This window comes from Paenibacillus sp. 37 (genome assembly GCF_008386395.1).
In the GTDB taxonomy this organism is placed as follows: domain Bacteria; phylum Bacillota; class Bacilli; order Paenibacillales; family Paenibacillaceae; genus Paenibacillus; species Paenibacillus amylolyticus_B.
Window position 1 is genome coordinate 2,822,260 of sequence record NZ_CP043761.1, and the last position, 115,343, is coordinate 2,937,602.

68 protein-coding genes and 1 pseudogene (2 of these 69 only partly in view) are annotated in these 115,343 nt (G+C 46.7%); 48 read left to right on the forward strand and 21 right to left on the reverse strand.

Annotation, left to right across the window (positions count from 1 at the left end; all coding sequences use genetic code 11):
- The 4 genes from treP to F0220_RS12790 form a co-directional block, all read left to right on the forward strand.
- Positions 1-905, forward strand: partial view of a PTS system trehalose-specific EIIBC component gene (treP, locus tag F0220_RS12775; protein ID WP_149846562.1) — the end only. It extends 1,114 nt beyond the left edge of the window; 905 of the gene's 2,019 nt are visible here — the last part of the coding sequence; the start codon falls outside the window, past its left edge; its stop codon occupies positions 903-905.
- A gap of 222 nt (positions 906-1,127) precedes the next feature.
- Positions 1,128-1,976 (forward strand): chemotaxis protein, encoded by an 849-nt coding sequence (locus F0220_RS12780; RefSeq protein ID WP_105598371.1) that lies wholly within the window; start codon positions 1,128-1,130, stop codon positions 1,974-1,976.
- Positions 1,977-2,053: 77 nt separating this feature from the next.
- Positions 2,054-2,332: a YkgJ family cysteine cluster protein gene (locus tag F0220_RS12785; protein WP_091016898.1), complete on the forward strand. Its 279-nt coding sequence runs from the start codon at positions 2,054-2,056 to the stop codon at positions 2,330-2,332.
- A gap of 76 nt (positions 2,333-2,408) precedes the next feature.
- Positions 2,409-2,612 carry a hypothetical protein gene (locus tag F0220_RS12790; protein ID WP_017688872.1) on the forward strand — a complete coding sequence of 68 codons (204 nt, stop codon included), beginning with the start codon at positions 2,409-2,411 and terminating at the stop codon, positions 2,610-2,612.
- An 85-nt stretch (positions 2,613-2,697) separates the two neighbouring features.
- Here F0220_RS12790 and F0220_RS12795 read toward each other — a convergent pair whose 3' ends face one another.
- The 3 genes from F0220_RS12795 to F0220_RS12805 all read right to left on the reverse strand — a co-directional run bounded on the left by F0220_RS12795 (position 2,698) and on the right by F0220_RS12805 (position 5,154).
- Positions 2,698-3,000 carry an AbrB family transcriptional regulator gene (locus F0220_RS12795; protein ID WP_223199985.1) on the reverse strand — a complete coding sequence of 101 codons (303 nt, stop codon included), beginning with the start codon at positions 2,998-3,000 and terminating at the stop codon, positions 2,698-2,700.
- A 61-nt stretch (positions 3,001-3,061) separates the two neighbouring features.
- Positions 3,062-4,372 (reverse strand): MFS transporter, encoded by a 1,311-nt coding sequence (locus F0220_RS12800; protein ID WP_091016894.1) that lies wholly within the window; start codon positions 4,370-4,372, stop codon positions 3,062-3,064.
- A gap of 77 nt (positions 4,373-4,449) precedes the next feature.
- On the reverse strand, positions 4,450-5,154 hold the full coding sequence (locus F0220_RS12805; RefSeq protein ID WP_105598372.1) for an O-methyltransferase: 705 nt from the start codon (positions 5,152-5,154) through the stop codon (positions 4,450-4,452).
- A 139-nt stretch (positions 5,155-5,293) separates the two neighbouring features.
- Here F0220_RS12805 and F0220_RS12810 point away from each other — a divergent pair, with 139 nt between their 5' ends.
- Complete coding sequence (locus F0220_RS12810; RefSeq protein ID WP_105598373.1) at positions 5,294-6,190, forward strand: LysR family transcriptional regulator; 897 nt, start codon at positions 5,294-5,296, stop codon at positions 6,188-6,190.
- A 109-nt stretch (positions 6,191-6,299) separates the two neighbouring features.
- Here F0220_RS12810 and F0220_RS12815 read toward each other — a convergent pair whose 3' ends face one another.
- Together F0220_RS12815 and F0220_RS12820 are read right to left on the reverse strand one after the other, a co-directional pair.
- Complete coding sequence (locus tag F0220_RS12815; protein ID WP_105598374.1) at positions 6,300-7,019, reverse strand: YoaK family protein; 720 nt, start codon at positions 7,017-7,019, stop codon at positions 6,300-6,302.
- Positions 7,020-7,104: 85 nt separating this feature from the next.
- Positions 7,105-7,983 (reverse strand): alpha/beta hydrolase family protein, encoded by an 879-nt coding sequence (locus F0220_RS12820; RefSeq protein ID WP_105598475.1) that lies wholly within the window; start codon positions 7,981-7,983, stop codon positions 7,105-7,107.
- 245 nt (positions 7,984-8,228) lie between these two features.
- Between F0220_RS12820 and F0220_RS12825 the strand changes: the two genes are divergently transcribed.
- Both F0220_RS12825 and F0220_RS12830 read left to right on the forward strand, forming a co-directional pair.
- The gene (locus tag F0220_RS12825) at positions 8,229-8,972 is read left to right on the forward strand and encodes a GTP pyrophosphokinase (protein WP_105598476.1); all 744 of its coding nucleotides are present in this window, start codon (positions 8,229-8,231) and stop codon (positions 8,970-8,972) included.
- Between the two features lie 6 nt (positions 8,973-8,978).
- On the forward strand, positions 8,979-10,214 hold the full coding sequence (locus F0220_RS12830; RefSeq protein WP_105598375.1) for a multidrug effflux MFS transporter: 1,236 nt from the start codon (positions 8,979-8,981) through the stop codon (positions 10,212-10,214).
- Between the two features lie 138 nt (positions 10,215-10,352).
- On the opposite strand, the gene F0220_RS32475 is transcribed toward F0220_RS12830, so the two are convergent.
- Positions 10,353-11,003, reverse strand: a complete 651-nt coding sequence (locus F0220_RS32475) for a hypothetical protein (RefSeq protein ID WP_181156158.1) — start codon at positions 11,001-11,003, stop codon at positions 10,353-10,355.
- Between the two features lie 480 nt (positions 11,004-11,483).
- Between F0220_RS32475 and F0220_RS12835 the strand changes: the two genes are divergently transcribed.
- The 6 genes from F0220_RS12835 (at position 11,484) to F0220_RS12860 (ending at position 19,434) form a co-directional block, all read left to right on the forward strand.
- The gene (locus F0220_RS12835) at positions 11,484-12,455 is read left to right on the forward strand and encodes an iron-hydroxamate ABC transporter substrate-binding protein (RefSeq protein ID WP_223199930.1); all 972 of its coding nucleotides are present in this window, start codon (positions 11,484-11,486) and stop codon (positions 12,453-12,455) included.
- A 166-nt stretch (positions 12,456-12,621) separates the two neighbouring features.
- On the forward strand, positions 12,622-13,242 hold the full coding sequence (locus F0220_RS12840; RefSeq protein ID WP_105598378.1) for a flavin reductase family protein: 621 nt from the start codon (positions 12,622-12,624) through the stop codon (positions 13,240-13,242).
- 241 nt (positions 13,243-13,483) lie between these two features.
- Entirely contained in the window at positions 13,484-14,638 is a 1,155-nt protein-coding gene (locus F0220_RS12845; protein ID WP_105598379.1) for a type III polyketide synthase, read from the forward strand.
- A gap of 114 nt (positions 14,639-14,752) precedes the next feature.
- A complete protein-coding gene (locus tag F0220_RS12850; RefSeq protein ID WP_105598380.1) occupies positions 14,753-16,999 on the forward strand; it encodes an MMPL family transporter in 2,247 nt (748 codons plus the stop codon).
- Positions 17,000-17,190: 191 nt separating this feature from the next.
- Positions 17,191-18,210, forward strand: a complete 1,020-nt coding sequence (locus F0220_RS12855) for a dienelactone hydrolase family protein (protein ID WP_105598381.1) — start codon at positions 17,191-17,193, stop codon at positions 18,208-18,210.
- Positions 18,211-18,318: 108 nt separating this feature from the next.
- The gene (locus F0220_RS12860) at positions 18,319-19,434 is read left to right on the forward strand and encodes a rhamnogalacturonan acetylesterase (RefSeq protein WP_223199986.1); all 1,116 of its coding nucleotides are present in this window, start codon (positions 18,319-18,321) and stop codon (positions 19,432-19,434) included.
- A 128-nt stretch (positions 19,435-19,562) separates the two neighbouring features.
- Here F0220_RS12860 and mnhG read toward each other — a convergent pair whose 3' ends face one another.
- The 6 genes from mnhG to F0220_RS12890 are packed head-to-tail and all read right to left on the reverse strand — an operon-like array spanning position 19,563 to position 25,471.
- On the reverse strand, positions 19,563-19,955 hold the full coding sequence (mnhG, locus tag F0220_RS12865; RefSeq protein ID WP_074094788.1) for a monovalent cation/H(+) antiporter subunit G: 393 nt from the start codon (positions 19,953-19,955) through the stop codon (positions 19,563-19,565).
- Positions 19,939-20,223 carry a Na(+)/H(+) antiporter subunit F1 gene (locus F0220_RS12870; RefSeq protein WP_017688855.1) on the reverse strand — a complete coding sequence of 95 codons (285 nt, stop codon included), beginning with the start codon at positions 20,221-20,223 and terminating at the stop codon, positions 19,939-19,941. Before F0220_RS12870 ends, mnhG begins: the two co-directional genes overlap by 17 nt.
- Positions 20,223-20,699: a Na+/H+ antiporter subunit E gene (locus F0220_RS12875; protein WP_105598383.1), complete on the reverse strand. Its 477-nt coding sequence runs from the start codon at positions 20,697-20,699 to the stop codon at positions 20,223-20,225. The genes F0220_RS12870 and F0220_RS12875 overlap by 1 nt, the downstream gene beginning before the upstream one ends.
- A 6-nt stretch (positions 20,700-20,705) precedes the next feature.
- Positions 20,706-22,184 carry a Na+/H+ antiporter subunit D gene (locus tag F0220_RS12880; RefSeq protein ID WP_105598384.1) on the reverse strand — a complete coding sequence of 493 codons (1,479 nt, stop codon included), beginning with the start codon at positions 22,182-22,184 and terminating at the stop codon, positions 20,706-20,708.
- Complete coding sequence (locus tag F0220_RS12885) at positions 22,177-22,515, reverse strand: Na(+)/H(+) antiporter subunit C (RefSeq protein WP_036670645.1); 339 nt, start codon at positions 22,513-22,515, stop codon at positions 22,177-22,179. The genes F0220_RS12880 and F0220_RS12885 overlap by 8 nt, the downstream gene beginning before the upstream one ends.
- Before the next feature lies 1 nt (position 22,516).
- Positions 22,517-25,471: a Na+/H+ antiporter subunit A gene (locus tag F0220_RS12890; RefSeq protein WP_105598477.1), complete on the reverse strand. Its 2,955-nt coding sequence runs from the start codon at positions 25,469-25,471 to the stop codon at positions 22,517-22,519.
- A 301-nt stretch (positions 25,472-25,772) separates the two neighbouring features.
- On the opposite strand from F0220_RS12890, the gene F0220_RS12895 reads away from it, so the two are divergent.
- Both F0220_RS12895 and F0220_RS12900 read left to right on the forward strand, forming a co-directional pair.
- Entirely contained in the window at positions 25,773-27,413 is a 1,641-nt protein-coding gene (locus F0220_RS12895; RefSeq protein WP_105598385.1) for a sensor domain-containing diguanylate cyclase, read from the forward strand.
- Positions 27,414-27,484: 71 nt separating this feature from the next.
- On the forward strand, positions 27,485-28,006 hold the full coding sequence (locus F0220_RS12900) for a hypothetical protein (RefSeq protein ID WP_105598386.1): 522 nt from the start codon (positions 27,485-27,487) through the stop codon (positions 28,004-28,006).
- A 103-nt stretch (positions 28,007-28,109) separates the two neighbouring features.
- Here the strand turns inward: F0220_RS12900 and F0220_RS12905 are convergent, their stop codons facing one another.
- A complete protein-coding gene (locus F0220_RS12905; protein WP_105598387.1) occupies positions 28,110-29,249 on the reverse strand; it encodes a GGDEF domain-containing protein in 1,140 nt (379 codons plus the stop codon).
- Positions 29,250-29,481: 232 nt separating this feature from the next.
- Here F0220_RS12905 and F0220_RS32870 point away from each other — a divergent pair, with 232 nt between their 5' ends.
- The 8 genes from F0220_RS32870 (at position 29,482) to F0220_RS12940 (ending at position 41,336) form a co-directional block, all read left to right on the forward strand.
- Positions 29,482-32,283 (forward strand): DUF7507 domain-containing protein, encoded by a 2,802-nt coding sequence (locus F0220_RS32870; RefSeq protein ID WP_223199931.1) that lies wholly within the window; start codon positions 29,482-29,484, stop codon positions 32,281-32,283.
- A 6-nt stretch (positions 32,284-32,289) separates the two neighbouring features.
- Positions 32,290-36,192 carry a beta strand repeat-containing protein gene (locus F0220_RS32875; RefSeq protein WP_223199932.1) on the forward strand — a complete coding sequence of 1,301 codons (3,903 nt, stop codon included), beginning with the start codon at positions 32,290-32,292 and terminating at the stop codon, positions 36,190-36,192.
- Positions 36,189-37,880, forward strand: a complete 1,692-nt coding sequence (locus F0220_RS12915) for a DUF11 domain-containing protein (protein WP_105598389.1) — start codon at positions 36,189-36,191, stop codon at positions 37,878-37,880. Before F0220_RS32875 ends, F0220_RS12915 begins: the two co-directional genes overlap by 4 nt.
- 153 nt (positions 37,881-38,033) lie before the next feature.
- Positions 38,034-38,291: a YolD-like family protein gene (locus F0220_RS12920; protein ID WP_036608707.1), complete on the forward strand. Its 258-nt coding sequence runs from the start codon at positions 38,034-38,036 to the stop codon at positions 38,289-38,291.
- Positions 38,292-38,391: 100 nt separating this feature from the next.
- Positions 38,392-38,511 carry a hypothetical protein gene (locus tag F0220_RS12925; protein ID WP_017688846.1) on the forward strand — a complete coding sequence of 40 codons (120 nt, stop codon included), beginning with the start codon at positions 38,392-38,394 and terminating at the stop codon, positions 38,509-38,511.
- Positions 38,512-38,667: 156 nt separating this feature from the next.
- Complete coding sequence (locus F0220_RS12930) at positions 38,668-39,171, forward strand: ferritin (protein WP_036608705.1); 504 nt, start codon at positions 38,668-38,670, stop codon at positions 39,169-39,171.
- 471 nt (positions 39,172-39,642) lie between these two features.
- On the forward strand, positions 39,643-40,383 hold the full coding sequence (locus tag F0220_RS12935; protein WP_105598390.1) for a polysaccharide deacetylase family protein: 741 nt from the start codon (positions 39,643-39,645) through the stop codon (positions 40,381-40,383).
- 44 nt (positions 40,384-40,427) lie between these two features.
- On the forward strand, positions 40,428-41,336 hold the full coding sequence (locus tag F0220_RS12940; protein WP_105598391.1) for a hypothetical protein: 909 nt from the start codon (positions 40,428-40,430) through the stop codon (positions 41,334-41,336).
- A gap of 186 nt (positions 41,337-41,522) precedes the next feature.
- On the opposite strand, the gene F0220_RS12945 is transcribed toward F0220_RS12940, so the two are convergent.
- The 3 genes from F0220_RS12945 to F0220_RS12955 form a co-directional block, all read right to left on the reverse strand.
- Positions 41,523-42,122 (reverse strand): response regulator transcription factor, encoded by a 600-nt coding sequence (locus tag F0220_RS12945; protein ID WP_036608692.1) that lies wholly within the window; start codon positions 42,120-42,122, stop codon positions 41,523-41,525.
- Entirely contained in the window at positions 42,119-43,267 is a 1,149-nt protein-coding gene (locus F0220_RS12950; protein ID WP_105598392.1) for a sensor histidine kinase, read from the reverse strand. The genes F0220_RS12945 and F0220_RS12950 overlap by 4 nt, the downstream gene beginning before the upstream one ends.
- Before the next feature lie 87 nt (positions 43,268-43,354).
- On the reverse strand, positions 43,355-44,413 hold the full coding sequence (locus tag F0220_RS12955) for a Delta(5) desaturase DesA (protein ID WP_105598393.1): 1,059 nt from the start codon (positions 44,411-44,413) through the stop codon (positions 43,355-43,357).
- Between the two features lie 374 nt (positions 44,414-44,787).
- Between F0220_RS12955 and F0220_RS12960 the strand changes: the two genes are divergently transcribed.
- The 11 genes from F0220_RS12960 (at position 44,788) to F0220_RS13010 (ending at position 59,752) form a co-directional block, all read left to right on the forward strand.
- Positions 44,788-45,627 carry a YitT family protein gene (locus F0220_RS12960; protein WP_062834072.1) on the forward strand — a complete coding sequence of 280 codons (840 nt, stop codon included), beginning with the start codon at positions 44,788-44,790 and terminating at the stop codon, positions 45,625-45,627.
- Between the two features lie 537 nt (positions 45,628-46,164).
- Complete coding sequence (locus F0220_RS12965; protein WP_105598394.1) at positions 46,165-47,376, forward strand: ROK family transcriptional regulator; 1,212 nt, start codon at positions 46,165-46,167, stop codon at positions 47,374-47,376.
- 36 nt (positions 47,377-47,412) lie between these two features.
- Positions 47,413-48,471, forward strand: a complete 1,059-nt coding sequence (locus F0220_RS12970) for an ROK family protein (RefSeq protein ID WP_105598395.1) — start codon at positions 47,413-47,415, stop codon at positions 48,469-48,471.
- Positions 48,472-48,514: 43 nt separating this feature from the next.
- The gene (locus tag F0220_RS12975) at positions 48,515-49,738 is read left to right on the forward strand and encodes an MFS transporter (protein ID WP_223199933.1); all 1,224 of its coding nucleotides are present in this window, start codon (positions 48,515-48,517) and stop codon (positions 49,736-49,738) included.
- Between the two features lie 21 nt (positions 49,739-49,759).
- Positions 49,760-52,003 (forward strand): helix-turn-helix domain-containing protein, encoded by a 2,244-nt coding sequence (locus tag F0220_RS12980; protein ID WP_149846563.1) that lies wholly within the window; start codon positions 49,760-49,762, stop codon positions 52,001-52,003.
- 235 nt (positions 52,004-52,238) lie between these two features.
- A complete protein-coding gene (locus F0220_RS12985; protein WP_146118049.1) occupies positions 52,239-52,613 on the forward strand; it encodes a hypothetical protein in 375 nt (124 codons plus the stop codon).
- A gap of 395 nt (positions 52,614-53,008) precedes the next feature.
- On the forward strand, positions 53,009-54,610 hold the full coding sequence (locus F0220_RS12990; RefSeq protein WP_105598398.1) for an extracellular solute-binding protein: 1,602 nt from the start codon (positions 53,009-53,011) through the stop codon (positions 54,608-54,610).
- A 111-nt stretch (positions 54,611-54,721) separates the two neighbouring features.
- Positions 54,722-55,624, forward strand: coding sequence for an ABC transporter permease (locus F0220_RS12995; RefSeq protein WP_017688833.1), 903 nt, complete (start codon positions 54,722-54,724; stop codon positions 55,622-55,624).
- 38 nt (positions 55,625-55,662) lie between these two features.
- Positions 55,663-56,535, forward strand: a complete 873-nt coding sequence (locus F0220_RS13000) for a carbohydrate ABC transporter permease (RefSeq protein ID WP_105598399.1) — start codon at positions 55,663-55,665, stop codon at positions 56,533-56,535.
- A gap of 244 nt (positions 56,536-56,779) precedes the next feature.
- Positions 56,780-58,486 (forward strand): DUF8769 domain-containing protein, encoded by a 1,707-nt coding sequence (locus tag F0220_RS13005; protein ID WP_105598400.1) that lies wholly within the window; start codon positions 56,780-56,782, stop codon positions 58,484-58,486.
- Positions 58,487-58,786: 300 nt separating this feature from the next.
- Positions 58,787-59,752, forward strand: coding sequence for a sugar phosphate isomerase/epimerase family protein (locus tag F0220_RS13010; protein WP_105598401.1), 966 nt, complete (start codon positions 58,787-58,789; stop codon positions 59,750-59,752).
- 135 nt (positions 59,753-59,887) lie between these two features.
- On the opposite strand, the gene F0220_RS13015 is transcribed toward F0220_RS13010, so the two are convergent.
- The 4 genes from F0220_RS13015 to F0220_RS13030 form a co-directional block, all read right to left on the reverse strand.
- Positions 59,888-60,523 (reverse strand): response regulator, encoded by a 636-nt coding sequence (locus tag F0220_RS13015; protein WP_105598402.1) that lies wholly within the window; start codon positions 60,521-60,523, stop codon positions 59,888-59,890.
- Positions 60,520-62,601, reverse strand: a complete 2,082-nt coding sequence (locus F0220_RS13020; protein WP_181155362.1) for a sensor histidine kinase — start codon at positions 62,599-62,601, stop codon at positions 60,520-60,522. The genes F0220_RS13015 and F0220_RS13020 overlap by 4 nt, the downstream gene beginning before the upstream one ends.
- 387 nt (positions 62,602-62,988) lie before the next feature.
- On the reverse strand, positions 62,989-65,025 hold the full coding sequence (locus F0220_RS13025) for a serine hydrolase domain-containing protein (RefSeq protein ID WP_181155364.1): 2,037 nt from the start codon (positions 65,023-65,025) through the stop codon (positions 62,989-62,991).
- A 333-nt stretch (positions 65,026-65,358) separates the two neighbouring features.
- Positions 65,359-65,943 carry a P-loop nucleotide/nucleoside kinase family protein gene (locus tag F0220_RS13030; protein ID WP_105598405.1) on the reverse strand — a complete coding sequence of 195 codons (585 nt, stop codon included), beginning with the start codon at positions 65,941-65,943 and terminating at the stop codon, positions 65,359-65,361.
- Positions 65,944-66,214: 271 nt separating this feature from the next.
- Between F0220_RS13030 and F0220_RS13035 the strand changes: the two genes are divergently transcribed.
- Positions 66,215-66,550: a PadR family transcriptional regulator gene (locus F0220_RS13035; protein WP_181155366.1), complete on the forward strand. Its 336-nt coding sequence runs from the start codon at positions 66,215-66,217 to the stop codon at positions 66,548-66,550.
- The gene (locus F0220_RS13040) at positions 66,547-67,896 is read left to right on the forward strand and encodes an FtsW/RodA/SpoVE family cell cycle protein (RefSeq protein WP_105598406.1); all 1,350 of its coding nucleotides are present in this window, start codon (positions 66,547-66,549) and stop codon (positions 67,894-67,896) included. Before F0220_RS13035 ends, F0220_RS13040 begins: the two co-directional genes overlap by 4 nt.
- 60 nt (positions 67,897-67,956) lie before the next feature.
- Here the strand turns inward: F0220_RS13040 and F0220_RS13045 are convergent, their stop codons facing one another.
- Positions 67,957-69,750 (reverse strand): ABC transporter substrate-binding protein, encoded by a 1,794-nt coding sequence (locus F0220_RS13045; protein WP_105598407.1) that lies wholly within the window; start codon positions 69,748-69,750, stop codon positions 67,957-67,959.
- Between the two features lie 133 nt (positions 69,751-69,883).
- Between F0220_RS13045 and F0220_RS13050 the strand changes: the two genes are divergently transcribed.
- The 12 genes and pseudogenes from F0220_RS13050 to F0220_RS13105 all read left to right on the forward strand — a co-directional run.
- Positions 69,884-71,503 carry a DUF4153 domain-containing protein gene (locus F0220_RS13050; protein ID WP_105598408.1) on the forward strand — a complete coding sequence of 540 codons (1,620 nt, stop codon included), beginning with the start codon at positions 69,884-69,886 and terminating at the stop codon, positions 71,501-71,503.
- Between the two features lie 92 nt (positions 71,504-71,595).
- Positions 71,596-71,946, forward strand: a complete 351-nt coding sequence (locus F0220_RS13055) for a hypothetical protein (protein WP_223199934.1) — start codon at positions 71,596-71,598, stop codon at positions 71,944-71,946.
- Entirely contained in the window at positions 71,883-72,761 is an 879-nt protein-coding gene (gene yidC / locus F0220_RS13060; RefSeq protein ID WP_105598409.1) for a membrane protein insertase YidC, read from the forward strand. Before F0220_RS13055 ends, yidC begins: the two co-directional genes overlap by 64 nt.
- 394 nt (positions 72,762-73,155) lie before the next feature.
- Positions 73,156-73,998: an undecaprenyl-diphosphate phosphatase gene (gene bacA / locus F0220_RS13065; RefSeq protein WP_223199987.1), complete on the forward strand. Its 843-nt coding sequence runs from the start codon at positions 73,156-73,158 to the stop codon at positions 73,996-73,998.
- Positions 73,999-74,163: 165 nt separating this feature from the next.
- A complete protein-coding gene (locus F0220_RS13070; protein ID WP_105598411.1) occupies positions 74,164-74,907 on the forward strand; it encodes a diacylglycerol/polyprenol kinase family protein in 744 nt (247 codons plus the stop codon).
- A gap of 15 nt (positions 74,908-74,922) precedes the next feature.
- Positions 74,923-75,603: an MBL fold metallo-hydrolase gene (locus F0220_RS13075; RefSeq protein ID WP_105598412.1), complete on the forward strand. Its 681-nt coding sequence runs from the start codon at positions 74,923-74,925 to the stop codon at positions 75,601-75,603.
- Between the two features lie 20 nt (positions 75,604-75,623).
- Positions 75,624-78,911, forward strand: a complete 3,288-nt coding sequence (gene fabD / locus F0220_RS13080) for an ACP S-malonyltransferase (protein ID WP_105598413.1) — start codon at positions 75,624-75,626, stop codon at positions 78,909-78,911.
- A 31-nt stretch (positions 78,912-78,942) separates the two neighbouring features.
- Positions 78,943-82,887 carry a type I polyketide synthase gene (locus F0220_RS13085; protein WP_149846564.1) on the forward strand — a complete coding sequence of 1,315 codons (3,945 nt, stop codon included), beginning with the start codon at positions 78,943-78,945 and terminating at the stop codon, positions 82,885-82,887.
- Positions 82,884-89,096, forward strand: coding sequence for an SDR family NAD(P)-dependent oxidoreductase (locus F0220_RS13090; RefSeq protein WP_149846565.1), 6,213 nt, complete (start codon positions 82,884-82,886; stop codon positions 89,094-89,096). Before F0220_RS13085 ends, F0220_RS13090 begins: the two co-directional genes overlap by 4 nt.
- 36 nt (positions 89,097-89,132) lie before the next feature.
- A complete protein-coding gene (locus tag F0220_RS13095; RefSeq protein ID WP_105598416.1) occupies positions 89,133-95,831 on the forward strand; it encodes a beta-ketoacyl synthase N-terminal-like domain-containing protein in 6,699 nt (2,232 codons plus the stop codon).
- Positions 95,832-95,868: 37 nt separating this feature from the next.
- A pseudogene (locus tag F0220_RS13100) lies at positions 95,869-106,830 on the forward strand (SDR family NAD(P)-dependent oxidoreductase); the annotation flags it as partial.
- A 704-nt stretch (positions 106,831-107,534) separates the two neighbouring features.
- Positions 107,535-115,343: the 5' portion of an SDR family NAD(P)-dependent oxidoreductase gene (locus tag F0220_RS13105; RefSeq protein ID WP_149846567.1), read on the forward strand. It continues 2,211 nt past the right edge of the window; the window shows 7,809 of its 10,020 coding nt (coding positions 1-7,809); the start codon lies at positions 107,535-107,537; its stop codon lies beyond the right edge, outside the window.

The window sequence follows — 115,343 nt, forward strand, 5'->3', positions numbered from 1 at the left end:
GAGGACTTGCAGCAACGTCCTCGGTGTCGGCCTTCCTCGGTGTAACCGAGCCGGCGATCTTTGGTGTTAACATCCGTTACCGTTATCCGTTTATCTTTGGTATGATCGGTTCCGCGATTGGTGGTGTGTTGCTGACGATGAATAATGTTCAGGCAACCTCCATCGGTGTAGGTGGCGTACCGGGATTCCTGTCGATTTTCCCTAACAAGTGGGGCGTCTTCTTCATCGGCATGGCGATCGTCTTGGTTGTACCATTTGTACTGACCGTCCTTTTTGGCAGAGCCAAACTGAGAAAAGAAGATCGTAATGAAAGTAATGAAACCGTTGCTGAGCCTAAAGCGGCTACATCGCAGTCCGCTTCGGGTGTTACCTCTTCAACTACAAAAACAGATCCAAACCAGCGCACACGTAGTGCAGCTCAAGTAGGGGACGAAGCAGTGAATACGCTGGAAATCATGGCGCCATTAACAGGTCAGGCCGTATCACTGGAGCAAGTACCAGATCCGGCTTTTGCCGAGAAACAGATGGGTGAAGGTGTAGCGATTGAACCTTCCGGCAACGTTGTTGTTGCCCCGTTTGATGCTCAGGTAGCTCATGTGATCAAAAGTAAACATGCGGTGATTCTTGAACACGCAAGTGGATTACAAGTTCTGATCCATGTCGGGATTAATACAGTATCCCTCAAGGGTGAAGGCTTCAACATGCATGTGGAAACTGGCGAGCATGTAAAGGCTGGACAAAAACTGTTGGAGTTTGATCGTAAGGTCATTGAAGATGCGGGATACCCGCTGATTACACCGATTATCATTCCAGATGGTCAAGATATGGTTGAACGGGTGGAAGTCACCACAGGTGATGTTACATCTAATCAAAATGGTGTGTTGAAGGTTCATCTGAAAGGTTAATTGAATACAACAACAAGAAGGGGCTGCATGATGCGCAGCTCCTTTTTGCTGTATGATCGTTATTTTCATGACGATCATGGTAAACTGTATATAAAATGGCAGAATCACATTTTTAAAATAATGGTGGTTGGAAAGGTTCTAACAAAGCAAGCTTCAGGCATGTTCGAGTCGTGGAGTTCATATGGTGGAGAAAGAGTTCCTAGATCGATGAGGAGGAGAGCCATGACACGTATTGCGGTGATGGTCATTCATGGGCTGGGTATGCGGAAGGATGGGTACGCGGACAAGCTGATTGCTTGTTTGCATAAGGAATTGGACAAGGTGATGGTCTTGCCTGGAGCCTCTAAACAGATGGTGGATATCGAACCTGTATATTGGGCGGATGTATTTGAGGAGCGGGAAGAGGCACTCTTTCAACAGCTCGTCAGCTCTCCGGGATTGAACTTTCAGGCGTTGCGCCGATTTGTCATCCATTACCTGGCTGATGCGGTTGCTTATCAACCTGTGGAAAATCAAGGCCATAACTATGATGCCGTACATCGAACGTTGAATCAGGCGATGCATACCCTTGCACAGCGTAACGGACCCGAAGCTCCGCTCTGTGTGGTTGCCCATAGTTTGGGTGCCGTAATTGCCAGTAACTTCTTCTACGATCTGCAATATCCGTCCAGTCGTGTTCCTGAAGTTGTGGATGTGAACTCGGCTTTGGAGCGGGGCGACACCCTGACCAATTTTTACTCGTTTGGTACAACCCTGCCCTTATGGAGTTTGCGTTACCATGACTTTAGTTGCCCAATTCAGGTGCCCTCTTCCCATGTGAATCACTATTATGCCGGGCTGGAAGGGGAATGGGTGAACTTCTACGATCGGGATGATATTCTGGGTTATCCATTACGCCCCATTGATCCCGCTTATGAGAAAGCGGTTAAAGAAGACATTGAAGTGAACTCTGGCGGCGTGGCGATGAGTTGGAATCCGCTAAGTCATGGGGGGTATTTTTCGAATCGAAGCCTGAATCGGAGAATGGCTCAGGGACTTGCTCGAACCTGGACCTGGATAAATCGCTCATAATTAAGAGGTAGTTCAAAAACTGAAAACCGGTCTTTTTGAACATGTATTATAAGTGTATTGAAATTAGGAGGGTATGTATGGAATGCAGGACAGGCTGTGCCGCATGTTGTATCGCGATTTCCATATCATCACCGATACCGGGCATGGCTCATGGCAAGCCGGCAGGTGTACGTTGTGTGCAGCTTACGAATGATAATCGCTGCGGAATTTTTGGCCAAAAAGATCGTCCTGCGGTATGCAGTGGATTGCAAGCTGAGGAAGAGATGTGTGGTAGCAACGATCAGGAAGCATTTGATATTCTAACCTGGTTGGAGCAAGAAACTGCACCGACCGTGATTGCGCCGAAAGTAGTTTAAGTGACTTGTTTTAATTAATTAGGATATTTATACTTAATATGGAAGATGGTCGATCTAGAGAGGAGATGCGAATATAATGGGGCTTGTTAAACGTTTTGTATTGGTTGTTGTGAATATGATCGGAGAGTTATGGATGGGCTTTTACCGACGTAACTCGGATTATTATGATCATCAGACTTCGGAGTCCAAAAGTAAGATTGGCTATTATGCATTCATTATTGGGGCAACAGTGGTTACGGTGGGCATTGTAGGCTGGATGTACAACCGAATTTATTCATAAGTAGTCATTATACTTAAAATTGAATGAGGCCAAATGCTGAAGATGAGTCTGTACAAATAAAAGAGAGTATCCGCAGGATATGACATCAAATGGATACTCTCTTTGGCATGGAATCAGGCAGGAATATGATCATACTCATCACGTTTAAGAGGGAGGCTGGCAGGCTGGGTGTGTGCATCGTTGTGCTTAATTGAACGACACATATGACAATCATGGGACCCAGCATAAAGGCCGTCGGAAATCGGAGTTTGCGTGCAACCCATGCACCCGCTATACAGAGCGGAGAATAGAGAAGAATCTCGGGGAAAAGGGTATCCCACGTTGCTACGTCAAGAGATTCAGGTATGCTTTCAGATTTAATGAAGGATTCATGTTCATGTGGGACCACTCCTGGTGATGAGATACGTTGCGTTATCTGTGGAACAACCAGACTGCTACTGTTCAACTCATTAAGATCCTGCGAGAGCCCTAGCGGAAGGTTTGGGTTCTCTGAACATTACAAAGTACATCAGTGATGAAATAACGTATAGACAGCCTGTGATGCTGAAAGTGATCGCGTAACCCCAGTACGTTCCATATGTGGTGACCAAATAGGATTGAACAGGTCCCATGGTCGCCCAACCAATCATGAACGAGGTCTGCATCAGTGAATTGGCAATGCCGCGGCGTTTGTCCGAGATCCGATCCACCAGTATGGCTGAATGAATGGGATTGGCTGCGTTCATCAATGCTTGTCTGAACAAGAAACTGAGCGAAGCAATGAACAACAGATTGGTGAAGCCTGTTAATAGAAGGAAGGGCAGCGACATGACCTGGAAAATGACAACGGCTCTTACGCTTCCGACCTTTGCTGCCAGGGTAGGACCAATCAGCATGGATACAATCGTCATAATCTGACCAAGTGCAATCAGTAAGCTCATGCCGCTCAGAGAAACCGAGAACCGATTGGTGAAATACAGATTCAAATACGGTACAACCAGTCCGGAACCTAATCCAATTAACAACTGAGTCACTATAAACTGACCAATCAGTCGGGAATCTTTTTTCTTGGTGATCGAATCATTCGTGTTGGCGGTATTCGTCAAACTTTCTTTTAGATTTGTATTGGGTTGAAGATCTGATTGTGCCGGAATAGTTGTCTGCGGAGCAGCCTTGCCTTCGGTTACAAATAACAGTGGAATAAACGCAGCCAGTGTTGCTGCACCACCGACAAATAAAACCGTCTGTAATCCGGTCACTTTGGCGAGTCCTGCCGTATGTAACAAATCTGCAAATACGCCGCCACCCAGGCTACCAAGAACCTGGGAAGCGAGCACAAGGGATGAATAATAACTGAACATCTTCAACCGCTGGCTTTTTTTGACGTTTTCCGCCAGATAAGGAATGGCCAATACTTGGAATACCCCAGCGAAAAGGCCAGAAAATACCGCGAACCAAATCAGTCCTGTAGCTGAATAATCGAAGGAGCGTCCGATTAGAAAGATTCCGCTGAATAATGCCCCGGTAATGAGTAATCGCTTGCGGCTGAACAGATCACCGCATAGACCGATAGGAACAAACATAATGGCTGTTGCGAGTGATTGAATACTTACAATCTGGCCGTTCATTGTATCATTATAGCCCAGACCCTGAATGTACAGATTGTACAAGACAGAGAACATACCATTTCCGATCTGATACAGAATGCTAGCCAGGAAAAACAGTTGAATATTGCGGGACCAGCCGCGAATTTCATCATTAATATGTTGTAAAACTCTCAAGTGGTTCCCCCCAGTCTGCCTGTGCAGTGATTCCAGTTTAACAGGAAAGGGGAATTTGCGGAAGAATTGACCACTGTTTATTTTGGTTCAGGGGCATCAATCACACGAGCAATGACGAATCCATCGTAACCTTTGCTACCGACGGTTTGCAGTGCTGTAGCTTCAAGCCGAGGGTGATCCGCGATCAACTGCAGGAATGATCGAACACCTTGAACTCTAGGGTCTGTGCTGTCTGTGCGGATCACTTCACCGTCCCTGACGATATTATCACCAATAATAAGACTTCCCGGCCGAGTCAGTCGCAGGGCCCATCTCAGATAATCGGGATTACTCGGTTTGTCAGCATCGATGAAGATCATATCAAACGGTTCCCTGTATTCTTCCTGAACATCGGGAAGGGTGGTTAGGGCAGGACCAACTCTCAGGTCAACCATGTGCATCAGTCCTGCTCGTGTGAGATTGGCTCGGGCCAAGTCTGCATGGTGTGATTCGGATTCCAGTGAGACGATGCGTCCGTGTTCAGGCAGCGCTCTTGCCATCCAGATGGTACTGTATCCACCCAATGTGCCGATTTCAAGTACACGGGATGCACCTTGGATTTGCAGCAGGAGCTGAAGCAGCTTTCCTTGATTTGGTGTTACGTCATGAGCAGGGAGTCCAGCTTCGGCATTGCTTTGCAGTGTATATTTCAGCAGGGAATCTGATGGTACCAGCAGATTATTCATGTAGTCGTCAACTTGAGTCCAGGTATGCTGTAGTTCGGTCGTATTTATATTTTTCATCTTCACATGTTCCTTTCCTTGTTCCTTGTATTGGATTTCATATTTCAACTATAAATGGAGTAGATGTATAAATAAAATATATATTATGTATGATAATATAACTTCAGATTATGTATTTGACGTGGAAGAGGTGTAACACATGAATCTGCATGGATTACGATTATTTCATGCCATTGTGAGATATGGCGGGGTCACTCGTGCCGCAGAGGAACTAAATATTAGTCAGCCTGCGGTATCTTCTCAGGTGAAGAAATTTGAACGTGAATTAGGAATCCAGCTTTTTGTTTCGGAGGGAAGAAGACTGGTGCTTACGGATGCGGGGATACAGTTAACAGGATATGCGGAACGTCTGTTCATGCTGGAGCAGGATGTCGAGAATTTTGTGCAGGATTTTCGGGAGGGCAAAAAAGGACTGATCCGTCTTACGGCAACCTACTTGCCTTCGAATTTTCTGTTGCCTGGCTGGATTGCGCGGTTTAAGCAAATGCACGAGGATGTGGAGATTGTTGTGAGCACAACCAACACCCGGATGGCCTTTGACCAGTTGCTTCGTTATGAGGCAGAGATTGCAGTGTATGGTGGAAGCGGCATTACACATGCGGGTGTCCAATGGGATGAATTGTTTGACGATGAGATGTGGTTTGTTGTGCACCCTGACCATTCGTATGCGGGAAAAGAAATCGAGCTGCATGAGATGATGGCAGAACCGTTCATCATGCGCGAAGAAGGCAGTGCCACGCGTGAGAGACTCGTCTCCCTTTGCACTACAAATAACCTGGCCCCTCCCCGCATTGCGCTTCAGTTCAACGGGCTGAACGAAACGATCAGTGCGGTGAAGGCAGGTTATGGGGCCAACTTTATATCTTCTTTGGTTGTGAACGAAGATGTGCAGCAAGGCAGGCTGGCACGTGTGTTTGTTCGAGGTGTGCGGCTGAGAAATACGGTTGCTGTATGTACACGAGCCGGGGAGGTATTATCACCTGCTGCACAGCATCTTGTCAAGCTTATCCGCCAAGAGGCGTCTTTGATGAAATAAATAGCGTGATTGTACTTAACTTAAAATATGTGTTCAAAAAGACCAGTTTTCAGTATACTAAAGCGGATATTTGCACAGCCTCTTGAAAATGAATGGGTTGCTTATTTAACTATTCACTTTTGCTTTGTTGTGAAGTTCCCCATGCATGTAATCGGGCGTATAGGGTTACGCCGCCAATGATCAGGACAGGAATCCAGACTGCAATCATGGGCACACGGTGGAATAACAATGCGGCTGCAATGACGCCGATCAAATAGATGACAACAGCACCTGCACGAAGGTAGGAGTCTGTGGACAAGGCTTTGGCTAACGATCGGATATTGGCATGTCGCAGCTTTTTGAGGATGCTTACGGTATCCTCAACCACAGCGGCCAAATTATTGGTGAGCACAGTTGTTGAGATACCAGCAATGCCAATGCGGCGTGCCGCAGTTGTTTGCATCCCCATTGCAACGGCTAGGATGACAATTAACAGATAAGACAGTTGTTCTGAAAATGGACTAATCATGGCGATGGCGAACAGCAGGAGCAATATGCTTTCAACAGTAAATACGGCTGTGACCTTGGAGGACCAGCCATTTTTGGTCTGCACATGTCCAACCATATGTGCTGCAATGGCATTGCCGGCAATAAAACCAATGAGAGCAAGCAATGACCGAATTACAACAAATTCCTGAGCACGGGCAATGGCAATACCCAACAAAACAATATTTCCCGTCATATTGGCTGTGAGCACATGCCCCAGTCCCAGATATCCGATCAGATCCACCATTCCGGCAGACATACAGAGAAGCAGCATGGCGTATTTTTGGAGGGTGCTTTGATTCATCCTATCCGTCCTTTCAAAAAAACGTAGCCCCTCTAGTATACAGCCATAACCCATGCTTCTTCAAAATGAATTCATAGTGCAAGATTTAAGGTGCAGCGAGCCAATCAAACATATTGTTCACTGCTGACTCATGTATTTTCTCGTGAAAATGATGATCCTGCCCGCCATAAGCGTGAAATGTGACATCCGCACCTCGGCGCTTAAGCCAGTGATACATTCGGGTTCCATGGCTATAGTTCACCTGTGTATCTGATGTACCATGCATGATCAGCACCGGACAAGATAGTTTGTTCGCTTTGGATAAGGGAGAACGGGCGAGATAAGCTTCCGGAGCTGTGCGAGGGGAACCACCTAATACCCGCTTCAATGTGCGCCTCAGGTCGGTTCGCTCATGGTAAGTGCGTTCCACATCGGCGACACCGCTCCAAAGAACTAACTTATGTACTTTGTCCGGTCCCTCATTATAGGCAGTTGCGGTATGTACAGCATTAATGGCCCCACGTGAGAACCCCATTAACGATATCCGTGTCCGGTCGACAAAAGGTAAACGCTGCATCAACCGGTATGCGGCATGCACATCTTCGACATCTTTCCCGCCATACTCGTCACGGCCTTCACCACCTTCGTTGCCACGATAGGATGGGGCGAACACGATATAACCTTTATGTACAAATTGCTCAAGCCAAACGGTATTTACCCCGCCATAGCTGCCAAGTCCGCCGCGACAATAGATCAGCACAGGCCATTGTTCCGGTATATTATCCGTATCATGCATTGTTGCATAAGGGTAGTGGCTGGCGAGTGGTTGCAAATGTAGAGATGTATGTATGGAAGCGAATTTCGGAAAGGCAGAGGAGACAGAGCCGAAATGAGAAGTTTCATATGTCGTGATATCAGGTAATGAACAACCTTGTGGCAGGTATAAATAAGCTTTAACCCGAAGTGTATCGGATGAATACGTCACTTGATAGAGCAGGAAAATCAACCTCTTTCATCGGTAATAACAGGCCAAATGACAGGGATGTTTCTATAGGATGCACGTAAAATAAGTTCCCATACCTTCCACGCTGGATCCCCAGCCCAAATGTGAGAAATTCGTTTATTGGCTCCATATGATTTATAATGGTTCAGGAGACATGTGGATTGACCGCTTGTTCTCATATTCATAAAACTAATTTTAGTGTGCAGAAAGAAAGGGAGAAAGCCATGATGAACGCTCCACATCCAATCGATCAATTCAAGAAATTCAAATATGAAATTACCAGATTTATGATGATCTATAAATTTGCTCTGGATCAAATGGAGACCAAGATTGAAGTCCTGAAGGAAGAATTCCAGTCTCTGCATGATTACAGTCCAATTGAGCATACAAAGTCCAGACTGAAATCTCCTGAGAGCATTATGAACAAGATGTTCCGCAAAAATCATGAGTTAACATTTGAGAGCATCAAGCAAAATATCAAGGATATCGCCGGGGTACGGATTACATGTTCCTTTATCTCGGATATCTATCGCATTAAGGATATGCTGTGCAACCAGAGTGATCTGCGTGTACTGGAGGTCAAAGACTACATCGAGAATCCAAAGCCAAACGGCTACCAAAGCCTTCATCTTCTGGTGGAAGTGCCTGTGTACATGTCCAATGGTGAGGAACGAGCATGTGTGGAGATCCAGATCCGTACAATCGCGATGGATTTCTGGGCGAGTCTCGAGCATAAGATTTTTTATAAATACAATAAGGATGTTCCCGAGCATTTGACCAAGGAACTGAAAAGTGCGGCAGATTCGGCAAATGCACTGGATCAACAGATGGAGCGACTTCACCGGGAAATTCAGGAGATTAAGGACGCCGATAACGAGCGAGATGAAGAAGAGTTACGCCGTATTATTATTAACAATCAACAGTTCACACTGCCGTCCAACCTGCTCAAGCTACTGGGTAGCGGGGAGTAGTACTCGATGAAAAGTACAATGGCTTCATTGAACACGAATTCCACATCCCGTGTACGGATGGCTTTAATTCTGGGGACGTTGTCGGCCTTCGGGCCGTTGTCCCTGGATATGTATTTACCCGCATTACCTACACTGGCTGATGAGTTTGGTTCATCTACTTCGTATGCTCAACTCAGTCTGACGGCGTGTATGATTGGACTTGCGGTTGGACAGTTGCTTGCCGGACCTCTAAGTGATGTACGTGGTCGGCGAACACCGCTCATTGCAGGACTTGTGCTCTATACTATCGCCTCCATACTTTGCCTGGTCAGCCCGACGATGGGCTCTTTTGTTGTGCTGCGGTTCATTCAGGGTGTAGCTGGAGCAGCAGGGATTGTCATCTCGCGCGCAATCGTCAGAGACGTATATTCAGGCCCGGAACTGACACGGTTCTTCTCCCTGTTGATGCTGATTAACGGCGTAGCCCCGATTGCTGCACCGATCATTGGTGGACAAATGTTGACATATACGTCATGGCGCGGCGTATTTATTTTGCTTAGCCTCATCGGTATTCTGACGCTGTTGGCTGTTATTTTCGGCCTTGGAGAGACATTGCCCTCCAACCGCAGATCAAGCGGGGGATTGAAACAGACCCTGATTACGTTTCGGCAAATCGCAGGGGATCGTCAGTTTATGGGTTATGCGTTAACCCAGGGGTTCGTAGCCGCTGGCATGTTTGCCTACATATCCGGTTCACCGTTTGTGCTTCAGAAGATATACGGGGTATCGCCGCAAATATTCAGTGTTTGCTTTGCCATAAACGGGCTTGGTATTATTCTGGCCAGTCAGGTTGCCGGCAGACTTGCAGGTAAGGTATCTGAAACCCGGCTGTTAATCGCGGGGCTGCTAACCGCGGCGCTCGGAGGAACTTCACTGCTCATCGCCATTCTGGCTGAGGGTAATCTAATCTCTGTACTGATTCCGTTATTTCTGGTGGTATCCAGTGTTGGGTTGGTCAATACCGCGTCCTTCGCCTTGGCGATGGCCAATCAGGAGAAATCGGCAGGCAGTGCGTCTGCGCTTATTGGTGTGATGACGTTCCTCTTCGGTGGTATTGTCGCTCCCCTCGTAGGTCTCGGGGGAGAAGGCACAGCTGTGCCAATGGGAATCGTTATCGCGTGTGCTGATCTCGGTGCCTTGGTGATTTACTTCCTAATGGTCAGTAGAGGCAGGAAGCGCCAGAACGATCAAGTGTTGAGTTAAATGTACTGATTCTGAACACCTTGCGTTTATGGAGTCTTAAAATAGTGTAAAGTTATTTTGGGTTAAAGAACGAACAAGAGCCTCACTTGGAAGGAATTATGCTTCCAAGTGAGGCTCTTGCTGTAGGTAAGGACAAGTTTAGCAGAGCGCAAACAAAATTTGTGTATTGGACAGTATACCTGGCGTGAGGAATGGATAAAAGTACCCCACCACAAAACCAAACAGATTAATCGCAGGCCACATCAGGTAGACATCATTGTATGTGAAGACAAGGGACCACCGGTTGTAGCAAAAGTTGGGCAGCGCACGTTCTTCGTTATCTCGTGGTGCCGCTGTACCCGTCTGTGCAAATTGCACAGCTTGAGTGAGACTTTGCGGCTGTTGCTGGAGGAAGAGCGGAAGCAGACCCGGGCTGCTTTTGATCAGGTTATACAGAAAAAGCATTTCTGCCGGAGGCTGACCTACCGGACGAGGATAGGCACTAAGCAGGGTGGGCAGATTGCCTTGAGTCAGCTGCACAGGTACGCCAGGTGCTGTACCCGGGATTGTACCTGGAATACCTCCAGGGATATATGGACCGGGTCCTCCACCTGGAATGTATGGAGGATAGGAGCCTTGACCGCCAGGTATACCAGGAAACGTTGGACCACCCGGTGTGCCGCCACCGCCACCGCCTGGGAACAGTGGAGGCAATTGAAAGGAACGGTCTTCTCCATAACTTAGATAAGGGTTATATTCGTAATACATGTACAGAACATCCTTCCTGTCGTCGTATTCTGCATTTAGCATATGGTGGCATCCGCCTATATGTGAGTGACGTCAAGAAGATTTTATATGATCTATATAGTTGAACTAATCATTTACACAAAACGGAGAGGATAGAAAAAACCTGAAAAAGCGAAGCGGTCGCCTAATAGCTTTCTGAAAGAAAGCTACATCGGAAGCATACGCTATCACCGGATTTTCCCTTAGAGAAAAGGGAATAGAAAAAATCTGGGGATAACAGCGATTGGAAGGTTGTTCTATCATCGTAATGTCAGTGTAAATAAATTTTAGTTCAACTGTATAGCGCAGAATATAATCGAATTGACAACTGAACTGATAACAATTATCATTGTCAATGGAAATGGTCAAATGTACATACGGATATTATATGTATCAATAATAGTATCAATATTTTTGAACATTAAAATCTGTCACAATAACGCCGAATAAGGTGTTCATATTGAAATGAGAGGGGTTAATAAATTGTTTAAGAGAAATAGAAAGATGATCATGCTTCTGATTACGGTGATGGTTATGTCCATCTGGTTGGCAGCGTGTGGAGCGAAGTCCGCAGAGAACGGAGCAGCAGGAGAGAACGATACAGCAACGGAGACAGAGACGCAAACAGAAGCCCCGACAGAACGCACATTGACAGATGCAATGGGACACAAAGTAACCATCCCGGCTAATCCGGAGCGTGTCATCGCGTCTTATCTGGAAGACAATTTGGTAACACTAGGTGTTAAGCCAGTTGCTCAGTGGTCGGTAGCCAACGGAATCCAGGAATATCTGCAAAAAGATCTGAATGGTATCCCAACGATTGCTTTTGATCTGCCTTTTGAAGCGGTAACAAGTTTTAACCCGGATCTGATTATTGTTGGTTCTGAAAGTGTGGTTGAAGGAGAAAAATACGAACAGTACAGTAAAATTGCACCTACTTATGTACTTGGCGATGAGATCAATAGCGACTGGCGTAAAACGTTGCTTAAAATCGGTGAGATTTTGAATAAGAGTGATGAAGCGCAAAAAGCGCTGGATGATTACGAAGTTAAAGCTACAGAAATCAAGGAAAAGATCAACAACGTTACAGGTGGAACAAAATCAGCAGCGGCCATTTGGTTGGTTAGCGGCAAGTTCTTTATTGTAAGTGACAACGTATCAAGTGGAGAAGTAATGTACAAGGAACTTGGACTTCTAGAGCCTGAAGTTGTAAAAGAAATCTCTGCCAATGCAACAGGTAACTGGTCTTCCATCTCTATGGAGAAGCTGGCGGAAATGGATGTAGACTACTTGTTCTTTGTGAATAGTGATGCAGGTACTGGAGCGGAAGCACTGAAAGATCCAGTGTGGCAAAGTATCCCGGCTGTGAAAAATGGCAATTTGTTTGAATTCACCCGGTCCAGCAGCTGGTTGTACAGCGGAGTTCAAGCGAACCTTCAAATTATGGAAGACATTCAGAACAGCATTGTTAAATAAGAAATCGTCGATATGAAAAAGCATGTTTCTACTTCCTGGTGCAATAGGCACCAGGGAGTTTTTTTGTTAATTCAGCATTTTACGTTATATAATAAATATGAGTGTGTGATCGTGTCTTGAAGTGACATTGACACTTGTTACACGAGCAGGGAAGGGGATATTACATATGTATACATTGGATCCACGTGAAATAACGGGAAGAGACAACTATAAACTGATGAGTGGTTCGGTGGTGCCACGCCCAATTGCTTTTGTGACGACACGTTCAGATGAGAATGGTGTGATCAATGCAGCGCCTTTCAGTTTCTTCAATGTGGTTAGTTCGGACCCACCGCTGTTATCCATATCCATTGCACGTAAAGACGGCATTATGAAAGATACTGCGCGTAATGTACTTGCTCATAAAGAGCTGGTCGTGCATATATGTGATGAAGCAATCATAGCAGAAGTAAATGAGACAGCAGCTATCCTTGAACCCCATGAAAGTGAGCTTGAGCGGACGAAACTGACCCCAGTGCCAAGTACAAAGGTTGCCGTGCCAGGAATAAAGGAAGCTCTTATTCGGATGGAGTGTGAGCTGTATCAGCACATTCCCATTACCAACGATGATGGCAAACCGATGAGTGATCTGTTGCTGGTACGCATAGTGCAATATCATTTCAGCCAAGAAGTCTACAATCCGGACAAGGGGTATATCCTGATGGATCATTTGAAACCAGTCAGCCGACTTGCGGGTAATGATTATGCCAAGCTCGGAGAGAGATTCACCATAATTCGACCTGAATAGTTATGAAAGATCCTATATGTAATTTGTGAAAGGGTTTAACCCTGTTGATAAAGGCGGACAACACATGCGAAACTCGCATAGGTTGTCCGCCTTTTGTTGTGATATGAACATAAACGGGACAGGAAGTGAATAGACTTGTACTATATCCTGCACATTTCTATATGAACCTATTTGATATATAGGATGTTTAAAAAGCCCACTTTTGATTACGAAAGACAAGACTATATAGGGGGTTAAGCCGATGAACCAGCTTGAGGAAAGTACAGGGGCAAGTATTATGGGAATAGGAACGGCGTGGCCTGCCCACCGTATTGAGCAAAAGGATGTATCTGCCCGTCTCGCGCAAGCGCTGGAACATGAGCCGGATGCGAGAAGATGGGCCAAACGGATCTTTAATCAGTGCGGTGTGGAGACTCGGTATACGTGTGAACCGAATCTGCTTGAGCCTGTTGATTCTTGCAGATATTTACCCTTTACCAATGCGGAGGAGGTTCCGACTACATCCGAGCGTATGGGCAAATACAAAACTGCTGCTGTTCCCCTTGGTCTGGAGGCGGCCGGACAGGCGCTTCAGGACGCAGACGTATCCTCCTCGGAAATTACACATCTCATTACGGTGAGTTGCACGGGGCAATTCCTGCCCGGACTTGATGTTCGGCTGATCCAGCAACTTGAACTGTCACCGCAGATCAACCGGATTCCCCTGGTGTTTCAAGGATGTGCAGCCGGTCTGAAAGCGATCCAACTGGCGAATTCCATTGTAACGACAGATCAGAAGGCTACAGTTCTCATCGTGTGCGTGGAACTATGTACACTTCACTTTCAGCCATCTGCCAAACGGGACGACCTGTATGCTGCATCGTTCTTTGGTGATGGTGCCTCTGCCTGTGTTATTGGTGCGTCTGGAACAGATCGCAATGAATGTTTTCGACTAGGCCGTGGATACTCAACGCTGCTCCCGGATTGTACAGAAGAAATGATCTGGGAAGTGGGCAATACAGGCTTTGATCTCTACCTGTCACCACAGATACCCAAGCTGCTTGGTTTGCATCTCGGTCCAGAGGTAGAACGATTGCTCGAGGGGAGCGGTTTACCGGAAATATGGGCGATACATCCGGGAGGCAGAGGCATCGTGGATGCCGTTCAGAAGCTGTATCAGTTGACAGATGAGCAGGTCTCCTACAGCCGAAACATCCTGCGGGATTATGGCAACCTGTCGTCCGTGACGATTCTTTTTGTTCTTCAAGCCATCCGCGAGGATTATAGACAGAAGGAAGAACATTCCAGTGGGATCGCGCTGGCCTTTGGCCCGGGACTGACAGCAGAGTTACTTCCGTTTACATACATCCCTGCCCCCATAGCGAACAGAACACCTGTGAATCATGGCATCCAATAGTTCGCGAACCCGAGTGAAGGAGATATACACCCCAAGTGGTTGAATGTGCTTATGATCTTACCCTTACCGATGAATATAATCGAATGACTAATCTGATCGCAGAGGAGCTTAGGTATGGGTTATCGCAGACTTGCTGCCTTCATCAGCCGATATCCGCGGTTCATTATTCTCTGCTGGGTATTTATCATCGGGATGTCAGCGGTCTGGGCATGGAAGTTACCTGACATTGTTCAGGATCACGGATTAAAACGGGTTCACGGGGATGCGCAAGCGGTTGGACTTGTTCTGGAGGAAGAATTCGGATCTCCTGCTGATCCGGTTATTCTGGTGTTTGAGAAAAAGGAAAATACCTCGCGGTTACAGTTCCGGCAGTGGATCAAGGATCGGTTGACACAGGTTCAAGTGTTGCCTGCGGTAACCTCTATCACGTCCCCTTTGGATGCTAGCGAAAGGGTGACGCTGCAAGAGCATAGGGCATATGCCCTTGTGAAGATGGATGTGCCGGCGCATCAGATGGGTCCTCCGCTGGAGCAGTTGCGCGCCGTGCTGGCAACAGACGGTCCAGGTACGGTGCAATTGACTGGAAAGGCAGTCGTGCAGCAGGATGTCAATCATCTGAGCTTTCGTGATCTGGAACGGGCAGAGATGGTGGGACTGCCGATTGCCCTGATCGTTTTGTGTTTTGCATTCAGGGGGCTATATGCCGCGTTGATTGCTGTCATGATGGGGATCAGTGCTGTGATTATCGCTATGGGAGTCACGTCACTCCTTGGTTATCACCTGGAATTGTCCAACTTTATCATTAATGTGATTCCCATGGTGGGCATGGCACTGAGTATAGACTTTGCCCTGATCATTCTGAGCAGGTACAGGGAAGAAGTTCAGCGGGCCTATGAAGATGAAGGCAAAGCTAACGTTACGGGCAGCAGCCTGGATATGCAGAGCGAGATTTTGCGAAGCAAGATTCTTCAGCAAACATTACGTACAGCAGGCAGAGCGGTGTTGTTCTCGGCAGCTTGCGTGCTCCTTGGGCTGCTGGGTTTGCTCTGGATCAGATTGCCGATGTTTCTGAGTGTCTCCTTGGGAGCCATTATTGTTCTGCTCCTATCGTTACTATTAAATGTTACGCTGCTGCCAGCTCTGCTATCACTGTCTGCGAATGGTGTATTCAGGCGAAAGTTAGTCCATTGGTTACCTAGAGGTTCAGTCTGGCATCGATGGTCAGCGATGGTCATGAAACGACCAGTCAGTATGGCCATTGGAGGTACGGTTGTACTGCTCCTGTGTGTTTATCCAGTAACCCGGCTGGAACTGTCCGTCCCGGATGCTTCTTCACTGCCAGAGAGAATGGAGTCCCGCCAAGCAGCAGAGCAGTTGCAATATGATCTGGGGCAAAAGAATACCTCCGCCATCGAGATCGTGATTGGCGGACAGCAGGAACTGTTGACTGCCTCTCACTGGCAGATGGCCCACAACAAAGCCCGTCAGCTACTGCAGGACTCAGGCGTATTGAGCATTGTTTCACCATGGGGCCTATTACAGCCGAATCAAAATGGCTCGCAGAGCCTTTTTCAAATTCCACCGTCGGCGCTCACTCCTTCCATAGAAGGCAAGGAGTCAACCAGGACGACATGGCTGCGTTCAACGGTCTCTGATCATTCGATTCGATTGATAGCCACGGTGCACGGGGAGCCTGGTTCGGAACAGGTTGCAGACTGGCTGGAACGAATGAGGAAGAGCGATTATACACTTGGTTCCACCAACGTAAAACTGCGTTATGGCGGGGAAGCTGCCGAGCAGGTTGAAATCATGCAGGAAGTCACAAGTCAACTGCCCAAAGTGTTAGTATTTGTAGTGGTATCCAATTATCTTGTGTTACTGGCAGCGTTCAGATCTCTGCTCATACCAATCAAGGCAATTTTGATGAATCTGCTTAGCTTAGCCGCTTCATTTGGCATATTGGTGTGGGTGTTTAATGAAGGACATCTGGGGATGGAAACGTCAGCCATTGCCATTATGATTCCTGTATTCATTGCAGGATTGGTGTTTGGCATATCCATGGATTATGGTGTGTTTATGCTGAGCCGTATTCAGGAAGTGTATAGACGAACCGGAGACAGTGATGTGGCTGTCCAACAGGGATTGGCTTCTACAGGCCGTCTGGTTACCTCCGCAGCGGCCATTCTGCTTGCGGTGACCGTGCCGTTTGCTTTTGCTGAAGTTGCAGGTGTGAGGCAGCTAGGGATCGGAATCACGGCAGCGGTGTTGATTGACGTTACGTTGATCCGGCTAATACTGGTACCTGCATTGATGAAATTAATGGGCAGGTGGAACTGGTGGTTGCCAGGGCAGATAAAATGAAGGGTATTTCCGTAACCTGTCTTCAGGTTGGAGATATCCTTTTTTTGGCTAGAAATCGTGTGATTCCATTCAAAACAGGCAAACATGTTCAATTCATGGGTGACATCCATGTTCTATAATGGATGGGATTAATTCCATATGACAGTCTTATATCTACGTTATCCTACGAAAAACAGGAGGGACACAGGCCCATGTCTGATATTGAAGCCTATCTACAACAACAAACGAATCTTCGTGGTCGTTCCGCGTATCATGCAGATCAACCCCTGGAGTTATGGCGCAATCAGTTACGTAAACGTGTGAAAGAACGGCTGGGCGGTTTTCCCACGATGGCGGCCGCACTGAATCCTGTCTTACTGGAGCGCATTACATGTGACGGATATATTCGGGAGCGAATTGAAATTACGACCTATGCAGGACTTCGCATGCCTGTGTATTTATTAATTCCGGGTGATGGAAGCATTACCGATAACAAGAGACCTGCTATCGTTGCTTGTCATGGGCATGGCTACGGTAGCCGAGAGATATCGGGTATGGAACCGGATGGGTCGCCACGGACAGGAGAGCCCGGATTACACAAGGACTTTGCTGTAGCGCTTGTGAAGCGTGGTTATGTGGTTGCGGCTCCAGAGCTGCTCGGGTTCGGTGATCGAAGACTGGCAGAGGACCGCGATGCGCCACCAGGGGTAAGCTCTTGTACGAAGATTGCGGCGCATCTGCTCATGGTGGGGAAGACTCTCGCCGGTCATAGGGTGTATGAAACAACACGTGTACTGGATTATGTATCGACTCGGCCAGAAGTGGATTCGGAGCGAATTGGAAGCATGGGTATCTCGGGAGGTGGACTGGTGACCGCATTTACAGCCGCGTTGGATGAACGGTTCAGGGCAACTGTGGTAAGCGGTTATGCAAATACATTCCAGGGCAGCATATTGGATCGGAACCATTGTCTGGACAACTATGTGCCAGGTATCCTGCGTGAAGCGGAATTGCCGGATCTCATCGGCCTGATTGTGCCTAGGCCACTTTTTATTGAAGCCGGAAGTGATGATCAGGTGTTCCCAATCCATGCAGCGAAAGAGGCGTATGCCCGTTTGACACATATATATGAGCAGGCGGGAGCATCAGAATCACTGGATGCGGATTTCTTTACAGGTGGACATGAGATTAGCGGAGCTAAGGCTTATGACTGGCTTGATCAAGTTCTGTGAAGTTGTGGATCGTGCACCAATATAATTCTGATTCGAGAGGAGAATTCAGTGATGAAATGGTCAATATCGGTAAAGCTTCTGCTCTGTTTTGTTCTGTTTGCAAGTACAATGGGCATCGGTCTGGGAAGCAATGAAGGGCAAGTCGCCGTAGCGGCAACGGACAATTACAGATTTGATTTTGGTTCGGGTGCTGTTGAGAACGGTTACACAGGGGTGTCCGCAGGAGATGCCTATACGCCTACGAAAGGTTATGGCTTCAACACACCTGCACAGATGAGGAATGTGTCTGCCTCAGGAAGCGGGGTTAAGAGTGACGCTGTGCAGTTTCTGACGTACGGCACCAAGAGCACCAATACCTTCAATGTGAATCTGTCCAATGGCCTATATGAAGTTAAAGTGGTCCTTGGCAATACTGCCAGAGCCAGCGTGGCTGCAGAAGGTGTCTACCAGATCATCAATATGACGGGCAACGGGGCAACGGACCAGTTTCAAATTCCGGTGACTGACGGGCAATTAAACCTGCTGGTTACAGAAGGAAAGACAGGTACGGCCTTCACACTTAGTGCACTTGAAATCCGGAAGTTATCCAATCAGACCGTTACCAACCGCACGATCTACATTGGTGGTGATTCAACAGTTTGTAATTACTATCCGCTGGGTAGCAGTGTACAAGGAGGTTGGGGACAGCTGTTTCCGTTTTATGTGAACAATTCCACCTTCCAGGTTCGAAATATGGCGTCAAGTGGTCAATTTGCGAGAGGTTTCCGCGATGATGGTCAGATGGAAGCGATTCTGAAGTATATCAAGCCGGGAGACTATTTTATTTTGCAATTTGGAATTAACGATACCAATGCCAAGAATAATACAACGGAGGCGCAGTTCAAAGAGATTATGCGGGATATGGTGCGTCTGGCGAAAAACAAAGGAGCAACGGTTATCCTCTCCACGCCTCAGGGCCGGGCAACAGACTTTAATACAGCGAATGTACATCAAGCGGAGAACCGCTGGTACAATCAATCCACACGTGCACTCGCTCAGGAAGAGGGGGTTACCCTTGTTGAACTGAACAAGCTGAGTTCTGCCTATTTCACTTCAATTGGTCCTGCGGCAACACTTGCTCTGTATATGACAGGGGATAGTCTGCATCCGAATCGTCAAGGGGCTGCGGAGCTTGCACGTATTGTGGCTGCGGATCTAAGAAGACAGGGATTGAATGGATTCTGACTTTACTACTTAATCAGTCTGCATAATCAGTGTTGATCCGTGTATGAAAAATAAAAAAATACCCCCGGGAACATGCCGCGAAACGGGCGGCTGATCCTTGGGGGTATTTGTTATGCCCAGGCTGGGGATTACTCCATCATATCCTTGGCTTCATGGTTCACTTTTTTACCTTTTAACAAGGGTTCCAGTTCATCTTGAACGCTCTGCTCCCAGAGTGGCACATCTGTGCGATAGGCGGCCCGTCCGTTCAGATGTCCGGCGACAGGAGCCGTAATGAATACAAACAGAATACCTAGCAACAAGCGGGCACTGATATAGTTATCGAAGTACCAGAAGTAGAAAAATGTAGCGCTTAGTACACAGAACACACCAAGTGTCATACTTTTGGTTGCGGCATGGGCACGTAGATATACATCAGGCAGACGGATAAGTCCGAATGCACTGAGTGCACTGAGTAGTGCACCGAGCAGTACGAGTAAACCTATAGCGGTTTCAGTGGTTACCTTAACGATCTCCATCATTTTTGAATACCGCCCCCCGTTCAATATAACGTGCAAATGCCACTGTACTTAGAAAAGCCAGAATGCCAATCAGCAAGATGATATCCAGATAGGCCTGGGTTTGCAACATCATCGACAGTACGGCAACGATAGCAATCACATTGATACCAATGGTATCCAATGCTGTAATCCGATCAGCCATGGATGGTCCCCGAAGCACCCTGTACAAGCACCCTAGTATGGCTAAGGAGAGAATGAGCAATGAGATGAACAACAGTGAGGATAACATTAACGCGTCACCTCCATAATTGCTTTTTCGAATGTGTTTTGAATATTATCTCTCATTTTCTGTTCATCCTTGATATCCAGCGCGTGGATAAACAGTTTGCGTTGATTACCCGAGATCTCAAGTGGCAGAGAACCTGGTGTTAATGAAATAAGCAGACAAAGCAGGGTGACCTCCCAATCCGAGGACAATTGAGTTTTATACGTAAAAATACCGGGCCTTATGTCGAGCTTGGGCTTGATAATCTGGCGTATAACCTCAATGCTGGCTCGCACCAGTTCCTTGAACAGCAGTGCAATCAGTTTGAAGATGGCCCAGACTCGAACAATATAGAAGCGCTGGGGGAAGAATCTGCGCATCCCCCCGATGAGAAGCAGTCCGAGCAGGTAACCTATGAGAAAACCAACACCATTCCAGGCGTTGTTCAGAAACATCCATACAAAAGCAATGATAAGATTCAGTACAATCTGAAAGGCCATAGACATCTACTCCTTCAATACGGCATCAATATAAATATTGGGATGCAGTAGAATATCGCCTGCGCGGGAGGTCAATTGGAACATGCCTTCAGCCCCCACACCCATTACGATGATGAATACAAACAGAATTCCGGCAGGAATCAGCAGGCCGTTCACCGCGTAAGGGCGTCTTACAACCCCGGCAGGCGGTTCACCCCAGAACGCTTGTATGAAGATGCGCAGTACCGAATATAACATTAATAAGCTGGAGAGCACAGCAATGCCGGTCAGACCATACAAGCCTGCCTGCAAGCCACCTTCAAAGAGAAGCAACTTCCCCGGAAAACCACTGAATGGAGGCAAGCCCGCCAAGGCAAGTGCACTAATGAAAAACATCCAGCCGAGCAGCGGATAGCGATGGATCAGCCCGCCCATGTTGTCCAGTTTGGATGTTCCGGCAACCGCAATCAAGGCTCCGCCGAGAAGGAAGAGCAATGTTTTGATCAACATGTCATGCAGCATGTAGAAGAGCAGACCTTCCAGCGCAGGACGACTGGCCGAAGCCATACCAAAAGCGACAAAACCTACACCTGCGACCACGTTGTAGATGAGAATTTTGTTCACATCGCGGTAGGAGATCGCACCGATGACACCAAGGACCATCGTAGCACCAGCCATCCATCCGATCAGGGTATGGAAGAAATCAGGATCATGATAGAAGATCAGTGTGAATGTTCGCACAATCGCGTACAAGCCAACCTTGGTAAGCAATCCTGCGAACAATGCAGTGACGACGGCAGGTGGTGCCGCATAAGAGCCCGACAACCAGAAGAACAGGAACAGCCCGGCCTTGATGCTAAATACGATCAGAAAGAGAACGGCAATTAAGGTAATGACTCCGCTCTGTCCCACTTCAGCAATTTTGACGGACAAGTCTGCCATGTTCAATGTGCCAGTTATGGAGTAGAGGAAGCCGATGGAAGCGACAAAAAGAGCTGAAGAAACGATGTTAATCAAGACATATTTAATCGTTTCCCGAAGCTGTCTTTCCGTGCCACCCAATACAATCAGTGCATAGGAAGAGATGAGCATCAGTTCAAAGCAAACAAATAGGTTGAACAAATCTCCGGTTAGGAATGAACCGTTAACTCCTGCAATCAGAAAATGGAAGAACGGATAGAAGTGATGTTCTTCTCGCTCCTTGTTCACACTGCGGAACGCATACAGCAGACACGCCAGTGCAATGATGGAAGCGGCGACGACAAGTAGCGCCGATACCATGTCAGCTACTAGCACAATACCATAGGGAGGTGCCCATCCGCCCATATTAAGCGTTAGAACTCCAGTCTGAGCTACCCGCGTAATGAGTATCGTTGAGACCACTGCTGTAAACAACAGTCCAATGACACTAATGATCCGCTGGATATTTGTTTTCCGGAAAAATAACAGAGACAGAACACCTGTAATTAAAGGCAACAGAATCGGCAGAACGACGAGATTATTCATATGGGCGCCCCCTTACTTCTTCCATATCGTCTGTTTTTAACTTCAGATAAGAACGATAGGAGAGAACAAAGAAGAACGCAGTGAGTCCAAAATTAATTACAATTGAAGTTAGTATCAAAGCCTGAGGAAGAGGATCGACATAACGTTCAGCCATCTCCCCAAGCAGTGGTGGTGCCCCGGTTTTGAGACGTGACATGGTGATCAAGAGCAGATGCACGCCATGGGTTAGTATGGACATGCCAAGTACGATACGGAGCAGGCTCCGCGACAAGATTAAAAAGACGGCAACCGCAAACAGAATGCCAACGGCTACGCACATCAATATTTCCATATCAGCGATCCTCCCCGATCTGTAGAATGATGGTCATGGTGACACCCAGGACAGCGAGATACACGCCAAGATCAAACAGCATGGCCGTGGCGAGTTCTGTTTCTCCCAGCAAAGGAAGTTCGAAATAACCGAAGGTTTGGCTTAAGAATGGAACTCCGAATATAAATGAACCTGCACCTGTCAGTAACGCTATACCCAATCCGATCCCTGTTAGAACACGGAAGTCAACGGGTAACGCTTTGCGTATCGTATCCGTACTGAATGCCAGGGCAATCAATACGAGTGCTGCCGCTGTTACCAAGCCGCCGATAAAACCTCCGCCCGGATTGTGGTGTCCTGCAAAGAACAGGTGCATGGCAAATGTCAGAATGATGAACACAACGACCTTGGTGGTCGTTTGCAGCAATACATCATTACTCTGCAAGGGTACAGTATCCCAGGAGGATGAGCTCCGTTCCCGGTTACCATACTTTTTCGTATTGTCCGCTTCATCATCCAGAGCAGGTTCGGAATCCTGACTTTCGTCCTTCTTACGGAACTTCAAGCGAGCTCCCAGATCTTTTGCTTCGAGGTTCAGATTAATCATGGAGTAGATGGATAGTGAAGCAACGCCAAGCACCATAATCTCCAATAACGTATCGAAGCCACGGAAATCAACCAATAAGACGTTCACGACATTTTTACCACCCGCAGACTCATACGCTTCCTGAAGGAAAAAGGTAGAAATGCTGTCCAGTGATGCTGTTCCGCTTGCAGCTAGAGCTACAAAGGTCATCACAACTCCGACTGCAATCGCTACGATCATATTTACCGTGAGATAACTGCGGCTTGATTTGCCACGTTGCAATTCAGGCAGATGGTAGAAGCAGAGCAGGAACAATGCAACGGATACGGTCTCAACAATCATCTGTGTCAATGCCAGATCCGGCGCCCGGAAGAGTACAAACAGCAGGGTTACGATGTAACCAACCGCGCCCGTCATAATGACTGCCGACAGTCTGTTTTTGGCAAAAGGAATTGAAACCGCAGCACCGATGAGCGTGACTAGCAGAACGACCTCATAAAATGAGAAAGGTGCATTGCCCTGCAGATTCCAGGTGATATTCTCTCCTGAACGGAAGAAGGCATAGACCAACAAGGCGACCGTGAATGAAAAAATGTAAACCAGATAATTACGGACCGAGCCATTCATATAGGCTTCCGTCCATTTGCGTGCATAATGCTGGAGATTATCCAATACAACATGGTACATATTGTTAATGGTTAATCCTTGTGGATAGTGCTCATAAATATTCCTCCATCGTGGCAACAGCTTGTAGAGAGTGATTCCGAGAATCACAACTCCGATCGTCATAATCAGTTCCGGAGTCCATCCATGCCACAGGGAGAAATGTACATCGAAGCGCTCATTCCCATTCAAGAGGGATGGAAGCACAGCGGCCATTGCCGGTTCAATCAGTGATCCGGCCAGCAGATTCGGGAAGAGTCCGAATACAACGACAAGAACACCTAGAACAACGGGCGGAATGAGCATACCAGCGGGCGCTTCGTGCAGCTTCTCGGCAGGGATCTCGCTTTGGCTACGACCGAGGAATGTTTTGAACACGATAATAAGCGCATAGATCAGGGTAAACACACTTGCAAGCCAAGCGAATACCGGCAATAGAACACTCCAGGACCCAAGTCCAAAGATTCGCAGATGCGTGACTTCCACCATCGCCTGGAAGAATAACTCCTTGCTTAGGAATCCGTTGAACGGCGGAATACCCGCCATGGCAAGTGAACCGATCAATGCCACGGTGAATGTAATTGGCATGAATGAAGCAAGTCCACCGAGCTTCCGAATGTCACGTGTACCCGTTTCATGATCAACAATCCCTACGACCATGAACAGAGCGGCCTTGAAGGTCGCATGATTAAACAGGTGAAGCAGCGCAGCGGTTATTGCCACGGTGTACATCGCAGAGGACTCGCCATATCCGAAGTAGAGAGCAGCAGATCCAACCCCTAAGAGGGACATGATCAGACCAAGTTGAGAGATGGTCGAATAGGCGAGAATCGCTTTGAGGTCGTTTTTTTTCACCGCCAGGAATGATCCATAACACAAAGTCAGAAGACCAACGCCAGTAACGAGCCAGAACCAGAGTCCCTGTCCACCGAAGATCGGTGTAAACCGGGCCACAACGTACAGTCCGGCCTTGACCATGGTGGCTGAGTGAAGATAGGCACTAACAGGTGTTGGAGCTTCCATGGCATCCGGCAACCAGATATGAAACGGGAACTGAGCTGACTTGGTGAAAGCTCCAATCAGGATCAAGATAAGTGCGGGTAGAAATAGTGCGCTTTCCTGAAACTGGCCCAATCCTGCAATGGTTGCACGAATACTGAACGTTCCGGTAATGAGATACATCATCATGAATCCGGTAAGCATGGCGAAACCGCCAAATACCGTAATCAGGAATGATTTTTGTGCTCCTGAAGTCGAGGCTTTACGTTTGTAATGGAATGCAATCAACAGGAACGACGTAATACTGGTCAATTCCCAGAATCCGTAGAGCACGATCATATTATCAGACAACACCACGCCCAACATGGCTCCCATGAACATCAACAGATACAGGTAGAAACGGTTCAGCGCTTCTTTCATATCCATGTAGAAGATGGAGTAGAGAACAACGAGGACACCGATTCCGGTGATTAGCAGTGTCAACATGAGGCTCAGACCGTCCAGATAAAGGTTAAATCCAATGTCTAGTGAAGGAATCCATGGGATATTTCCGGCTACGGTATTGCGCTGTGACACAGCGGGTATGAGACTCGCAAAGTATACAAATAATAGTGCCGGGACAAGGAGAACCGGCCATCCCAAATGGTTTTTACGGAAGAAACGATGCAGCATGGCAAGAAGAATGCCAGCGGCAAAAGGCAGAATAACAGCAACATGAAGCAGGCTCAACATTACACCCCCAATGTTTAGTATTTCGATTACTCTCTCTGTGACATACAGGTGCATGATCCTTTGAAGGATATGCTTGCTCTCTATATTCATAACCCAAGTATGTATATACAGAATCGTGTCTATTCTTTGAATGGAAGAAACACGGTGAAGATTTCAGTATAATATTGTATGGGCATGTATAATAAAAAAACACACAAGTTCCGATAAATATGAAAACGATTAGGTGACATTCCGTGTACTCTTTACAGCATAGTTATGTTGAAAAGCAAGATGGTTTCACCGTGTAATGGAGGAAATAATGTCATTCAAAATTAGAACTGTGCTTACTGTCATCTTTGCTGTGTTATCCTTGCTGGTTACTCTGACGATTGGGTCTATTTTTAGCCAAAAGTCATTTGTTGCTGTAGAGACTGAGATTGGTCACTCGCTTACAGGCACGGCCTCACAGGCTTCGGACAAGCTGGATCGATTCATGTCCGCTCGCGCGGGTGAACTGGACCTGCTGGGTCAAATGGCTTCGTTGGAAGATGGATTTCAACCTGATGAGATTCAGATGCTGCTGGATCAGTTACAAGATAGCTTTCCCTCATTCTCATGGGTTGGATTCATGGACCCGAAGGGAAAAGTGTTAGCTGCCACGGATGGTATCTTGCTTGGGGAAAATTTATCAGAGCGACCTGTGTATCAGGAGGGAATCAAGGGTAAATTCATTGGAGATGTGCATAATGCAGTACTTCTTGCCAAGCTGCTTCCGAATCCAACGGGAGAGCCGTTGCAATTTGTTGATATCAGTTTTCCGCTGAAGGATAGCAAGGGCCATATTCAGGGTGTGCTCGCTGCACATTTAAGTTGGGAATGGGCGAAGGAAGTCGAAGAGTCCGTGCTTGCCCCATTGAAAAGGGAAGAAAAAGACATTGAGTTCTTTATCGTAAGCAAAAAGGAACGTACAGTGCTGTTGGGGCCGAAGGAATGGATCGGTAAACCGTTGGCATTGCCCGGCATCGAAGAGGCCCAGCGCAACAAAAGCAGCTGGTCCATTGAAGAGTGGCCAGATGGTAAAGAATATGTGACAGGGTTTGCCTACAGCCAGGGTCATCTGGATTATCCCGGATTAGGCTGGACCGTAGTCATTCGTCAAGTCAAGTCATCTGCTTTTGCTTCTGTGTTTGACCTGATGTGGTTTAATGTGTGGTCGGGACTCGCCGTTACCGTACTGTTTGCACTGATTGGCTGGTTTGTCTCACGTCTGATTTCTGCCCCACTTGTGCGTCTTACCAGAGTAGCCAATCGACTGCGTGCAGGGGAAGAGCTTGAAATTCCTGCGATTAAGGGGATTAAGGAGATTGAAGTGTTGTCCCGTTCGCTTCGGGATATGCTGACCTCTCTTATGAATAAAAACTCGGAGCTGGTCGTGATGCAGAATCTGGCGCATTTTGATCAGTTGACTAGTCTGCCGAATCGCACTGCCCTAGAAGTATATCTTGAGGAGTCTCTGGAGACTGAAAGTGAAAATCACACGCTGACTTTTCTCTATCTGGATCTCGATGGATTCAAACGGGTCAACGATACACTTGGACATCAGACTGGAGATGTGCTGCTACAGAAAGTGGCCCAGCGACTGTCTGCTCTTGGTCAGGAGAAGGGCATAACGGTCCGATTGGGCGGAGATGAATTCCTGATTGTACTTCAGTCTGTTGGAAGTCATCCGAGGGAAGAAGCCATGGCTTATGCTGAAGCCATCATTCAAAGTCTGAACAAGCCGTTTATTATCGAATACGAGCGAATTCGAATTGGATGTAGCATTGGAGGTGCTGAGTATCCAACCAACAGCGACAATCCAAGTGAGATTATCCGGATGGCGGACGAAGCTTTGTATGAGTCCAAACGTGCAGGCAAGAACAGAATAACATTTTATTCCGAGTTGAAGCAGGATCGTTAGCGTATAATAATATTAGCTCGGTTATCCCAATCACCTTTTTACGAATGTGGGTATAGACAAGGAGGGGTGAAATGTCTGGAAAATATACAACTGTACCTTATGGTTATGAGCCACCTGCGGCCAGCCGCAAAGGCACACTGACTTTTTATGACTCGTTTGAACATGTGACCGATGAGCAACTTGAACGCGCCGCTGCAACGGCGGACACCCGTTCATTCATACAGCTTGTGCTGTATCCTTTACACGAGAGCACGTTTAAACGAATGAGCAAGGATACGATACAGGCATATTACAAAAGAGAAGACCGCCTGCATGATTGGCGGCGGGAACATCCAACTTCACGTATACGTGTGGAGGGGCTTGAGGGCAAGAGAAAGAAATATACGCCTGTGGATAGCGCGCTGCGTCATATCACTGCGGAATATCCAGCCCCTCACTCTCTTTATTTGACGATAGAGATGGCAAATCTGTTTGCTTCATTTGATTCCTTCAAGGATTGGATCAAAGAGCTGCGTCTCATCATTGACGGATCGTCCGAATACCTGCATCCGATGCTGGAGCAAAATCGTCATCGCTGGGAATGGGCGGAATGAAAACATAGACGTATGAAGAAGATCGGCCTGCTGATCATATTCAGACCCAAAAAAAGTTGTGTTGTACAAACCGGGATTCCGGTGTACAGCACAACTTTTTTATTTATATTTTCTCTGCCAAGGACGAAGTCAGGTCAAGTGATGTTACGGTTTTATTTTTACCTGTTCGTTTGGCGGCATACAGACAGGCATCCACTTCCTCAAACAATTTGTCTTTGGTTATATTAGGGCTGTAGCTTTTGAGACCGATACTTACGGTGATGGAAGCTCCTTCAAGTTCCAGATGGCCCATCAGGGCAATCTTCTGACGAATCTGTTCCACCAAGGCATAGGCCTGCTTGAAAGATTGCTCAAACATCAATAAGGCGAACTCTTCGCCTCCGTACCGTGCTGCAATATCACTTGAGGTAATGGTTTCCTGAATGATCAGGGACACTTTCTCCAGAATGATGTCTCCAACCCGATGACCATACGTATCATTAATGGATTTGAAGTCATCAATATCGATCAGGGCCAGATGCATACTCATGCCACTGTTGGCATACTCAAATGCTTTTTCATAATAATCCTTGAATGAGCTTTGATTATAAAGGTTGGTTAAACCGTCTGTTTTGGACTGTTTGGTCATAATGGCATTTCGCACAATAAGGTCCTGCTTGGCAAGCATGCTGGCCTGAAGATCATCAAGCACCTCAACGCCGCTGGTTACGATAACCTGTGCTACATATGTACCTAGGATTAGAAAAGCAGGAATGGATACCATGTCAAATGAAGACAGGTACAACCGGTAGGCCGGATCGAACAAAACCAGAAAGTAACCAGTCATCTGCATCAGAAAGACAATCCAGACTCTCTTTTTACTGAAGAACAGCACCGAAGCAAAGATGGGCAACAGACAGATTGCTAATATAATCCGAATGTCATAATTGACATGAATAATTGTCCAGGCGATAACCGTGCTGGCTATAGACATGGTGTAAAAGGAATATGAACTGAAGCGCCGATCAACCCAACTTGCGAACAAAATGCATGAACTGCTGACGGCCGTAGGCCAGAACAGGACATTCATCAAGAAATCTATCGGTGTACGATCATACTCCAGAAACAGGAAACAGCCAATCTGAATGGCGAAATGTGCAATGATGACTATCCAGTAGGCATGGAGCATTTTTTGAATCCATTTGGAATGTTTGAACTCGTACTCTGTTGGAATGTGGCTATTGTGCGTATGGAAACCTTTCATATATCACCGCTGACTGCATCATAATGGTACGACAGAATTACTCTCGTATAAGATAATTATAAATCACAATGAACAAAACGCAAATGTGTTTAACTGTTATGTGAGAACAAGACTCACATAATTTTCGAGTTATCACAAACTTTTTATGGAGGACAAACAAAACTCAACAATACACTCATAGACTATATACATGGCTCCGTTCCATATGTAGGAAATCATTGATGAAGGGGAGGTGATCTTCATTCCTCTTGTCGTTCGTTCAACCGTTAATGCTACGGGAGCAATTACATTTACAGGAAATACGCTTGGACTGAGTCGTTCAGAAACGGCGGGAGTACCCGGAACACAGGATAGTATTGGAGGTTTTACCACAACCAACACCAGCGTCCAATACGGCACCTACCCACTGGGGACCACAAGCTTGTATCAGAGTAACAGTTCCGCTGCTATCCTTGTTCTTCCTGCGGGAAGTACCGTTCTGTATGCGGAATTAATCTGGGGCGGAAGTTATATCAATGGAACTGTCAATCTGAGCTCAGCGATCAACAATCCGGTAACGTTCACTACCCCTGCAGGTTCATTCAGTGTTACACCTGACCCGGTGACTTACAATCAGTTTGATCTGGGTAACAACGCCGCAGGTTATGTACGTTCCGCCAATGTGACGACACTTGTACAAAATGGGGGAGCAGGTACATATATCACCGGAGCAGTGGTAGGGACTATAGTTATTACAAATGATTCCACGGCCAATCATGCGGGATGGACACTTGGCGTTATTTATCAGAATCCCAATCTCCCTTTTCGCAACATGTCTTTGCGTGCAGGCGGCGTACTTGTGCAATCCACTTCACCACCGGTCGTAACAACATTGACTGGATTCGCCACCCCCCTCTCCGGTGTACTCGGAGGAAGAGCGCTGTTCAGTGCCCAGGAAGGTGACGCGAACCGGACTGGAGATCAGGCATTATTCGGGCCAACCTCAGCTACATCGGTTGCTTTGTCCGGGCCCAATAATCTGGCTGCGAACTTTTTTGCATCCCAAATCAATGGGGATACGGGAGCGCTTAACACAACAGGGACTTTCGGAACACGAAACCAGACTAACGGGGCCCCAGGCACCAATATTATCGGTGGACGACAAGGCTGGGATATTACCAATGTGGATGTATCTGCGAGACTGATTAACAACCAGTCTTCTGCTGTGTTAACGCTGACGACCTCGGGGGATGCCTACATTGTCAATGCCAATGCGATTCAGGTGGATATCAATGCGCCCAAAATTACAGTGGCCAAGGCATCCGTTGCCTCCGGCGCGGTGGCGGGAGATAGTGTTCTCTATACTGTTACCGTCAGCAATGCAGGTACAGCCAGTGCGGCCAGCGTTGTGTTATCCGATTCACTGCCTGCAGGGCTTACCTTCATTCCAGGGAGTGTAACGGTCGCAGGGATACCCCGCCCAACACTCGATGTGACCGCAGGCATTCCGCTGGGTTCATTAAACCTGTCCAGCAGCATCGTAGTCACCTATCGTGCGCTCATTGGTCAGGATGCAAGCATATTGCAGCTGGTGAATTCAGCGAATGCCGCTTTTACATTTCAAAGTGTGGCAGGGGGGGCAGTGATTACGGGAGTTATTCCGTCCAATAACTCCACCCTTACTGTTTATTCGCCAAACCTGTCCGTTGTGAAATCGGCGAGTACCACCAATGCCACGGTGGGTGACCTGGTTACCTATACACTCCAAGTGAACAACGGAGGGAATGTTGCTGCCAACGTTACATTGAGGGATAACATACCAAGTGGTAGCTCATATGTAGCAGGCAGCTTTCGTCTGAATGGAAATGTGATTGCTGGTGCCAATCCGGTTACTGGCGTTAATCTGGGGAGCCTCGCGGCAGGAAGTGCCAATACCGTGACCTTTCAGGTGCTTGTAACAAGCTTGCCGACACCGCCGACTCTTGTGGATCAGGCTACGGCTTCTTATTCCTTTAATTCACCTGATGGTCGGACGATCACGGGAAACATCGCCTCGAATACCTTAACGATCCCGGTAACATTGCCCAATGTGACCACGGTAAAATCAGCATCCGTTACCGATGTTGCAGTCGGGGAGACCTTCACGTACACCATAGTTACTACCAACAGCGGTATTCAGGTGATTAACAATGTGGTACTTACAGATGCGCTCCCTGCTGGAACAACCTTTGTTTCTGGCAGTGCAACCGTAAGAGGAACTGTCGTACCGTCTGCGAATCCGAGCAGTGGCATCTCTATTGGGACATTGGCGGCCGGAAGTTCTGCAACGGTGACGTTTCAGGTGAATGTGCAGTCTCTTCCTGCTTCAGGTTCTTTAGTTAATCGAGCGGTAGTGTCCTATAGCTCTGGTTCGTTCACGGGCATTTCCAACTCCAATTCCATTACAACCCCTGTATACCAAGCCGTTGTCGGTATCAACAAGTCGGCAAGCCAAACCAATGCGACACTGGGGGATCAGATTGCATACACACTTGCAGTCACGAACAGTGGAAACATAGCGACTCAAGTGAATGTGACCGATACGATTCCAGCGGGGCTGACGTTTGTCCCGGATTCGGTAACCGTGAATGGTACTGCGCGTCCGGGAACCAGCCCCTTAACCGGTATAACGCTGGGCAGTCTCTCGCCAGGTGCTACGGCAACGGTCGTATTTCGCGCAACACTGAGTACACTTCCATCTCCGCCAACACTGGAGAATCAGGGTACCGCAACTTATACGTACCAGCTTCCCAGCGGACGGAATCTCTCAGGGTCAAGTCAATCCAATATCGTTCGAATACCTGCATCGGCCCCTAATATTTCGATTAGCAAAACGGTAAACACACCTGATGCGACTGTAGGTGACATCCTTACCTATACCGTTATTGCAACCAATGCCGGAATTAGTGCGGTCCAAAATCTGGTGATTTCGGATGCACCATCCGGCTCTGAATTTGTCCCGGGTAGTGTCACGATTAATGGATCTGCTGTTACAAGCGCAAGCCCCGTTGCGTGAATCGCAGTGGGTACATTGAATAGCTCAAGCAGTGTAACTGTGACCTATCAGACCCGGGTGAATTCTGTTCCATCCACAGGTTTGGTTAGTAACCGGGCCAATGCAGCATTTACATCAGGCAGTTTTAATGGTGTTTCTTCTTCCATATCGGTAAATACCCCCATATTTCTGCCAGTGGTTCAAGTGGTGAAGTCAGCAAGTACAACAAGTTTGACGGTAGGAGATACGTTTAATTACACCATCCAAATTAACAATACAGGTAATATAGCTGCAACGGTTACCTTGACAGATCCCATTCCAGCAGGAGCGGTATTCAGCACAAATAGTGTCATTATTAATGGCGTACCTACACCTGGGGTCAGCCCGGATGTAGGGATCAGTCTAGGAGAGATTGCTGCGGGCACAGGTGCAACGGTCACTTTTGTTGCGACGGTTACCAGTTTGCCAGATGCAAGGCAGTTAATTAATCAGGCGGTTGCTTCGTTTGCTTACACGCTTCCAAGTGGGAGAACGATTGCCGGATTCTCGTCATCCAACACCATCACTATTCCTGTCTCTCTACCCAATGTAACGATTGTCAACAGTGACAATGTAGAGTACGGCGTAGTCGGGGATGTCATTCGATACACGTCTGTTATTCGTAATAACGGCACAGTAGCCGTTAATAATGTGGTATATGTCAATCCTCTTCCTTCGAATACCCCATTTGTACCCGGAAGTGTCATTGTGAACGGGACTTCGTTCCCGCTCTCCAATCCGACCGCCGGCATTCCAATCGGTACGTTGGCTCCAGGAGCCGAGGTTACCGTAACTTTTGAGGTGACGATTACCATGCCGATTCCTTCGCAGATTAACAATCAGTCGACGGTCAGCTTCACATCCGGTTCATTTTCAGGGTCATCATCGTCCAATACCACTCAGACTCCGGTCATACAACCGCAGATTTCACTTGTCAAAACGGCAAATACCGTAAATGCGACCGTAGGTGATACGGTTGTATACACAGTAACGGTTAGCAACACAGGCAATCTGGAGGCAAATGTTACCCTGACAGATACCATTCCCGCTGCGACTACTTTAGTACCCAACAGTGTGGTTGTATCCGGTGTGCCACAGCCAGGAGCGACGCCAGCAGCAGGCATTCCGATAGGTATTGTAGCAGCGGGGGCGACAGCTGTTGTCACGTTTGCCGTTGTTGTGGATTCACTTCCATCTCCACAGCAGCTTAGCAACTTTGCTACATCATCCTTTACATTTACACCTCCAGATGGGCGGACGTTGACTGGCTCAGCCACTTCGAATACACTCACGTTCCCGGTCTCGTCACCAAACGTCGCTGTTGTCAAAAGCACAGCTTCCACCGCGGCTACGGTAGGCGATACGGTGACCTATTCCATTCTAGTGACCAACAGCGGAATTGCACCGGTGAGCAATATTCAGTTTTCAGACCCGATTCCAGCTGGATCCTCCTTTGTTACAGGGAGTGTCACAGTGAATGGGGTTGCGCAACCCGGAGCCAATCCGGCAGGTGGGGTACCCCTTGGTACATTGGGGCCCGGAACGTCCGCGACGGTCACATTCAGTATCCGTGTCGACGCGATCCCGCCAAGTGATCAGTTGAGCAATCGCTCTACGGTCAGTTTTACCTCAGGTACATTCTCAAGCACAACCTTTTCAAATACTGTGGTCACTCCGGTGTACCAGCCTATTCTTTCAGCACAAAAAACAGCCAGTACACAAAATGCTACCGTTGGGGATACAGTCAGCTACACGATAACCGTGAACAATCAGGGAAACTTTGGAGCCCAGATTAACCTGACAGATAACCTTCCAGCCGGAACCATCCTTGTTCCAAATAGCGTTATTGTAAACGGTCAACCGCTGCCAGCAGGAAATCCAGCAACGGGCATCCCCGCAGGCAACGTGGCTCCCGGAGCTACGACCACCATTACCTTTTCAGTGGTTGTTGATACGCTGCCAAGTCCGCAACAACTGGTGAATCAGGCTTCTGTAGCTCTATCATATACATTGCCGGATGGGCGGAACATCACGGAGTCTGTTCTATCCAATGTGTTGACCATTACCGTATCGGCACCGGATGTCGATGTCGTCAAATCCACAACTTCAACGGCGGTATCAGTTGGTGATATCGTAACGTATAGCATCGCTGTAACCAATAACGGAATTGCAACGGTCAACAATGTGGTTTTCACGGATGCAGTGCCGACAAGTACCGTTCTTGCGCCAACTGGCGTGTTTGTTGATGGTGTTCTGCGCCCTGGTGCCAATCCTTCTACGGGAATAACGCTTGGTTCCATCGCACCTGGCGTTACGGTAACCGTTGTATTTAGTGTGCAGGTTACGGCGCTCCCGGCAAGTGCAGTGTTAAACAATCAGTCCACGGTCAGTTTTACATCAGGGGTTTTCTCAGCGACCACATTCTCCAATACGGTTACAACTCCGGTCTTTCAACCTATTCTGGCGGCAGTGAAAACGGGAGATCAGACGATAGCAACGGTAGGGGATACCGTTGTGTACAGCATCGCCATCTCCAATACCGGGAACTATGGGGCATCCGTCACGTTGACCGATACCATTCCGGCAGGAACAGAGCTTGTTCCAAATAGCGTTATTATTAACGGGGCTTCAGCACCAGGTGCAGATCCGGCTTCGGGTATTCCGCTTGGTGTCGTTTCCACAACAACTCTAGTTACCTTCTCCGTTGTGATTGTGACGTTACCTTTGAGCCAGTCCATCACCAATCAGGCTTCTGCTACATTTTCGTATACATTGCCTGATGGAAGAACACTTGGAGGCACGATTACGTCCAACGCACTCAACATTCAAGTATCTGCTCCGAATGTCAGCGTTGTGAAGACCACTCCGGTGAGTGATGCTGTGGTGGGCGATACGATCGTATACGAGATGGTTGTGACCAATGAAGGAATTGACCCGGTAAACAACATTGTGATCACCGATCCTATTAACCCAGCCACCACATTTGTTGCTGGCAGCGTCTTGGTAGATGGCGTTCCACGGGCCTTGGCAAACCCTGCGCTGGGCATAGCCCTTGGTAGTTTAGCCCCTGGAGCATCGATAGCGGTATCGTATGCAGTGCGGGTCAATACGCTTCCAACACCACCACAAGTGAGCAGTCAGTCTTCCGTAAGTTTCACATCGGGTGTTTTCTCGGGAGCAGCGTATTCCAATACGGTTGTAACACCAATCTATCAGCCGATTATTGCCGTAACCAAAACAGGGAGCACCTCCAATGCAACGATTGGTGACACCATCACCTATTCTTTTGCCATTAACAATAGCGGGAATCTGGATGCAAGTTTGACATTAACGGACAATATACCGAATGGAGCCGTACTGCTTCCCAACAGTGTTCTGATTGATGGTGTTCCACAGCCAGGTGCCAATCCGGAGACGGGTATCGTTGTGGGTTCCATACCGTCCGGAGGTACGGTTATTGTAACGGTTACCCTCGAAGTGACTGTAGATTCGTTGCCGCAGGATCAGCAACTCGTTAACCAGGCGGTGGCCAACTATACATTTAGTCCACCCGATGGCCGTCTGTTGACAGGGACGGTATCCTCCAATGTTCTGGTGATTCCGGTATCTGCACCAAATGTGACTGTTGTCAAAAGCACAAGTGCGGTTGATGCCGTTGTCGGCGATGTGATCACCTATACGGTTGTAGTAACCAATAGCGGCATTGAAGTGGTAAATAATGTGGTCATGGTTGACCCGGTACCTGTCGGTACAGTATTTGTGCCAGGAAGTGTTACGGTGGATGGTGTGCCAAGACCAACAGGGAATCCGAATACAGGTATCACACTTGGATCGATTGCTGCGGGTGCTTCCGTTACGGTTACATTCAGAGTAGAGGTTGTGGTGATATGAGCCAATCTTCCGGTCCGTTGTCCCACTGGCTAAAGAATCAGTCCCTGGTTCGATTCAGCTCGGGTGCGACTGAACTGGAACAGGTATCCTATTCGAATACGGTTGTAACACCGTGGATCGGCCCCAGGCTTGAAGTCAGAAAAGTCTGCAATGTCACGGAGGCTGCCTTGGGGCAGTCTCTTATCTACCATGTTGAAATTGTTAACACCGGAAATCTTCCGGCCCTAGTGTACCTATTGGATCAGCTATCTGCAGAGACGGCACTGCTTCCCAATAGTGTACTGCGTGATGGTATTCCGTTACCGGGAGCATCACCGGAGAGTGGATTGCCTCCAGCTGAAATCGAGCCCGGAGCCACGTTGCGATACCACTTCCAAGTTGTAATCTTACGTTTACCTGAGACACTGAAGCTGCTGAATCAGGCACAGGTTAACTATGAGTTTTTGACACCGGAAGGCAGAACGGTTACGGGTATGGAACAATCCAATATCGTGGAGGTCAATCTGGTCTCATCCCGGCTGGAGATCTCCTTTCAGGCGGATCACATCTATACCTTCTCAGGGGATATTGTCATGTACACCGTTATCGTGAGCAATCCGGGTTTTATTGCAGCCACGAATGCCCAAGTAACGATTTCTTTGCCACAGGGAATTGTTTTTATACCAGCGAGTGTCATCGTAGATGAAATGTTTGCGCCACAAGTAACGCCTGATACGGGCATACAACTTGGAGAGATTTTGCCCGGAAGCTCAATTCGGATACAATATCGGGTTCAGGTTATTGGGGGAAGCGATGCGAATGGAATATCAAGTGTAGCTGTACTGTCATATATCTCGGCAGGACAGCAGGAGACGCTTTACTCCAATCAGGTTACTCTGGAAGTGTTACAGCCACAGGTCTCTGTGGTGAAAAGTGTGCTCCCGGTAACGGCCACATTGGGTGATGCCGTCCAATATAATATTACCATCTCCAATGCAAGCAGTTATGCGGTGGATGGAACTCTCCTGGATGTACTGCCAACAGGTGTAACATTTGTCGAAGGCAGTCTGCGCTGGAATGGGGTTAAACGTCCCGGAACCAATCTGGCTAAAGGGCTTAATCTGGGGACGTTGACAGCCCGGTCGGTTCTGAATATTCAGTTCGAAGCGAAACTTCCAGATCGAGATGAATCGATGCCTGATGACTACAGGTATGTGAATCATGCTAGCCTGATGTATACATTTCGATTGCCAGATTCACGGTCAGTGCAGCGGATGATTACATCTAATGAAGCTGTGGTCGAATTGAAAGCGCCGATAATTCAGGCTTACGTTCAAGTGACACCCACATTGGTCGAGCAGGGAGGTACCGTCACTTTTCAGGTACGTGTGGGGAATACAGGCAATTTGCCGGCACGTGTACAACTTGGGAGCATTTTACCTGAGGGTGCCAGATGGCTTGGGCAAGCTACGGGTGAGATCCAATTGAGCTTACCAGAGTATTCCACACCACGGGTTCTGCATGTGGGCGTGATTGAGCCTGAAACGGAAAAGAACATCTCGTATGTAGCGAAGTTAGCTTCTGAGAAGACGGGGACGCTGCAAGGAGCCTTGATTGCTCGGTACACGTATGAATGGAATGGACAAAAACGGGCTGGCGAAACCCGATCGAATGAGTACAGCATCATTGTGGAGTATGGAGAAGAATAGGAGGTATCACGGTTAACGGTAACTTGCCTGAGGAATTTGCTTATTCTGGTTGCCATGAGATTACACGAACGTAAATGAATGGTATACTAATTGAATATGAACTCGGCAATCAACCCGTGGAATCGGGACGTCGGAGTAGAGGAGGCAGCCACATTGGCAAAAGCAAAAGTAGCAAAAAGACCTACACGGGATGAATTCGAACTTGAAGAGTTGGGAAATCAACTAGTTGAAGCTTTTCGGGAACGTTCGGAAGTACTGTTGACCGTATGGGGTAAGGAAGATCAGGTGCAAGGAGTCATCGTCAAAATGGACTCCCGTACACGACTTGTGCATGTAGAGTATACCGAAGAAGAGTTCACAGCGAAGGTGCCTTTTCTGGATATCATGCGTGTGCAATCTCCCCGGTACTGAACGAAAAAAAACAGCTTTTGAATAATTAGGGCATCCGCCCTGTCAAAGTCGTTCTTCCTGCATAAGATAACCCATACCTGTTGCAGAGGAGGTACGGTCAATGAGCGAAGTATTAGGTGGAGAAACAAGAGGCTACGGATACGGAGGTTTCACTTCTGTAGGTGCCATTCTGGTTCTGTTCATCCTGTTGGTTATCATCTCCAAAGCGTTCTTGGTATAATTGCATATCTCTAAAGAATGAAAGAAGCTCTGCCATTGCGGCAGAGCTTTTTTGTACGTTCAGTCCTTGGCGAATTTTGTAGAAAATCGGTGTAAGTCCTGCTGACGTTATGTTAGAATATAACCATCCCTAGAGAAAGAAAGAGGTGTTTTGATTATGAGCCAAACGTTAACAGAATCTTTAAATGAACAGATGAACTTTGAGTTTTATTCTGCTCATGTATATCTGGCTATGGCAGCCTATTGTTCCAGCAAAAGTCTGGATGGATTTGCGAACTTCTTCATCGTGCAAGCGGAAGAGGAGCGATTCCATGGCATGAAAATATACAAATTCCTGAATGATCGTGGACAACGTGCCACACTTGAGGCTTTGCCAGAACCGAAGAATGAATATGCTTCGATGCTGGATGTATTTGAGCATGGTTATGCTCATGAACAGCAAAACACGAAAAAATTCTACAATCTGGCTGACATCGCTCTGAATGAACGTGAACATGCAACGATGTATTTCCTGAAATGGTTCATTGATGAGCAGGTTGAAGAGGAAGCTTTGTTTGACAATATTATTCAGAAGCTGCGCCGCATTGAAAAAGACAGCAATGCCTTCTACATGCTGGATGCCGAGTTTGGCAAACGTTCGTTCACTGCTCCTGCTGAATAAATGCACGTAGGGACTCGATAAGATTCCAGCGTCAAAACACCATTTACATACAGCATGAGGTAATGATCCTGAAAGCAATGGGGGCAATCTCCTTGCAAGGGATGATGGTTTGATGCCATATGCTGATTGAAGACAAAGAAGCCTGCACTTGTGCAGGTTTTTTTGCATGCATAGATATTTAATGATTGTATTGATTTGCTTGAATTGGAGTAAAGGTCTATCAAAATTCTGAATGTGGGTAATAGAGGATATGTCACATTTGATCTATCCTGACGGGATCTTATTTTGCGCAAATCTATCAAATTCGTATTAAATTTTAGGTTTATCTGACAAAAGTGTAACTCTACCGTAGCCTTTGGAGCGAGAACAGGAGCCACTATCTTTGATAGTATTAGGATTAATCGCCAAGGGATGAAGGTAGAAAAACATGGACACCCGGGGAAATATAACACACAAGGGAGACTTTTAATTATGCTACATATTCGTAAATCTATCATGGTCACACTTGCTATTTTACTAATCATTCCACTATTATTGCCGCAGTCGGTATCTGCCAAATCAGCTGCATCCAAGGATGGTGCAAGCAAACCAAATTCAAAGATTATATACCTGACGTTTGATGATGGGCCAACCGCTCATACGGGTCAGTTACTGGATATTCTGGATCAATATCATGCGAAGGCAACGTTTTTCATGCTGGGACCTCAAATGGAGCAATTTCAGAAGGCTACCAAACGAATCGTAGCTGACGGGCATGGATTGGGTCTGCATGGTGTGACTCACGTTCCAGGCAAATTCTATAAATCTGCATATAGCGGATTGAAAGAGATGCAACAGGCCAATGCAAGTCTGAACAAGGTTGCCGGAGTTAAAACAAGTCTCGTGCGGACGCCATATGGTAGTAAACCTTATCTCAAATCGGCATTCCGTAATGTACTGCTGGGCCAAGGTGGATTCCATCTATGGGATTGGAATGTCGACTCGGAAGACTGGAAATACAAGAAAGATCACCAGAAAGTCTATAACAGTGTAATGAAGCAGATCCACAATGTGCAAAAGAGCGGAACAACACCTATTGTGCTTATGCACGACCAGGAAGCAACGCTGAAAGTATTACCGCAAGTGTTAAAAACTTTGAAGGCAGAAGGGTATCGTTTTGAAGTATTAAGCAAAAAAGTGCAGCCGGTTAACTTCTGGAACGACAAGCGTTAATCTTTTTAATTTTTAGATTGGCTACAACGGAGGAGGTACACATCATGAAGAAACAACCATTATGGATCACGATTCCAGTAACGACAGCCGTTTTACTTGCTCTGGCAGGATGTGGCGGACCGGATTCAAATGCAGCATCATCAGAGAATAGTTCTTCATCAACGACAACAGTCGGTGAGCAGACCGAGACCGGCAGTGGTGGTGCTGATTTCTCTAATGAAAATGAAACAGGAACCAAAGAGAATACGGGCACAACAGATAATGAAGACACATCTGGATCCAAGACAAATGACAACCAAGTTGCCACTGGTCAATCAGGTGTGAATGATGTGATCAAGCAAGTTCGCAACCAGTTGAAGATGAAGGATGCGGCGTTACCCACTTCATTCACATTGGACAAGGGTACATCTTTGAGTGCAGCAATACTGTCCAATACTGCTGATGCATTTAAGGTGAACTTCTATGCTACCACTCAGTCTGTTGCCATTAATGATCAATCTTTAACGGCATCCGACAGTAAGATTCCTGTACTGGCTACCTATGAAGTGAAGACCTATAAGGACCCGAATCAGCCAGAAATTTTCCCTGAGACGGACCTGAAAGATATTCCAGCAGATATGGCTGTGGATCTGGGACATGGCATCAAAGGTATGAGTGAAGGTGCCGCAGGCAGTCAATATCTGACTTGGCAAGAAGGTAGATGGACGCTGGAAATTCGTTCGGTATCCGAAGATGAAATGAATAATCCGGGTATAGCGAAGAAAATGGTGGAGTACCTGGAGTCACATACCTTGCCTGTACCCAAAGATAAAGGGTATATCAAGGTTGAATATCCAAGTGGTGGACAGTCTGTTCATGTAACGATCTCATGGCAGGACGGTAACCAAATTCATCAGCTAATGACCGATCGAGTGCCATTGGAAGCTCTTGGTATGGTTGTATCTGTGAAATAAATCTTGAGTGTTTTACGGATATTCTGCAATGTAGAAGAGATGAGTGTGGGATGGTTACGATACACCTAAAAAAGCTTGGCCCAGGAAGAAATTACTGAGCCAAGCTTTTTATTTTGAGCATGTTATCGCAGCTTATGTAGCCGGGGTACATGCTTATTTTTGTTTCAATGGGTTAAAGCGGTGCTTTCATTTGAACCACCCTTTTTCCTTGGAGCGAGTGATGGCCTCAATGCGGTTACTGGCATTTAACTTGTTGAGAATAATGGAGATGTAGTTACGCACCGTGCCCGTTGTGATGAACAGATGCCCGGCGATTTCCTTGGTGTTTTTCCCATCTGCCATGAGGCCTAGTACGGCATTCTCCCGTTCTGTCAGGGGATTTTCTTCTACGTAAGCTTCATCTACCAAGTCGGGAGCGAAGATGCGTCTGCCATTCATAACTTGGCGGATCGACTCGGCAAGTTCTTCAATTGGACTGTCTTTGAGCAGGTAACCACGGACACCGCCCTTCAGGGCCCGTTCGAAATATCCGGTCCGGGCAAAAGTGGTCAGGATAATGACCTTACAGCTCATTCCTTTGAGTTCTTCTGCAGCTTCAAGGCCGCTTTTCACGGGCATTTCTATATCCATCAGACAGATGTCTGGTGCAAGCTCCTGGACAAGGGCAAGGGCTTCCTGGCCGTTGCTGGCACGTCCGACGACTTCCATATCTTCCTCCAGATTGAGGAGGGAGGACAAGGCGCCGAGCATCATGCGCTGATCTTCCGCGATTACAATTCTAATCATGATTCTGCCTCCTTTATCGGTTTGCGAACGAGTTTCGGAACATGAATAATGATCGCTGTACCCGGGATGTCTGCCGCAGAGCGAATATCCAGACAACCGTTCACAAATTCAAGTCGTTCCTTCATGCCCAAAATTCCTGTTCCGCGCCGATCCTGTTTGCGAGTTCGTTCTATTCCAACACCGTTATCTTGAACGGTTAATACATTATCCGCTAGTGTTTCTTTGATGATGATAGTACAGGTTGTTGCCTGACTGTGTTTGACGACATTCGTGACAGCTTCTTTCAAGCACATACCGAGCACATTTTCATTTAATTGTGACGTATCCTGTAATTTCGGATTACCTTCCAGCACAAATTCAATCGAAGCGGCCTTCAGAATCTGCTCCGCCCGGAACAGTTCATCGACCAATTGTGTACCACGCATGGTGGTGACCATTTCCCGGACTTCCTTCAGAGCTGTACTTGCCGTTTGTCTGAGGTCGTTCAATTCGATCTCGGCCTGATCGGGATTATTGCGGAGCAGCCGTCTCGCCAAATCGGTTTTCAGACCGATCAGAGAGAGCTTCTGTCCAAGTGTATCGTGCAGGTCACGAGCGATACGCTGGCGTTCTTCCATTTTTACGAGATCATCAAGTCGCTTGTTCGCATTCTCCAATTGGCCTTCCAAATGTTCAGTTTTGTTTTTGTTATACGTACTGATGGGAAGCAGAATGGAGGCCATCAAGCTGATGAATACAAACGGGAGTTGGCTCACGAGCAGAGAACTCTGATTAATGAAACCGTAATTAATGGTTACGAAACTGGCTCCCAGGTTCACCGAATAGAGGGTGAAGAAACCGGCTTTATTTTTAATATTCCCAATAAAAAAAGCAAGAAACAATGAGAAATAGGCATAATCATAGGCAATAGTCATCGTAATGGATATGGCAATAAGTAGTCCAATCCACATGTACACCTGCCAGCCCTTGGTGATGAAGGCGAGCAGATAACAGACGAAGAAAACGAGGATGATGATGATGCCAGTTACCAACGTCCATAATTTGGAATATTGTGAAATGAAATAGAAGGGCAGGATGAAAAAGGCGAGCCACACATAAAGATTCAATCCTGTCTTTTTATAAAAATTTTGCATCCACTTTTGAATGTAATTCTCCTCCTTGCACTTGTACTCAACTTTAGCATGACTGTAGCATGACTATAGCTTGAACACAAGAAAACGAATCCGACAGAGTTAAGGCTTCTCTGTCAGACCCGCTGGATTGGTTACTCGGATAGGCGGTTGAACATACGGCTTGCGGGACAAGTTTTTGAGCTGTCTGAAGCTAATAAACTGTTTAGAATCTTCATCCCACAGACGGAAGCGCAGGGCAACCAAACTGGAACGTAGTGTAATAGTAGTTGCTTTTTGCAAAGGTGGTGTTGCGTTATGTGCTTCTTCCAAGAAATAGTTAGGTACACGTGGGCTCAAGTGATGCACATGGTGAAACCCGATATTACCACTGATCCATTGCAATAATTTTGGCAATTTGTAATAAGAACTGCCTTCAACAGCTGCTTTTACATAACTCCACTCATCTTCATGTTCAAAATACGTCTCTTCGAACTGATGTTGGACGTAGAACAACCAGATACCAAAGAAACCGGAGAAGAAGAAGATAGGTGCCTGCACCATTACAAAAGCCTGCCATCCGACTAACCAGGACATGAATGCATAGAGTACTACGATCAATACGGTAGTGAGGTGTGTATTGATACGTTCTTTACGTCTAGCACCTTTGCGGTTAAAACGATAAGCCAACAGGAACACGTAAATGGGTCCGATACAAAACAATACAAACGGGTTACGATAAATCCGATAGAAGAGACGACCCCAAGGAGAAGCTGCTTTGTATTCGTCGACCGTCATAACCCAGATATCACCTACACCACGTTTGTCAAGATTACTGCTTGTTGCGTGATGGATAGAATGCTCGTTTTTCCACTGCTGATAGGGTGTAACTGTCAATACACCAGTAATGGTACCGAGAATATCATTGGCGCGTTTGCTCTTGAAGAATGAACCATGACAGCAGTCATGGAAAATAATAAAGGTCCGCAGTACAAATCCGGATGCCACCAAGGCAATCGGGAAGGTCAGCCAGTAGGAAATCGATAAGCTAAAGTAAGCTGCAGCCCATAACAAGAAGAGCGGGAGCAATGTATTGATTAACTGGCGGATACTTAGTCTGAGATCATTTTTTTCGTAAGGGGTAACTTCTTTTTTTAAGGCCATTTCTTTTGATCTGTTCATAAAATTGTGTCCTCCTTCAATCGTTATAACTGTAATCAGTTACAACTTGGCGTTTCCCGGTAGACTTTCCTGTAGGAAGCGTTTTTATCATTGTAAAACAATCCGAACATGACAGTAAGTCATAAACGTCAGCCTTCTGTAATGACGAATATCAATGACGGACCATGACATTTGTCATGGGTGTATGATACTCAATAGCTCTGCAGCAGACAGAAGAGCAGGTTTTACTAATTCCTTTGCACAAATTACGCAACAATTTGTATTATGTATACAAATTTTGTTGTGAGCATGGTAAAATCTATCCTTGAGTGATTATGACAACTTATGAGACGGGTCGATTAGGTTGATTTCTGATGGATTGGATGGAATGCATAATGAAGAAACGAATTACGGATATCCTATTTATTATGGCAGGTGCATTTCTGTTTGCACTGGCGGTGAACCTGTTTGTCATACCGAACGATTTGGCTGAAGGCGGCGTCACAGGTATCACGATTATTTTGTATTACCTGTTTGAATGGTCCCCTGGACTGATGAACTTGATCCTGAACGGCATTTTGTTAATTGTGGGATATCGGTTTCTTGACAAAACGACTACGGTATATACGATTATTGCGGTGGTATTCAACTCGTTGTTCCTGCACCTGACGGAGAGTTGGACGATTGCATCGGATGAACTCTGGATCAATACCATTTTTGCCGGAGTATTTGCCGGTCTGGGTATTGGCTTGATTGTTAGAGTAGGAGGCACAACGGCGGGAACAGTGATCCTGGCCCGACTTGCCAACAAATATCTGGATTGGAATATCAGTTATGGACTTCTGTTCTTTGATCTGATTGTGGCTTTCTCCTCATATTTCATCATTGGACCACAAGGATTAATGTGTACAATTGTCTTGCTGTTTGTTGGAACCAAAACAATGGAGTTCATTATTGAAGGGCTCAATCCGAAAAAAGCAGTCATGATTATCTCTTCCAAACAGGATGAAATCGCGAAGCAAGTCATTGAGAAGATGGATCGCGGAGTAACCGTCCTGTCCGGTCATGGCTATTACACAAAAAATAAGAAAGAAATTCTATACATTGTGATTAGCAAGCAGGAAGTTTCTATGCTGAAGAAGATTGTACGAGCAGAAGATGAGATTGCTTTTATCACCATTCATGATGTGCGTGATGTTTTCGGTGAAGGATTTATTGAACTCTCCAAAACTTGATGAATATGTATATAAGGAAGAAAGGAGTTGCGGTGAAATATCACCGCAACTTTTTTGATAGGTTAATGGTATCCGGTATTAATCTAGTTCAATAAGAAAGAACCCTTCTCCAAAGAGAAGGGCAAAAGAGTATTAGTAATGTCTTCTTTTTTTGACTTCACAATATTCAACAGTGACATGACAATGTTTTTTACACTTTGTAGGGACATATTTAACTTTGGTAACACAGGTTTTCGTAATTTTTTTGTAAAAACACTTTGGTCTTGGATGATGACACTTATGATGTTTTCTATACATATTAAAACCTCCCTGATCGTGATAAGGTATTCTATGAGCGTGTCACTGTTTCGGAAATGTATAAACGTCTATTATTGTATAATAATCCCTTTATTAGGCTTTTGTGTTATAGATGGAGGTGTAGTTCTTTCTACTAAAAGAGTGCAATGACAAAAAGCTGTACACCCACCAAACACGATGATATATTGAATTTAATCAATTTGTTAATAAACCTAACTAACTATAAAAGGAGGCGATAACATGGCTGGCACACCGCAGTATATCCGCAATCTGAATGAAAATCTCATTATGGATGCCCTCATAACTCAGGGAACCATGTCGAGAGCGGATATCAGCCGTCAGACAGGACTTAGTAAACCAACGGTGTCTCAGGCGGTCGAACATCTGATTAACCGTAATCTGGTAAGGGAAATGGGGCCAGCTGACAACGCTCAGGGTCGAAAAGCAACGCTCATTCGTTTCAATGAAACGGCTTATTATGTCTGTGGCATAGATATCGGCGCAACACGTATTCGGATTGCATTATCCGATCTGAATGGAGAGATCATCGCCTATCGGACACATCCCATGGTTGTCCAAGAAGCTCATGAGCGAACAGATTCGACAGCGACGATGCCGGAGCTTCTTCGAAGCCATATGAACGAACTGCTTGATGAAAATCATCTGAACTGGGATCAGATTCAGTGCATCGGGTTCGGTATACCAGGCGTAGTGCTGCCTGGATCAGGGCGTATCCATCGTATTGTGGACCCTTTAGCGGGTCTGGAAGAAGCTTTCTCTCTAGAGTCGTTGTCAGGAGCTTTTCCCTGTGAAGTGATTCTGGAAAATGATGTGAATCTTGCGGCGCTTGGGGAGTATCGGAGTGGTGCAGCAGCAGAATATCCCTTGTTTGTTTTTTTCTCCATCGGTACAGGGACGGGTGCTGGTATCATGGTACATGGCCAATTGCTTCGAGGTTTAGGCGGCTTAACTGGAGAGATCGCAGAGATGCTGGTGGACGATGGCCGGCGTCTGGAGGAAGTGCTGTCCGCTGATGGTCTGATGCAACTGGCGAAAGATTATCAAGATCAGCATGATGAACTATTATTGGAGGTTGCTGATTCGGGTGCAGATGATCTTCACAGACACCTGACTCCCGAGAAGTTATTTGAAGCTGCACGCAGTGGAGAAGTAGAGGCGTTAGACATTCTACAACAATACAGCCAGAAGATTGCTTCCGCTCTGCGGCAGATTAGCGTTGTGCTTGCCCCAGATCTCATTGTGCTTGGCGGAGGTATAGGAGGGAACGGTGATGTGTTATTGCCTTTACTGAGGCAGATCATCTCTGAGCAATTCCCGGTGCAACCACAGTTAATCTGTTCCAAGCTTGGTGAGCAAGCTGTTGTTACTGGTGCAGTGCAGGTAGCCATACAACAAACGATGCTGAACCTTCAGCAGGAAGCCATGGATTAAGACATTGGATATACAACATGTGAGGAGGGAAAAGGTATGACAGAATCCGTGAAAAACGTAAGTAATAATTATCATTCCAATCAGGATGGTACGGTTGGAGGTGATCCATCCGGCTGGATTGCAGGTATTGACATTGGAGGCACCAAAACATTAATGCTCTTGTCATCACAAAAGGCTGGAAATGAAGTTCATGAACGAATCTTGCCTACGCTTGCCAGTGATCAGCCGGATGAGTTCTTCCGATGGTTATTCGCTGAATTGGAAACATTCTGCCGCGAAGTTGGATGCAGTCTGGATCAACTTAACGGTGCAGGTTTGGGATTCCCTGGTGTGATTCTGCAAGAGGAGGGAATACTGCGAAATGCTCCGGCTTTTCAGTGGCCTGAGCTAGATATTCGCCCTGTTATTGCGAAGTATTACAGAGGGAATATCATGTTGGATAATGATGTGAATATGGCCGCAATGGGAGAGTATGATCAAGGGGCAGCACAGGGACATCAACACTGTGTAATGGTCACGGTTGGAACAGGCATTGGATCTGCTCTTATCCTGAATGGACAGCTCTATAGCGGCCAGAATGGAGCAGCAGGTGAGATTGGGCATTTCATTGCAGGTGAGGAAGGGCTTCATACCGGTTATGTTGCGGATGCGGATTCCTTTGGCGTATTTGAGCAAGTGACTTCAGGTACGGGAATTACCGAACAGGCGAGGCGTTATTTTGCTGCTGGAAAGGGAAGTTCCTTATCCCTGATCATGAGTCTGGCAGGAGGGGAAGCGGAACAGATTGAAGCCAGGCATGTATTCAAAGCAGCCGAGTCGGGTGATCTTGCCGCCCTGGAGATTCTGGAACTACCCATGCGTTATATGGCTAGAGGTCTGGCGAATATTACGGCTTTACTCAATCCTTCCATTATAGTGATCGGTGGTGGCGTGGCTGCATCCAACCCATCCTATTATCTAAATGAAGTGCGCACACGCCTCCAACGTTACACCGTTCTGCCTACACTTTTAGCTGTAGCTGAACTGGGGAACAAAGCAGGAGCAATCGGGGCATTGGCTGCAATCAGGTCGAGTCTAGCGCACACATATCAATAGAGAATAGGTCAAGCTACTATAGAATTAAAGGATGGAGATCCGGATGAGAAGTAGACATATGAAGGCTTACACAGAGAAAACAAAAGCCGATTCCAATGATGCAAAACGTGTTTTACTCCAATTGCAGGGCCTATATCTGTTTATGGGGCTTGCCGGGGGGATGTTTAACCCGTACATTAATCCCATATTGGTAACACAAGGGTTTTCCAGTAAAGAAACCGGATTTATTATGGCGTTTGGCACACTTGTATCCATTATTCTTCAACCTATATGGGGAATTCTGGTAGATAAGTTTAAAAAGACACGGTTCGTACTGGTGATAAGCCTGCTTGTTCCTGCATCGTTAGCGTATTTCTACAATATTCAAGTGTACTTTATATTAATATTGATTTATACTTTATGCACTATATTCCAAGTGACTCAAATACCCGTGGCTGACTCCTATGCGGTTACAGCCGCGAGAGCCGCGAACACCTCATATGGCATGATCCGACTCTTCGGCAGCATAGGAACGGGAGTTGGTGGATTTGCCGCAGGGATGTATCTCTCCCAGTTTTCCATTCACATGTTATGGCTGCCATTTCTCCTGTTTAACATTCTGAGCGCTATACTGGCAAGTACACTCCCCCGGCAGACGAGCATATCCTCGTCCTCGGTAACCTTCTCCGTAGGTTTGGCAAGATTGCTCCGAAACCGGACATTCCTTCTATTTCTAACAGGTTGTTTCCTGGTTAACCAAACGCTCACTGCGTTTAACTCCTTTTTTGTTATTTCATTTCAAATGGCTGGTGGTTCGGTGACCATGACGGGTACAGCACTGTTGCTGGCGTCAATTACTAATGTTCCATCCATGTTGGCAGCGGCATTCATACTCCGAAAATGGGGACATGAACGGACGATGCTGCTTGCAGCTGGGGCGTATATGTTACGTTGGGGAATACAATGGCTATGGCCGACACCTGAGGTCATGATTGGCGTTCAGGTGCTGCATGGGTTGTCCTTCGGATTCTTCTATATCGCAGCAGTCGAATATGTGGCTTCGGTTACGGGGCGGGAAATGCAGGCCACGGGACAAAGTTTATTTAACATGGTGTTTGCTGGCCTGGGCGGAATTGTAGGTAATATGCTTAATGGATATTTACTCGATTCCGGCGGTCCATCACTGATGTATCTGGCTTGCACGATCAGTGCGGCACTAGGATCAGTGATTCTGTATATCGTCAGCAGGCAGGCCAAAGAACAGAGAAGAGCATACTCATTAGAATAGAGATGGAAGGAGTTGGAGCCTATGAAAGTAAATCTGAAGCGGAATTGGCACACCAAGTTGATGTATTCGTATTTTCCTATTTTTCTGCTTACGATTTCCATTCTAATCTTTCTCTCCTTCCTGATTGTCAACGAACTCTCACGTAACGAAACACAAAAAGCCGACATGATCTCCACCCGCTATATCGTGGATACACTGGAGCGCTCGCTAAGCGACATTGAACTTCGGTTACTTGAAGACATTGGTGCAAACAAAACATATAGTCGCTTTCTGGAAGCTGGACGGGGACAATTATCGAGTCAGTTCATCTATGATGCGGCAAGTGGGTTCGGACGTATGCTGGATCAGCAGGATATGATTCAATCCATTTATCTCTATCGTATGTCCGATTCCCAGATTCTTACGCCGAGAGGCATGATGCGTTTGGAAGATTTTGAAGATCGTGCCTATATTGAGCAAGCCTTGAAAGATCGGGAGAACCTCGGTTGGAATCTGCCACGTGATTATAAGGAACGTTCCTTCGACGTACCTTCACAGGTGATTAGTATGAATAAGTGGCTTCCGTTACCGTGGGGCGGGGAAGGTCTGCTCGTCATTACCATCCGCATGTATGCAGTAGAACGGCAGATTGATAACATGACGAATGAAAAGTTATCTGTTCTTCAGGTTCGGGATAAGAGCGACAATCTGATCTATACCGCGCATCAAATGGACCCTTCAGCAGGCGAAATCCTTAATCGTGTGACTGCGGACAAACTTGGTCTGGTCTTTGAGAGCGGTATTCAATCCGGACAACTGTATTCATGGGTATCCCTTGTCTCTTATGTGTGGATCGGTATTGGTTTATTAACAATTGTTGGTGCGGTGGCTGGACTAATCTACATTACTCGCAGAAATACACGCCCCATTCAGCTGATCATGAATCGAATTCAGGCGTTACAGCCACGTGCCGAGGAGGATGAAGCAGCTCCATCCGTCAAAGATGAACTGGCACTCATCGATCGTGCGCTGGAACATTTGATTGCTCAAACGGTTGACTATGAGAAACAACATCATGAAAACTTACTGATTCATCGCAGACAGTTGCTTGTTGATCTGATGGAAGGAGAGCGAATGGATTCATTCCGTCACCGACTTCGCCATCTGCAACCGCTAGAGGAACGATTCATGGAACCGAAGAGTGTTGCTGTCCTCATTGCGGAGATGAATGGTGACGATCTCTCGACCAATCAGAATATTCTGAAGATTGCGCTCATGAACGTAGTGGAAGAACTTGTGCAGAATGAGACCCAGTTCGGCGGTTGGGCTGAATGGTTTGGGAACCGCAGGCTTATTGTGGTGATTGCATCGGATGAGCAGGAAGGACTGGACCGTGAATTGCTTATGGATCTGGCTAAGCAGATGCATATGTGGATTGCGGAACACTTCCGACTCCGGTTTACCTTTGGCATTGGACGAACCGTATCGGGCTGGGAGGAGATCACTCGATCCTATGCGAGTGCAGATGCGGGTTTGCAGCATAGACTTACTCTTGGTAAAGATGCCATCGTTCTCAGTGAGCAACTACCGGATCGTATTGAGCTGAAATCGTACAAGTATTTACAAATGCTCGCAGACTTTGTCCGTGAATTCAGACTAACCGGTGATGGTTGGCGGATTCAACTGGATCAGATGTTTGTTGCGTTCAGCGAAGATCAGATTACAGATAACGATATTCGCATGTTGCTGCAGGCGTTAATCCAGATGTTGTCCCGTGAATTCGGGGAGCTGTCTGAGCGGTTGCAAAGCCAATTTGCCGAGGGAATTCTGACTCGTCTTCGTAGTGATATCCAGCAGGTGGAGACACTGGAGGGGATTCAAGAAATTTTGCAGGAGTGGCTTAAAGAGGTTTATCGCAATTATGTATCTGTAAATGAAACGAAAAGTCATCGCGCGATGATCAACGAGCTGCGGATTTATATTGAAGAGCATTTTGATGATCCGGATCTTTCGCTGAAACATCTGAGTGATCGGTTCCAGATCTCGGGCAAATATGCGAGTTATCTGTTTAAGGAAGAGTTTGAGATGAAGTTTGTTGATTTTCTGGTGAAACTGAGGGTCGAAAAGGCCTGTCGTCTGTTGTCTGCATCCGATATGGCTGTTCAGGATATTGCTCTGCAAGTGGGTTATGCCAATGCCATCTCCTTCGGCAGAGTATTTAAACGGATTATGGGCGTGACACCAGGGGACTACCGCAAGCAGAGTGGAAAACAAGGGGATCAATAATGATATTGGTCGTGTTAGAACACCCGTTAGCGGGTGAAATCCAATCATCTTAGAGATATCTATGAAATCTCCTGTATGAGGGAATAAGGTTCGTACCTTATCGTCCTTTGCAGGAGATTTTTTTGATGTTCAACCACAATCTTAGGCCAGTGTAACTGGTATGTTGTTAAGGAATTTTACGAATGTCCTATACTAGCATTATGACAATCCATAGATTAATAGGGCAGGAGTGAAGATGATGTACAAATACGGACAGCAAGTATGGGGATCAGTAGATATCAGTAAAAGGGTTACCATTACAGCAAACAACAACACATTTACATTTCATGTAGATGACTCGTCATATACGATAACTATACCTGTTGGTACCTATACGACAAGTCAACAAAGGCATGAATCCGAACTTATTCAGGTCATTTCGAAGGCAGGGGCGGCTCAGAGCATTCCTGTACGATTTATTTTGGGCGGAATGCATTATGATGAGAAGTATAATGTATTGATTTTGGAACATACGGACACAAGCAACGAACATGTGATGGATCAATTTGCGGGAAATGCCATCGATACGTTGTTTGGTCAAATGAAGTTTAATCTTCCGCCAAGGAATTAGTGCGTCGAATCGTTCTACACGTGTTGCTAAACAAGGAGATCACATAAGATGTGGTCTCTTTTTCATTTTTTGAAGAGAGATTTAATGGAAAAAAGATTATTGCAAGCTGGGTGATTCCAGATTGTCTATGAGAAACCAAAATGAATACAACACAATATGTTATCATAGTTAACATATAAGGTGTGAAAATTGTATATTGTCAGGAAATATGTTTATATTTCGCGGTATTTAACTTAAAAAACGTGAATTTCACATTTTGAAAATAGTTTATTGTCTAAATATCAGATCTTATGTAATGATTAGTGACATTCACAGGTGCAACAAAATGGGATGAACAAAGTGGAGTGGCAATCATGTGAATCCATTCAGAGAGTGTGCGAAAGGGGAAAGGTCAAATGAGATTATTTCAAAGACGTAAGGCAAGCAAGGCAAGTTCAATCCTCGCAGTGGTAACAGCATTCACTCTATTATTATCTGCATGTTCATCAGGAAGCGAATCAACATCTTCATCAGGAGAGTCGGGTTCGGGGGAAAAAACGACTTTGAAAGTGGAAATCTTCGATCGGGGAAACACTCCGGCGGGCTACACCATTTCGGACAGTTATCTGACTCGCTTCATTCAAGAGAAGTTTGGTGATCCAAACAACATCGATGTTCAGTTTGTTCCCGTACCACGCTCGGAGGAAGTACAGAAACTTAACGTTCTGATGGCGAGTGGCTCTGAAGTTCCTGATATTGTCTTCACCTACGATTCGGGAACATTCAACCGGTATGCAGAGCAAGGAGGTCTGACCGAACTTACGGATCTGATCAATCAAAGTGGTCCTAACCTGAAGAAGTTCCTCGGAGATGAAACGTTGGCCTACGGTCAATACGATGGTCAACAGTTTGCGGTTCCAGGTAAACGTCTTGTACTTGGCAAGTACGCATCTTATGTTCGTCAGGATTGGCTGGACGCACTCGGATTGCCTTCACCTGAGACAGCTGAGGAGCTGCATACCACACTGAAGGCCTTTAAGGAAAAAGATCCGGGTAAGGTTGGCACAGGACTTATCCCGATGGGGATGTCCATTGCCTCGGCTCAATATGAACCACTGATCTGGTCATTCATTGAACCGCTGACGGAAGAACAGAAATATACATTAACGCAACAACTGGGTTCCAATGACTATCCAACGTTGTTGCCTGGTTTCAAGGAAGCCCTGAAATATATGAACACACTGTATAATGAAGGATTAATGAGCAAGGACTTTGGACTCGACAAAGACAAGAAAAAGCTGTGGGAAGATGTATCTAACGGCAAAGTTGGATTCTACACCGAGGATGCCGGGGAGATTTATATCTCCGGTACGTACAAAAACCTGCAAACCAATCAACCTGGTGCAGTGATCACACCAATTGATGCATTCAAAAACTCCGAAGGCAAATTTGCCAAACCGGCATATGCACCCAATGCGATGTATGTCATGATTCCGAAATCGAGCAAAAATGCGGAAGCAGCGATGAAGTATCTGGATTGGATGGCTTCAGGCAACAACCTGTTCGACCTGCAATTCGGTGTTGAAAACGAGAACTACGAACTTGTGGATGGGGTACCACTGATCAAAGATGATGCTTCTCCTGAAATTGCAGGCCGTATCTATAATTCTGGTGACATTGCCATTATCGTGAACGGTAAATACGTTGGGGATGACAAGAAAAATGAAGAGGCCTATGTCGTTCAGGTAGAGTCGAAGTATCGGGATGATATGCGCAAGTCGGTAGCCATTTCCAACACGGACACCATTCAACCGGTACGCTTCTCCAAACCGATTGATGCAGAAGCGCGTTACGGTAACGGCCTGAAAGACAAGTTCATGGAATTTTTCGTGAAAACAACCATTTCCAAACCCGCTGATTTTGAAGCCACGTATGACAGCATGATGAAGGACTACATGGCGAGCGGTGGCCAAGCAATCCTCGATGAACGTACAGAAGCTTACAAAGCGATGAAATAAGTAGAGTAGAGATCACATCCAATGTGTATGACAACAAAGAACAGGGATTTCATTAGGGCGATGGCAACATCGCCTTGATGAAGAATCCTGAATGACATGGGGGGAAGGTTTATGAAAACAAGCATCTATTTCCGCAGAAACTGGCAACTATATGCGCTGCTCCTACTGCCCATGATCTACTTCATTATTTTTAAGTATGGGCCAATGTATGGCGTGCAGATTGCGTTCAAGGACTTTAACTTCTTTCAAGGGATCGCCGGTAGTGAGTGGATTGGCTTGGATGCATTCAGAGAAGTGTTTCAAAACCAGGGATTCTACACGGCATTACGCAACACGTTAGTGCTTAACATGCTGGATCTACTGGTCTCCTTCCCGGCACCACTTATATTAGCCATCTTATTGTTTGAGCTGAAGAAGGCCTGGTTCAAAAAGTTGGCACAGACTTTACTGTACATTCCTCACTTTATTTCGTGGGTCATAATTGGAGGGATCGTACTTCAGGTATTCGGTACGCAGTCCGGTTTCATCAACAATATCTTGATGAGCATGGGATTTGATCCATTGCCATTCCTTTCAGACAAAAACTATTGGCTCTTTACGTATCTTGCGGTAGGCGTGTGGCAGAGTGCAGGCTGGGGTACGATTCTGTATCTGGCATCCCTCACGGGCATTAACCGGGAACTCTACGAAGCCGCAGAAGTGGATGGAGCAAGTCGGTTACGCAGAATCTGGCACATCTCCTTGCCAGGCATCAAAACAACGATTGTTACCTTATTGATCATCAATGTCGGCAACATGATCTCTATCGGCTTTGACCGACCGTTTATTATCGGTAACGTGGCTGTACGTGAATACTCGGATGTGCTCAGCACGTTTGTCTATCGTGTCGGTTTACAATCTGGTCAGGTTACGCTCGCAACAGCTGTAGGTTTGTTCCAGGCTTTAGTTGGACTTGTCTTCATACTCGGAGCAAACTATACGTCCAAGAAATTAACCGATGAGAGCATTATGTAGTGGATTGAATCACATATGATCTGTAAGGAGTGAGTGGGATGTCTGAAAACACGGCGAATCGAATATTCAACACGGTAAACGTCATTCTTATTATCATTACGATGGTGCTGTGTCTTGCACCATTCATTCATATTATTGCGATCTCGCTCAGCTCGAACCGGGCGATCGGTTCAGGAGAAGTTTCCTTTTTCCCCAAAGAGTTATCCTTTGAGGCATATACCAAAGTATTTGCAGATGGATCGATGATTCGCTCTCTCATCTATACCGTTTGGCTGACCGTCCTGAGTACAGTGCTAAGCATGGCGATGACCATTGCAGCGGCATATCCACTGGCGAAGAGTAACCTGAAGGGGCGCAAGTGGTTCATGCTTGTTATTGTGGTGACGATGTTCTTCAGTGGAGGTATTATTCCCGAGTACATTCTGATCAAAAATCTGCATCTACTCGACAGCTCATGGGGACTCATTCTGCCGGGATTGATTAGTCCGTTTTATATGATCATTCTCATTACCTTCTTCCGAGGTATTCCAGAAAGTCTGGAAGAAGCAGCGGGCATTGATGGAAGCAGTCACTTCGGAACACTTATGCGCATTATTTTGCCACTCTCTCTTCCGGTTATGGCAACACTGAGCCTATTCTACGCTGTAGGACGCTGGAATGGTTTCCAGGATGCACTCATGTATATTACGAAGCCTGAACTATACCCTTTGCAATTGAAATTGTATCAGATGATTCAGCAAAACCAGATTACAGAACTGATGCAGAACGAAGGTATTGGTGCTGTTCAAGTCTTGCCTGAGAGTCTGAAAGCAGCCAGCGTTATATTCTCCACGTTACCGATCCTTCTGGTGTATCCATGGTTGCAGCGGTACTTTATAAGTGGCGTAATGGTAGGTGCTGTAAAAGGTTAATAGAGGTTGTTCAAAAAGTTCACTTTTGATTACGAATGATGCCTAGTGGCATCATCAGCATCGAATATGAAATTCAGCCGAAATAAGCGGGAGGCTTACGAAGTATGTTTCCTTTAGAAACATTGTAGTTGCTCACGTAGTTGTCCTACGCTCCGCTACTCCATTTCTAGCTTAATTCCATCTTCTTGGTACTGAAAACTGATCTTTTTGAACACGCACCTATAGTCTCGGGAGGGCGTATGACATGACACAAAGAATGGTAGAGAAGATGTCAAAAGAGCAGCAGTACCTTGTAAATCAGTCCATGTTGATGATGGATAGCTTCTATGACAAGGAATTGGATCTGCTTCGCAGTTTTGAAGAGGAGGATTCATCGCAGCACAGCACACGAGCCAGCGCACATTATGCGCTAGGGTTGTTGATTCGAGATGAGCCTGGTGATGTGGAACGCGCGATACGGGTGTTCCACAAGGTGCTCGATGTTCAATATGACGCTCCGGATGAAATCTATCACGGAACCTTCGCGACCCGGCCAAATGATGTGCATCCACCAGCGGGTCACTATGCTTGGAAATCTTTTGCGCCAGGCACGGCCTATTTCCTGGAACGCACCTTTGAGAAGGTGTCTGCGCAGTTTATCCATAAATTACAGGAAGATGGATCTCTGCTTACAGAGACGGCAGATTCCAAACAACTGAAACGCCTGTTTCATTCGGCAGTGAATCAGGTCCTGCCACCGGTCTGGATCAGTTATGATCCCAACTGGCGCGAGTTTATCGCTTGTGTCTGTGTGGTCGTAACTGCCGAATTCGCCGAACTTATGCCGGAGACACTCATGAAACGGATGGACCATGCGATGGAACTGGCTGTTCAAGGGTCAATAGAACGGAGGTTATCCGACGTAATTCCAATGAACACGAATATTGAGTTGATGCATATTTTCATCACCCACTATTATGGCCATCGCTTGAACCGAACAGAATGGATTCAGCATTCGGATGAACAGGCAGAGGGATTGATGATGGAGTTTGAACAATACAACGGTACATTCGCGGAATTCAATACGACAACGTATTTCGGGGTGGATCTGTCCGTGCTTGGCATGTATCGAAAGTATGGACTCACCCAACGTTTAGTTGAAATTGGACACCGGATCGAACACGGGCTGTGGAATAACATTGCGCTATATTACAATGCCAACCTGGAGAATCTCTCCGGCCCATTCTCTCGGGCGTACGACATGGAGATGCGAGAGCATAGTTCGATCGGTGTATTTATCTATCTTTTGCTTGGTGAAGGGTATGAATATCTGGCAGGAATCAACTGTGAGTCAGGTCATGATCCACTGATTGCGCTCCTTGGGGTCGATGTGCCCGCAGAAGCCGTGCCGTATTTCAGGACTCATCAAGCGGATCGGCTTGTGCAGAAACAGTTCATGGAACTGTGTGAGCGCAATGATCCAACGTCCAATCGGAATTTGTGTACAGCCAAAGCTTGGATCGGTGAGGATCGGATGATTGGGGCCATGTCGGGAAGTGTGAATACGAATGGACAGATGCATCCAGCTACGATCCACTGGCAGATAGAGACGGGGGAGCGTTATTATCTTCGCTTGATCCGCCGTGAGGTAGGCGAGGGGTGGAATAGTCATCTGCGGGGATTGACGTTTGATGCGGATCTCACGCCAGATTCGTTAACCATTGATGTCGCATTGGATACAGAGGAAGAAATCGAAGTTTATTTTGAAATCAGAGGGCCTTCCCTTCGTCAGCAGGATATTACGCCAGCCTTATGGCAGTTCCCTGGACTTACGTGTACCGTGAAGGCTGAAGCGCCTGAACCATCCGTATTAATGTATGTGAATCATGCGGAGATCATCTATCGTTATGTACCTGGAAAGACTGCGAACAAGATGAGATTTGAATTGACCATACATGAAGATAACGGATAGAGGAATGAATAGGTATATAAGATGGACTGAACATTTACACGAGAACGAAGAGTGCAGAACCGATCTGAAGAAGCGGAGCGTTCGCCTGAAAGCTTTCTGCAAGAAAGCTGCATCGGAAGCATAAGCTATCTCCGGATTTTTCCCTTTGGAGAAGGGGATCAAAAAAATCTGGGGATAACAGCGATCGGAAGATGGCACTGCAATTGGAGTGATCTAGTGTAAAGTTTATTGGTTCAACTTATATAGATAGAGATAAATGGAATATGAATAGGGATGAAATGAGAGACAGGAGGACCAATCATGTACACGGACAAGCAGGAATACTCGTTTTCAACATGTTGGAACATCAAGCGTCATACGACCGGACAAGGCATGATTGAAGAGATCAAATCTCTTGGATTCAGACAGGTGGAATTGAATTATAACGTTACGGAAGAGATGCTGCAGACGATAGAACCGATGATTGAACGGGGCGAGATCGGTGTATCCAGTGTGCATAATACATTCCCGCATGTGCCTGATCCGGATTATGGGACGGATTCCGTCCTGCTCGGATTCGATGATGAGCCGCGCCGTAAACGAGCGATTGAACTGTTACTTCGCTCAGCCGAGTACGCACATCGTTATGGCGCCAAGGCTGTTGTTGTACATCCGGGTGAGGTTCCGTTTGAATACAATATAGATGAAGCATTGAAAAAGATATACCACGATCAGGGGCCGGACTCCCCGGCGTATCAATCTTTATGGCAAGAGATGTTGGAGAAACGGGAAGATGGCAGCGCACATTACCTGAGTCGGATTCAGGAGAGTCTGGAAGAGGTATGTGACTTGTCTGAGCAGCGAGGATACGGGGTGAATTTCGGTATTGAGACCCGTTCGCGCTGTTATCAGATGCCGACTTTGCACGAAGCGGGAACGATTATTGGACGCATGAAGGGCGCGCCGCTTGGTCTCTGGTACGATATTGGTCACGGCATGATGATGGATCGAATGGGACTGTACGATAATGTACGTGAAGCTAACGCGTTGATTGATCACGTGGTTGGCGTGCATATTCATGAAACCGTAGGGTTGGCAGATCATTGGTGTCCATATATTCATAGTAAAGACATGACCTTTTTTGATTCATTTTTGGATATTATTGATCGTTCGCCGGTGAAAGTATATGAGCTGAAAGCCGCTTGTACACCGGAAGAAATTGATGAAAGTCATGGAATAATCACGGCTCGTATTGCTGAACGTCATGCGGCGCGTCAGCGCGGATAAAGATCACATGCTTCAAACATGAATGCACCTTATAGGAAAGTAAACCAACAGATAGAGCGGTTCAGAACAAACCTCAGGTTGCATTACAGGGTGTTCTGCCGCTCTTATGTTGTACTTTTAAACTGGTACATGTTTTTACCGTTTCTCAGGGAGTGTTACATCACCGAGGATCCCTGCCTGATATCCTTTGACTACAGCACCAATTCTGGACTTCACACCAAATTTCTGTGTAATAGAGGTGATATGATACTCCACTGTACGTTGACTGATCGCCAGATCCTGTGCAATTTCCTTATTGGTCATCTCCAGTGCAATACGGTTAAGCACTTCGCGTTCTGTTGCAGTGAGTGATTCCTCCAGATTAGAGGATAACATGGTCTCTGGAACAAGCACATGACCCAACATACTTTGGTGGATGGCGTTAATAATCTGTCCATACGTTGCTTGTTTCGACAAGTAGGCATGGACGCCCAGATCATAAGCCTTCAACTGGAATTCGTGATAGTTGTACCCGGATAACAATATAATTTTGACGGATAACCCGTATTGATCTTTCAATCTTCTCACAACCTCAAAACCATCAAGTTGGGGCATGCGAATATCCATGACGACAACATCTGGTCGCAACGCCTCTACTTCGGATAAAAAAAGTAATGGATCGCTGAAAGTCTTCAATACCTGTATGCCGGGTTCGCGGTTTAAGCGATTGTTGAGACCTTCCATGACCAGGGGGTGATCATCAAGCAGTACGACTGTAATGGGTTCGCTCATTGTTCAGTTGCTCCTTTGGTTAAAGGCAAAAGAATGTTGATTGAGGTTCCTTTGCCAAGGCTGGAATGTAAGGTGAATTCTCCACCGAGATGCTGAATGCTGCTTTGTATGGATATCAAACCGAAGTGCCCTGTTGCAGTAGCAAATGTGGTATGAACATTAAACCCCAAGCCGTTATCCTCTACTTGGAGAATCAAGTCATTATCCCTTGTATGTACCTGTATGAAGCAAAACGACGCCTGTGCGTGCTTCATCACATTCATAATGAGTTCACGGATCGTCCGAAAGACGGTGGATTTCAGAGGATCGTGCTTTAACTCTTCAGAGAGGGCGTTATAGTTTAGTTCCATTCTGAGACCACTTTGTATTTGAAGTGTACGGATGAGCCATTGCAACGCTTCCTCCAGATCACTTCGATCCATAATATGAGGGTAGAGATCATCACACAATTGGCGTATATCTCTCTGGGAAGCATACAGGCACTCCAGCCAAACAGCCGTTTGATCCTTATGCGTCTCTCCGGTATCGTGTAATTCCTCCAAATCACGAGACAGGAAAATCAGGTTTTGTAGCAGTTGGTCATGCAGGAAATAAGAGGTTTTCATACGCTCTGCCTGTTGGGCTTCCATCATAATATCATTGAACTGCCGATGGCGGCGTATCTGGTGTTCATGAAGATCTGTCTGGTCTACACGGTATTCATATCGCTTCTGCAGATCAGATAAGAGTTTGCCATTGATGAGCATTCGAATCGCTTCCAGCCTGCCTTTATCAATGATCTCCTGCTCTTCTGCTGAAAAAAAGGTGCGATTTTCTTTGTGACCAATGCCTAGAAATCCTATCATCTCCGTCGTTGGTTCACCTGAAAGCTCCCAAACCTGTGCCAAGTCATATTTCTGTCGTAAAACTTCAATATCCAACACCTCGTTATCGATATTCTGAATGGAAGAAAAAACGCCTGTACCTTCCTGAGAATATCTGTGCTTATCATCAATCCATATGACAATGACGCCTTCAATATCCAGCATCTTGTGGAACATCTCGGCAAACACGTGAATCATGTCCCGCATGTTTTGCTGCTCAGCCATTCGCACAGTCAACCGCAGTTGCTGGTGTTCCAACCAGTCTTTATTAAGTTTGTTTTTCTTGCGTGAGCGGGTGAGCATGTACTGATACACCCAAGTGATCAGCAAAAACGAGACAAACAGTAAGCTGATATGAATTAACGAATGCAGGTGCGAAGCAGCCAGAAACAGTAAAAATACGATCAAAGCATATAGTCCATGAATCATCAATCTTGGCATAACCAGTTTGAAGTCAAGCATGCTCCGTTGTACAAGTACATAAGTGAACATCCATGATAAAGGAAGAAATCCAATTAATGTGTACTCTACAGGCAATAATGGTTCACCTTGAAGCAGGGTTGGAATAGCAAAACAGATGATGAAGGGAATTAGGCTAAAAATAATTCCTGTTAACATGAGCAATAGCTGGTTCTGCTCCTTGCGATTGTAGCTTTTACGATTAACCCATGTCATCCAGATTAAGATCAGAAGGGTTGCGCAAAGAATAAAGTTAAGCAGATTGGTTGGACCAGACGGCGCAACAGGAGTACTGACGGTGGTAATGCCTTGATTGATCTGAACATCGGTCATCATCCACTGCTTGATGTATAAATATACTAGGCCTGCAGAATAAGCAACTGCAATACCTCTGCTGATGAATAGTAACCACCGAAAACGATGCAGACGGGTACGGAATGCAAAAGACACATAAAAAGCGGCTAGACAGTAAGGTAACCATGCCGCACAAAAGGCCAGAATATAATTGGATAAAGGCAACTGGGATGTGTATATCGTCAGTATACATATGGCCATGGACAGGTTAAGCAGGTAGAACAGACGCATCACTCGTGAACCGGGTTGGTTAAACAGGGCGTAGCTTCCTGTCACCAATAGCAATAATTCCAAAATGGATGAGAATCCGATGTTAAACCATTCGCGTGGTCCAGGCTTCATGGTATGTTCGGATGCCTGACCGCGAGAATTCTCAACGCTAATGGTATAGGCTTCAGTCACTAAGAATTCACCTTTTTGATGGAGTAAGCGGACTTCTCTTTTGGGTTCCAGCGAGATAACGGTGTCACCCGATCTAATCCCGGATGTATATGCTAAACCTTGAGGATCTACATCATGTACTTCCCAAGAATTGGAGGCATTTGGTTTTAACGAAAGACCGATATAAGGATTTAAAAATGAAGAGATATGTATATACGTGGCTGTCAGTATAAAGCACAACATCGTGACAAACCAAACAGAACTAAATTTATATGTGGTGACACTATGTAATGAATTTCTTAATCCCATGCGAGTAATCATCCGTTCTTATAAAATGCATCATTGGTAAAATGAAGTGGAAAAACAAGCCATGTAGCAATGACATGGCTTGCCGAGCATCACTCTATGTTAATGTAGCAGAGTGCCTAACATTTTGTACATCAAAATTGATGATTCCTGCCTAAGCATAGGCTGCTTTGATCTATAATCCACAGCACCGCTGCTGGATATGGATACTTCCGGACCGTAGAGACCTAGAGCAACCACAAACTGGACCCCTTCTTCAGCCCAACGATCCTGTGAACCGGCAAGATTGGCAGTTACGGCAGGTGCACCAAGTAGTTGTTGAGCCGTTCTGGAAATAATCACTGCGGCCTCTTGCCTTGTGATGGCTTGGTCAGGATGGAACAATCCACGGGTGTTACCTTGCACAATTCCCAGTTCCAGGGCGGTTTGAATGAAGGCGGCATAGGGGCTTAACTGGGTGTCTTTAAATTTTGGTGATTGAGTCGAAATTGACATCCCGCTTATACCCACGACCTGTGTTACAAATTCTCCACGACTTACAGGCTTCTCTGGTTCAAATTGGGATTGATCCTGTGGATACAGGCCAATCTGTGTTAAGCGATAGATGTACGGAGCATAGGGGTGGTCTTCTGGCACATCTTCATAAGGCTTGGCTTCTGGCAATTTCTCGGACCAGCTATCTGACTTGTTGTAATAGAAATACGTGATTTCACCTAACTGATTTTTTTTGAAACCAGCGAGTTTACCGTCCTCATCCATGAACAACATGTCCTTAACGGGTGTTAAGTTGTGAGTGCCATAAGCGTCTATAACCTGAAGCCCTTTCTCTGTTGCTGAAATATCATACAACCATGCGGGCAAGCGAATATCCCGATATAGTCCCTCGTAGGTACGGAGTGAAAAATCGGGTACGATATAATTGACATCTTGGGTCTCTTTGTTCGGATAAAAATGATCCATAAATGCTTGGAAAAGCGCTTCTCGCAGATCAGGTCCATCACTGTTGGAGACGACAAATAGTCCGGTCTTCTCGTTAGGCAACAGCCATAGATTGGAGTGGAAGCCTGCAAGATCGCCTGCTTTACTCACGACTTTCCGTCCATGATTATATTGCGAATAGGTGGATTCGAATCCATAACCTGTGCCGGGTATATCAGGGTGTATGGAGACATCCAACGTTTGCATGTCCTGGACGGATGCCGGTTCGAGTATACGTGCACCCTGGTATGAACCTTGATTGAGCTGCGCAAGCATAAAATGAGCCATATCCCGTCCAGTCGTAATTAATCCACCCTCAGGTGAGCTATCCGGTACATTGGGATATTGCGGTAATGCCTGCCCTTCAGCGCCATAAGGAGTCGCGAGTTTACTGAGCGAGTCTTTGCTTAGTGTAAAATGGCTATTCGACATACCGAGTGGCTGGAAAATATGCTGTTGTACATAAGTCTCAAACGGAAGTTTGGACTGTTTCTGAACAATGTAGCCCAAGAGTGCATAGCCGTAGTTGTCGTAACGGAAAACTTCTCCTGGCGTGCGGACAACGGACGGTTGGTGGTCTTTGATGAATTGCTCAAGCGGATAAGAACTTCCCAGCTCCCTGTCTGTAGCTACTGCATCCGTGAAATCAAACCCGCTGGTGTGGGTCATCAGATGTTCCAATGTTAACGTTGTTCCGGTATGGTTGGTCAGATGCAAAGCGTCTGTGTATGCGCTGATATCCTGATCAAGCTTTACGTTACCTTGCTCGGCCAATTGCATAATAGCGGTTGCTGTCAGTGTTTTGGAGATGGAGGCTACACGGAACAGGGTGGAGTCGGCATCGACGGGGATTTGTTTTTCCGCATTGGCATAACCATATCCTTTATTCAACACAATCTGTTGATCGTGAACAACGGTGACGACAGCCCCTTTCAGAGCAGACTTCACTTCAGGCTGGGCGAAGAATTGATTGATGAACGATTCCGTTTCCTGAGGGGTTACCTGTTGAAGGGGGAGACTATTCTCTGCCGATACACTGGTTATTGTGGTGAAACTCAGAGATGCAACCAGAAGGATGTTGGCTACGACACGTTTCCATTTAGGATTCGATTTGTAGTTCTGTTGTTGTTGAATTGGACATGTTGCTACGTAAGATTTCATGAAATTCTCCTTTGAGTTGAGAGATGTTGGCTCTCTTACATTTAAGTACATCTATAATCTAGCAGTTCGAATGTAATGGCGATTCCGTAGTACGCACTTATTATGGCAGGACTTCCGCAAACCTTTTTGCGTGATCCCGCAATCGCAGAAGGTGAATAGTGAGTTGCGAATGATCTTGAACATATGAAAAGATGAATTTGAATATATGAAAAAGAGGTATTTGTCATGATGGACCCAACGGGAGTCTCGACAAATACCTCTTTTTGTTTCGTCTTTTTATTTTCCATGTGAAGCGACATAGTGCAAAGAAATTGGGAAGTAGCTTTTATAAAACTACTCGTACATCCGTCGTTCAAGTTCGGCATAGGCAATCGCAGGATCATCATTGGAATTGTCAATATAAGCGACGGATGAAGCAGGGAGCGGCCAGGCTACTTCTTTACGGACGAGAGAAGCTGTGAAGGCATCCCAGTTTTCAAGTTTCCATTCATCCAATGGGGATTGTCTCGCTGTGATCCGCTCGTGATACAACGCTTCATTCTCAAGATAGATATAGGCGACACGCACATCCGTGTCTTCCAGAGAACGTCCAATTCTTGCAAGTTCCTGAGCAATCCAATCCGGGGTTCCGATTTCTTTGGTAAATGGCCCGACAACGATCGTGTCGATACCCAACTGAACGTTATCCAGAGCTGCGTCCATCGTAATACGATATCCAAGATCACGGCACAACCTCTTGTATTCAGGCGAATCTCGGTCGGATGGATCGAGTCCCTGAAGGGTCATAATTGCCTCAGCCGCGGGACGAAGCAGGATATCCATATCGAAGAAAGCCGCTTTATGTTTACGGGAAAGAGCTTTGGCTAGTGTAGTCTTGCCACTTCCGGCCCCGCCGAGAAAGAAGATTAGTTTGCTCATGAATGTAATGCCTCCTTAATTCTATTGAAAAAAATAGGTTATGTAATTGGATTATACGAATAGATAGATTCATCATTAGAGTTCGTGAATGAAAGGACTTGTTTATTTTAACATAAATAAAGAAGGTTGATAGCTAGACAGAAAAGGAAGGATAAGGTAATATCATACCTAATTGTTCTATGCATAGATTTCCGATGTATATGATCAGAAGAGATTTAAAAGTGAATTTTTTCGAAATCCAAAATGAATTGATAAGGAAGGAGTGGGCGCGTTGCAGGTTAACAAACAAATGATTAAAGGTAGTACCGAAACATTAATTCTGACCTTGCTTCAGGAACGACCGTTGTATGGTTATGAATTAATTAAGGAATTACATCGTCAATCCGAGGGTGTGTTTAATCTAAAAGAAGGCACGTTATATCCTATTTTGCATGCCATGGAGATTGAAGGATGGGTAGAGTCGTACTGGATGGAGGTTGAAGGCCGTAAACGTAAATATTATTCGATCCGAGACAAGGGCATGGAGGCCTTAAAAAGTAAAAAAGCGGAGTGGAATTTGTTCCGCAGAGCTGTGGATCGGGTGCTCGGGGAAGGTGGCCTGACATGACGAATCGACATGAACGAATTGAACATTATCTTGATCACATATGTGTTCAGGTTAAAGCTCGCGAAGTACATAACGACTTGCGTGATGAGTTGGGAAACCACATGGAAGAGATGATTTTGGACAAAGAACAAGAAGGTTATTCAGAAGAAGAAGCAATTGCATACGCCATTGAACAGATGGGCGATCCAGCTGTTGTAGGCAAGAGTATGCACCGGTTACATCGTCACCGAATGCATTGGGGGCTGTTAGTTGGATTAATTGCTTTGTCTATAATAAGTCTGTTCTTAATGTGGGTTTTTACGATTAATGTAGCAGATGAAAAGTATCAGTTCTTATATCGCAATCATGTCGTGTACACCGTTATAGGTGTAATGTTGATGTTGTTCTTTATTTACTTTGATTATCGTAAGTTGAAAAAAGCTGCTTGGTGGATCTATATTCTACTGAATGTCATGTTGTGGATCAGTCCAATGATAACTACAGATATTTATGGTAATAGCAGATATTGGAGCTTATTTGGCTTAACACTAGACCTTACCACAGCTTCAGTGTGGATTTTGCCACTTGCTATAGGTGCCATTATGCTGGACAAGCTTCGTTCCAATTGTAATATGCAATCCATATTAGCCTACATTGCGATGGTAACGATTCCCGCAGTACTATTGTTTCAAACGTTGGACTGGGTTCGCTTGTTTCTGTTTGGCATAATGTCCATTATTTTATTTGGCTGGCTCACGCGAAAGTGGCTTTATACAGTCATAGGTGCTGTTATAACAGGAATTATTTTTGTATTGTTATTGTTCTTTGCAGATCAATACGGACGACTGGAGAGGCTCACTGTCGTTTTAAATCTTCAGGATGACCTTTATGGCAGTGCCTATAGTAACTATTCCATTATCGAAATTATTAGATCATCAGGTTGGTGGGGTAACGGGATTGATACAACGTTTGACAGGTTTAAAACGAGTTATTTCAATTACCCAGGTGTGCTGCTCATTGATGTGTTTGGCTGGTCTGCCGGGATACTGCTATTGGTGGCGATCATCTGGTTTGTTGCCAATATGGTGAAAATGCTTCCTCGCATATGGGATGATTTTGGCCGTATGATTATTGTCAGTATCACAGCTATGTTTGCAATGCAAATCATCTATTCGCTGGCTATGACTACCGGAAAAGCACCTATTATCAGTATCACTTTTCCTTTAATTGGATACGGAAATCACTTGATGTTTGATTACGCCATGCTCGGTTTACTGCTCGGCATTTACCGCCGGAAGGATACTACTTCGAAGAAAAATGACGAAATGCCGAAGAAGATGGATGCCGACCTACTGACCAATTCATAGGCATCCAAAATCATTACCGCATTATGAATGAAGGTATTGTTATGCTCGTTTAATGAGCATTCACGGAAACCAGATATGACGCAGGTTCACCCAGCCCTGGCTGTTGAAAGATAGACCACGCACGGAAGGCAAATAAGCGGTTTCTACCGGTTTTTTGGATAAATGGAACAGTAAATTCTGATCAACCAAAAATTGCTCAATTCGGTCTAATTCAGAAGTTCGATCTGCTGCAATCGGAGAGGCGATAATGGTTTGCAACATCTCATGAATCGTTATACGAGCAGAATCTTCCAGATGCTCGGACAACGTGGAGTAAAGATCATATCTGCGCAGTTCTTCGTCTCTGTCCCGAATCAGAGAAAAGAGAATCAGATCAGATTCCAGCCGCAGATCTCCTTTGAACTGCTCCATCGTGCCTGTGCGGACGGTACAGGAGTAACCGCACTGCTCCAATATAGATGCCAGATGTTGGGCATCCCTGCGATATTGTGGAATGGTTGCAATGTGCAGGGATACGGCTCGAGCAGTGGCAGTGAGTCGTTGAGATATATGGTTACATCCCTCCGAATGTACCTGGACCATCTGGGTACTCGCTTTACTAAAATCAGGTACCACAACCTTAGACTCATCTGCATGTCGGTCATCTTTATACATTTCAGCAAGGCATGACTGGATGTGTGCTCTTACTGCCGGATCGTTTAACGGTCCGGCTTTTTGCGTATTACACGTGAGTAATTTATGAACCATCACACCTGCACTAATCTGAGTCCAATCTGCACCCGTAGACGAAGACGGATTATGAACAAGATGGAAGAACGGAGTATCGATATCTTGACTATCGTCCATTTTGGCCGAGGCACTCCACGGAATTTGCAGGATATCTACCCGGTCCATATGTGCTCTACCCTGAAAATACGATGAAAAGGCTTCAAGTCTGCACAAGTGATCATCCCAGGCAGTGACCTTGAACGGCCCCGTCCCGACAGGTTTTTGCATTCCATGCAGATCACCCGCATGATTCATCTTCAGCTCGTGTGTTCCCGGTGAGGGTACAATCGCCGCACGACTTGTTGTAAGAAAGGACAGAAACAATTCGTGAGGTTTTTTAAGCCGGAAACACACGGTCAAGGGACTGACCGCTTCAATAGATAGAATCTGTTTACTCACATCACGGTACAGTGTTCGGCGGTCTGTAGATTGCAGCCGTTCAAACGTATGCACAATATCATGGGACGTCAGCATCTGACCATTGTGAAATGTAATACCTTTTCGTATATAAAACGTCCAGGTCTGTCGGTCAACACTGACATCCCAAGTATGAGCGAGACAGGGGAGAATCTCACCTTTTTCACCACGTTGAACCAACCCGTCAAAGACATGGCTGGTAACAAAGGATTCAGCTAATAGATTAATGTACAGCGGATCAAGCGCATGAAGCTGTTGGCGCAGGGGCAACCGAAGCGTATCAATCTGCTCATTGTTGGTGCCGGCTTCCGTATGATGTCCCGAATACCCAAGCAACCACTGATTTAGATGATCCTGCATGGTTGTTGAGCTCGAGAATGCACTCACCTGCTCGGCAGCTTCTTGCAACTCCCGGCGATTCATAGCCTCCATCATATATTCTGCGGCGATTTGATCAGCCGGAACAAGCAAGGTCAGTGATGAACGACGACCACGGCCACGCTGGGAAACCCAACGAATCCAGTCATGGGCAACCATCTTTTTGACAATCGTTAATGTATTACGATGCGTACAATTCAGTAATTCAGCGAGATTGGCGAGTGTAAGTTCATGTTCTGTATGGTGACCGTAATGACGATGCAACAGCAGGTATTGCTGATGTAATTTCAAGTGTTGATTCCCTCCTGGAGGTGAACTTTACGTATTCCTCTAAAATAAGAAGTTTTATCGATTTTAATTTCTATTTATATTCCTATTTTATCATCTAGAATATAGCATAGAAAGGTTAATGGAGGTTTTTCCCATGATTGATAAAATAATGGCTTCACCGCAACGCGCTCTAATCACGCTACTGTCTGCATGGGTGCTAGCGATCATTCACCAGTATTTATTCTATGGTAATGAGATTGGCGTATCGTATCCTATCTTTGTAATTCTCTTTTATGTGTTCATGTATCTGTTTGCAAGGGACCGCATGAGGTCTTTCAAGTTCATTGATGCTTTTGTGGCGGCTGTAGTGCTATTGTTGTCGCTAACGTTCCTGTTATACGACAATGAACTGTTCCGTGTTCTTAATTTCCTGGTTGTACCCGGCGTAATTATCTTACATATGACCTATCTAATGGGCAGAAAACGGAAGCAGTGGTGGGAGATCGGGTTAATCGGTACGGCAATTGACCATTTGCTGCCTCAAGCCATACGTCATTGGGGGACTGTTGCGGCCCTTGCTGTGAGAGCAGGCGGGCGTGGCATGGGCAAATCACAGAAAACGGTTGTTTTCAAAGTGCTCATTGGCCTTGTGGCATCCTTGCCTATCCTTGTTGTCGTCATCGCGTTACTGTCTTCTGCTGACGGGGTCTTCGACCAGTATTTAGCCGGTTTTCCGGAGTGGTTGAATCAGCTGGCTTTTACCCCAGGGATACCGAGAATCATCTGGATTGTCATTGCAGGTGTAGTTCTGTTCGGTTATGTATGGGGATTTGTACAGCCAATGCAATATGAGGCAGAGAAGAGAGAGAACGCACATTGGAAAAATGGAGCAGCATCCACGGTTGATAAGCGTGATCACACCTATATATTCTCTCCTGTGGATCCGGCCACTGAAGGTAAGGTTATAAATAAGATTACACCCGAGCCCGAACGCACTCCAGTTCATCGGGAACCATTCAGATTAGACCCCATCATTGTGGGGACGATGCTGATTGTCATTAACTGTGTGTACGTTTTATTTGTACTTGTACAGTTTTCGTATCTGTTTGGTGCAGGAGAGGGGCATCTTCCGGTAGATCTGTCTTACGCAGACTATGCGAGAAGTGGATTCGCAGAGTTAATTCTCGTCACAGGTATTAACTTCTTTATTCTTATTGTTGCTTTGCAGTATACCCGTTCGAGTGGCAAAGCGGGTTCCATCGTGCATCAGGTACTTCTCCTGATTCTGGTCAGTTGTTCAGCAATTATGTTGTATTCCGCGTTTATGCGCCTAAATCTTTATGAGCAGGCATATGGATATACATACATCCGCTTTCTGGTACACGCATTCATGATCTTCCTCGCACTCCTGTTGCTGATCGCTGGCCTTCGTATACGGTACACGTCCATACCGCTGATCCGCTGGTATATTGTGCTTGCGCTCACTGCATATGTTGCTGTCAACTATGTGGGTATGGATAAACGGATTGCCGAGCTGAATATTGAACGTTATCATCAGACTGGCAATATTGATGCTACCTATCTGGCGAGTCTGTCAGCAGATGCAGTTCCGTTACTTCGTGCGTTTGCTCTGGAGGAGTACCCCGATCTCAAAAGGGAAATGCTGGAACGTCAAGTCTACTTGGACGAGGATTCATCAAATCGTTCATGGCCTTCTTATAACGTGGCGAGACACCGAGCTGAGCTAGAAATGTCCAAATTGAGAACGGAATAGCTGAATAATAGTTGTTTTCACGTACGGATTTATGCAAAAACAATATGTAAGTGTTATAATATAAAAACTAACCTATAAAGGGGGTGAATCCCTTGTTTGAACTGCAGGAGTTATTACCATATTTATTCTCGATTGGACTCATCTTCACCGTCAGTTATGCCTATATTGCCCATCTTCATTGTGGCATGACAGAGTACTGGGTGGAAGGTGGCGTCGGTGGTGGACTTGAACCTGTACTTCCCGCCCTGTGTTTGGACAGACAGCACAGACAGGAAGACTGGAGCCGCATGATTAGACGAAGAGAAGCGCCCGATGAAGATGAACCAGATTGTCATTCCTCGTTGAACGATTGGTCAACAAATCAACGAGGAGGATATATATGGAACATAAGACCAACAAGGGATTCACTTTTACTTCGGGCAAGGGACGGATCTATGGCCTGATTGTGATTTTGTTTGCAGTCATGCTGCTTGCCGGATGCAGCAACAACGTGTCGGAGATTACTTCATCGACACCGGGATTTTTTAATCACTACATTGTATTTCCACTGTCGTATCTGATTCAGCATATTGCGACTATATTTAACGGAAGCTACGGGGTCGCGATTATCGTGATTACGCTGGTCATTCGTTTAGCACTGTTGCCATTGATGATGCGTCAAGCCAAGTCCCAGCAGGGAACACGAGTCATCATGAACGCCATGAAACCCGAAATGGATGCGCTCAAGAAAAAATATGAAGGCAAAAATGACCCTGCTGATAAGCAAAAGCTATCTCAGGAAACAATGGAACTATACAAGAAACATAAGTTTAATCCGCTGAACATTGGTTGCTTGCCGATGCTCATTCAGCTGCCTATACTTTCAGGTATTTACACAGCCATCCGACTTACACCGGAGTTGTCCTCCCATTCGTTCCTTTGGTTCAAACTGGGAGCGCCGGATTACGTGCTCGCTGTGGTGGTTGCAGTCATATATCTGATCCAAGCTAAAGTATCACAAGCCAATATGGCGCCTGAGCAGCGAAAACAGTTCGCCATTATGGGATATCTCTCCCCATTGATGATGGCTTTCTTTTCCCTTTCAGCCCCGGCAGCGATGCCGCTCTACTGGACAGTTGGGGGTTCATTCCTGGTACTACAGACATTATTGTTCCGTAAAATGTACCCGGTAGATCACCCGCAGGAGCCTGCTATAATTGAGGTGAAGAAGGTAAAGTCTGCAAAACATAACAAGTCGGCCAAACCTGCAAAGTCCTAGAGACTGGCTAGTAGCATCACTATTATAAGAGCATCGTCTATGTATATCACACCCTATAGAGCAGACACAAAGTCTACTTTATAGGGTGTTTTTGTGAGGGTGAAAAGCCGAGTGATCCAAAAACAATTTTCATAGATCAAAAAAATTTAGTATTTAGTATAAAGGGGAGGAGGATAACATACTTATGGTAGGAGCGAATTAAGCCAATTTCAGAATGAACCCGATGGTGTAGAAACATGGAATAAAAACAAATAAAATTTATTGTTTGGATTTATTGACAAAATTTGATGCATCAATTACCATTTTGTTTAAGAGTTTTGGAGAGGGGCTATTCTAGTGTAAAGACTTGACTTAATATGGCTTTTTATGTAAGTGAATACTGTGATAAATTATAATTCATTTAGAATTTGGAGGAAAATTAGTGGATATTATTATCGGGCTTATACTGGGAATAGTGGAAGGACTTACGGAATTCGCCCCAGTGTCATCCACAGGTCATTTGATTCTGGTGGGGCATTTGCTAGGTTTCGAGGGTACTGTACGTGCTTCGACATTCGAGATTGTAATCCAACTCGGTTCAATCCTGGCTGTGGCTTTTCTGTTCTGGAAACGAATTCTCAGCATCCTTGGCATCCATGTTGGAGAAGATCGGAAAGCAAACAAAGCTAAGGAAAAATTAACACTTCTTCATATCATTATTGGTGTTATCCCTTTTGGTATTGGGGGCGTATTTTTTTACGATTACATAAAAGAGGTTTTGTTCAGTGCTCAAACGGTGGTTGTAACGTTAATCCTTGGCGGGATTCTGATGATTGCAGCCGAGATATTCAAACCCAAAAAGCCGGCTGCAGAAACATTGGATCAAGTCACTTACCGGCAGGCTTTAATCGTAGGTCTGTTCCAGTGCTTTGCACTTGTTCCCGGTTTTTCGAGAATGGGTGCCACGCTATCGGGAGGTTTGCTAGCAGGCATGAGTCACAAAACTGCCTCGGAATTCACGTTTATAATGGCGCTTCCTATTATGTTCGGTGCTTCACTGAAGGATCTATACGAGAGCTGGGATTATCTGTCGGTTGATGATCTTCCCTTATTTATTACAGGGTTTGTGACTGCTTTTATTGTAGCCATGATTGCAGTTAAATTTTTCCTGAAGTTAATTAACCGGATTAAACTGATTCCTTTTGCAATCTATCGTTTTGTATTGGCAGCCGCTTTTTGGATCTTTTTGCTTAACTAAAGCATTCTTATTATCTATTACATGTGAATAAATTAACCGTCGCAGGAGTCTTATCCATGATCAGTGTTTTTATAAATCACATTGAAAAGGAAAGACTCCCTTTTATTTTTTGGAAATAAGTAGTTATCAAAGGGACATTCATCTACTGGGGTGGGAGCGCAAAATATGACGGCATTCATCATAAAGCAAAGCATCATGTTTGTCATACTGTACGGAATCCAATTTTTGATCGGAACGATTGTACTCAAATATCAGTTGCGTGTGAATTACGCTCGTAAAATTGTTCATTTCATGTCATTTATTACACCGTTAGCTATTGAAATGATCGTGAGTTCCAGTACAGGGTATACCGGGCCCATTTTTATCGTCGGAATGCTGATGAACTGCGTTATCATGCTCATTTATATTAAGCCAATTCGCGAGAAAAGTGTATTGGTTCAACGCATGTTTGCTTCTTTTGACCGTCCCGAAGATCGTCCTCATACTTTGCTATGGATGAATACGCAATTAATTGCCGGCTACGTCGTTCTGGCACCATGCTTTCTGTATTTTCAAAGCATAGGTTATGGCACGCTGGCCTTTATTCCCGTTATCATCAATGGACTAGGGGACGGGCTTGCCGAACCGATCGGTATTCGCTTTGGGAAACATAAATATCGCGTTCATGCCTTGTTTTCGAAGAAAAAGTTTACGAGAAGTATCGAAGGCAGTTTATGTGTGTTTCTATCAGCAGTGTTGATCCTTTTGGTGTTTGCAAGCAGTTTTACTGTTCCACAATTAGTTGTTGCACTGCTAATTCTTCCTATAGCTGTAACTCTGGCTGAGGCATTCTCACCTCATACCATAGATACTCCGTTTATACTTATCGTTGGTTTTGCGTGTTTGTATATGATCATTTCATTTGTTTAACAAGGGGAACTTCTTATGACAACCAGTGAATACAAGGTTATTTCTATTAAATCCAGTTATGAAGCATTCATTAATTATAGCTATATCGTCGTTGATGAAGCGACTCAGGAGGCAGCGGTAATTGATCCTTCCTGGGACCTTGAAGCCATTCTGGATTCCCTGGAAGCTGAGCAGGCCAAACTCACACACATCCTGTTGACACATTCCCATGCGGATCATGTTCATCTTGTAGGAGCATTGCTCGAACGTTTTAATCCTCGGGTTTATATGGGGGGAGCGGAAATTGATTTTTTTAAGTACCACTGTAAGAATTTGAAGCCTGTAAAGGATCGAGATGCCGTTTTAATAGGCAATACACTGATATCCTGTATAAGCACCCCAGGACATACGCCAGGTTCTATATGTTATTCATTAACAAATCATATTTTTACAGGAGATACTCTGTTTGCAGAGGGATGTGGCATATGCCCCGAACGCGGAGGAGATCCAGGTGCGATGTATCAGAGTTTGCAAAAAATACGGCAACAAATACATCCTTCCGTCAGGGTATACCCTGCACATTCATTTGGCGTTGAACCGGGTCAGACACTTCAGATGCTGCTTGAGAGAAACATATATTTTAATATTTCGGATGAAGAACAGTTTATCGCTTTTCGTATGCGTAAGAATCAGCCGGATGCCAAAAGTTTTGTGTGAAGGAACAAGGGGTGTGACTTGTGAAGGAAAATATTGTTTTTATGTTCTCCGGTCAGGGTTCACAATATCTTCAGGCGGGAAAGGAACTATACCAGAATTATCCGGTATTTCGCCAATGGATGTTGCAGATGGATCGTTGGGTTCAAGACATCGGCGGCAAATCCATTATACAGGAATTATATGATTCCAATCCGTCTTATCCTGATGATTTCAATGAAACTCTAGTTACACATCCGGCCATTTATATGTTGGAATACGCGCTTGCCAGAACGTTAATGGAGAGCGGTGTCATGCCTACAACCGTTGTGGGCACCAGTTTAGGGGAGTTTGCCGCAGCGGCTGTATCCAACGTAATAACTCCCAAGGCGGGACTCGAAGCGGTTTATAGACAAGCTGAAATCATTCACAAGACATGTATTCCAGGAAGCATGCTTGCTGTATTGCATAGTCGTGAAGTCTATGATACCAATCTGGAGCTGCATGCAGAGTGCGAGCTTGTTGCTGTGAATTCATCAAATCATCTAGTAATCTCTGGAAGTATGAAAGGGGTTACAAAAGCAGAGGATTGGCTGAAAAGTCAGGGGATTACTTATGTCAGATTGCCTGTGACTCACGGCTTTCATTCAGCCTATATCGATCCTGCGGCCAAAGAGTACTTAGCCTATCTGGACAAGCAGTCATATCATGCTCCCACGATCCCGCTTGTCTCCAGTTTGACGGGACAACCTGTGACCAAGGTATCTACCGATCATTTTTGGCAAGTTGTCAAGGAACCGATCCTATTTTCTCGCGCGTTAACCCATATAAAAGAAGAGAAACCGAATAGTATATTTCTGGATTTGGGGCCTTCGGGTACACTTTCCAGCCTCGTAAATCAGATTAGCCACAGGAAGGAACGAACATATATAACCATGACTCCCTTCCATCAGGATGCAAAACATGTGGAACAGATCATTAGTCGTTACGCCAATTCGAATGAAACTGGAGGGGATGAACCTTTGTGGGCATATGTATTTCCAGGGCAGGGATCACAGAAGTTGGGCATGGGTGAAGGATTATTTGAGCAGTTTCCAGAGTTGACTCGGCAGGCGGATGATATTCTTGGATTTTCCATTCAGGAACTGTGCTTGTACGATCGGTCTCAGCAATTGAGCCTGACAGAATATACACAGCCGGCTTTGTTTGTTGTTAATGCCATGATGTATCTACATAAAATCAAGGAAATGGGCAGAAAGCCATGCTTGGTTTCAGGCCACAGTCTGGGAGAATACAATGCGCTTTTTGCCGCAGACGTATTTGATTTTGCTACAGGATTGAAGCTTGTACATAAAAGAGGAGAAATCATGAGCAGGGCCCCTAAAGGGGGGATGGCCGCGGTTATCGGTTTAACCGAGAGTGCATTGAAGACAATCCTTCAACGATTTGGACTGCATCAACTGGATATCGCCAATCTGAACTCTCCGACCCAAATTGTTTTGGCAGGGCCTCAAGAAATCATTGATCAGGCCAAACCGATTTTTGAGCAAAACGGTGCACAAATGTATATCCCTCTCAGGGTCAGCGGGGCATTTCATTCCCGTTATATGGAGGAATCAGCCAAACAATTCGATCAGCACCTCCAGCATTATACATTTTCCGCTCCAACGATGACCGTCATCTCAAATTATACAGCGCAGCCCTACCGTACAAATGAAATTCATGCCAATTTGGTGCACCAAATTACACATCCGGTTCGCTGGTGTGAAACGGTAAGGGTTCTGATGGGCATGGGCGTAAACACAATAGAAGAGATCGGTCCAGGCAACGTGCTGACTAAGTTGGTTACAAAGATTCAGACAGAGTGCGGACCCATCGTATATCGTCCTGATGACATGTCTGTCCAACCGTTATCGTCAGCAGTTCACCCCGATACTCCAATATCATCCGTTTTACAATCTGGCAGCCAAGGAACTCGACTGGCCGAGTCTCTTGGCTCGAAACCCTTCAAAAAGGACTATAATTTGAAATTGGCCTATTTGACAGGTGCAATGTACAGAGGCATTGCTTCGGCGGAGATGGTTGTTAAAGTGGGGCAATCAGGAATGATGGGCTTTTTGGGCACAGGGGGGTTAAGCCTGAAGCAGATCGAAGAAGGAATTGATTATATACAACACCATTTGCAGGATGGACAGGCGTATGGGTTAAATCTTCTTCATCAAATGACTCATCCTGAACGAGAAGAAGAACAAGTTAACTTATTACTACGTAAAGGTGTAAATACAGTAGAGGCTTCTGCCTTCATGGGTGTTACTCCGGCATTAATCAAGTACCGTGCCCATGGACTGAAGCGTTCTTCAGACGGGCGAGTATCCACAACGAATCGCATTATTGCCAAAGTATCCAGACCAGAAGTGGCTGAAGCATTTTTAAGCCCCGCTCCGGAATTCATGGTTGAGAAGATGTTGAAGGAAAACAAGATTACATCTGTTCAGGCAGAACTCCTGAAAAAAGTACCCATTGCAGAGGATCTGTGCCTTGAGGCTGATTCGGGTGGACATACAGATGCGGGTGTGGCGTATGTCATGCTGCCTGCCATGGTTCGTCTTCGCAATACGATGATGGAAAAGTACGGTTATTCGAAAGAAGTTCGCATTGGTGCTGCCGGTGGTATTGGTACACCTGAAGCAGCAGCAGCAGCATTTTTGCTCGGAGCGGATTTTATCGTAACAGGTTCAATCAATCAATGCACGGTTGAAGCAGCTACTAGCGATGCTGCCAAGGATTTACTACAGGATATGAACATTCACGACACGGAATATGCCCCTGCTGGAGATATGTTTGAGATTGGAGCCAAGGTACAGGTTCTTCGCAAAGGTGTATTTTTCCCCGCGAGAGCGAACAAGCTTTATGATTTATATCGGCAGCATGATTCTTTGAATGACATTAGCGAAAAAAACAAACAGCAGCTGGAAAACAAATATTTCAAAAAAACCTTTGATGAAGTATACCGCCAGGTTGTTCAATATAGATCTTCCGAGGAAATACAGAAAGCCGAGCAGAATCCCAAGTACAAAATGGCCTTGGTGTTTAAGTGGTATTTTGCCCACAGTACAAAGCTTGCAATGGAAGGAACAGCAGGTCATCAGGTCGATTATCAAATCCACTGTGGTCCAGCCTTGGGAGCTTTTAATCAATGGGTGAAAGGCACAAATCTCGAGGACTGGAGAAACCGTCGTGTAGCTGAAGTGGGCATAAAGTTGATGGAAGATACGGCTTTGGTTTTACAGGAACGATTGAAGCAATTGGCTGTGCAGGTTGAGACGAACTAACTTTTAGCATGGTTAGGGACAGGGGGGTGTGATGATGCGACAAAAGAAGGACACGAAATCAACATCCGATAGTAATCCGGAAATGAGCCTTACGGATATTGTGATCGTCGGTATGGCGTGCAGGTTTCCGCAGGCTAATCATTATACGACGTTTTGGGATAATCTTGCGAATGGTGTGGATTCCGTCAGGGAGGTTACCCCAGATCGATGGGATGTATCAAAGTTCTATTCTCAAGATATTGACGCCCCTAATAAGAGTATTGGAAAATGGTGCGGTCTGCTGGATGATGTGTATTCTTTTGACCACCGCTTTTTTAGTATCTCTCCCCGAGAGGCCAAAAATATGGATCCTCAGCAACGAATGATACTTGAAGTATCCTGGCAATGCATAGAGGATTCCGGGATTTCGCTTCAAAGGTTACAGAATCAGATCACTTCCGTTTATGCCGGAGTAATGACAGTAGATCACCGCCAAATGGCTTGCCTTCCCGAATTGGAGATAGATAGCTACGCTTGTCTTGGAAATTATGAAAGTATTCTTGCCAATCGAATTTCTTACGTCATGGACCTCAAGGGCGCGAGTATATCGGTAAATGCAGCTTGTGCATCTTCATTAGTAGCCGTGCATGAAGCCAAACAAGCCCTGCAACGAAAAGAGTGCAATTACGCCTTGGCTGCCTGTGTAAATCTAAATTTGCATCCCTGGAAGTTTATTTCATTTTCCAAGTCAAGAATGTTAAGTCCGGATGGGCGTTGTAAGACCTTTGATAAGGAAGCCAATGGTTATGTACCAGGGGATGGAGCAGGCGTACTGTTGCTTCAAAGGCTTGAAGATGCTTTAGCGGAAGGCAATCATATCTACGGGATTATCAAAGGATCTGCCTGCAATCATGGTGGAAGAAGCGCATCCATAACTGCTCCGAGCATGAAGGCACAACAAGACGTCATCTTGGCTGCTTATCAGGATGCAGATATTTCCCCGGAAATGGTCACTTATATTGAGGCACATGGAACGGGAACGTCGTTGGGAGATCCGATTGAAATTGAAGCGCTTAAAAATGCATTTGCTGCCTATACTTCCCGAGCCCAATTCTGTCGGATTGGCTCGGTAAAAACCAATATTGGCCACTTGGAGAGCGCTGCGGGCATGGCTGGTATTGTGAAAGTGATCATGATGATGAAACATGGTAAAATACCTGCCAACCTTCATTTTAACGATCCTAATCCGATCATAGATTTTAAGAGTACTCCTTTTGAAGTGACAAGGGCTCTAACGGATTGGAACAGTGCTGGCGAAGGTTTGCCTTTAAGAGCGGGCATAAGCTCTTTCGGTTTTGGTGGAGTCAACGCACATCTGGTGATTGAACAGTGGTGCGCTGCACCCTCGAATAAACAGAAGGATGATGCAGCAGCAGCCCGTTCTCAGCTGTTCACGCTATCTGGAAAATCAAAATGGCATTTGGAAAAACAGCTTGAATCGTGGAGAGCATTCTCGCTCACACCCGAGTTTGAAGATTGTACGCTGCGTGATATTAGTGGAACATTATTCACGGGAAGAGTGGCTTTTCCTTATCGTTATGCTGTGATGGCAGACAACTTACAGCAGTTGAAGGAAGAGTTGCATTCGGAATCAAGTCGTCCTTTCATGCCAAAACAGCAAAAGTGGGCAATAAGAGTGGGGCACTTTTCCTATATAAACTATGAGCAATTTAGCATGTTAACCCGTGATTTACCGCACGTGGAGGACATCGTTCAATCCTTACTGGATCAAATTGCTGATCGTCCACTTGCCGATCATTATCGGCGGATGTTCTACAATGAACCATGGGAAGAAGAGACACTTCCATGCTGTCAGTTCATTGCTGGATACGCCGTCCTTCGATGTTTACTTGATGCGGGCTTAAAAGTGGAATGGATGACAGGGGAACGTGCAGGGATGTGGGCAGTTCTTGGGGTAAACCAGATGATTGTGCCAGAACAAATTCTTTTGAGGCTTGCAGGGGGAAATGAAGCTAACATCTTTAAACTCCATCGTCCGTGTATTCCCTATTATGATCCCACATTGCAAGACATTTTGTATCCGGTTTCTTTTAACGAGGCCTATCTTCGTCACTTGTTGGGTGGCACACTAGTTGATAGTGTGGGCTCTGGGAACAGACAAGATGATCGATTGGAATATCCAATGGTCAGTGATAACGAACAGGTTCAATATTATCTAACTAAGGGTCAATCACTCATCTCTCATCAGTTCACCTTCAGAAAGTATATAGATGAATGGTCGAATCTTCTAGGTAAAGTAAGTGGGGACGATTGGGATTTGGAAGAGTTGCTTGGGAAGCCTCTTGATGTCTTGATGGTTACGGAGCTTTCCACTCAACAGTTGTTCATTATCGTTACAGCTGTGGCTCATTCACTGCGGAGGTTGAATCGCAAATGGGATTTGACGATCATGACTGAGCCCGATCCACGATTCGAACAAATATTGGATCTGATGGACGATCACATTTTACTTCCTGAAATGGTCGCCCAGCTTGTTTTGGATTCCAATGCGGATTATAAGGCGATTGCCCAATCCATGAACCTGAAACAGCAACAGATGCATACGGATCAAAACGAAAACCCATTACATGACCTAAACGATAACCTGCCCGAAATTGGAAATGTTGAGCAATGGCTGCATCAAACACAAGAAAGCCAAGTTGATCTGGAAAAAATTTCGACAGACATCAAGATCATCGACATCGGAGTAGTTCAATCGGCCGCACCTGATACGCTGAAACTTGCTTTAAAAGAGGATGAAGCAGGATATGACGTCTGGAATATCCTCGGTCAGTTATGGCTCCATGGCGTGAATGTGAGGTGGGACCTATGGTTCCCTTCAGGAACATTTAACAAGTGTGCCCTGCCGACTCAGCGTTTCGAGTCTGTAATACATCGATTACATGACAATAACAATACCCTGGCTAATCCATCGGTTATGGATGTACATAAGCTTCCGCGTCCACAGGGGAAGGGGATAGATCCAGCTTTACACCCGATGATTGGCTGGAATACCTCAACCTTGGACGAATTCAAGTACCAAACGCTGTTTACTGGCAAAGAATTTTTTCTGAATGATCATATCGTAGATGGTAAACGGACTTTACCAGGTGTGGCTTATTTGGAAATGGCATTGGCCGCTGCGCAGAAGGCAGGAATCCAGGAGGTTACTGGTTTTGGTGAAGTGGTGTGGTCAAGACCCCTGACGGTTATGGAGCATCCTGTTGAAGTAAATATTTCTTTGTCAAGAGCTGAGGGAAAAGTTCATTTTCACGTATGGACCGGCGATGATTCAAACTCCAGACGAATTCACGGGCAAGGAACGTTGTATGAAATAAAAATGGAAGGCAATAAACAAGTCTTGCGACAAGGCACTGAATACGGAGTTAAACGTGATATGGATGCGATTAGAAGAAGGTGTGTTGACCCTGTTCCAGGAGTATATCGCACGCTTGAAAAGAGTCTTCTCGTCTACGGTCCATCCTTTCAATCCATAACGGATTGTTGGGTGAGTGAAGATGAGGCTATTGCCAGCTTTGCGCTCTCACTCCCTTGTGATGAACAGTCACATGCCTACACGCTTCATCCTGTAACGATGGACAGTGCTTTGCAGACAGCGATGTTACTTGTCCAAAAGGTAAGCTCTAGTCTTTGTATGCCCTATTCCATAGGTACGGTCAAATGGTGGAATCGGCTTCCCGACAAGGGAAGTGTGTATGTTAGGCAGCAGAGTACACAAGGGGGAAAAGCGTTCAAGTTTGATATTGTCTTGCTTAATAAACAGGAACAAATATGCATGGAGATGCGTGATTTTACGGTAAGACAGGTTCAGGACAAAAAGCGCCATGCGAAGGACTCACTGAAAACACTTTTGCAAAGATTGGAAGCCGGAGAGGTTGAACCCATTGATGTCTTAACTTATATGGAGGAACGATGAGAAAAGATCAGATGTTATCACTGGATCAGATTCTTGAAATGGTGAAGGGACGACGTCTCTCATCAGAGATAGCCTATCAGCTTATACAGGAAATAGAGCGGCATGATAATTCGGCTTCCAATGAAAAAAACATACAGCAGAATACGTATCTGTATCCATCCTGGGAAATTCAAGACCTTCAACGTACGGTTTTCAAAAGTGAGAGACTTCTGTTATTTGTTACTGGTGAAGAAAATATGGGGCAATGGGATGAGAGTGCTTCCATCATTCGTGTGATACAAGGAAATCAATTCATCGAGCAGGATGCTGATACATTCGTAGTCCGTCCGGAACATGAAGAGGATTACGAGCGTTTATTCAACCGACTGTCCGAATTACAGTGGATACCTGATACTGTCGTTCATGGATGGAATGGTGCCGTGCTTTCGGAAGATGGAGGGACGCTGCTGAGTAAACAGCTTGCCCAGGGCGTGTACGCCTTATTTTATACATGCCAATGGCTGGCGAAATGTGCTGACAAAAAGAAAATACATCTTTTATATGTTTATTCCAGCGATCATAAAGAAGAACCGGCAAGTGAAGCCGTAAGCAGTTTCATGCGCAGTGTAACATGGGAACACCCGCAATGGACATGTCGTACATTGGACATGGGAAATGAACCAATCGATATGTTACAACTCATCAAACAGGAGCTGGAAGCTCGGGACCAAGCGGTAGAGGTTCGTTATCGGGACAATCGGCGTTATGCAAAAAGATTGGTATCGTTGCCGAAAAGAGAATATTCACAAGTGGATTGGAACAAAGAAGGCGTGTATTTGATCACAGGTGGGATGGGCGGCATCGGTCTAAAGTTTGCCTCCTTGCTTGCCAAATCCGCTCGAGTCATTGTTTTATCCGGACGCTCCATTCTGAGTAGGGATCAGGAACAACAATTGCATGATCTAGGGAAGTTCGGAGCTGAAATAGTGTATATCCCGGCGGATGTATCGCAACGTGAGTCCGCTTTTAATCTCATCCGTGAGTGCAAAGCCAGATTTGGGGGTATTCATGGTGTGATTCATTGCGCTGGCGTATTGAGAGACTCCATGCTTCAATCCAAAAATAAAGTGGACATGGATGCTGTTATCGCTCCTAAAGTATACGGAACGGTTTGGCTGGACGAAGCTTCTTGTCATGAACAGTTGGACTTTTTCATCGTTTGCTCTTCCGTCATGTCCGTTCTGGGCAACGCTGGACAATGTGACTATGCCTTTGCCAATGGCTTTATGGACGGTTTTTGCCGTCAACGGGATCGTTTGAACAAAGAGGGGTTACGTTCTGGTCAGACGATCTCTCTGAATTGGCCTCTATGGTCGGAAGCGGGGATGGGAGTAGATCCAACTCATCGCCTTTTTTTGGAGAATACGCTCGGGATTTCAGCGATATCCAGCGAACATGCCATACATGCTTTTGAAGATGCTTTCCATTGTAAGGAAAATCAGCTGGTAATTGTTGGCGGGGATGCGGCCAAATTTCAGAAGGTACACGAGAAAACATCGTTTGCAGATGTGGATCCTCCGAAAAAGGATGTGTTGTTGCAGAACAGCATAAATGAAGAAGTTCTACTAGAAAGGGTTTCAGAGGTCATTTTGACCATATCCTCTAAGATTCTTAGTGTTGACATACAGGAACTGGATCTGGATGCGGATAAGAGCGACTATGGATTTGATTCCATTTCAACGACTGATTTTGTCAATCGACTTAACGCAACATATAGCATTGATCTGACGCCTCCTGTTGTGTTTGAATATGCGACTTTAAGGACCTTTGCAACCTACCTGAGCGGAGCTTATGGCGAAGACATTGCCCGATATCATGGAATGAGTGGGGGACACGATGAACCCGAAATGCAGACTTCACATACGGTCAGTGCTGATGAAACAAATGAGAACGCAAGTGAGCCTGTTGATGTCCATAGGAGCAATAAAGAACCCATTGCCATTATTGGAATAGGCGCTCATATGCCTCAATCCGAGAGTATGGATCAACTATGGGAGAACTTGGTTTCCGGAAAAACCTTTATTTCCGAAATCCCTCCTGAACGCTGGGATTGGCATCAATATTACGGGGACCCAATAAAGGAAGTTAATAAAACCAACATCAAATGGGGCGGATTTATGAAAGCCATTGATCAATTTGATGCTTCGTTTTTTGGAATTTCGCCTCATGAAGCGGGGTTGATGGACCCGAGACAGCGCATTTATTTGCAAACCGTATGGGAAGCCATTGAAGATGCTGGTTACAGGCCATCCGATTTGTCTGGGAGTAAAACAGGCATGTTTGTCGGGGTGGTTAGTTCAGATTATTATGATTTGATGCATCAAGCAGGCATTCCTACCGAGGCACATACAGCGTTGGGCATATTTCATTCCATTCTGGCTAACCGAATTTCATATCTTCTAAATCTGCATGGACCTAGTGAACCCGTGGATACAGCCTGTTCCGGTTCGCTGGTCGCCATTCATCGGGCAGTGGAATCGATACACAACGGAGAATGTGAACTGGCAGTTGCCGGAGGCATTAGTGTTATCGCAAGTCCACAGCTGATGATTGCTTTTAATCAGGCAGGCATGCTCAGTGTGGATGGTCGCTGTAAAACCTTTGATCAAGGTGCTGATGGGTACGTTCGTGGTGAGGGTAGTGGGGCATTGCTGCTTAAACCGTTGTCCAAAGCGGAAGCGGATGGAGACCATATCTATGGAGTAATTCAGGCAACGGCTATAAATCATGGGGGACATGCCAACACTTTGACGTCTCCAAATCCTAACGCACAGGCAGAACTCATTGTTGAAGCGTGGTCGAGATCAGGAATTGATCCGAGGACAGCAGATTATATTGAAGCACATGGTTCGGGGACGCCATTGGGTGATCCAATCGAGATAAATGCGCTTAAAAAAGCATTCTCCCAGCTGGTTCAAAACTGGGATGAATTGCATGGCACGCAGAGCGGCTCATCCCCGGATTCCACTGTTCCGCACTGTGCAGTGGGGACTATAAAAACGTATATTGGGCACCTGGAGGCAGCAGCAGGAGTAGCGGGAGTACTAAACGTGTTACTCAGTATGAAGCATAACCGATTGCTGCCAAATCTGCAGTTAAATGAAGTTAACCCGTACATCCAGTTGAAGAACAGTCCATTTTATATTGTAAAGGAAGGACAGACGTGGAATCGCAAACATGACACGTTGCCCAGAAGTGCGGGCGTAAGTTCATTTGGGTTTGGAGGTGTCAATGCTCATATCGTCATCCGCGAATACGTGACCAAGCACAATAGTTCCCAAAATATATCCAATCGCCCCCAGTTACTCATCGTTTCTGCAAAGAACAGGGATCGATTGAAAGCATATGCGAAGCGAATCGTTGAATTTCTGAGTCAAACGGATGGGATTACCCTAGCTGATGTTGCATTTACAATGCAAACGGGCAGGGAAGAGATGGAGGAAAGACTTGCATTGGTGAGTTCGAGCATCACGGATGCCGTAGACATGCTTGAGCGGTTTGTTGCAGGTCAGGCAGATCTATATCGATGTTGGCAAGGGAGCGTATCCAAGCGCAAATCCCTCCAAGATGAACATGTTATAACTTACAATCATCCATCCACAGATCAGGATTTCATGATGGAAGCAGAACTCCATAAACTTGCTCAGCTCTGGGTAACCGGTAACAGGATTGATTGGTCTTCAATGGATAAAAGTGAAGGGCAACGGAAAATCTCCATCCCGACTTATCCGTTTGCAGAGACACGGCACTGGCTTCCTAATCCAGTCAACCGTATAGAAAACGCTGGAGCTCATCGGTCGGGAATGGATAACAGATTCATGATGAAGCTGGAAAACAGATCGGATTTTCGGTCATACCGCTACGAATTTGAATTTACGGGTCAGGAATCCTTTTTTCGGGATCACGAAATAAACGGATATAATGTATTGCCTGCCTCAGCACATATTGAGTTGATCAGGGCCGCTGTCATGATGGCTGCTCAACCCAGAGAGGATGAACAAATTAACCTCCAAAAGCTGGTATGGCTCCAACCTGTTGTAGCTCAACAAGGTATGGGAAGGCTCCGAATCCTTCTTAATCCATCCTCTAATGGAGATATTGAGGTGACCGTTCAATCTCCAAGTGAGTCTCAGGGGGATGGGACAGAGACCATGGTTTTTAGCCAGGGGACTGCTGTGATTACCAAGCGTGGAGTACGCAAGACTAGCGAAGTGGAGACAATCCTGAGCAGCTGTAATCTGGAAAATCTCACTTCAGAGCAATGTTATTCCTTTTTTTCAGCAAGAGGCATGCGGTATGGTCCAGACTTCCAGGGTCTGAAAATTGTATCAGTGGGTCATGATCAGGCATTGGCCAGAATTGCTCTGCCTTCGAATATTATCGATGGATTTCAGGAGGGCACCCTTCATCCAGGTCTTCTGGATAATGCTTTTCAGGCCACCATCGGGATCTGGTCCAGTGCTTCGGGAAATATTCAGGAGGAGCCGCAAGATACGTCTTTGTTGCCCTTCTCCATACAGCAAATTCAAATATTTGGCTCCTGCGAAGCAGAGATGTGGGCTCATGTCCGAGTACGTCAGGAGAGTGGCAGTGCCGTTGTACACGCAGATACCGAATATGACATGGATTTGTTTAATGTAGAGGGTGATGTACGGGTATCTATTAGGGCAATGCGTTTTAGAAGACCTGAGCCAAAAGCTTCTAATCTCAATGAGACTAAAGGGATGGAGACATATGAGTTACAAATGCTGGCCCCTGTATGGAAAGAGCAGACAATCGGCTTGCATGAACATGAACGTGTACTCAACGATCTCCGGGGAGAAATATGCTTGGTAGGTACGAAGAGCTCGTACTTGACTCAGCTGCTTAAATATCTGCCTCACGCCGAAGTGATCGTTTTGAATCCACAGGATTCGATCATGCGGATCACGGAACAACTGATCCCAATTATGAACCTTCGACATATGGTGTGGATATCTCCGCTAACCACCGGAAACTCACCTGATGTCGAGGGAATGATTGAGGCTCAGGAAGAAGGCGTGTTTCTTCTGTACAGACTAATTAAGGCACTTCTTCAGGACGGATATGGGAATCGGAGCATGGAATGGACTGTAATCACAATGCAGGCAAACGCCATTCATACACTTGATTCGGTTGATCCCACTCATGCCGGGATACATGGTCTTATAGGAGTATTATGCAAAGAACGACCCGGATGGAAGGTTAGACAGGTGGATTTGGATCAGTTGAACGATAAGAATATGCACGAGTTGTTTTCGTGGTCTGCTGATTCCTACGGATTCCCATACGTAAACCGACATGGCGAATGGTTTCGTCAACAACTTGCGTCCGTTACATATTCCCCTGTGAGTTCGGGGCAGTCTCATTCCTATCGCCATGGAGGTGTATACGTTGTTATCGGGGGAGCAGGCGGAATCGGAGAGGCATGGAGTGAATATATGATCCAGCATTACAAAGCCCAGATCATCTGGCTGGGAAGAAGGAAACTGGATGCTGATATTCAGGCGAAATTGCAAAGGCTGGGCGAGCTCGGACCTGCGCCCTGTTACATGGCTGTTGATGCAACGGATTCGGAAGCAATGCGTCAAGCATGTACAGATATTAGGCGGAATCATCAAACCATTCATGGTTTTATTCATTCAGCCATCGTATTGGAGGATCGTAGCCTGGAATATATGGACGAAGCTGCTTTTCGGAAAGCTTATTCCACCAAGGTAGACATCAGCATCAATATAGCCAAAGCGTGTATCGGAGAGTCGCTTGACTTTGTACTCTTTTTTTCGTCCATGAACTCCTTTTTGAATTCGGCCGGACAGGCCAATTACGTAGCCGGCTGTACGTTCAAAGATGTATTCGCCCAATTTTTGAGACAGTGCTGTAATTTCCCCGTCAAAGTGATGAACTGGGGATATTGGGGAAGTGTGGGTTCGGTACGTTCTGAATATTATAAGACACGCATGGCGAAAGCAGGACAAGGTTCAATCGAAGCTCCTGAAGCGATGGAGGCTCTTAATGTACTGATGAATGGTGTGCTGGATCAGATTGCATTGATAAGGAAACAGCCTTTGGTGGATATGCAGATCTTGCATGAAGAAGAATCCATTATGGTCTATCAGGGGGCTGTCTCTGCTTGTATAACAGGGGTCTGAAGAGCGGGGATTATCAGACGGTAGGGGGAACGTGTAATGACAGAACTGAAAGAGTTGTTGGGTCAATTATTATGGGGCAGACTGCATGCTACAGGACTTTTGAGCAATTTTCGGGGTGAAGATGCAGCTGTAGCAGAAATGCCTGATTCATTGATCAAGCGTTACGGAAGATGGTGGCGGGAGAGTCTTCTTTATTTGCGAAAATACGGTTATTTCACCTCTACTGGTGCTGTAAATCCCTTGATTCAGACCAACGATACGGACCTGGCTCACGCATGGAAGAAATGGGATAGGAAAAAACTGCTGTGGCTATCCGATCCAAACGTATCTTCCTACATTCCACTGCTGGATGCCACGCTCCGAGCGCTGCCGGACATTTTGACGGGTCAGAAGTCCGCAACCGACATTATTTTTCCGAATAGTTCCATGCATCTGGTGGAGAACATTTACATGAATAATCCTGCTGCCGATTATTTCAATGCCGTTTTGGCAGAGCAGGTTGCAGCTATTATAAAACAGCAACTTGTGCAGGAGCCGAGTGCACATATCCGTATTGTGGAGATCGGAGCCGGAACGGGAGGCACGAGCCAGGCGGTTCTTACCCGGCTGAGTGATTTTCATCCCCATATTCTGGAGTATTGTTATACCGATCTTTCCCAGGCTTTTTTGAGTCATGCCCAACAGATATATGGCCCGCATTATCCGTACCTTACATACGGAACGTTTGATTTGTCTAAACCTTTGTCCACCCAATCTCTGCAAGCGGGGACTTATGATATAGCGATAGCAACTAATGTCATGCATGCTGCTCCTAATATTCGCCTTGCCTTAAGGAATGCTAAGGCATTACTCCGTTGTAAGGGTGTTTTTTTGATCAATGAAATCACTGAAAATACGCTATTGAATCACCTTACATTTGGTTTGTTGGATGGGTGGTGGAGCTATGTGGACCCTGCTCTGCGTATTTCCGGAGGACCATTGCTTAAACAGGAAACTTGGAAAAACGTATTGTTATCCGAGGGGTTCGGGGAAGTACAGTTACTGGCTCATTCTGACGAATTTAAGGGCCAGCAAGTGATAATGGGAACAAGCAATGGCGTGGTACGTCAGCAAATCTTGAAACATGAGCAAACGGTGAAACATCAGGCCGAAAGTCAAACGAGCCACATTTCGCAGGATATTCAAGAAAAACCGTCAGAAATCCGGTTACCCGAAGTGGAGGGGTCACATACATCCGAAGAAAAACTGAAGTACATAAAGGAAGTGCTTGTTCGGACATTATGTGAATCTTTGAAAGTGGAGGCACAGCTTATCGACCCTGAGGAGGCTTTTTCCGATTATGGGGTTGACTCCATAACGGGTGTTCGATTAATTCATTCGATCAATGAACGACTGGGAACGGAGCTGTTCACCACCGATATTTTTGATTTTCCTTGTGTCAACCAGCTTGCACAGTATATTTCCCCAATGGTACAGGAGAAACCGATGGAGCCTGAACAACAAACGCAGCTTCATGGGGGGCGCAGTGCCAGTGCCGATAGGCCCGACGTCCAATGGACTGAACAGATGAATGAAGAGCGGGAATTCACGTTGGGTGATGCAATGAAGAGTCATTCCGATGGCGATATAACATCCTCCGGTGCCAACAACAGACACAAGGACATTGCGATCATTGGCTATAGCGGCAGATTCCCGCAATCGGATAATGTGGATGAATTATGGGAGCATTTGGCTGCAGGCAATGACTTGATTCAGCGTGGGGCGCGGTGGACTTCCGAACAGACAGGATCATCCGTAGAGAAAACTGAAAATAACCATGGAGCTTTTTTGGAAGATAGCGATTGTTTTGACCCCTTGTTTTTCAAAATCTCCAATGTTGAAGCAATGCATATGGACCCGCAACAGCGATTGTTTCTGGAGGAATCGTGGAAAACCCTTGAACACGCCGGATACGCGGGCGAACTAATTCAGGGCCGTCAATGCGGAGTGTATACCGGATATTGTGGAGGAGACTATGAGAAGTTGATCGGTGAACAGGCCCCTGCACAAGCCTTTTGGGGCAATGCTGCATCCATCGTACCTGCCCGAGTATCCTATTTTCTGAATTTACAGGGGCCGGCGATTGCGGTTGATACCGCTTGCTCAAGTTCGCTGGTTGCCATTCATCTGGCTTGTCAAGCCCTATGGTCAGGGGAAGTGGAGCTTGCTCTGGCAGGTGGAGTGTTTGTGCAATCCACGGCTGATTTTTATCTTTCTGCTAGTCGGGCGGGCATGTTGTCCCCGGCTGGACGGTGTCATAGCTTTGATGAACGTGCAGACGGTTTTGTGCCGAGTGAGGGTGTGGGGGCCTTGTTGCTCAAACGGCTGGAGGATGCCATCCAAGATGGTGATCATGTACATGGGATCCTCAAAGGCAGCTGTATCAATCAGGATGGGAGCACCAATGGGATCACAGCCCCCAGTAGAGCCTCACAGGAAAGACTTGAACGCCAGCTATACGAACAGTTCGGTGTTAATCCCGATCAGATCCAATTGGTTGAAGCGCATGGTACTGGAACGAAGCTGGGTGATCCCATTGAATTCGAAGCGCTGAACCGAAGTTTTCGAAAGTATACGAGCCGTTCTCAATATGCTGCACTAGGTTCGATCAAGTCGAATATGGGACATTCGATTGCAGCAGCGGGCATAGCCGGTGTTATCAAATTGTTATTGGCCTTGAAACATCAACAGATTCCACCATCCATTCATTATTCCAAAGCAAATCCCAATATTGATTTTTCGAAAAGTCCATTCTATGTCAATACTCAATTGAATCCATGGCATACACCCACCGGACTTAAGAGGGCTGCACTTGTAAGCTCATTTGGCTTTAGTGGAACCAACGCTCACCTTGCCATCGAGGAGCCTTCCGGAGAGTTTTCTCCATCAATACATAAACCGGGTTATCTATTGGTGTTGTCTGCACAATCGACAGGACAGTTGAGGGAACATGTGAGACGAATTGCGCAGCATTACAGGAAAGTGGGAGCCCAGCTTGATTACGCAAGCACAAGCTTTACTTTGATGACGGGGAGAAGACATCTGGAGCATCGGTTAGCGTGTGTAATTCAGCATTCTGACGATATGGCCTCCATATTGGAACAATGGCTTGAAACCGGGGGCTCATCACAGATATACGCGGCGGATTTATCAGGCCAGCCTTCCAAAGAGCAGTCTGTTCTTCGACGTTATGGCAATGAATGTATCCAAAAAATCGCTGAGGAATCAGCAGATGATTCGCGATATCTTGAAAACCTGCATGTTATTGCTGAATTGTACGTACAAGGATATGAATTGGATTATAACAGGCTGTATTTGACGGAAAAGTATAAAAGAATACCTCTGCCGACGTATCCCTTTGCACGGGAAAAGTATTGGGTGAGTTCCGGGGAAGCCATCCCTTCCATTGAAAGGAATGTAAACAAGGAGATTTCGGATGTTGCTCCTGTCACAAAAGAGCGCAGAATAGCCAAGCTTCTCGGGAAGCAGTGGAGGCACGCGGCGGTTACAAAGCTTGATCCAGAACATGGGAAAGTTGTGGTTGGATCTACAATGGAAACCGCCAGACTTGCCAATAAGATTTCACAGATGATACAGGGGAGCCAGGTTGTGCTTGTGAGTGAGGAAGAGCAGGATTCTGGACGTTTGCTCGATGTTTTAATGAATTGTGATGCTTTTATAGATCTGTCAGGCTGTAGCCGAAAGATGGAAGCAGAAGAAATGATGCTGGACCAACTGATCTACTGGTTAGCACAGCTCCAACAAATGATTGATACCCGTGGTCACAAAGAATTAAAACTACTTGGAGTCACCATGGGCCTAGAGTCTTTCCAGAACCCATCGATTCATATGGGTGGCGCAGAACGGGCTGGGCTCTACAGGATGCTACAAAGTGAGTACAGTCATATTATTTCGCGGCATATTGATGTGGACCCGGGGGACAGTGAGCTTGATATCGCAGCACAGATCGTTCAGGAGTTAACTCATGCAGGGAAGGAACAGGAGGTCTGTTATCGTGAAGGACAGCGGTACAGTGCTTATCTGGATACACTCGATAACGTGAATATACAGCAGTTGAATCAAACCCGACGTCCTTTTTCATCCAATCATGTTCTTTGGGTCACTGGGGGGACACGGGGTCTCGGCATGCTGTGTGCGCAGCATGCCGTCCGACACTACGGGGTCCGTAAACTTGTTCTGATCGGTCAGACCCCATTTCCATCTCGACATGAATGGGAGGCGCGACGTGGAGACAAAGACGAGATCGGCAGCAAAATTAGAGATATCCTGGAATTGGAGAAACAGGGTGTACAGATTGAAGTACTCTCTCTTGATATAGGTAATAAGGAGAAACTTCTGGAGGCTGTAAAACATATACGTTCAACGATGGGCGCAGCCGGAGGAGTAATTCACGCAGCTGGCATAGCCGACATGGAGAATCCCGCCTTTATTCGTAAACCGCTGGAGTCGATTCGGAGGGTGTTGTCCCCCAAAATATTAGGCACTATAGCACTGTATGAATGCTTCCGTCACGATCCCTTGCAATTTTTTGTCCTGTTCTCTTCCGTGGCTGGAGCCATTTCGAAACTTGGTGTCGGACAAAGCGATTATGCCATGGCTAACACCTACATGGATTATTATGCCGCAGCGCATGCCCGTACCAGTCCACTTATCAGCATCCAATGGCCGAACTGGAAGGAATCCGGGATGGGTGAGTTTCCAAGTCAAGTTTATAACGAAACCGGCCTGCTCAGCATCACGGATGAAGAAGGACTGAAGTTGCTGGACTGGGCACTAGTTACCCAACAAAGCGCAGTCATGCTTCCGGCAATCGTGAGCAGCGAATCCATTGACACTGGGGGGGAAGCGGGAATTTCCAGAGCGGTTAAAACTGAAACGATGTCCGAAATACCTATGACAAGTGGGGCTTCTTTTTCTGATACATCAGAGATATTACAGATGAAATTAAGTTCCATATTCGCCGAGGAATTGAGTATTGAACCCGAAAAAATGAACCCAGACCGATCCTTCGAACATTTCGGGATGGATTCAATCCTGATTGCACAGCTGGCACGCCGGATAGAGCGCGAGCTTCAAATTCCTGTGGTGGAACCTTATCTCTTTTTGGACTATCCAACGATCGCAGGACTGACAGGGGCTTTGCTGCAAAAATACGTAACAAGTCCACGTATATCTCCTGAACAGTTCAACAGACATGAGGCCCGACAGATTCTCCAGCCGCCCAAAGAACATTCCCGTTCCCGAGTGGCCATCATTGGAATGGCCTGTCATTTCCCGGATGCGGTGAACCCGGAACAATTTTGGAACAATCTGAAGACAGGCAAAAACAGTATACGTGAAATTCCGTCATCCCGGTGGGATTGGAGAACGTACTACCATCCTGATGGCAAAGCCGGGAAAAGTATGAGCAAATGGGGAGCTTTTCTCGATGAGCTGGAATCGTTTGATCCCGATTTTTTCGGAATGGATCATTCACTGGCAACTCATCTGGACCCTTTGCAAAGGCAGTGGCTTGAGGTTAGCGCTGAAGCACTTGCAGATGCAGGATATGGAAAAAATCAGCTTGAGTCGCTTGAGGTTGGTGTGTTTGCAGGGGCAAGAACAGGTCATTTCATGAGCAAAATACGTCAGGACAACAAACAAACCATTATTGGTACAGGTCAAAATTTTATTACGGCACATTTGGCTCATTTATATAACCTCAGAGGTCCAAACATGGTCGTGGACACCGCTTGTTCCAGTTCCCTAACAGCCATCCACTTGGCTGCCCGGAGTTTGCAAAATGGGGAAGCAGATCTGGTGATCGCCGGTGGGGTTGAAGTTTTATTGGATGAGACCCCTTATCTTTCCCTGACTGCATCAAGGGTGCTGTCACCAGATGGACAATGTAAAACCTTTGATGCCTCTGCCAACGGAATTGGGGTTGGGGAGGGCTGTGGAGTAATCATTATGAAACGATTGGAACAGGCCATAGCGGACGGTGACAAAATCTACGGCGTGATTGATGGTTCAGCAATTAACAATGATGGTCATACGATGGGCGTCACCACACCGAATCCCCAGGCTCAGCAGACGTTGATCGAACGTGCGATCAAGGATGCCAATGTTGATCCGGCTTCAATCAATTATGTAGAAACACATGGAACAGGCACGGTCATTGGAGATCCCATTGAGCTTAAAGCGTTAACTCAAGTGCTGGGAACCCGTATGGAAAAGAGGGCTCTCTGCGGCGTGGGAAGTGTCAAAAGCAATGTTGGACATCTGTTGAGTGCGGCAGGGGCAGTTAGCATGATCAAGGTTTTGCTGAGTATGGTTCATGGCCAGATCCCGCCCAGTATAAATTGTCCGCATCCGAATCCGAGATTTCGCTTTGAAGAAAGTCCGTTATTCCTTGTTCAAGAACTTACACCTTGGACCAATAAAGTGTTGCGTGCGGGTGTCAGCGCGTTTGGGCTCGGAGGAAATAACGCTCATATCCTTGTCAGCAATGAGGGTGTCCCGGACCAAAATAAAGCGACACTGGAACCTCGTTTCAATCGCATTGTCTGGAAAAGGGCCCGGTTTTGGCCTGACGAGGGTGAGGGGAAAAACGTGGTGGTCGGATCGTATTCCGGACAAACCAATCGTAAACCTGAGCATATGCTGTCTTTCTTCACACCGAAAAAATTGCAGTAAGGGGGAACTGTCGTTGATAGGACGCATTCAGGAAACGTACGTGCAACGATTAAGCCACAGCAACGCCATCGTTCAGGATCATCGTGTACACGGAATTTGTACGTTACCCGGGGTCACTCTGCTGGATATGATCTATCGTTTGTCGGCTTTATATATAGAGACACACGCCATCGAATTGCGCCAGATTTTGTTTACAACGCCCATTGTGACATCAGAGCAATTTGATCGTCAAATCGCTGTGACGTTCTCACCTGTACTCTCAGAGATGCAGTGGAGGGTAACCATTACGAGCAACAAAGTGACGAATGGTATCATCGATCAGGACAGTGAAGAACAACATATGCAATGTACGATGTTTCTTGTTGATCCCGAGTTTAATCCACCCGTGATTAATGTTCAGGATCTGAAAACTCAATCCCGGGATCAGTGGAGCATGGATGAGGTTTATCAATTAGCGAGGCAGGTCAACATCGAACATGGGCCATTTATGCAAACTTCAGGGGTCGTCTACCAAAATGAGAATCAGGAGCTTATGTGTCTGAATCTCAGTGATCAGGCCTCCGCTTACTCCGATGAATTTTATGCACATGCGGCTTTTTTGGATGGAGCAACGTTTGCGGGCTCCTCATTCCGTTTAAAGGCAAAAGCACAGGGAATGTATGACCATCAGACTCCCTATATTCCGTTTATGATCGATCGGTTTCGTATTTTCGGCCCGTTACCTGACACGATTGGTGTGCATTCGCTCGCCCGACCATTGACTGTAGACCATTCGGTCTCATCACCGGATCTGGTCTCCATGGATATTCGGATTGTCGACTCTGCTGGCAAGACCTTGGTTGAATTTGAGCGTTTAACCGCCAAACGCATTCGAAATCCTCATTTGATACAGAAATGGGCCGATGTTCATCAGAATCCCAGTGGGGTAGAAGCGTCAGGATCAAAGGATGCATCTGTACCAGAGCTGGTCACACAGGTCAGTATTCAAAGTTCATCTGTCAGCCTACATGAAACATCCGAACTATCGAATCGGCGAAGAAGTGTTCCAGAAGGAAGTATGAAGCAGGTTGCGGACTATTTAAAGGAAGAGATCGGCAAAGTGCTTGGAACATCTGAAGCGATTTTGGATACAGAGCTGGGATTTTATCAGATGGGACTGGATTCCTTGCAGCTTATCAATCTTTCAAGGACGCTGGAGAACAAAGTGAAGGAACAGCTTTACCCCACGCTGTTATTTGAATATTCCAATATTCAGTCTCTTGCTGCATACCTGCACCAACATTGGTCTGAGGCATTTACTGAAAATAAGTATGCGGAGAACAAAGTTTCGGTCAGCAAGGCAAGCACCAGAACTTCGGGACTCGATCATGATCAGGGAAAGGGTGATGACTACTCATTGATCATGCTCGAACCCTTCTGGGAAGAAGTCACGCTGCATATGCGTAACACCTCTAACACGGTGCGGAGCCACGTTGTCATTCTTTGCGAACAGGCAACTGGACATGATCAAATGATCAAGGAATGTTTTCCGCAATCAGAGGTTGTCACCCTAACCAGCGAACATACCATGATGCCACAATCATTTGAAGAAATGTGCGAGCAATGCATAGTCTGGCTTCAGAATTACATGCAGCAGTTTCCCAAAACGGAGACCCATATTCAAGTGATTGGTCCGTCAGGAACGGGTAGTGACTTTGCAGGCGCCATGGGAGCACTGTTAAGAACAGCTCATGCAGAGAACCCCCATATGCATGGGCAGACAATTACGGTGGATGATATTCATACTGTTACAAAAGCCCAATGGGCGGAGTGGTTGAATAAGGAGCGGTTAACACATTCCTCGGGAGTTATTGAAGTGTATTACACCGGAAAATCTCGTGTGCGAAGGGTGAAAAAATACCGTGAAAAGCCGATCCCGATGCCGCATAAAAGCCAGTATGATGGAGTGTATGTAATTACAGGTGGATTAGGTGGATTAGGCTTGATGGTGGGCCGACAATTGGCAGAGCAAGGGAGGATTACATTGGCGCTGGTGGGGCGTTCTTCTCTTGGCGAAAAAGAGTCCGCTAAGATATCCGAGTTGAAGAGTCTGGGAGCGGATGTTCATTATTTTCAGGCAGATCTAAATCATAGCGAGCAGATGAGTCATGTTATCCAGCAGATCCGGACCAGTCTGGGAGTTATTCGGGGAATCGTGCATTGTGCAGGAATTACCCGGGACCAATTCATTTTACAGAAAACAAAAGAGAATATTTCGGAAGTGCTAGGCCCTAAAGTGCATGGACTTTGGTACCTGGATGAATATACTCGTGATGAACCACTGGACTTTTTTATTTTATTCTCTTCACTATCGGCTGTGCTCGGGAATAGGGGACAAGCAGATTATGCTTGTGGAAACGCTTTTATGGATCGGTTTGCAGAGCGGCGTCAGCAGCAGGTTGTGGCAGGACAGCGATCAGGCAGAACCATTTCAATTAATTGGCCCCTATGGGCGAATGGAGGCATGTCGATCGATCCAGTTTACGAGCAGCAGTTGGAAGCCAAAACGGGATTGGTTCCGCTGCCTCCAAACGAAGGAATGCAACTGTTCGATTCACTTATGATGAATGGTTCACCGCAGACTGTTGTGATGTATGGTAAACCCTCGCTCATCCGCAGCTTTGCGCAAACGGTTATCCATGTGGAGGGGGCTTCCTCCGCAAAAGTTTCAAAAAATGATCATGAGGTTTCTCGAAAAGAAAAGCGGTTATCGGGAAGGCATACAGAAGATATAGCCATTATTGGTGTGGCTGGCCGCTATCCGATGGCTCGGAATGTGAATGAGTTTGCTGCCAATCTGTTATCAGGCAAGGATTGCATTACAGGCTTTCCCATCGAACGTTGGGAACAGGGGCGGTTTTCGTATACGCCAGATTCATATTATCAGTTTGGGGGATTCATCGATAAGATTGACGAGTTCGATCCACTATTTTTTAATTTATCTCCCCGTCAGGCGGAGATGATGGACCCTCAGGCGAGACTTTTTCTGGAGACGGCATGGGAAGCTTGTGAAGATGCGGGTTTTCGGGTTGAACGTAGTCAGCATCATGATGCTTCAACAGGTACCCGGAGTGTTGGTGTATTTGCTGGTGTATTCTGGAACCATTATGAGCTGTTTGCATCGGAACTGACAGATCGCGGTGTACCTACATCCTTGGGGGTCAGCGCAGCGTCCGTCGCAAACATGGTATCGTATTGCATGAATTTCCATGGTCCTTCTCTTGCGGTAGATACCATGTGTTCCTCCGCATTAACAGCCATTCATCTCGCCTGCGAAAGCATTCGAAATGAGGAATGTGAGTATGCTTTGGCAGGTGGAGTCAACGTCATTACGCATCCACATCGATATTTGTTTTTGAAAGAGGCACAGCTGCTGTCATCCGATGGAAGATGTCGCAGTTTTGGAGAGGGCGGAGACGGATATGTGCCGGGTGAGGGTGCCGGAACGGTATTGCTGACCAGTCTGCGTCATGCCAAAGAGGAAGGTTATTCCATTTATGGAGTCATTAAAGGGTCTGCAATCAATCATGGAGGAAAAACATCGGGTCCAACCGTACCGGATTCAACGGCACAGTCGGAAGTCATTAAAGAGGCCTTCAAACGTTCAGGGGTTGATCCTCGAACGGTCAGTTATTTTGAGACACACGGGACAGGAACGTCTCTCGGAGATCCGATCGAGGTCCAGGGACTGCACAAAGCGTTGGCGGACTGGTCACTGCCGGAACAGAGCTGTGCAATTGGTTCATTAAAGTCCAATATCGGGCATTTGGAAGCAGCCGCGGGTGTAGCTGCGTTAACCAAGGTACTGCTACAGATGAAATACAACCGGATTTTTCCTTCCCTGCATGCAGAGCGTCTGAATCCGTATATTCCTTTTCAGCACACTCCCTTTTATGTGGAGAGGGAAGGAAGAGACTGGAGAAACGTAAAGGCAGATTGTAACACTCCAGAAACCGGACCTTTGCGAGCGGGTATTAGCTCCTTCGGAGCAAACGGCAGTAACGCCCATTTGGTTGTTGAAGAATATGCACCGACAGTAGTAAACTCCGGTTCGAATTTTGAGTCCGAGCTTCCGGTCATTATCCCGTTATCTGCGAAAACTCAAACAAGTCTGCTTGATCATGTGCGCGACATGATGAATTATCTCTCCACTGGGGAGGAACATCAAAATTCCACCGCCACACAGGAAATCAAGCTCTCCAACCTGGCATACACACTGCAGGTGGGCAGAGAACATATGCGATATAGGGTTGCTTTTGTTGTCCGTTCTCTTGAGGAACTGCAAAGGAAATGTGCAGAGTACTTGGAAAGCAAGGACCAAGGCCTGGGGATTGGATCGTTGAACAGTCAGGTTGGTTATGAGGGAGAAGTCCGGCATCAAGAAGATGCGATTACAGAAATGTTTCAATCAGATGAAGACATTCGGACAGCGCTCCAAATATGGATGAACAAAAAAAAGCTGGCTTCTATCGCCGAAGTATGGGCCAAAGGAATAACCATTGAATGGAAAAGCATGGTTCAGAAGGACAGCAAGCCCACTCGAATCAGTCTTCCTACCTATTCATTTCAAAGAGAGCGTTATTGGGTCCCCATGGTTCATGCAAAAGGGGAGAGCGTGATGGCAGGTTCCGGCAAGAAGGCGGCAGTACTGCACTGTATGCTACACCATAACCGCTCGGATCTGCTGCGAGGCCAATGGTACAGCAGTCAGTTCAGCGGCAATGAGCCCTTCCTAAGCGATCATGTGGTGCAGGGGCACAAGCTGCTTCCCGCTGTCGTTCAGCTGGAGATGGCCCAGGCAGCAGCAGCACACGCAGCGAACTGGTCTCCGCGCACACATAGTCTGCTGCTGCGCCATGTCATGTGGAGCAGAACGCTCATCGTTGGGGAGGAGCCTGTGGAGGTTCATCTTGCACTTGAAGCCGAGGCCGATGGGAGCTTGTCCTATGAAATATCGGCAGCGTCATCCACCGAGTCTGCCATCGAGTCTGGGGAAGCGGTGTATAGTCAAGGGCGTGTGAGCATCGGACGCCCCCTCGCAGAAGCCGTGCAAAGTCTGGATTTGCAGGCCGTACGCAGCCGTTGCACGCAGGGACAGGCCAGCGGGGAAGTCTGTTATGAAACGTTCCGGAAGCTGGGCTTGGAGTACGGTCCGTCCCATCAGGCGATTGTCGAACTACACTGGGGGGCGGACGAGGCCTTGGCGCAACTTCGTCTGCCACACGCCCTCTTCGAGGGGCAAGCGGACACCGTGCTGCATCCGGGTATGGTGGATGGAGCCTTGCAAGCGACCATCGCCCTATTGGCAGGAGATGAGATCGCGGCAGCGTTGAGATCCACACCTCTGAAGAGTGAAGTAAACTTGGAGGGCGCTGCCCTTGGGAGCACAGGAGAACGGTATGGAAACCAGCCGGCTTCCGCTCCGTTACCTTTTGCGCTGGAGGAGGCGGAAGTGATGGCCCCTTGCCAAGCGCAAATGTGGGTGGTAGTGCGTGTTCGCCCCGATCCTGCGGCATCTTCCGCCGCGGAGGTGAGGGTCCGTAAACTGGATCTGGAACTGTGCGATTCAGAGGGACAGGTTTGCATTCGGCTGCGGGGCATTACCTCGCGTGTACCGGAAAGCCGGGAAGGCGTACTGTTGGTGCAGCCCGAGTGGCAGGAACTGCCGCAGCGCGCTCTAACGCCTGGGGTTCCGGCAGTCGAGCCGGCGGTGCTGCTGTGTGATTGGGCCCCGCAAGATTACGCGAATGCAGATGCGGATTTGCCCTGGGAGCAGATGGCGTTAACGGGGGCGTTGGAGGCGCGGTACGGACAGGCTGTTCAGGCCATCCTGCACCACGTGCAGCAGCAAATTTCAAAACATCAAAGCGGCCGAATGGCCTTGCAAATTGTCATAACTGGAGATGAAGAAGGAAGACGGTTCGCTGGCCTGAGTGGGCTGCTGCGGACGGTGCGACGGGAACATCCGGGCTGTCTGGCACAGCTGGTCGAAATCCAGCCAGAGACATCCGCCGCAGTGTTGGCTGAACAACTGCACCAGTGTGCGCTCCATGCGGAGGAAAGCCATCTGCGTTGGGAAGCGGACGGGCTGAAGCGAGCGGGCTGGCAGGCGGTTAACGTGGACATGGATGAGAATGTGGATATGGATGAACATTTGATTCGAAATGTACATGCGGAAGCCGAGATGGAGCCGAAGACAAAGACGGGATTCCCGCTGTTGTCCCCTTGGAGGGACGAAGGCGTCTACGTCATTACAGGTGGAGCTGGTGGACTGGGACGGATCTGGGCCCAGGAAATTGCTGCTCAAACAGAAGGCAGTACACTCATTTTGACCGGCCGATCTCCGGCGATGCCAGAGACGGTACAGCGAGAGATGGCGCAGCTTCCGGCCCGGGTGCTTTATGAAATGGTGGACGTCACCAACAGAGAGGCGGTCGATGCACTATTTCGGCGTCTTCGTCAGCAATACGGCCGGGTGAACGGGGTGCTGCATTGTGCCGGAGAGATCCGGGACAGTCTGATTCGGTACAAAACGGAACCCGACTGGCAGGCGGTGCTGGCCCCGAAAGTAAATGGCACACGGAACCTGGAAGAAGCGATCGGGACAGAGGCGCTGGATGTACTGCTGCTGTTCTCCTCCGGTGCAGCGGTGACGGGGAATGCAGGGCAGGGCGACTATGCCGCCGCCAATGGGTATATGGATGCGTATGCGGTGAGCCGAAATGCACGGATGAAGCGCGGGGAGTGTCAGGGTCGAACCTTGTCCATCAACTGGCCGCTGTGGGAAGAAGGCGGGATGCAGCTGGAGGAAGAGGGGAAGGCACGTCTGTGGAAACAGCATGGGCTGAGACCGATGGGAACCGCTTCGGGTGTGAAGGCGCTGTATCAGGCCTGGGCGAGTGGAAGCAGTCAGGTGGCGGTTGCGGAAGGCAATCTGTTGGTGCTGCGCAGAAACCTGCTGGAGCCGGGAGATTCGTGGTCAACTGAACCGATGGAGTCAGCAAACACTAACGCTAACGGGCATGGACCTTCCCCGGAATCGTTATCAACCGAGCTTGGAGCGTCTCTGGCGGGAGGCATGGCCCAACAGGAAGCTGTAGCTGTGCTCACGTTGGAAGTGGCCGCTTTGTTGAACGTAGGGGAGCAGGAGATTGATCCGGACATGGACTGGAGCGAATATGGTTTGGACCCGGTGCAATGGAGTGAGCTTTCCCGCAGACTGCTGACCCGGCATGGATGGGACATTTCCGCAAGGACACTGTTGGAACAAATGAACCTCCACGCAACCGCTGAGCAGTTCGTGGGTCAATTAAACCTTGCCAAGAGTTCAAAAGCAGATATACCTGCTAGTATCGAGGATACGGAAGAACTCACCGAACTTGAAAGCAATCGTGAGGATAGAGCGATCCTTTGGTTAATCGAAAAATTGGCACCCGTGATTGGTTTGCCAGAATCAAGGATTGAGCCAGATGCCCCACTGGAGCAATATGGTATCGATTCGCTGCTCATTATGAAGATGACGGACGTACTGGAGAATGAATTGGGGTCCTTGTCCAAAACGCTGTTCTTTGAATATCAGACCCTGAGGGAACTATGTCATTACTTTATGAACATGCATCAGGTGCGTTTGGATAAGCTGCTTCAGCAACAAGGGATGAAACCGGCTGGAACACCGCAGAAGAATGTGTTAACGAATGTACAGAATGTGTCGGACTCTCGAACGCACGCACCAACGCATGCCATGATGTTGAAGCGAAAGCTGCTGACAGGAACCCAATTTAAAGCCGAAGCCGAACCTATTTTGAAAAAAACGGATCTGGATCTGTCCATTCATATGGACTCACCCTCTGGTGGTGGAAAAGACTCGAATAATGATCATCAGGATATTGCGATTATTGGAATGGCGGGCAGATATCCAGGTGCCCGTAATACCATGGAATTCTGGCATAACCTGCGAAATGGTGTGGACAGTATTACCGAGATTCCATTGGAACGTTGGGATCACGGACAGGTGTATAACCCAGAGCCAGGAATTCCAGGCAAAACCTATGGCCGCTGGGGTGGTTTTTTGGATGGTGTAGATGAGTTTGACCCGTTGTTTTTCAAGGTATCTCCTCGTGAAGCCGAAACAATGGATCCCCAAGAACGACTTTTTTTGCAGTGTGTATATGAAACACTTGAAGATTCGGGATACACAAGACAAAGCTTGAGCACGGAGAAAGTGGGCGTTTATGTAGGTGTGATGTATGAGGAGTATCAGCTCTATGGATCCCAGAGTTCCATGGCATTCAACGGTAATCCGTCTTCCATTGCCAATCGGGTTTCGTATTTCTGTAATTTTCGCGGACCAAGCATGGCCGTGGATACAATGTGTTCTTCGTCATTAACATCCATTCATTTGGCCTGTCAAAGCCTGAGACAAAACGAGTGCCAGGTAGCTGTAGCTGGCGGTGTGAATGTGTCGGTCCATCCCAACAAATATATTCTTTTGTCCCAAGGGAAATTTCTGTCTAGCAAAGGACGGTGTGAGAGCTTTGGCCAAGGTGGGGACGGCTATGTTCCGGGTGAAGGCGTTGGCGCAGTTCTGTTGAAACCGTTGGCGAGAGCCATAGCGGATGGCGACCGGATTTACGGTGTGATCAAAGGATCAGCGCTGAATCATGGAGGCAAAACCAATGGGTATACCGTCCCGAATCCCCACGCACAGGCTGAGGTTATCGGTGACGCCCTGCGTGAAGCAGGTATCGATCCGCGAACGATTAGTTACGTGGAGGCGCATGGAACAGGAACTTCGCTCGGGGACCCCATTGAAGTGACCGGTTTAACAAAAGCATTTCAGCAGACGGTCCAATCCGACTTCAAGTGTGCTATCGGTTCGGCCAAATCCAACATTGGTCACTGCGAAAGCGCAGCAGGTATTGCTGCGGTAACAAAAGTGTTGCTGCAGCTGCAGCATGGGGAACTCGCGCCATCCTTGCACGCGGAAAAGACCAATCCAAACATTGATTTTACCCAGAGTCCATTTTTGGTTCAGAAGTTGCTCGAACCATGGAAGCGTCCGGAAATAGATGGAGTGCAGATCCCAAGACGTGCAGGCGTATCTTCATTTGGAGCTGGGGGTGCCAATGCACATATCATCATTGAAGAGTATACCCCGACGAGTATGTATCCGGAACCGATAACAGTTGGCGAAGATCACCCAGAATCTCCAGTTATCGTTGTGCTGTCCGCAAGAAATCAGGAACGACTCTTGGCAAAGGCCAAAGACTTGCTTGAGGTGTTATGTACCGGAATATATGAGGATTCGGATATGAGGAGCCTGTCTTATACGTTGCAGGTTGGGCGTGAGTCGATGGAAGAACGTCTGGGATTGCTGGCGGTGTCCATAGATGAACTGATCTTGAAACTCAAAGAGTATATTGACCAGGCAAACGATATGGAAACACATGCTTCCCAGAATTTGTTCTATACCGGTCATGTGAAAAAGGGTAAAGAGATGCTTTCCATCCTTAGTCGGGATGAGGACATGGAAGAAATGGTGAATCGGTGGATGCAGAAGGGCCAGCATGAGAAATTATTGGAATTATGGGTACAGGGTCTGAACCTGGACTGGAATACATTATATGTTGCTGAGGGTAAACCCCAACGAATCGGTCTCCCAACCTATCCTTTTACAAGAGAAAGGTACTGGGTTCCGCAGCAAGCTCAGGCCAACACGATAAGTGAATCAAAGGTGGAGGAGGGCACTTCCCCTGCGGAGCCATCGAAGGCATCGGACCATACTCTTATGCTGACCCCAATATGGGAAGTAATCGATAAGACGGAAAAGTCCGAATTTAATCCTGGAAATAAACGATGGCTGGTCATTGGAGGTACAACGGAGCAATGGGAGATGATTCATCAGATCCATGCAAAATCAATCCGTATGGATGCGGAAATTGCTGTAGATCCCGTCAGTCTGATGAATGCCTTGAAAAAGGTTGATTCTATTGATCATATCATTTGGTTATCCAATCATATGTCGCTCCCACCGAAGTCGCTGAATCATTTTATTGCGGCACAGAATACGGGTGTGAAAAATGTGTTCCGAATCATTAAAGCCATGATTGAGATGGGGTATGGTTCTCGCCCTTTAGAATGGTCGTTCTTAACTTGTCAGACACAATCCGTCTGGCCAAGCGATCCGGTTCATCCTGTGGATGCCGGAGTTCACGGTCTTGCCAGCTCGATGGCGCAGGAGTTTCCACAGTGGTGTGTGCGTCTCGTCGATCTGCAAGCCGGTAACATCAATGCACATTCCATTCGTACGGCGTTGTCTCTGGAACCGAAAGGTATTGGGGATCTCCAGGTTCATCGAAATGACCGCTGGTATGGTCAGGAACTTGTTCGCCTGGAGAGCAATGCTCCTCATGACAACAACAATTATCGTCATGGCGGAATCTATGTTGTTATTGGTGGAGCTGGCGGTATCGGTGAAGTATGGAGCGAATATATGATCCGGACCTATCAGGCGAGGGTGATATGGATCGGAAGAAGTGAATACAACGACGAGATACGGCATAAGCAGAATCGTTTGTCAGCTCTGGGGGCTGCTCCCGAATATATTTCGGCCAATGCAGCCAATGAAGAGGATTTAATGGGTGCGTATATAACGATCAAGAGCCGGTTCAAGACCATAAACGGTATTGTACATTCAGCAATTGTTTTGCAAGATGGCAGTTTGGAACAGATGACAGAGGAACAATTTCAACATGTATTTACCGCCAAACTGGATGTAAGTGTTGTGATGGCAAACATATTTGCGAAAGAAAATCTGGACTTTGTACTCTTTTTCTCATCCATGAACTCTTTTACCAGACGACCAGGCCAGAGCAATTACTCGGCGGGTTGTATGTTTAAAGATTCGTTTGCGCATTGGTTGCGACAATCCTGGACGTGCCCGGTCAAAATTATGAACTGGGGTTTCTGGGGAAATATAGGCCGTGTTGCTTCATTGGAATACAGGGAACGCATGGACCGGATGGGTGTAGGTTCAATTGAGGCGCCTGAAGCGATGGAAGCCTTGGAGATGCTCATGAGCTTGGACCTTACACAGGCCGCCTTGTTAAAAACAAAAGCACATCCGATTCCTGGAATCCATATGCAAAAGTCAGTACGGGTTTACATGTCGGATCACCCTATAAAGGAGAGCAGGCCAGAGACTCGCGGCATCATGCGCATCTCTCATCCAGAGCAAGATACAGGTCATTTGCTCCAAAAGATGGAGCCCTTGCTTGCAAAGCTAATGTGGGTGCAGCTGCATACCTCCGGCTGGTTTGTGTCCGATGTTAGCTCTGGCACTCTGGTTGAATTAACACAGAATTTGTCGGATACCTACGCGCATTGGATCAGAGGAAGTTTGACCGCGCTCGTCCGTTACGGCTATCTGATGAAAACCGATTTTGGTTACAGGGTATGCAATAACGACGCGCCGAATGCCGAAACGGCTTGGCAGGAATGGGAGCATAACAAACCTGGCTGGATCAAACACCACGGCGCGGAATCACAAATCAGGTTGGTTGAAACGATGCTGAAGGCGCTGCCAGATATTCTCGGCGGAAAGTGCCTGGCAACCGAGATTATGTTTCCTGATTCTTCTATGGAATTGGTCGGGGGGATATACACGTGAAAATAAACCTTTATAACGAAGTGCTTGCTGAAACAGCAGCATATTATGTGCAGCATAACATCCAGCTGGACAGATCTGCTCTCCGCATGATGGAGATTGGGGCGGGAACCGGAGGAACAAGCGCAGCCGTTTTGAACAGACTGAAACTGATGGAACAACATATTCAAGAGTATGCATATACGGATGTATCCCAAGCATTCCTCTTGCATGGTGAACAAAAGTATGGAGCGGGCAGGCCATTCATGAATTATCGTAGGTTTGATGTCCGTTATGCTCCGTCTGCCCAACAGATAGACACCGGTGCCTATGATGTGGTCATCGCAGCCAATGTGCTGCACGCAACTCCCGATTTGCGGACAACACTGCGTAATGTGAAGGCTCTGCTAAAACAAGGCGGAATGCTGTTAATTAACGAGATTAGCAGCAATTCCCTTTTCACTCACCTTACCTTTGGTTTGTTGGACGGGTGGTGGCTGTATGAGGACCCCGAGCTTCGTTTAACCGATTCTCCCGGAGTAGCACCTCATGTATGGGAACAACTGTTACTGGAAGCGGGTTTTCATTCTATCGAATTTCCTGCACAAGATTGGCATGAGGAAGGACAGCAGGTCATTGTGGCATACAGTGACGGCATAGTCAGGCAGATTGACTCAGAGGTTACTCCAGTTGGATCTTCCAATCAGGTGCGGTCTGAATTTCAGTCCAATGATTCGTTCTCTCCAGAAAGCCGTCCTGAACTGCAAGAAAAGAAGGCGAGCAAGTCATCCCTTGGTGTGGAGAGCACTTCAGCAACTACATTGAAAGCACATGTAAGAGAGATCGTTACAGACATGCTGTCTGCTTCGCTTAAAGTAAACACCACCATGATTGATTCAGAGGAACCTTTCTCCGAATATGGTGTGGACTCCATTACAGGCGTGCGGCTTATTCAGTCGATCAACGAGGCGTTATCCATATCTTTGCAGGTATCCAGCCTGTTTGATTATAGCTCCATTGAGTTGTTATCCAACCATATCGTTGAAAAGTATAGGGACGGCCTTGTGCAGACCATCGAAAAGACTTCCAAATCTGTAGAACCGGTGGAGTTGAGCTCTGAAGCTTCTGCCCTGCATGCATACAACACAGAAGGTTCATCCGAACACAATCATGACCAGCATTCTGCGTTGCCAGAGTCTTATATTCCTTTACAGGTGGAGCGGGGAGATATCGCTATTGTTGGGATGAGTGGCCGATTTCCGCAATCAGATGATATTCATTCCTTATGGGGGAACTTGGTCGCAGGAAAAGATATGGTCGGGAGAGCTACACGTTGGGATCTATCATCTTATTTTGAAAAAGATATTCCCTATTGCAGCCATGGTGGATTTTTGGAAAACATAGATGAATTTGATCCTCAATTTTTTAATATCTCTGGCACCGAAGCTGCTCATATGGACCCGCATCAGCGAATTTTTCTTGAGGAATGCTGGAAATCACTAGAAGATGCTGGATATGCAGGACAGGCAGTTGCCGGACTGAAGTGTGGTGTATACGCGGGATTTAATGAGCTTGATTACCGGACATTGCTTGGAACGAATCCTGTTCCGCAGGCATTCTGGGGTAACTCGGGTTCAGTCATTCCTGCTCGAATCGCATATTATCTGAATTTGCAGGGCCCTGCCATTGCTGTGGATACGGCATGTTCAAGCTCGCTCGTATCGGTTCATCTGGCTTGTCAGGGATTATGGTCTGGAGAGACAGAAATGGCGCTTGCCGGAGGGGTCTTTATACAGTCCACCCCAGGTTTTTTCATTGCATCCAACCGGGCCGGCATGCTCTCAACGACAGGCAGATGTCATACGTTTGACCAGCGGGCAGACGGATTTGTGCCTGGAGAAGGTGCAGGAGTTGTAGTTCTGAAGCGTTTGAGTGATGCTCTGCGTGACAGGGACAACATCCATGGGGTTATTCGCGGTACAGCCATTAACCAGGATGGAGCCTCGAACGGGCTCACCGCGCCGAGTGCGAAGTCTCAGGAGCAGCTCATGTGTGAGGTTTACAATCGTTTTGGCATCCATCCTGAAAATATTCAGCTGGTTGAAGCCCATGGAACCGGAACTAAATTGGGAGATCCCATTGAATACAGCGCACTTGTAAAAGCATTCCGCGCTTACACCGAAGAGGAAAGCTATTGTGCTCTCGGTTCAATCAAAACCAACATTGGGCATACAGCCGCAGCTGCGGGTGTGGCAGGACTGATCAAAATTTTGCTTTCGTTAAAACATGCACAAATTCCAGCTTCCCTTCATTTTCAGGAAGGTAATGAACACATTTCGTTTGAAAGCAGTCCTTTTTACATCAATACAGAAACAACCGACTGGATCACACCGCCGGGTGTTAAAAGGATGGCCGCAATCAGCGCTTTTGGCTTCAGTGGAACGAATGCACATATGGTCATTGAACAAGCACCTGTAAAAGAAAGTCAGAAGGTCAATTGCCCCGGGAACCTGATTGTTTTATCCGCCCAGTCCCAGGAACAATTGCGAATTCAAGCCAAGCAACTGGTTAGCTTCTGCAAAGAACAATCCGATGTGAGCTGCTGGGATATGAGTTATACCTTGCTTATGGGACGAAAACATATGAACTCCCGATTGAGCTGTGTGGTCCGTAATGAACAAGAGTTAATCAGAATATTGGAGAAATGGCTTGAAAAGGGATCTGCGGCAGAAGTTCAGGTGGTGGAACTGGCCCATACGCTGCGCCCACAGTCTTCATTAATGCGTTATGGAAATGAATGTTTGCGGCATTGTTCGGAATCACCGGATTCGGTTGAATTTACGGAAAATTTATCCGCTGCCGCAAGTTTATATATGCAGGGGTATGATCTTGATTTTGAATTGTTGTTTGGGCACGAACCCGCGGGACGAATCTCGCTGCCCGTTTATCCGTTTGTCAAAGAAAAGTACTGGATTGATGCTGGTTATGCATCAACACACGGTCGTGTGACCCGTCAGCATACTGACCAGAGCAGAGAGGATTCAAACCAGTTGCTTCATCCATTGCTGCATCGTAATACCTCGAATTTGGCCGCTCTCCAATTCAGTTCCACCTTTGATGGCGGGGAGCTTTTCCTGAAGGATCATGTCGTGCAAGGGGAAAGTGTATTTCCGGGTGCGGCCTATCTGGAGATGGCTCGTGCTGCAGTGGAAATGGCTCATACGCATGATGAACGAGAACAGACATGGGTAAGTCTGAGCGATATCGGCTGGTATGATCCACTACAGGTGAACAATGAGCCTGTTCAGGTTGACGTCTTGCTTCATCCGCTTGAACGGGGAGCAATCGAGTTTCGGATACAGAGCCAAGGTGCGAAAGAGGCTGTTGTTCACTGTCTTGGGCAAGCGACCATGATGCAGACTTGGGAAGCTGGACAGACAGATCTGACACAGATCAGAACACAATGCACCGAAGGGTTTTATACAAGGGAAGGTTGTTACGACCAGTTTAAACAAATGGGTCTGCAATACGGGGATTATTATCAAGGAATAGAAGAGTTGTACATCGGGACAAATCAGGTACTTGCCAAACTGAGCCTTACAGAAGGGTTGCCCCATGAATATGGCGAAGGTCAGCTTCACCCTGGTCTTACAGACAGTGCTTTACAAGCATCCATTGGACTTCTGTTGGCAGCAGCAGGAGGTTCGCCTGGTATAACGCCGGTTCCGTTTGCCTTGGAGCAAGTGCAGATATCGGGAAACAGCACATCATTAATGTGGTCGCATGTTCGCGCCTGTACTTCGAACGACTTCCTAATTGAAACGAAAAAGGTTGATATTGATGGATATGACGATAAGGAACAGCTTGTCCTTCGAATCAAGGGGCTGACGTTTCGTGAGCTTCCCGGACAGGTAGAGATTGGGGCTGAAGGGACTTTGCTCGCTGAACCCTATTGGAAAGTGGCACCTGCTGACACATTTACCCGAGGCGTTTCCGGGAATGAGACCATAACCGTGGATAATCATGTGGTGCTTTTATTCGAAGACAGCAATCACAGTTATCCGGGAATTGAGCAATATTTACAGCGTTTTTCCATTCGAAGTGTACGTATTCCTTCAACGGATTTCAGCCAGACTTGGGACGGATTATTCACCAACGGTGCATTGCGGGTGCTCGAAGAGATCCAGCTGCTGATGCGGGCAGTGTCCCATGTTAACGATGAAAAATGGCTCCAAATTGTTATTCCTGGCGAGTTGTCGTTGTATCAGGGAATTGCCGCTATGTTAAGAACGGCCGAACTGGAGAATCCATCCTTTCATGGTCAGGTTATTGAGGTCATGAATAAGCCGGAATCGGAGATGCTGGCGAACATGCTCTTCGATAACCGCGCTTACCCGGAGCATGGGTTAATCCGTTATAAGAGTACACCAGGGTCTTCAGGTATTGGGCTTCGTCACGTTCAGGATTGGAAAATGATTGAATATGATCCGTTTGAAAGCTCATTCGACATACCATGGAAATCGGAAGGGGTATACGTAATTACTGGGGGAGCAGGTGCTCTCGGCATCATCATGGCTGAAGAAATAGCGCGTCATGCACCTTCCTGTACCATTGTTGCTGTAGGGAGGACATCCTCTACCACGATTCGGCAACCGTTTGATGCTCTGCGTGAAAAAGGAATCAACCTCGTCTACAGACAGGGGGATATTTCGGATTGGCGGACCGTGCAAGATTTGGTGAGTTCATTGAAGTTGGAGTTTGGTGAACTGAATGGGATTATTCATTGTGCCGGAATCATACATGATCATCCCATTTTTGCTAAAAGAGAGGACGATCTTCGGAACGTTTTTGCACCAAAAGTGTCCGGTATTGTTCATTTGGATGAAGCAACTCGGGAGGACAAATTGGATTTGTTCATCGTTTGCTCGGCTGTTGCCGCAATGTTTGGCAACCCCGGACAAGCCGACTATGCGGCAGCCAACGCTTTTATGGATTCTTTTGCATCTGAGCGGCACCAGCGAGTGCAGAAGGGGGAGCGATTTGGACGGACGATCTCCATAAACTGGCCGCTGTGGACAGAAGGTGGCATGACAATATCTGAAGCCGTTCAGCAAAGGATGTTCCATCGTTACGGTATGGCAGCCATGGATACGGTTAGCGGCATACAGGCTTTATATGGGGCTTTGGCAACAGGGGCCGGACAGATTGCTGTTTTGTCGGGTAATGTGACCCGGATCAGGGAGCTTCTACATTCCCAAAACCAACAGGGGTCCCTGGCTTCCAATAGTGAAATCAAAGGGCTGGCATCCATGAATAAAATAAATTCACCTGTCGGGGAATCAAACCGATTACAGACAGATGACCAACCGAAACGGACGGTTCAATTTCTGATCCAAACCCTTGCCGAAGTTATTGGACTGCCCGAATCCCGAATTCAAGCCAGCGCACCTCTGGAGCAGTATGGAATCGATTCAATCCTGATCATGCAAATGACGAACAAGCTGGAGAGTTTGTTCGGACCTCTGCCCAAAACGTTATTTTTTGAGTACCAGACGATCAGGGATTTGAGCAGTTACTTTCTACAGGAGCAAGGCGAAAAACTGGACAGGTTACTAAGGGAGGTAGATCCCTATACAGCCTCAGATGCAGCATCGGTACCTATGGAAGATAAACATGTCAAAGCACAGCAACCCGTAATGCAACCTGCCTTTTCGGTCCCAGGTGAGGCTCGGTCGCCTTATCTGGCTGTTGGACAGACCCAAACGATTGTCCCACGGATGAATGAGTCACAGACAAAGGCATCCAGACAGGACACAGCTGTCGATACGCAGCAGGATATCGCCATTATTGGTGTGGCGGGAAGGTATCCGGGAGCGCGGAATATCCATGAGTTTTGGGAGAATCTACGCAGTGGAACAGACAGTATCACCGAAATCCCGCCAGAACGCTGGGATCAGGAGCAGGTGTATGATCCGGCGCCGGGCACGCCGGGCAAGACCTATGGACGCTGGGGTGGATTTCTGGACGGTGTGGACGAATTCGACCCGTTGTTCTTCCAGATCTCTCCCCGGGAAGCCGAGATGATGGACCCGCAGGAACGATTGTTCATGCAGTGTGTGTACGAGACGCTGGAGGATGCGGGGTATACGCGGGAGCGTTTGGCGGCGGACATCGTGGGGGTGTACGTGGGTGTGATGTACGAGGAATATCAGCTGTACGGGGCCGAGTCCTCAATTGCGCTCTCGGGTAATCCGGCGTCCATCGCCAACCGGGTGTCGTATTTCTGTAATTTCCGCGGACCAAGTTTGGCGGTGGATACGATGTGTTCGTCTTCGCTGACCTCCATTCATCTGGCGTGCCAAAGTCTGAGACAGAACGAATGTCAGGTAGCGGTGGCGGGCGGGGTGAATGTGTCGGTCCACCCGAACAAATATATCATGTTGTCCCAGGGACGATTCCTGTCCAGCAAAGGCCGTTGTGAGAGCTTTGGTGAAGGGGGCGACGGGTATGTGCCGGGTGAAGGCGTTGGCGCGGTCCTGTTAAAGCCGCTCGCACGAGCCGTTGCAGACGGGGACCGGATTTACGGCGTGATCAAAGGGTCGGCCTTGAATCACGGTGGAAAAACGAACGGATATACCGTGCCGAATCCCAACGCTCAAGCGGATGTCATCGGCCGAGCCTTGCGTGAGGCGGGAGTTGACCCGCGGACGATCAGTTATGTGGAAGCCCATGGCACGGGTACGTCGCTCGGTGACCCCATCGAGATTGCGGGGTTGAGTAAAGCTTTTCAGCAAGAGCCATCGGAAGAAGCCTACTGTGCCATTGGCTCAGCGAAATCCAATATCGGACATGCGGAGAGCGCAGCAGGCATCGCGGGAGTCACCAAGGTGCTGCTGCAATTGCAGCATGGGGAGCTGGCGCCGTCCCTGCATGTGCAGCAGACGAACCCGCATATTGACTTTAGTCAAACCCCGTTCACGGTCCAGCGGGAGCTAGACGTTTGGACACGGCCAAGGGTGGACGGTCAGATCGTACCGCGACGGGCGGGAATTTCCTCGTTTGGTGCAGGTGGAGCGAATGCTCATCTCATTTTGGAGGAATACCGGGAACCCGAACTGGGGCAAGAACAGGCGAACGAGAGAAATGAGCAAAATGAGAAAAGCGAGAAGAATGAAGTTCCCGGGATGGTTGTGCTGTCGGCGAGAAACGAGGAACGACTGGTCGTTCAGGCGCGTCAGCTGCGGGATGCACTTCACATCGGGCAGAGCAGCTGGAGTGTAAGGGAGATCGCCTATACGCTGCAAACCGGACGTGAAGCAATGGAGGCTCGGTTGGGCGTACTGGCGCAAACGGTGGACGAACTGGTCGCCAAGCTGGACAGCTATGTGGAACAGGCGAGTCAGATGGAACCGGTAGGCAAAGGAAGCCAGTACTATCAGGGCCATGTGAAGCAAGGACAAGAGAATCCGGGCTGGTTAACAGATGAAGAAGACATGAAGGAGAATGTGAAACGCTGGCTGTCCCAGGGTCGTTATGAGCATGTACTGGACGCCTGGACACGAGGGGCAGTGATTCAGTGGATGGAGCTATACGGGGGCAACAGACAGCAGCACCCGCGTCGAATCAGTCTGCCGGCGTATCCGTTTGCAGCTGAACGTTACTGGGTACCTGAACCCCTTGTCTCAAGAGAACAGAGAAGTAAAGTAATCCAACATACAGGCGTACCTATTTTACATCCGCTTGTACATTGCAATACATCCAGCTTTGGTTTGCAACGATATGCCAGTACGTTTACGGGCGAGGAAACGATTTTGGCCCATCATCAGGTC

Excerpts from the sequence above, each read along its gene's own strand:
- F0220_RS12930 (WP_036608705.1), top strand. The coding sequence starts at position 38,668 with ATGAGCCAAACGTTAACAGAATCTTTAAATGAACAGATGAACTTTGAG.
- F0220_RS12805 (WP_105598372.1), bottom strand. The coding sequence starts at position 5,154 with ATGAAAAATATAAATACGACCGAACTACAGCATACCTGGACTCAAGTT.
- yidC (WP_105598409.1), top strand. The coding sequence starts at position 71,883 with ATGGAACATAAGACCAACAAGGGATTCACTTTTACTTCGGGCAAGGGA.
- F0220_RS13095 (WP_105598416.1), top strand. The coding sequence starts at position 89,133 with ATGACAGAACTGAAAGAGTTGTTGGGTCAATTATTATGGGGCAGACTG.
- F0220_RS12790 (WP_017688872.1), top strand. The coding sequence starts at position 2,409 with ATGGGGCTTGTTAAACGTTTTGTATTGGTTGTTGTGAATATGATCGGA.
- F0220_RS12855 (WP_105598381.1), top strand. The coding sequence starts at position 17,191 with ATGTCTGATATTGAAGCCTATCTACAACAACAAACGAATCTTCGTGGT.
- F0220_RS12815 (WP_105598374.1), bottom strand. The coding sequence starts at position 7,019 with ATGAATCAAAGCACCCTCCAAAAATACGCCATGCTGCTTCTCTGTATG.
- F0220_RS12925 (WP_017688846.1), top strand. The coding sequence starts at position 38,392 with ATGAGCGAAGTATTAGGTGGAGAAACAAGAGGCTACGGATACGGAGGT.
- F0220_RS12860 (WP_223199986.1), top strand. The coding sequence starts at position 18,319 with ATGGGCATCGGTCTGGGAAGCAATGAAGGGCAAGTCGCCGTAGCGGCA.
- F0220_RS12955 (WP_105598393.1), bottom strand. The coding sequence starts at position 44,413 with ATGAACAGATCAAAAGAAATGGCCTTAAAAAAAGAAGTTACCCCTTAC.
- F0220_RS12985 (WP_146118049.1), top strand. The coding sequence starts at position 52,239 with ATGATGTACAAATACGGACAGCAAGTATGGGGATCAGTAGATATCAGT.
- F0220_RS12975 (WP_223199933.1), top strand. The coding sequence starts at position 48,515 with ATGAGAAGTAGACATATGAAGGCTTACACAGAGAAAACAAAAGCCGAT.
- F0220_RS12970 (WP_105598395.1), top strand. The coding sequence starts at position 47,413 with ATGACAGAATCCGTGAAAAACGTAAGTAATAATTATCATTCCAATCAG.
- F0220_RS12900 (WP_105598386.1), top strand. The coding sequence starts at position 27,485 with ATGTCTGGAAAATATACAACTGTACCTTATGGTTATGAGCCACCTGCG.
- F0220_RS32475 (WP_181156158.1), bottom strand. The coding sequence starts at position 11,003 with ATGCTAAATGCAGAATACGACGACAGGAAGGATGTTCTGTACATGTAT.
- F0220_RS12995 (WP_017688833.1), top strand. The coding sequence starts at position 54,722 with ATGAAAACAAGCATCTATTTCCGCAGAAACTGGCAACTATATGCGCTG.
- F0220_RS13030 (WP_105598405.1), bottom strand. The coding sequence starts at position 65,943 with ATGAGCAAACTAATCTTCTTTCTCGGCGGGGCCGGAAGTGGCAAGACT.
- F0220_RS12825 (WP_105598476.1), top strand. The coding sequence starts at position 8,229 with ATGAACGCTCCACATCCAATCGATCAATTCAAGAAATTCAAATATGAA.
- F0220_RS12990 (WP_105598398.1), top strand. The coding sequence starts at position 53,009 with ATGAGATTATTTCAAAGACGTAAGGCAAGCAAGGCAAGTTCAATCCTC.
- F0220_RS12785 (WP_091016898.1), top strand. The coding sequence starts at position 2,054 with ATGGAATGCAGGACAGGCTGTGCCGCATGTTGTATCGCGATTTCCATA.
- F0220_RS12945 (WP_036608692.1), bottom strand. The coding sequence starts at position 42,122 with ATGATTAGAATTGTAATCGCGGAAGATCAGCGCATGATGCTCGGCGCC.
- F0220_RS12960 (WP_062834072.1), top strand. The coding sequence starts at position 44,788 with ATGAAGAAACGAATTACGGATATCCTATTTATTATGGCAGGTGCATTT.
- F0220_RS12810 (WP_105598373.1), top strand. The coding sequence starts at position 5,294 with ATGAATCTGCATGGATTACGATTATTTCATGCCATTGTGAGATATGGC.
- F0220_RS12830 (WP_105598375.1), top strand. The coding sequence starts at position 8,979 with ATGAAAAGTACAATGGCTTCATTGAACACGAATTCCACATCCCGTGTA.
- F0220_RS12965 (WP_105598394.1), top strand. The coding sequence starts at position 46,165 with ATGGCTGGCACACCGCAGTATATCCGCAATCTGAATGAAAATCTCATT.
- F0220_RS13090 (WP_149846565.1), top strand. The coding sequence starts at position 82,884 with ATGAGAAAAGATCAGATGTTATCACTGGATCAGATTCTTGAAATGGTG.
- F0220_RS12840 (WP_105598378.1), top strand. The coding sequence starts at position 12,622 with ATGTATACATTGGATCCACGTGAAATAACGGGAAGAGACAACTATAAA.
- F0220_RS12885 (WP_036670645.1), bottom strand. The coding sequence starts at position 22,515 with ATGGAAATATTGATGTGCGTAGCCGTTGGCATTCTGTTTGCGGTTGCC.
- F0220_RS12940 (WP_105598391.1), top strand. The coding sequence starts at position 40,428 with ATGAAGAAACAACCATTATGGATCACGATTCCAGTAACGACAGCCGTT.
- F0220_RS12835 (WP_223199930.1), top strand. The coding sequence starts at position 11,484 with ATGATCATGCTTCTGATTACGGTGATGGTTATGTCCATCTGGTTGGCA.
- F0220_RS12915 (WP_105598389.1), top strand. The coding sequence starts at position 36,189 with ATGAGCCAATCTTCCGGTCCGTTGTCCCACTGGCTAAAGAATCAGTCC.
- F0220_RS13025 (WP_181155364.1), bottom strand. The coding sequence starts at position 65,025 with ATGAAATCTTACGTAGCAACATGTCCAATTCAACAACAACAGAACTAC.
- F0220_RS12850 (WP_105598380.1), top strand. The coding sequence starts at position 14,753 with ATGGGTTATCGCAGACTTGCTGCCTTCATCAGCCGATATCCGCGGTTC.
- F0220_RS13040 (WP_105598406.1), top strand. The coding sequence starts at position 66,547 with ATGACGAATCGACATGAACGAATTGAACATTATCTTGATCACATATGT.
- mnhG (WP_074094788.1), bottom strand. The coding sequence starts at position 19,955 with ATGATGGAGATCGTTAAGGTAACCACTGAAACCGCTATAGGTTTACTC.
- F0220_RS13005 (WP_105598400.1), top strand. The coding sequence starts at position 56,780 with ATGACACAAAGAATGGTAGAGAAGATGTCAAAAGAGCAGCAGTACCTT.
- F0220_RS13050 (WP_105598408.1), top strand. The coding sequence starts at position 69,884 with ATGATTGATAAAATAATGGCTTCACCGCAACGCGCTCTAATCACGCTA.
- F0220_RS13015 (WP_105598402.1), bottom strand. The coding sequence starts at position 60,523 with ATGAGCGAACCCATTACAGTCGTACTGCTTGATGATCACCCCCTGGTC.
- F0220_RS12845 (WP_105598379.1), top strand. The coding sequence starts at position 13,484 with ATGAACCAGCTTGAGGAAAGTACAGGGGCAAGTATTATGGGAATAGGA.
- F0220_RS12780 (WP_105598371.1), top strand. The coding sequence starts at position 1,128 with ATGACACGTATTGCGGTGATGGTCATTCATGGGCTGGGTATGCGGAAG.
- F0220_RS12895 (WP_105598385.1), top strand. The coding sequence starts at position 25,773 with ATGTCATTCAAAATTAGAACTGTGCTTACTGTCATCTTTGCTGTGTTA.
- F0220_RS13070 (WP_105598411.1), top strand. The coding sequence starts at position 74,164 with ATGACGGCATTCATCATAAAGCAAAGCATCATGTTTGTCATACTGTAC.
- F0220_RS12870 (WP_017688855.1), bottom strand. The coding sequence starts at position 20,223 with ATGTTATCCTCACTGTTGTTCATCTCATTGCTCATTCTCTCCTTAGCC.
- F0220_RS13000 (WP_105598399.1), top strand. The coding sequence starts at position 55,663 with ATGTCTGAAAACACGGCGAATCGAATATTCAACACGGTAAACGTCATT.
- F0220_RS12905 (WP_105598387.1), bottom strand. The coding sequence starts at position 29,249 with ATGAAAGGTTTCCATACGCACAATAGCCACATTCCAACAGAGTACGAG.
- F0220_RS13085 (WP_149846564.1), top strand. The coding sequence starts at position 78,943 with ATGATGCGACAAAAGAAGGACACGAAATCAACATCCGATAGTAATCCG.
- F0220_RS13075 (WP_105598412.1), top strand. The coding sequence starts at position 74,923 with ATGACAACCAGTGAATACAAGGTTATTTCTATTAAATCCAGTTATGAA.
- F0220_RS12875 (WP_105598383.1), bottom strand. The coding sequence starts at position 20,699 with ATGGCCTTTCAGATTGTACTGAATCTTATCATTGCTTTTGTATGGATG.
- F0220_RS12980 (WP_149846563.1), top strand. The coding sequence starts at position 49,760 with ATGAAAGTAAATCTGAAGCGGAATTGGCACACCAAGTTGATGTATTCG.
- F0220_RS12880 (WP_105598384.1), bottom strand. The coding sequence starts at position 22,184 with ATGAATAATCTCGTCGTTCTGCCGATTCTGTTGCCTTTAATTACAGGT.
- F0220_RS12935 (WP_105598390.1), top strand. The coding sequence starts at position 39,643 with ATGCTACATATTCGTAAATCTATCATGGTCACACTTGCTATTTTACTA.
- F0220_RS13010 (WP_105598401.1), top strand. The coding sequence starts at position 58,787 with ATGTACACGGACAAGCAGGAATACTCGTTTTCAACATGTTGGAACATC.